Genomic DNA, 115,343 nt, shown 5'->3' with positions numbered 1-115,343 from the left:
TCGAACTTAATGTTATATAATATAACATAAATTCACTTGTTTCTATCTCGTACCTAACATGAAACGAAGCGTAAGTATATCTCCTATTACATGGTTCAGCTTGCGGAACGGCTCGCCATTACCTGGCATGTAGCTCAGAGTGATGAGTGCGTTAACGGAAGGCAGCACGACGAAGGAGCATCAGACGACGATGCTGATGGAAATGGCAAAGCTGGTGAAGCCGGAGGGCTTCTCGGAAGAGCAGGTAGGATCATTTGTGGATGATGCGGTGACGCGGACAGTGGATATTGCGCTGAAAAACGGGCTGATCAAGAAGGATACGGATCTCGCTGCGGCCATCGACAAAACAATTTTGGAAGATGCGGCCAAGTACCCGCATACGCTAGTCTATAAGGGTCGCGGATGTTCTCATCCGCGCTACTCTCTATATGGAAGCGGCGGGAGCGAAGGAGGAGAAGCGGGCTATGGGAGCAAACAAGGCAGCAATGGATTCGGAAGCAAAGGAAGCTCTGCTGGAGAAGGATCGCAAGTTTTTGTGGCATCATATTTCTCCCCATAATGAGAATCCAATGGTCATTGTGTCGGGGGAAGGCAGCTGGATTACGGATATGGATGGCAACCGCTATTTGGACGGCATGTCCGGGCTATGGTGCGTCAACGTTGGCCACGGAAGGGCAGAGATTGCCGAAGCGGCTGCAGAGCAGATGAAAACGATCGCTTATTCGACGCTTATTCAATCCCATGTTCCTGCCATTGAGCTGGCTGCCAAGCTGAATGAATGGCTGGAGGGCGAGTACCGAATTTTTTTCTCGAATTCAGGCTCGGATGCCAATGAGGTGGCTTTCAAAATCGCACGCCAATACCATTATCAACGCGGCAAGGCAAGCAAGCACAAGTTCATTTCCCGCCACCGCGCCTATCACGGCAATTCGATGGGAGCGCTTAGCGCCACGGGGCAAGCGCAGCGCAAGGTGAAGTATGAACCGCTTGGCGCCGGTTTCACCCATGTGCCTCCGCCTTATTGCTATCGCTGTCCGTTTGGCCAGACAAGGGGAGCCTGCGAACTGCAATGCGCGCAGGCCTATGAGGACGCGATCATTTGGGAGGGGGCGGATTCTGTCGCAGGCATTATCGTTGAGCCGGCAATCACGGGCGGGGGGATGATCGTGCCGCCGGACCATTATTTGCCCAAGCTGAGGGAGATTTGCGACAAGCATGACGTTTTATTAATTGTAGATGAGGTGATCTGCGGCTTCGGCCGTTCAGGTGCGAAGTTCGGGCATCAGAACTTTGGCGTCCGGCCGGACATGGTAACCATGGCTAAAGGAATGACGAGTGCCTACTCTCCTTTGTCTGCTACGGCCGTGTCGGCCGAAATGTATGACAGCTTCAAGGAGTCGGGGCCGGACAGCCATTTTCGGCATGTGAATACGTTCGGAGGCAATCCCGTGTCCTGCGCGGTTGCGCTCAAAAACATTGAAATATTGGAGCGGGAAGAGCTGGTCGCCCGTTCGGCTTATATCGGCAAGGAGCTGCTTCGCCGGATCAAGACGCTGAAGGCGCATCCCCATGTCGGTGAACTGCGCATTTTCGGCTCGGCTATCGGCATTGAGCTGGTTGAGGATAAGCAGACGAAGGAGCCTGCTTCGGCTGCAAGGGTTACGTCCATTATTGCGGGCTGCAAGCAAAAGGGTCTTCTCATCAGCAAAAACGGCGATACGGTACCGGGCTTTATGAATATTTTGACGCTCAGTCCTCCCTTGTCCACAACGGATGAGGAAATCGTATTTATCGCCGATACGCTGCTTCAGGTTTTTGAAGGCTGAGAGAGGAGGGAATTCAGATGACTTTAAAATGGGACGCGGGCATCCACTCCAAAAGGCTGCACAGCCGGATCGCAGAGCTGGCGCTAATCGGAAAAATCGGCGATACGGGCGTCTGCCGCTTGGCCTTGTCGAAGGAAGACCGGGCTGGCGTGGAACTGGTGCGGGGCTGGATGGCGGAAGCGGGAATGGAAGCGCGAATCGACCCGTTCGGCAACCTGATCGGCGTACTGAAGGGTCGTGATGGAGCGGCGCCGGTATTAATGCTTGGCTCACACATCGACTCACAGCCGTACGGAGGGCGGTATGACGGCGTCATCGGGGTACTCGGCGCGATAGAAGCCGTTCAGACGATGGTGGAAAGCGGATTTCGGCCTTCGAGGAATATTGAGGTGGTGGCCTTTTGCGACGAAGAGGGCTGCAGGTTCAATAAAGGGTTATTCGGTGTCAGGGGAATGACCGGCAGGCTGGAAGCGGGCGAATTGGAGCGGACGGACAAAAACGGCGTGAGCCGCAGGGAAGCGCTCGTGTCCTTTGGTTGCCATCCGGAAACCTATGACCAGTATGTATTTGAGGAGGGCCGGATCGGCGCATTTCTGGAGCTTCATATTGAGCAAGGCCCTGTACTGGAGGCTCTCGGCGAACCCGTCGGCATCGTAAGCGGCATATCGGGTCCGGTCTGGTGGACGGTAGAGATGACTGGCTTTGCCGGACATGCGGGCTCCGTGCCGATGCCAATGAGACAAGATGCGCTGGTCGGCTGTGCTAAAGTGATCGTCGGGCTGCATGAGCTGGCATCGAGGGAGCCGGATGCTCCTACCGTCGGTACGGTGGGCTCGTTATCGGTTTTTCCGGATTCGCGCAACATTATTCCTGAGAAGGTGAGCTTTACCGTCGACTTCCGTGATTTGGATCTGGCCAGAAGAAATGCGCTGGAGGAGCAGCTGCTTGCGCTCATGAACGCCGTCTGCTTAGAGCATGGCTTAACGTACACGATTCGCGAGGATACGAAGAGCGATCCGCGTTATTGCGCACCTGAGCTGCGAGCGCTTATCCGTGAGGAGGCTGAAGTGCTGGGGCTTCTGGCTCCTGAGCTGATGAGCGGACCTTTCCATGATTCGTTAATGATGTCCCATGTGTGTGATTACGGCATGATATTCGTTCGGTGCAAAGAGGGCATCAGCCATAATCCGAAGGAGTATTCATCTCCCAAGGATATTGAGCTTGGGGTTGAGCTTCTGTATCGAACAGCAAAAAGATTAAGCGAGTAGCGGAGGAGAGGAGGAGGGGGAGCGATGAGCATAGTGCGAATCGGGTTGATTCAGGCATCGAATGATCTGCATGGCGATGAGCCTGTAGAAGCTCATAAACGGCTGGCCATTGAGAAGCATATCGGACTCGTTCGCGAAGCTACGGCAAAGGGAGCGCAGATCATCTCCTTGCAGGAGATATTTTACGGGCCGTATTTTTGCGCAGAGCAGCAGACGAAGTGGTATGCAGCCGCGGAGGAAATTCCGCATGGCCCAACGACGAAGCTGTTTCAGGAGCTGGCTGCCGAGCTTGGCGTCGTGATCGTCCTGCCCATGTATGAGCGGGAGGGGATCGCAACCTACTATAATACGGCGGCAGTGATTGACGCGGACGGCACGTATCTTGGCAAATACCGCAAGCACCATATCCCGCATGTCGCAGCTGGCGGCGGAACAGGCGGCTTTTGGGAAAAATACTATTTTAAGCCTGGCAATTTGGGTTATCCCGTGTTTGATACCGCTTATGCCAAGATTGGCGTCTACATTTGCTACGATCGGCACTTTCCGGAAGGCGCACGGGCACTTGGCTTGAACGGGGCGGAGATCGTATTCAATCCCTCAGCCACGGTGGCGGGAACGTCGGAATATTTGTGGAAGCTGGAGCAGCCGGCACATGCGGTAGCCAACGGGTATTATGTTGCAGCCATCAATCGCGTAGGCGTGGAAGCGCCTTGGAATATGGGCGAGTTCTACGGGCAATCGTATTTGGTTGATCCTCGCGGCGCTATCTCAGCTATCGGCAGCAGGGATAAGGATGAGGTCGTCATTGGTGAAATGGATAAAGAGCTCATTCGTGAAGTAAGGGATGTGTGGCAGTTTTACCGCGATCGAAGGCCGGAAACGTATCACCATATCGTTAGCTTATAGGAGGGAACTGTCATGGGAGTATCGGTGAACGCCGCTTTTATCCCCGTCGAAGCGCTGAGGCGTAATTTTGCCGAGGTGAAGATGGGAATGCGACCAAAGGAAGCGATAGAGGAATCGAATCGCTGTTTGTACTGCTATGACGCCCCGTGTATTCAGGCTTGCCCGACTGGCATCAATATTCCTTCCTTCATCAAAAAGATTGCCTCTGGCAACATGAAGGGGTCGGCGCGAGCCATTATGGATGCTAATCCGGTAGGGGCTACCTGCGCTAGGGTATGTCCGACGGAGGAGCTTTGCGAGGGCGCCTGCGTGCTGAATCATTCCTCAAAGCCGATCATGATCGGACAGCTTCAGCGCTATGCGACGGACTGGGCGATGAAGCGCGGGCAGCCGTTGTTTGCGGCGGGCCGGAGCAACGGGAAGTCGGTCGGAATTATAGGCGGAGGTCCCGCGGGGTTATCCGCCGCACGCGAGCTTGCGAGATTGGGTTTTGCTGTTACGGTTTATGAGGCGAAGGAGCAGGCAGGGGGCTTGGATACGTACGGCATCGTATCGTTTCGCTTGCCGCAGAGCATCTCGCTCTGGGAGGTCGAGCAGGTGAGAGAGCTGGGCGTCGAGATCAGGACAAACACCAAGGTAGGCCAAGATATAAGCGTGGAGAATCTATTCTCGCAGCATGAGGCGATCGTTCTCGCGATCGGCATGTCCAAGGTACCTGATCTGGGCATTGAGGGCGAGCAGTTAACTGGCGTATATGATGCGATTGATTTTGTCGAGTCGACAAAAGCTGAGCTTATGACGGGCCTCGTCGGCAAAAGGGTGGCAGTTATCGGTGCAGGTAATACGGCGGTGGACGCTGCCACCTGCTCGGTACGGCTCGGTGCTGCGAGCGTGAAGATGGTTTATCGCCGGACGAGGGCGGAGATGACCGCCTACGACTTTGAATTTGAGTTCGCCAAGCAGGATGGCGTAACGTTCGAATGGCTAAGCGCTCCGATTCGAATTGTTGGCGATGAGGATGGTAAAGTCGCAGCACTCGAATGCCAGCCTATGCGGCTCGAAGCTGCCGAGGAAGGCGCGCGCAAGAAGCCGGTGCCGGAGGGCCCAGCCTATATGCTGGAGGTGGATGCCGTGATTAAAGCGATTGGACAATCGAGGCATTTGCCGCTCGTCGAGCAGTTAGGCCTTGATCATAAGCGGGGCATCGTCACCGTGAACGCAAGTACGCATCAAACCTCGAATCCCCGCGTTTACGCGGCAGGCGATGTCATCTTCGGGGAAGGCCAAGGCGAAGCAATGGTTGTAGCCGCTGCCCAGCAGGGCAAGCTTGCTGCGCATGCGATCAACGATAGGTTTAGTGTGAGGAGTGAACGTTATGGCTGATTTGAGAATCGATTTGGCTGGCATTGCCTCCCCGAATCCCTTTTGGCTTGCATCGGCTCCGCCAACGAATACCGGATACCAGGTTCAGCGGGCATTCGAAGCGGGCTGGGGCGGGGCAGTATGGAAAACGCTAGGCGATCCGATCATTAACACTTCCTCGCGCTTTGCGGCAGTTCATTTCAACGGCCAGCGCGTAGCTGGCTTCAACAACATCGAGCTGATTTCGGACCGTCCGCTCGAGGTGAACCTGAAGGAAATCTATGAAACGAAAAAAAGATTTCCTGGCCATGCCATTATCGTTTCATTAATGGTGGAGCCGAAGCGGGAGAAGTGGCATGAGATCGTAAAAAAGGTTGAAGCGATCGGTGTGGACGGACTGGAGCTGAATTTTGGCTGTCCGCACGGGATGGCTGAGCGGGGCATGGGCGCTGCTTCCGGACAGCAGCCGGATTTGGTAGAAATGCAGACGATGTGGGTGAAGGAGGCGGCGCAGACGCCGGTCATCGTAAAGCTGACGCCTAATATTACGGATATTACAGCTACGGCAAAAGCGGCTGTCCGCGGCGGGGCGGATGCGATCTCGCTTATTAATACGATCAACTCGCTGGCAGGCGTAGATATCGATACCTGGAACACGGTTCCGCATGTTGGCGGTAAAGGCGCGCATGGCGGCTATTGCGGGCCTGCGGTCAAGCCGATTGCGCTGAATATGGTAGCCGAATGCGCGCGCAACCCGCTGGTCGGCGTTCCGATATCCGGCATTGGCGGCATATCGAACTGGCGGGATGCGGTGGAGTTTATCTTAATGGGCTCGACGGGCGTCCAGATTTGTACGGCGGCCATGCATCACGGCTTCAGCATTGTCGAGGACATGATCGACGGATTAAACAATTATTTGGAGGATAAGGGACTGAATTCGGTGACGGAGCTTATCGGCAAATCGGTCGAGCGTTACTCGGAATGGGGCGATCTTGATCTCAATTATGCGGTGGTTGCACGGATTGAGCAGGAAACCTGCATCGTTTGCAACAAATGCCATATTGCTTGCGAGGATACGTCGCATCAGTGCATCGAGCGGCATACGGACGAGCACGGCGCCGCGTACCTTAAGGTTCGCGAGGAGGATTGCGTAGGATGCAACCTTTGTTCCATCGTCTGCCCGGTAGAAGGAGCGATCTCTATGATCGAGGTACCGTCCACAGAGCTGCCGCTCAGCTGGAATCAGCGGCAAGCGGCGATTGCAGCCGTAGGCAAAGGCAAGGAAGTAGACGGGACCGATAAGAAGGAGGCGGTGTGAAATGACAGCACGGCTCATTAAAAACGGGACAATTGTTACGGCAGCTGATACGTATGCAGCAGATGTGCTGATTAAAGGAGGCATCATTGCCAAAATCGGCAAAGAGCTGGATTCGGAGGCTGATGAAATCATAGACGCATCGGGCATGTATGTCTTTCCGGGCGGGGTTGATCCGCATACGCATCTTGAGATGCCTTTTGGCGGGACGGTGACGGCGGACGATTTTGTAACGGGGACGCAGGCGGCAGCTTTTGGCGGTACGACTACGATTGTGGATTTTTGCCTGACCACGAAAGGGAAGCCGCTGAAGAGCGCGATTGAGGATTGGCATAACAAAGCCGGCGGCAAAGCGGTAATCGATTATGGCTTCCATCTGATGATTGGAGAGATCAATGATGAGGTGCTCGCTGAGCTTCCGTCTGTCGTCAAGGAAGAGGGCATTACATCGTTGAAAGTATTTATGGCTTACAAAAACGTATTTCAAGCAGATGATGGAACTTTGTTCCGCACGATGCTCGCTGCCAAGGAGCTGGGAGCCATGGTTATGGTGCACGCGGAAAATGGCGACGTTATTGAGTTTCTCATCCATAAAGCGCTGGAGGAAGGGAACACGGCACCGATTTACCACGCGCTGACACGGCCATCGATCATTGAAGGAGAAGCTACCGGACGGGCGGCCAAGCTGGCAGCGCTTGCCGGTGCAAGGTTATATGTTGTCCACGTCACCTGCGCGGAGGCGGTGCAGCAAATTGCGGAGGCGCGCAACCAGGGCGTAGATGTGTGGGGCGAGACTTGCCCGCAATATTTGGTGCTGGATCAGTCTTATCTGGAGAAGCCGGATTTTGAGGGAGCCAAGTATGTGTGGTCACCGCCGCTTCGCGAAGCGGCCCATCAGGAGGTATTGTGGCATGCGCTGAAGAGCGGACAGTTGCAGACGCTAGGCTCGGATCATTGCTCTTTTAATTTTGACGGGCAAAAGGATCTTGGCATAGGCGATTTTAGCAAAATACCGAACGGAGGCCCCACCATCGAGGATCGGTTCTCGTTGTTTTTCTCAGAGGGCGTGACCAAAGGACGGATCTCGTTAAATGAATTCGTTGATATCGTATCGACGCGAAGCGCGAAGCTCTTTGGCTTGTTTCCTCGCAAAGGAACGATTGCCGTCGGAAGCGATGCGGATATCGTTATTTTTGATCCCCACGCAGAGCGTACGCTCTCGGTAGATACCCATCACATGAACGTGGACTACAATCCGTTCGAAGGAATGCAGGTAACCGGCTTGCCAATAAGCGTGCTCTCTCGTGGCGAGTTTGTGATTCAAGACCAGCAATTCGTCGGTTCACTTGGGGCAGGCCGGTATTTGAAGAGGACGCCTTACAAACGAGTAGATGCAGCGCCTCCCACCGGAGTGTCGGAGGCGGACGGCAAGCATAAGGTGAAGCAGTGAGGCCAGAGCAAGAACCAGATCCAGAGTAGCTCTAACCGTAAAAGCAGCGGAGGAGGGTAAGGCATGTCCGCATATGAGCAATATGTTGGGGAGAAAAATAAAATCGATGCCTATATCGAGCAGCAATATATCATCACTGGCGTGCGGGAAGGCTTAAGCGGCGATTGGCTGGAGCTAAAGCATCCCGGCGGCGATGAGACCGCTTTGCTGGTGGAGACGGCGGATGCACGGAAATATTTTGCCAACTTGCTAATTAAGCAATCTCGCAAGGTTTAGTCGATTGGACCGTTCACGTAGGCATATGCCTGAAGCGCAAGCTCGATCGTCAGCCGCTTGTCCTGCTCCATGAAGTCGTCACCGAGCAGCGCAGCGAGCTTATCCAATCGGTGGTAGAGCGTTTGCCTGGCGATGAAGAGCATTTTGGCCGTATCCTGCTTGGAGCCTGACAGTTTCATAAAGACGTTCAACGTATGCAGCAGCCGGCCGTTTTTTTCTCGGTCGCTTGCCACTACCGGTCCGAGATATTCTTCTATTAAAGCAGGGAGGGCTTCCGCTTTTTTTAAGGTGTAAATGATTTTGTGCAGATGGAGATCGCTATAGAAGGGGGAAGGGAGCAGGCCGACATCTTTTTGTATGGAGAGGGTTTCCTTAGCAGTCTCGTAGCTTTCCTTCGCATCTGTCCATTCCTTCAAATAGCTGCCAATGCCAAGCGTTGATGAGAAAAAAGCAGTTTCTGGATGCTCCGTTTTTTGCAGACGCGCAATGGCGCGCAGCAGCCGTTCTTTGAATTTTATGGCGCTAAGCTGGTCAACGACGATAAATACGATGTATTCGTGCTGCATGAGCGGAAGAAGGACGCAGCCTTCGCCTTCGAAGATGGCGCGCGCAACCATATTTTTCTGAATCAGCAGGCTGCCGTCGTCTTTAACCGTTAGCTCCTTGGATTGTTCGCTAAGCGCAAAGAGGCAAACGGTTACGCCCGTCAGCTTGGCGGCGGGTTTGATAGAGTGGATATAGTCTTGAATTTCATTAGCTGCGTGCTTGCCTGCAAGCCAGTCGACCGACCATAAATCCTCTTTGTGCCGGCGACGTTCCTCCATATACTTCGTACGCATCATTTCCTGGGCAATGGCCGTTGCCGCACGGTCTAGCGCTAAGTTCTGAAACTCGCTAAGCTCTTGTTTTCCTTGCAGCAGCAAATCGGCGAATAGGTGGTCGAGTGCTAAAATCGGACGATGGGCAATGGTCCTCTTTTGCTGCGAATCAGCGATTATTTTGCCATAGATCCATTGTTCATAAAAGTGTTCTGCTTTGTCTCTGGGCATATGCGGAATAAAATGCGGCTCGGCGCCCATGGGGAAAAACGCGGTTTGGGCACCGGTCGTTTGGTGAAGCAGCCGAAGCAAGGATTTGATTCCTTTGCCTGACAGCAGCAATTGATTAAGTTCAGTAGACAAGGCTTCAAGCTCGGATACCATGCGGTGATGCTGATGGATAAAGTGAGCGTGGAGATCTTGGGTGATATCGATATAACGGACTTCTTCGTGGAAAAAAATAAGGGGGAAGTTCTCGCGCAACGCAAGCTCCTTCATATTGTCAAAAGGTTGCTTGGCGTATTGGCCAAGCTCGATGCAAAGGCCGGAAGCTCCGCTGTCGATCAATTGCTGCAGAAAGGATAAACTCAATTCCTCGTTGTCATGCCAGCCAATCCCGGTAGACAAAATAAGCTCCGAGCCGTTTAATAGATGCCGGGCCTGGGTTACTTCCATAATATGAACCCATTTTACGGTACGGCTTAGCGCCTCGCTGCTGGCGATCGCCTCAGCTTTCTGAAACAAGGGACGCTCCAATATTTCCTTTACCGTCAGTTGAAGCACCGTTTTTACCAAAGGCAATCACCGTCCTTGTCGGAATTGCAACGCTTTTTACTGATTATACAAGATGTCCAAATCTTTGTGTGTAAAATTTGTGCAGCCGGGAGCTGAGTGGATGGCTATCGAACCAAAAACCTTGCAGGAAACGCCGATATTGCAAAACTTGATCAATGGTGTATGGGTGAAGGCTTCCAGTGAGAAATCAGACAAAGTGTTAAATCCGGCGACAGGGGCCGTACTTGCATATGTGCCGTTGTCATCTCCAGAGGATGTTGCTGCAGCTGTGCTTGCCGCCGAGCAAGCATATCCTGCCTGGAGCAAAACACCCGTTCCGCGTAGGGCAAGGGTACTGTTCCGTTACTGGCAGCTGCTGCAGGAGCATGCGGAAGAGCTCGCGGCCATCATTACGGCGGAAAACGGCAAAAGCTACAAGGAAGCGCTTGGCGAGGTACAGCGAGGCATTGAAAAAGTGGAATTCGCAGCGGGGGCCCCGTCGCATATGATGGGCTCGACACTCGCGAACATTGCAACCGATTTGGATTAGGAGCTCTTCTACGTTCCTCTGGGGGTAGTTGGAGGAATTACGCCGTTTAATTTTCCGATGATGGTTCCCTGCTGGATTTTCCCGCTTGCGATCGCACTAGGCAATACGTTTGTGTTGAAACCATCGGAGCGGACGCCTCTTACAGCGAACAAGCTCGCGCAGCTTCTTCTGGAAGCAGGTCTGCCGGATGGCGTGCTAAACGTCGTTCACGGCGCTCATGCGGTGGTGGATGCATTGACGGGCAGCAACGGGGTCAAAGCTATTTCGTTTGTAGGCTCGCAGCCCGTCGCCAAATATGTGTACGAACGCTCGGCCGCAAGCGGCAAAAGGGTTCAGGCGCTGCAAGAAGCAGCGGAGGCTATGGTCATTGGCTCCGGCATGCGGGATGACGTGACGCTGACGCCAGTGATACGGGAGGAGCAGCGCGTTCGGATCGAATCCTACATTGCCCGTGGATCGGAAGAGGGCGCCGTGCTGCTGCTGGATGGGAGGCTCGCGGCCGAACGCGGTGCAGAGGGGTATTTTCTCGGACCAACCATCTTTGATCAGGTTTTGCCGGGGATGACGATTGCGAGAGAAGAAATATTCGGTCCCGTGCTGTCAGTCTTGCGTGCTGCTGATCTGGACGAGGCGCTTAGCATCGTTAACAGCTCCCGATTCGGCAATTCGGCGGTTATTTATACAGAGAACGCAAAGGCTGTACGCCTGTTCCGTGAGGAGGCCGAGGCGGGCATGCTGGGCGTCAATGTAGGCGTTCCTGCGCCGATGGTTTTTTTTCCGTTTTCGGGCTGGAAGGATTCCTTTTATGGTGATTTGCATGCGAACGGCAAGGATGGCCTTGCCTTTTATACAAAGAAAAAAATGATAACATCCAGGTATTTTTAGAGGGTTAAGAAGGCGCTACGTGATGGGGATTGAATTTCTTAGAGAACGGAAGAATCAAGAAAACCGTATTGAGTGAATGCTTGGGGCATATCTCGGCAAATTGAATCTGGAACGGATGCCAAACTATATGAAAAGCCACAGCCGCATGCTGGCCCAGCATGCGGCTGTGGCTTTTTGATATGGCGGGGGCATGGGTGAAACGATGGGCCAAGGACATCTGTTCATGTACACGAGCGCTAATCGCGTCATAATTCGTTGCACTATGCGTGGCGCAGCAGCAAATGGTAATATAAAAGGTAGAAGATTTGCTTGAAATATAGGAAGGGATATGAGTTTGCTCATCCTTTCTCTATATTTCACGGAATGAAACGCGCCGCCCTGCCAGAGGACGGCGACAGCCGTTTCACCTTGTTAATTGGAATTTGAGGAACCTGGAAAGGATGAATGAAGCAAATGAAGCTATTTCATACGGCGGACTGGCATTTGGGCAAGCTCGTCCAGGGAGTATATATGACGGAAGACCAGCGTTATGTGCTACAGCAGCTGCTGGAAGCCATTGAAGCGGAACGGCCGGATGCCGTTATTATTGCAGGTGATTTATACGATCGCGCGGTACCGCCAACAGAGGCTGTTGAGCTGCTCGACGAGCTTCTTGCACGCATCGTTATCGGCTTGAACACACCGGTGCTTGCGATATCAGGCAATCATGACAGCCCGGATCGGATTAATTTTGGCACGAAGCTTATGGAAAGCAGAGGCCTTCACCTGGTCGGGCAGCTAAAGGATGAGTTGAAGCCGGTGGTGTTGCGGGATTCTTTTGGAGAGGTGCATTTTCATCTGATCCCTTATGCCGATCCGGCGCTAGTTCGCTATCAGCTTGGGGATGAGTCGATCAGGACGCATGATGATGCGATGAGGGTTATAACTGCAAAGCTAAAGTCCAGTATGGATCCGGCAGCCCGACATGTTTTTGTAGGACATGCCTTCATTACGGCCACAGGTGATCCTGAGTTGAATACGAGCGATTCCGAGCGGCCGTTGTCGGTCGGTGGTGCGGAGCATGTGAGTGCAGCGTATTTTGAAGGTTTTCATTATACGGCGCTCGGCCATTTGCATCAGGCGCATTTTGTGCGGAATGATACGATTCGGTATGCAGGCTCACCGCTTAAGTATTCAATATCTGAAGAAAACCACGTGAAAGGGTATTTGGTTATTGAGCTGGATGAAGCGGGTGGCGTCAAGGTCGACAAGCGTGAGCTGAAGCCGCTTCGCAATATGCGTCGAGTTGCGGCTCTCATTGAAGAGATTGAAAAGCATCCGATTAATGAAGACTATGTGTTTGTCACGCTGCTTAATGAAAATCCAGTGTTATTCCCGATGGAGAAGGTGCGGGCGGTTTATCCGAATGCGCTTCACGTGGAGCGCAGGCCGCTGCTGGCGAGCGGTACCACTGCGGATGGTATGTCCGCTGATGCTGCTGGTGGAACGGGAAGGCGTGAAGCCGATCCGGTCGATCTTTTTGCTGCTTTTTATCACGAGGTCAAAGGCCAATCGCTATCCGATGCCAAAAAACGAATGTTCGCTGACACGTATGCGGAGCTGCTGAGTGAGGAAGGAGGCGCCATATGAAGCCAATCAAGCTTACGATGACTGCCTTTGGTTCTTACCGGGACAAGGAAACGATCGATTTCACCCTATTGGAGCATCGCCGCTTATTTGTCATATCCGGTAACACCGGAGCGGGAAAAACGTCCATTTTCGATGCGATATGCTTTGCTTTTTATGGGACTGCAAGCGGGGAGGACCGTTCTGATCCACGCATGCTTCGCAGCCATTTTGCAGCCGAGGACACGCATACGGCTGTTCAGTTCGATTTTGCGATAGGCCGTAGAAGCTATCTGGTGATTAGGCAAATGCCGCATCGCAAGGGCGGGAACAAAAGCGAGACTGGCGGCAAAGCGGAGCTGTATGAAATGACGAGCGGCGAAGCCATTCCGGCGGTTGACCGCTTTATCGTTTCTGATGTGAATGCGAAGCTTGAGCAAATTATCGGATTGACCAAGGAACAATTCAGCCAGATCGTGATGCTCCCGCAAGGGGAATTTCGCAAGCTGCTGACATCGGATACGGATAATAAGGAAGAAATTTTACGCAAAATCTTCCGCACGCAGCTTTATGAGCGGCTGGAGGGCCGTTTTCAGCAGAAAAACCGTGTGCTTCAGGATCAACTGAAGGATGCGAAGGCGACAGCAAATGCCTATATGAAGCAGGTACAGGAGGCATTGCCGGAGCGGGAAGACAGCGAGCTTGCGCGTACCTTCAAGCAGGAGGTGTATAGCGCCGCCCAGGTGACTGAAGCGCTGGAGCTGGAATTCGATTTCTATCAAAAACTGGCCGGACAAGCGGAAGCGGAGAAAGCTGCTTTGGCATTGCAGCTTGATGCGGAGGAAGCTAAGCTTCGTCTTGCGATAGCCGTGAACAGCAAGCATGAGGATCATGATAAGAAGCTTGCACAGAAGCAGCAGTTGGATGCCCAGAAAATGAATTATGAGCTCAAAACACAGCAGCTGGCGCTTGCTGAGAAGGCGGCGCATCTGACGCCTTACAAGGAGCAGGCTGATCGGGCAGCTGCTGATGCGGAAGCAAAGCGAAAACAGCTTGCGGACAAGCAAGCAAGCAAAGAAAAAGCGGAGCAGGAGCAGGCGCAAGCGGCTGACCGTCATGCCGCCGAGGAGAAACGCGAGGATGAACGGCTGGATGCTGATCGGGAGCTGAGCAAGCTGCTAGAGATAGCACCGATCGTAAATACGCTTGCCAGTCAACAGCAGGCAATTGACAAGCTGATGCAAGCCGAGCATGATTCCGCTTCGAAGCTAAATGCTTCAGATCAATTGCTTGCGCAGCTGCGAGAGCAGAAGCAGACAGCTGGCTTGCAGGTGAAAGAAATAGAGCTTGGTACCGCCGAATTAACGGAGAAACTGGACAAGCTTCGCCTAGTGGAACAGCAGGGGAAACAGCTAAAGCGTTTAGTAGACGTGGAGAAGGAAATGTCCCGTTACGCGCAGCTCGAGAAGGAGTATGCGGAGGCCTTAGCCAAAGCAAAAGAGGAGCACGACCAGCTAGAGTCTTCTTGGATCGAAGGACAGGCGACGCTGCTTGCCACTCATTTGCATGACGGTAAGCCCTGCCCTGTATGCGGAAGCGAGGAGCATCCCGCGAAGGCGGTCGCAAGCCAGGAAGTGCCTTCGCGCGAACGGTTACAAGAGGCCAAGGCGCAGTTAAGCGTCGTAGAGCGTGAATGGCTGGAGGCGCGTGCGCAGGCTGCAGCCGCGAAAGCGACACGAGAGGAAGGCGCGCGAGAGCTTGCCGAGTACGGGCTGGAAGCTGCCCGGCTGGAGGAGCAACGATCGGAGCTGCAGCAGCAGTGGCGCAGGCTAAAGGAAGAAACGGATCGCATGCAGGTGAGAGCCAAGCTGCTTCCGGAGCTTAAGCAGCAATTGGAGCAGCTCGAGCTTAAGCTGGAGCAGACCCAAGCAGCAAAAGAGCAGCTGCAGCAAGCCCAGCAGCGATTCAGTCTGGAGCGGGCGTCGCTGCAATCGGCACTTCAGAAGGAGCTTGACCGCGTACCGGAACAACTGCGTTTACCCGAACGGTTGCAAACGAGGATTAATGCTCAGCAGGCAGCGGCCAAGTTACTTGCAGCAGCTTGGAAATCAGCCCAGGAGCACTTGCAATTAACGTCTGCAAAGCTTGCAGAGCAAAGAGCTTATGTTGATCAGTCGCAACGGCAGTTGGAGGAAGCTAGCAGCAATAAGCAGCTTGCGGAACAGCGTTTGCTTGAGGGATTGCAAAAAGCTGGTTTTGAAACATCGGAGCAATACGCTGAAGCAGCGCTCCCTGAAACTGTGCGTGAGCAGTTTGGTAAGGAGATTGCAGCATACCACTCGGCTGTTGCGCTCGTTACCCAGCAGATTCTGGAACTTGCAGCCGAGCTGAAAGACAAGCCAAAGGTTGATCTGGACGAACGAAAGGCAAGCCTGGCAGCAAGTAAATTCCAGTTAGAGCAAGCTCAAGCCGCTGCCCAAGCGGCGCTTCGCACGGGCGAAGTCGCACGCCGCTTGTCAGCTTCGATTGGACGGGCAAGCGAGCAGGTGAAAGAGCTGGAAGCGAAGCTGGAGGAAGTCATGGACATTTTCCAAATGCTGAAGGGGGATAATGCGCTTAAAATCTCATTCGAACGTTATATTCTAATTGAGTTTCTGGAGCAGATTTTGTTTGCTGCTAATGCGCGACTCCGTGATCTTTCGAGTGGACAGTTTTCCTTGCAGCGAAGCGACCGTCTCGAAGTTAGAGGGAAGCAGAGCGGCTTGGGACTTGATGTGTACGATGGTTATACTGGGCAGAACAGAGATGTGAAAACCTTATCCGGCGGTGAAAAATTTAATGCATCGCTTTGCCTCGCGCTTGGCATGACGGACGTCATTCAGTCACATTTGGGCGGCGTAACCATTGAGATGATGTTGATCGATGAAGGTTTTGGCTCGCTGGATGAGGAGTCACTCCAAAAGGCCATTACAGCGCTCGTCGACTTGCAGAAATCAGGAAGAATGATCGGTGTGATTTCTCATGTGCAGGAGTTGAAGGAGGCTTTCCCGGCTTGCCTTGAGGTGATCAAAACAAGAGAGGGCTTTAGCCGCACGGCCATAACGGTAAAGTAAACGGAACAAGGTGAAACGGCTGTCGCCGTCCGCTGGCGACGCAGTGCGTTTCATTCGAAAAAAAGTCTGCTTCCGCCGCTTGATTGCGGAGAAAGCAGACTATTCACAGCGGATAAACGTATCTGTTTAAGCGAGGTTGCTTGCAATAGAGGCGATGCCAGAGAAAAATAAGCTGATGCCAGCCACGATAACAAGAAGGTTAACTAAAATGCCAATCACACCGAACATCTTCCGGCGTTTGCTGGAGCAGGCGGCGATGATTGCCAAGATGAGGCCAACGAATGCCAACATGCCAGCGCCAACGAGACATAGAAGCGTTAACGACATCGCTATAAGAGCTTCCTCACCAAGTGCTTCTATCGATTCTTGTATGGCTTGTGTATCATTTGGATCCGTTATGATTAGATCTGAGTTTGCGATTTGGTCAACTAAGGAACTACCTGTTACACCACCGATAATAACTATAATTACACAAATTAAACCGATGATGAATGCCGCGATGCCAATACCTGAATGTTTTTTTATGACCATAATGTCCGAATTCTCATTTGAGAAAATCGGCCTAGGCGCATAAGGTTCGTTCACAGAAGAATTGTTAAAATCGTTTTTTGGTTCATTATCCATTTCTATCGACTCCTTTGCTAATTACGGAAAATTATACACAAAAATGAAAGGAATGAAAACCACATGTTTCCAAAATATTTTGCGATTGGTGGAATTAATGCAGCGCTTGCTATAGCTCTGGGCGCTTTCGGTGCACATGGATTGGAGGAGCATTTAACGGAACATTACCTTGAAATATTCGAAACCGGTGTCCGCTATCATATGTATAGCGCGATTGCTCTTATGCTGATTTCCCTGTTTGCGAAGCAAGCTGGCGAGAGCAAGCTCGTATTGAACGGAGGCCGTCTTATTTTGGCGGGAACGGTAATCTTTAGCGGCAGTTTGTATATATTATCACTTACGAGTTTTAGCAAGCTGGGCATGATTACTCCAATCGGCGGTGCCGCTATGTTGGCAGGCTGGATCTGCGTCATTACGGCAGCATTTAAAAAATCAAAAGTTTAGGGTAAAAGTTTGGCATAAAAAGGGTTTGCGACATAAATTGCTGTTTTACAACAAAAATACAAGTTGCTTTAGTAAATATTTCTATACCAGAACGCCTACATCGTTTATAATGAAGCGAATACTCACTTGACTCGGAATAGAGGAAGGACGTTTGTGCGTGACGAAACGGATGGATGGTTTTCCTGAAAGAAAGAAGCAGCAGCTGTCAAAAGGACCTTTAATTATTAGCTGTTTGCTGGCAGCACTTGCGTTGGTATGGATCAGCGTATCCTTCTTATTTATCTCTAACCCGATGTATAAATGGACTGCTTTGGCAATAGCAGCATCATTGTTCGTAACCGCAATAATCGTGTATATAAAACGAAATGAAACGTACAGCTTTCAACATTACCATACGGCGATCGTTGAGACATTGCTTCAATCAGACGCTTTTCCACTCGCGGTATTGGACAGAAGCGGTACTGTGATGGAGTTGAATGAAGCCTCCAGCCGGACGCTTGGCTATCAGCGCACGGAGATGCTGGGAGAACCGATTTCACGAATCGTGGAACCGGCAAGCAAGCCGTTGCTATTGGATGCGCTCGAGCGTACGCTGCACGGCGAGACGAAGCAAACGAACTTGAATATCACCCACGGATCTGGTTTTCCGCTGGAACTTCAGGTAACGTGCTCGCCAATGATACAGGATGGCGATGTCATTGGTACTGTATTGCTAAGTCAGGATTTGAGCGATCGGAAGAGAAATGTCGAACGAATTCGCTATATGGCTTATTATGACGACATGACTGGGTTGCCCAATCGGACCTTGTTCCAAATGAAGCTGACCGAAACGCTGGGCAGAGCGAAGGAAGAGAACCGTGTAGTCGGCATCTGTTATTTGGATTTGGATCGCTTCAAGCTGGTGAATGCTTCCTTCGGCCGCGAATTCGGTGATATTTTATTGATGCAGGTAGCGGAGAGACTGAACCGTGATCTCTCTGAAAATGATTTTGCAGCTCGTATGGAAGGCGACGAGTTTGCTTTATTGTTTTGCAATCTAGAATCAGAGAAGCACTTGCTGGAGCTTTCGAGACAGCTTCTCAAATCGATTGAAGAACCTTATGAGCTTAGCGGTTTTCCCTTGCATATCACGGCAAGCATCGGATCAGTCACAAACAATATTGAAGATGACGACAGCTATGCGTTGATTAAGAAAGCCGATATGGCGCTCGTTAAAGTGAAGGAAAGCGGCAAGAATGATTGCCTGCTTTATTCTGAAAGCTGGAGCAACTCATCCCTTGAGCGGTTGACCCTCCAGCATGAAATGTACCGTGCGATTCAGCGAAATGAGTTTATTCTGCATTATCAACCTCAGTATGATCTGGTTTCTGGCAGCATGGTTGGCGTAGAAGCACTCGTGCGTTGGAATCATCCTCTTAAAGGAATGATCCCGCCAGGGAGCTTTATCCCTCTAGCAGAGGAAAGTGGGATGATCGTGCAGATTGGCGCTTGGGTATTGGAAGAAGCCTGCCGTCAGAACAAGGCTTGGCAAGATGCGGGCCTGCCTGCTATTCCCGTCTCCGTTAATCTGTCGATCAGGCAGTTTGTTCAAAATGACCTGGCGAGCAAGGTTGCAGACGTACTTAAGCAAACGGGATTGGAAGCCAAATATTTGGATCTTGAAATTACGGAATCGATGACGATGGATGTCAGCCATGTGTCTCGCTGCTTGCTTGATTTAACGGATTTGGGCGTCAATATTAGTGTAGATGATTTTGGCACAGGTTATAGTTCGTTTCATTATTTGAAAAACTTTCCGATTGATCGTCTGAAAATCGACCGTTCTTTCGTGCGGGATATTCAGCAGGACCCAAGCGATGCGGAAATTGTGGCAGCTATTATTGCAATGGCGCATAACTTGAATATTCAAGTCATTGCCGAGGGCGTCGAGACGGAAGCGCAAATGGAGTTCTTGAAGAAGCATAAGTGCGATGAGATGCAGGGTTACTTCTGGAGTCCACCTGTATCAAGCGACAATATTGAACAAATGTTATCACCTGGATACGTTTAAAAAAACCGTTCTTTGGCTGTTTAAGCAGACAAAGAACGGTTTTTTTTGTTGTTGTGGCTGTTGTTCTAGTAAGAAAAATCCTCGATCTCGTTGAGGCGAAAAGTATAAACCTGTTTCTCATCCACATGGTAGACCGTAATAATATTTTCAGATTCATCCATGTTAATAATTCTGCAAGGAATGTTGAGTTTGATGCCAAGCCCCTTATTTACGATTAGCCGGATGAGTGTGTTATTTTTCATGATGGCTTTAATCTTGTCGAAATAACTTAAGTCTTCATAGGCGTCTTTAGCAGGCTTGTCTGTTTTTTTCGTTTTGTTCTTTTCTTCTTTGTTAGTTTGCTGCTCAGCAGGCGCATTTGATATGGTAGCGCTAACATTTGAGCTAGCAGGTATTGCAACTGGTTGAACGGACTTAGCATTCTTGGTCCGAAGCTCAATTTGCTCGCCAAGCTGGATACCTGATAAAATCCGAAAATCTACAAAATTAGCACTATTCAACGCATGGAGCAATTGCTCCAATGCTGCAGCATTGTTTTTTCCTTCAACAAGCACCTCAATGTTGAAAACAAAGGATGATTGATCAGGGGATAAGGAATGTTTTTCCATAGGACCTCCGGACTGTCTAGTGTAGTACTAATATACCACTAAAACGAATTTTCACATAGTTGTTCCTGTGAATTTATTTGCAGCAACATTAAATTTTATACAGAAACTGTTTAGGGAAGCATAAAGTAAAAGCTTAGAAAGTTAACTGTTAGGTTATGTAGCAGTGTACAAATTTTATGATAAAGAGAATTGATTTTGTAAGACTGACGAGGGGCGTTCGTGTTAGAATAATATGGAAGAATATCGATGGACTAAAGAAATGTAATTCTATTACATAACCTTCGTCCTTAGATACGTCTGGCAAATATAGAATAGAGACATATAGGAGAGTAGACATGAGCAAATTAAAAAAAGTTTTCCCGATAATCATTATAATGATTACGATATTTGTGCTGCTGGGTGTGGTTAAACATTATACAAAAAATATTACGGTTACTACGTTGGACGCCTTTGAATTAAAGGATATGAACGGGGAAACAAATGCAGTTCGTTTCGACGATAAGCCTTCCGTGCTTTTGTTTTTTACATCGTGGTGCCCGTACTGTAATCAAGACGCTCCTGAAGTTGTGAAATTGCATCAAGAGTTCAAAGACGAAATTAATCTCTATGGCATAAATGTCATAGCTCGTGATAACAAAGAGGAAGTTGAAAAATACATAACCAAGCACAACATAGATTATCCCGTTCTGATGGATGAGGGGTCTGAACTGTATAATAAACTCGGTGCTCAAGGGTTTCCGTCGATGTTTTTTGTTAATCGTGACGGAACGGTTGTAAATGAAATCATTGGCTCAGCCGATCCGTTAGTGATCGCGGAGCAGTTTCTTAGTTTACTGAATTAATGTTCTCAAGAGATCAAACGGATTCGTTATGGGAAGGAATGCTAATTAATAGTGCTATATTTATCGTAATTGAGACCTAGTGCTTATTATATCGTATACTTGATGGAAGAGTAGGAACTAAAAATGCTAACAACTAAGGAGCTTACATCATGGACTCGATATTATTTATTGCAACATGGGCAATTATTGGAATGTTTATAGGTGGAGTAATTGTACTGCTTAAAGCTAAATTCAAGAAATAAAGTGATAAGGAAACATGAGTTTTTAGGGAGCTAATTGATTAATTAAAACTGATTTTAGTGTGTGATATCGTCTGAGGTGGGATAGGTGAAGCCGTTTAGAAAACGTACTAAGAAAGTCTCGGTGAATGGTTATGAATTTCATTGTGTAATTAATGAATTTTATAAAAATGATTCTGTTTCTTTTCGAGTTTATCCTCATAACACAAAAACATCCTTCTTTGAAATCCATTTCTCTTGGCAAGGGTCTTGGTTCTTTAATCTTAATCTACCGAGGACCTGTTCCATTTTGATTTTATATGCAATTGATAACGGATGGGATTTCACACAAGAAAAGAATCAAATGGTTATTGAACAAGGTGACCTACTTATAGAATTAATTGAAATATAAATTTGTTAAGAATTACTACAAATATGTACAGTCATGTGATCATTAACCTGTGGGAATTTTTAGCGAGCAAATGGAGTCACTTATAAATCTGTGACCACTTTTATGATTTTTACCTATCTAGCGCCCCGTCCTCTCCATAAATGAGCAAACATCCAACACTGCCAAAAAACCTTTTGCATATACTGGTGTTGCAGTGCCTCTTACTCATGAACCGAAGGGGGTGGATCCTATATGATGCGGATGGTTCCTTTCACACTTGAGAATGGAGAGACCGTTCTTGGCGTTGAAGTGAAGCTGCCCAAAACGACGCTGCTCGCGATTATGACGGACAAAGGGTATATTATGTGCGGCGCGCTCGACGTTACGCTGCTTAACGAGAGACTGAAGGACCGGGAAATATTGGCCGGTCGTGCCGTAGGCGTACGCACACTGGAGGAGCTTATGGAAGCCCCTTTGGAGTCGGTTACCTATACGGCAGAAGCAAACGGTATCATTGTAGGCATGAAAGGCTCGGAAGCGCTCCAATTGATGCTTTAAGTATGCAAAAAAAGCCTTAACCCATTGCGGCAATCTGGAGATTGCGAGCAAAATGAGGTTAGGGCTTTTTCTGTATCCATATTTCTTACCTATTATTCAAACAGTTTGCGAAGGTTAACATCGTAAGGTGCTTGTATGATGCCTTTTTCGGTAATGATTGCCGTTACGTATTCATGCGGAGTAACATCGAACGCCGGATTGTATACCTTTATGCCTTGCGGCGCAGTACGCTTGCCGAATCCTTCGGTAATCTCTTCCGCGCTGCGCTCTTCAATCGGAATTTCAGCACCGGTTGGCGTGCTCAAATCGATGGTTGAGAGTGGGCTGGCTACGTAAAATGGAATGCCGTGCGCTTTAGCAAGGACGGCAACGCTGTACGTACCGATTTTGTTTGCGACATCACCGTTCGCTGCTACACGGTCCGTACCAACAATGACAGCATCGACCCAGCCTTTAGCCATGATCATGCCCGCCATGTTATCGCAGATCAGCGTAACGTCCACGCCGGCTTGCTGCAATTCGAAGGCAGTCAGTCGCGCGCCTTGCAGCACGGGACGGGTCTCATCGGCATAGACGCGCAGTGTAACTCCACGCTCCAATGCTAAGTAGAAGGGAGCAAGCGCTGTACCGTATTTGGCAGTCGCAAGGCCGCCAGCGTTACAGTGAGTAAGAACGCCCATATCCTCCTTGAACAGCGACAACGCGTGCTCTCCGATCATTCGGTTTGTCTCTTCGTCTTCGCTCTGGATCGCGATTGCTTCCGTAAGCAAAGCGGCTTTGCTCTCCTCAAGGGACAAGCCTTGAGCGACGAAAGAAGCGGCAGCAGCTTTCATACGGTCAAGCGCCCAGAACAAGTTAACGGCTGTCGGCCTAGAAGTCGCCAAATATTCGGCTTGCTTGTTCACTTGTGCGAGCCAAGCCTCTGACGATTGTTCATCGCGGCTGCCAAGAACAACCCCATAGGCAGCTGAGATTCCGATTGCTGGCGCACCGCGTACCTTCAGATGGCGAATGGCTTCCCATACGTCCTCCGCGGTTACTAACGGTAAATAAATGATCTCCTCAGGCAAAAGCCGTTGGTCTAGCAAATCAAGCTTGTTTTCGTTCCAGATGACCGATTGCAAGCCAGCATAATTAGTTGTCATGATGTCAAATCCTCTCTGTGTTCATTTCATCATTTGCTTACTGCAGCATAAGCAGCATCGATGACTTCCTCAATCGATTGTGCCTGACGGTTCGTACGAATAAGCTCCGTTCCGATGGCAAGGGCTAGACGTTGGGCACGCTCGCGAGCAGCTGCGTCTGGAATGCGGTCAATATCAACGACATGGGATAGGCCAACGATACGGCGCACGATTTTGCAGCCAGCAAAGCCGACAGCATCCTGGAGCAACCGATTCATGTAATAATCTTGATAGCCTGGCGTCGAAGAAGCAAGGCGGTCAATGCCGTGCTCATTCCATAATGCGCGGAATTTCTGGTCGAATAGATTCCATACGTCACGAACGGTATCGGTTAAATAACGACGGAAGTCACTGCGTTTTTCATCATCTGTAATCCAGTGCTCTTGCCCAGCAAAGTTCAGCAGCAGGTTAGCAATTACAGCGCCAATATCAAAGCCGATTGGACCGTAATAAGCAAACTCAGGATCGATAACCTTGGTGGATTCAGGTGTTGCGAATACACTGCCCGTATGAAGGTCACCGTGAAGCAGGGCTTGGGCATTTGTCAAAAATTTATCACGGAGGATTGCAACTTCTAAATGAAGCTTGTCATCCTGCCATAAAATCTCTGCAGCATCACGGATGGCCGGATCAAAGCTGTTATTGGGTGAGTCCGTATACGGATCATCAAAAATAAGATCCTCTGTAATTTTGCATAGCTCAGGATTGATAAAGGCTTTCACGCGCAGTTTCTTGTCCTGCTGGTTCATTCCAAGGTCGGAAGTAAAGAATAACGTACGAGCAATAAAGGTAGAAATGTCGTCAGCGAATTTAGGATAGCGAGTACCGCCGATTAGTCCTTGGCGCATGATGACATGGTCACTGAGATCCTCCATTATCGTAAGGTAGAGCTCCGGGTCGTATTTATATACGGCAGGTACAAGGCCAGGGGCAAGCTCTCCCTCCAAAATCAGCTTCTCGCTTTCGATGCGCGCCCGATCAAGCGTAAGAGGCCATGACTCGCCTACTACTTTAGCATATGGCAGCGCTTGTTTCATAATCAGGCTTTTGCCGCTGGCAGCGTCAGTGATGTGAAAAACCAAGTTTAAATTGCCGTCGCCAATCTCACGGCTTGTTAGAGCAGCGCCCTCTGGGAAGAACCCGTCAAGCGTTAGCGCTATTTCAATGGCTTCTTGTTCAGTTAATGGATGATATGCAGACATAGCTGTCCACCTCCGGTTTATAGTAGTAGGGCAACAATGCCCAGTATTCATCTCAACATAGTATAATGTATATTATTTCGCCTTGGTATACCCTCATTTGATATAATATGAACTATTATAAACGAGTTTGATGGAGGAAGCATACTGATGGCACAAAATAACATACAGCCCATAGCTCTGAAAGAATGGGCGGTAAGCGTAAACGCACTTGCAGAAGGCCAGCAAATTATCGTCATGCGTAAAGGCGGTATTATCGAAGAAACACGAGATTTTCAGCTAATGAGCCCGAATTTTTACTTAATGCCGGCTTACGAGCACCAAAAAAAGCATCTGTTGAAAGAACAATACGCAGATCAATTGGATGATACGCTTGTGGGCGGGGCGGTAAACCTGGAATCCGTAAAGCTTGAAGCTTATGCGGAGGTTGTGGAGGATATTGAAATCACGGATCAGGAAACGCTGGATCGGTTGCGCGATATGCACATCTGGACGGATACTTTTGCAGAGGAAAGATTGCGCTGGAAGAAGACCAAACCGCTGCATGTGTTGGTTCTGAGAGTGTACCGATTGAGAGAGCCGATAGAAATTCCGATGAGAGCCGCTTATAACGGATGCAAATCTTGGGTAAGACTGGAAGATGGGTTTAACACTCCTGAACGGGTACAAGTACTAGACGAGAACAAACTGCAGGCTGAAATATTGAAAATTAAGCAGGCGCTCGAATAAGCTGGAAGGAGGACAATTCCTTTAAAAAAAAGGACATATTCAGCCGATCGAGGCCTCTCGCATTGATTTATAACAAAAACTATATTAAAATGATTATTGAGAATCATTGAGAATCACTCTATAATAGAAAGTCTATTCTATATAGATGTGACTGAGCGAATTAAACCAACCTTGGAGGGATCAGCATATTATGGCAACGCATTTTGTCATCGAGGGCCTGAAAGCGGCTATCGACGGAAAAGAAATTTTAAAAGGAATCAACCTTGAAATTAAAGGTGGAGAAATTCACGCGATCATGGGCCCAAACGGTACCGGTAAATCTACACTGGCATCCGCTTTGATGGGACATCCTAAATATGAAGTAACGGAAGGTACGGCTGTACTTGACGGCGAAGACATCCTTGAAATGGGTGTTGACGAGCGCGCACTTGCAGGCTTGTTCCTAGCTATGCAATACCCAAGTGAAATTCCAGGCGTAACGAACTCAGACTTTCTTCGCAGTGCACTGAATGCTCGTCTTGGCGAAGGCAACGAAATCTCATTGATTAAATTCATCCGCAAAATGGAAAGCAAAATGAAGGAGCTTGAGATGAACCCTGAGTTCGCTCACCGTTACCTGAATGAAGGCTTCTCCGGCGGCGAGAAAAAACGGAACGAAATATTGCAAATGATGCTGCTTGATCCTAAAATCGTCGTGCTAGATGAGATTGACTCCGGTCTTGATATCGATGCTCTTCGTATCGTATCGCAAGGCGTTAACGCTATGCGTTCGGAAGATCGCGGCTTCTTGATCATTACTCACTATCAGCGGTTGCTTAACTATATTACTCCGGATTACGTACACGTTATGATGCAAGGGCGCATCGTGAAATCCGGCGGTCCTGAGCTTGCACAGCGTTTGGAAAACGAAGGTTATGATTGGGTTAAAGAAGAACTTGGCATCGTAGATGAAACGGTCGGCCAGGCTTAAGCGGAGAAGGAGGCATAACGGATGAGTACACAATTAACTACTCCGACAAACCGCCAAGCTGCTGAAGCACTGGCACGCAGCAAAGGTGAGCCGAACTGGCTTGTCGAACTGCGCGGAGAATCGGCAGAGCTTGCCGGAACACTCGGCTGGCCAAAGCCGGAGAAGGTTCGGATTGAACGTTGGAATTTAACAGCTGTCGGCCAATATGAGCAGCCAGCAACAGTTGGAGCCATTAGCGAGCTTCCTGAAGTCGTTCGCGAGTTGGTTACAGAAGGAACTGAAAATCTGATTGTACAGCGCAATTCCGGCATCGTATGGAATCAATTTGCGAACGAGTATGCAAGCAAAGGCGTTATTTTTACCGACTTGGAGACCGCATGCAAGGAGCATGGCGAGCTCGTTCAGAAATATTTGTTCCAAGCAGTAGCGAAGGACGAAGACAAGCTGACGGCGCTTCAATCGGCGATTTGGAATGGCGGAGTATTCATCTATGTTCCTAAGAACGTAGAAGTAGAATTGCCGCTGCAAGCAATCTTCTACAATGATAATGCAGAAGCGACATTTGCTCCGCATATTCTCATCGTTGCAGATAATAATAGCCGTGTAACTTACGTGGATTGCGTTGTATCTGAGCCAGGCGCTGGCAGCGCTCCATTCGTACATCCATCTGTTGTTGAAGTATTCGTGAAGCCGGGCGCTCATGTTCGTTTCAGCTCGATCCATCATATGGGCGAGACTGGCGTTGATATGTCGATCCGTCGCGCGGTTATTGAAAATGATGGCCAAATGGAATGGATTATTGGCGATTTGAATGACGGCAACACGTTGTCAGACACGAAATCTATCCTTAAGGGCACAGGCTCCACTTCGGATGCCAAGGTTATCAGCGTAGGCAAGAACGCGCAGCAAAACAGCTTGACGACGCAAGCCGTTCACTTTGGCAAAAGCTCGGACAGCAACATGGTAACCCGTGCAGTAATGAAGGATTCCGCTTCAGCGATTATCAACGGCATTACAAAAATTGAGAAAGGTGCGACGAAAGCGAACGGTGTACAAACCGAGAAGGTGCTCATGCTGAGCCCGAAAGCGCGCGGCGACGCCAATCCAATTTTGCTTATAGATGAAGACGATGTTACTGCTGGTCACGCGGCAAGCGTTGGGCAAGTAAACCCAGAACAGGTATATTACCTGATGTCACGCGGTATATCTAAGCAAGACGCTGAACGTTTGATTATTTACGGCTTCTTGGCACCGGTTGTATCGGAAATTCCAGTTGAAGCAGTACGCGGTCAACTTCAGAGCTTGCTCCAAAGGAAGCTAGAAGGATGAACATAAATGCGATTCGGGAGCAGTTCCCGATATTGCATCAAGAAATAAACGGGCATCCGCTTGTTTATCTAGACAGCGCGGCATCTTCGCAGAAGCCGCGCTCCGTCATTGATGCGGTTAATCGGTACTATGAGCTGGATAACGCCAACGTTCATCGTGGTGTGCATACACTTGGCTCCAGGGCGACTGATGCCTATGAGGGAGCGCGCGAGAAGGTAGCTAAGTTTTTAAATGCCGGGGCACCGGAGCAAATCATTTTCACACGCGGTACAACGACTGCGTTGAACTTAGTTGCATCCAGCTATGCACGCTCGATGTGCGGGGAAGGCGACGAGATTGTCATTACCCCTATGGAGCATCACAGCAACTTAATTCCTTGGCAGCAAGCGGCGAAAGCCACTGGCGCCACCTTGAAGTACATTCCGATGCAGCCTGATGGTACGATTTCTTTGGAGGATATCGAGAAAACGATCACTCCGCAGACGAAGGTAGTTTCCGTTACCTACGTTTCTAATGTGCTCGGTCTTATCAATCCGATCAAAGAGATCACTCAAATCGCTCATCGCAATGGAGCAGTTATGGTAGTAGACGGCGCACAAAGCACGCCGCATATGAAAATCGATCTCCAAGACTTGGATGTTGATTTTTATGCTTTTTCCGGCCATAAAATGTGTGGTCCTACGGGCATCGGTGCATTGTATGGCAAGAAGGCATTGCTTAATAAGATGGAACCGATTGAGTATGGCGGCGAAATGATTGATTTTGTTGATCTGTACGAATCAACGTGGAAAGAGATCCCGTACCGCTTCGAAGGCGGCACGCCGATTATTGCTGGCGCTGTAGGGCTAGGCGCGGCCATTGACTTTCTGCAGGAGATCGGACTAGATGAGATCGATCAGCATGAGCGACGTTTAGCCACTTATGCCTATGAGAAGCTGTCTTCGCTTGATGGAGTTACGCTATATGGTCCAAAGCAAAACCGTGTTGGACTCGTAACCTTCAACTTGGAAGACGTGCATCCGCATGATGTTGCTACCGTGCTTGACTCGAAAGGCATTGCAATTCGCGCAGGCCATCATTGCTGCCAACCGCTAATGCGCTGGCTGAATGTATCGGCAACGGCAAGAGCAAGCTTTTATTTATATAATACAGAAGATGAAATTGACCGCTTAGCCGATGCCTTACTACAAACAAAGGAGTTCTTCGGTCATGCAATTGGATGATTTATATCGCAGAGTAATTATGGATCATTATAAAAACCCTAGAAACCGTGGAACGATGAATGAAGATTCGGTTACGATTAACCTGAATAACCCAACCTGTGGTGATCGCATTTCGCTGCAGCTTCAAGTTGTTGAAGGTAAGGTTACCGATGCTAAATTCAGCGGCGAAGGCTGTTCGATCAGCATGAGCTCTGCATCGATGATGACAGAGGCGGTAAAAGGGAAAACATTTGACGAGGCGCTTAGCATGGCTGAGAAATTTTCGGCACTAATGAAAGGCGAACCGGTCGAGTTTGATGAATATGAGGAGCTTGACGCACTTTCGGGCGTGAATAAATTCCCTGCCAGAATCAAGTGTGCCACCCTTGCGTGGAACGCCTTGCGTAAAGGAATCGAGCAGCAGCAAGAATCACATTAAAACAAGGTTAAAGAGGAGCGTGAATGACCATGGCTAAATCAATGCCGGAAATGGAAGATTATAAGTATGGTTTCCGTGACGAGCACAAAGCCGTATTCGAATCAGGCAAAGGTTTAACGGAAGAGATCGTTCGCACGATTTCTGAAATTAAAGGCGAGCCTGCGTGGATGCTGGATTTCCGCTTGAAATCGCTGGAGCAGTTTTTCAAAATGCCGATGCCTAAATGGGGCGGCAATATGGATGAGCTCGATTTTGACGATATCCAATATTATGTGCGCGCATCAGACAAACAAGGCAAGACTTGGGAAGAGGTTCCTTCTGAAATTAAAGAAACCTTCGACAAGCTCGGTATTCCTGAGGCAGAGCAAAAGTTTCTAGCCGGCGTATCGGCACAATACGAGTCTGAAGTAGTTTATCACAGCATGCAAGAGGATCTTGAGAAGCAAGGCGTTATCTTTACGGATACGGACACGGCGCTTCGCGAGTACCCTGAGCTGATGAAAGAATATTTCGGAACAATCATTCCTCCGAATGATAACAAATTCGCAGCGCTTAATAGTGCGGTATGGTCAGGCGGAAGCTTTATCTACGTGCCTAAAGGCGTGAAATGCGAGGTTCCACTGCAAGCCTACTTCCGGATCAACTCCGAGAACATGGGTCAATTCGAGCGTACGCTAATTATCGCTGACGAAGACAGCTCCGTTCATTATGTTGAGGGCTGTACGGCTCCGGTATACAGCACGAACTCTTTGCACAGCGCAGTAGTTGAAATTTTGGTTAAGAAAAATGCGCGCGTACGTTACACAACGATTCAAAACTGGGCACCGAACATCTACAACCTGGTTACGAAACGTGCGGTAGCGGACGAGAATGCAACGATGGAGTGGGTTGACGGAAATATCGGCTCGAAGCTGACGATGAAGTACCCAGCAGTCGTATTGCGCGGCCGTGGAGCCAAAGGTATGGTATTGTCCATTGCCGTGGCTGGTAAAGGGCAGCATCAGGATGCAGGCGCGAAAATGACTCACCTTGCACCGGATACAAGCTCTACAATCATTTCGAAGTCGATCAGTAAGCATGGCGGTAAAGTAACGTACCGTGGTCTTGCTTCCTTCGGTCGCAACTCAGATGGGGCGAAAGCGAACATCAAATGCGATACGCTCATTCTCGATAATGAATCGACTTCGGATACGATTCCTTACAACGAGATTTTGAACGACAACATTACGCTTGAGCATGAAGCAACGGTATCAAAGGTTTCTGAGGATCAATTGTTCTACCTCATGAGCCGCGGACTGAGCGAAGCAGAAGCGACGCAAATGATCGTTATGGGCTTTATTGAGCCGTTCACGAAAGAATTGCCAATGGAATATGCGGTAGAGATGAACCGTCTCATCAAGTTCGAGATGGAAGGCTCCATCGGATAATAATAGCATGAGGAAGGCCTTGCCTGCTGTGATGTATATCACGGTAGGCGGGGCCTTTTTATATTCAGTTGCAATGAACTGAAGTTATTGTGATACCAAAATGATACCATTTATTCAAATATGCTCATAATTGCGAAAATCGAAGGTTCATTTAGGTTAGCCAGTGGAAGAGGAGTTTTGAAAATTTTGTCGAAAGGATAAACCGTCAGTGTTTGAGAAGGAACAGAGTAGGATGGAGGTGGTTGACTTGACCTTGTCAGTTTTTATTGCAGATGACGAACGAATACAAAGAGAAGGCATTGTCAAACATGTCCCTTGGCAGCAGCTAGGCATGACGATCGCGGGAACAGCGGAAGATGGAGAAGAAGCGCTGCAGAAGATCGGCTCACTGCAGCCGGATATTCTGATTACGGATATCAAAATGCCGAATATGAACGGTCTGGAGCTGGCTGCTTCGATCAGGCAGCGCTATCCCCGTACCCGCGTTATTATTATTAGTGGCTATAATGAGTTTGAATATGCTCGGACGGCGATTGAGCTGAGTGCAAATGCCTACTTACTCAAACCGGTTAACTTCGATGAGCTCTTGGAAGTGCTGAGGTCTGTTGCGGCTGCCTGCTTGGACGAGCAGCGCAACGATAGCGATCGGCAGAACCTGAGCCGTATGCTGGAAGACAATAAACCTGCTGTCACCGGCCAGTTTCTCAGGGATTTGCTTTATGGACAGCTCATAGATCCTCATACGATTGCGGACAAAGCTCAGTATTTGGGCATCCCCGAGGTAGGGGATTTCTTATTGATCACTATGATCATTGAGGAAGCATCTACAGGGAGCCGGCCTTTGGACCGCAATAAAAGGCAGATCTACCAAACCGCTCAAATGAAGCTAAAGGACTTTGGAAAGCGCTTTCTATGGATGGGGGGATTTGCGGATGAGCAGGAGCTCCTGTGGGTCGTCTGTGCTTCAGAGACGGAAACGCGTGAGATGCTTGATGATTTTAGAAGAGATGTGAATGAAACCCTCCATCTGAGTGTGACTGCGGGAGTGAGCCGGGTGAAATCCGCCCTTACGGAGTTGTCGGATGCGCACAGGGAAGCGGCGATCGCGGTTTCCCAACGATTTCATGTAGGAAAGAATCTGACCTTCTATAACGGGGATGCCACAAACGGAAGAAAAAATGCTGAGCCAGTGAATCGGATTAAAGAAATCATCGAGGAGCAGTATGCAGGAAGCATTACCGTGGACGAGCTTGCCAAACTCGTTTTCCTGACGCCGAACTATATCAGCAATCTGTTCAAGGAACAAACGGGTGAGACGATCATCGACTACCTGACCAAAACCAGAATGCGTCATGCCGCCAAGCTGCTGGAGGATCCCTCTTGCAAAATTTATGAAATTGCGGAACGCACAGGCTTTAATAGTACCTCCTACTTCAGTGTTGTATTCAAAAATATATATGGGCAAAGCCCTAAAGAGTACCGTGAATCCCTGAAAGGCTGGCGCTGCGGCAATGAAGAGGCTGAGAATTCATGATATTTCGATCAAGCACAAAATGATGTTTTGTTACGGGCTGCTCGTATTGGTCTCCATTCTGGTAATGGGGGCTGTGTTTTATTCCACGATGCAAAAATATATTTATGAGCAGGCCAGCGAGTCCTACCGGCAGACCTTGGCGCAAGTGGTATTGAATGCGGAGTACAAGCTGAACAATTATGACCGGACGTTAAATCAGTTTGTCACGGACATGCCGTTTGTAGGAGCCGTATCCTATCCGTACAAGTCTCCAGGAGATTATTCCTATGCTTTTCTGAATACGATCTCCAAAATTTTCGAGGTTCCGAAGAAGGATGATAGCATCTCCCAGCTGATCTTATACAAGGATAATCCTTCTATTCCGGAATCAGGGAATTCATTTATCGATATTAGCTATGCGAAGGAGGCTTCCTGGTATCCGCGTTTTTTTCAAAATACGGATGCGTATACCATTAATGACTATATTGCGCTGTCCAAGAAGAAAATGTGGATTGTCACGGATGAAATCAATCAACCCGATTATGGCCTTGCCGGAGAAAAGCTGGCTACCACCGAAGGGTTGTATGTAGGAATCATCAAGCCTGTCATTTATAATCACGAGAAAATAACGGGCATCTTCGAGTTGGTTCTTAACTACTCCAGTATATTTGGGGATTTGATTGCGCCTGGCAGCCTGCCTGGCGACCACATTATCGTTGCGGATGATCAAATGGGCATTCTGTATAGCAGCTATGAAAAAGAGGTCTCGCTTCAGTCGAAGCTTCCAGCGGCCTTGTCGTCGCAGATCGGGAGCGATCCGTCAGGCAAGTTCGCCATGGTGCAGGATGGGATTCAATCGATGGTGCTGTATCAACGGGGGAGCGATTCGAATTGGCTTTTTCTGCGGGTTATCCCCGTTGATCAGCTGTTTGCCGGCGCTAAAGCGATCCGTCAGTTAACGATTACGGTGGCAGCGGTCTGTCTGCTGGTCAGTCTCCTGCTTGCGCTTATGCTGGCGAGAATGATAGCAAGGCGTCTGTCTGTTTTTACTGAGCAGATGGGGCGTGTGGAGAACCTTGAGCTGGACATCCATGTTGATATTGACGGGAGAGATGAGATCGGCGCAGTGGCCCGAAGCTACAACCGCATGCTGCGCAAAATAAGGGAGCTCGTTGACCAGCTCACAATCAGCCAGCAGACACAGAAGGAATCAGAGCTTAAGGCTCTCCAGACCCAGATCAATCCTCACTTTCTGTATAACACGCTGGCCACTATTAAGTGGATGGCAATGGATGGGCAGAACCAAAAAACGATGGGGATGGTCGATCATCTAGCAACCTTCTACCGATTGTCCCTTAATAAGGGACTGCCGCTGCTTGCCGTAAGGGATGAAATCTTGCATTTGCAAGCCTATACCGAGATACAAAAAATCCGCTTGGAGGAACGAATTGATGTCGTCTATGAGATCGAGCCGGGAATCGGGCATTATATGACGTTGAAGCTGATTCTCCAGCCTTTTGTCGAGAATGCAATTCTCCATGGCGCGGAGAAAAGGAAAGGAACGACAACGATCGTTATTCGTGCTTATCGGAGAGGCGAAACGATGCAATTCGAGGTGGAGGATGATGGCGTCGGCATGAGCGCTCCGGCGCGTGCGGAGCATTTTTCCGTCGAAGGGGGTTACGGCATACGCAACGTCCACGAGAGGGTACGGCTTCAGTATGGAGCAGAGTATGGCGTATTTCTTCAAAGCAAGCTGGGACAAGGGACAAAGGTTACTGTAGTGATTCCATTGGTTGAATAGGAAAAAATTTCCGGCGTTCTTCACAGCTTTAAGTGAAGAACGTTTTTTTTAGCGACGAATCCCGATAAGTGTGTAGAATTTTAAAATAAGATTATAGGATTCTGAATTTTTTGTCTCCTCCCCCGAAGCTATACTTAAGTAGCAGAAGAGAGTAAAGAGGGGGAGGTTCGATTTGCAGTCGGTATGGAACAACCGGTATTTGTATTTATTCATTTTGCCGGGTATTGTCTGGTTTCTCGTTTTCTGTTATCAGCCGATGTACGGCGTGCTTATCGCATTTAAAGAGTATGACATCATTAAAGGGGTATTTCGCAGCGATTGGGTTGGGCTTCTGCATTTCAAGGAGCTGTTCGGCAGTCCTGGCTTTACAGGCCTTCTCAAAAATACGATCGCCATCAGCTTGCTGAAAATGGTGTTCGGGTTCCCGGCTCCGATCATACTGGCGCTGCTGCTGAATGAAGTGCGCAGCTCGGTATTCAAGAGATTGGCACAGACGATCTCGTATCTTCCTTTTTTTGTATCGTGGATTGTCATTACCGGGATCTGGTACGATCTGTTCAGTGTTGATGGCGGTTTCATTAATTCGCTGCTAACGGGTCTCGGCCTTATCGATGAGCCCGTGTTCTGGTTTGGAAATCCGGATTATTTCTGGGGCATGATTCTCGCCTCCGATATCTGGAAGGGAATTGGCTTCGGTACGATCATTTTCTTAGCTGCTATTACTGCGGTGAACCCTGAATTATTCGAATCCGCCGTTGTAGACGGCGCGAGCCGATGGAGGCAGGTATGGCATATTACGCTGCCAGCTATCCGTTCCACCATTATCCTTCTGTTCATTCTTAATATTGGACATTTTTTGGATGCAGGATTTGAACAGATTTATGCCATGCAAAATGAAATGGTGCTCGACAAGGCGGAGATTATTGACACATATGTCATGAAGGTCGGAATCTTCCGAGCCAATTACGAGCTTGCCACAGCAGTCGGATTATTCAAGTCCATTGTTGGGATGCTGCTGCTCTTGACCACGAACTTTATTGTCAAAAAATTCGGAGAAGACGGGGTCTTTTAGGGAGGTCATCATGAAACCCACACGCGGGGAAAATATTTTCCAATGGTTTAATTATCTGTTTCTGACAGTTCTCTGCTTCACGTTTCTGTTTCCGTTCTGGCGGATCGCCGCTATTTCGCTGAATGAGGGGCTTGATGCCTCGCGCGGCGGCATTAATTTCTGGGTTCGCAAGTTTACGCTGGATAACTACATTGCAGTCTTCTCCAGAGGCGATATTTTGAACGCGTATACCATTTCAATCGGCCGGACGGTAATCGGGACGCTGCTTTCCATTTTTCTGATCTCTCTGATGGCTTACGGCCTGTCCAAGAATAGGCTGAAGGGCCGAAAGCTGATCAATTTCATGCTGATACTGACGTTGTTCTTCAGTGGGGGCCTAATTCCAACCTACATGCTGTACAAATCGCTTTATCTGCTCAACAGCTTCTGGGTATACGTGGTTCCATCCTTATACGGCGCCGCAGCGGTATTCATCTTCCGCTCGTTCTTCCGAACCCTGCCACAGGAACTGGAGGAGTCAGCCCAAATTGATGGAGCGAATGATCTTATTATTTTTGCTAGAATTGCGATACCGCTAAGCATGCCGATATTTGCCACGATGGCGTTGTTCTCGGCAGTTGGGCACTGGAACGATTATTTAACCGCCGTTATTTACACGACGAACGAGCACTTGCTTCCGCTCCAAACGCTTCTGATGAAGGTCATGAATATTAACCAAAATGAGTCGGGATCACTGGCATTCGGGGCTGTAAATCTAAGCGATGCGTCAAGAAGAACGGTAACTGCCGAATCGGTTAAGATGGCCATGCTGATGGTAGTCGTACTGCCCATCCTCGTGCTGTATCCTTTTCTTCAGCGTTATTTTGTCAAAGGAATGATTATTGGCTCGTTAAAAGGGTAAGGCTGGTCCGTTCAAACCTATAACAACAAAAGGGTGGTAGTCCAATGAAAAAAAGCATTAAGCTCGTTACTATGCTTCTGCTTATTAGCATGTTGGCCGCAAGTCTGGCCGCGTGCTCTAAAAATGAAAATAATGAAAGCGCTACAAAAACGAGCGACAAGCCAGAAAACACGGTGGGCGAGGAAACGAAGGAAGAGCCGTTGAAGATCAATCTCATGTATATGCATACTTATGACAATGCGCCTAAGCAGGACAATCGGATGCATGAGTGGCTGCTGGAGAACAAAAACCTCGATATCCAGATTACGGCTGCGAATACGAAAACGCCGGCAGATAAAATGAATACGATGCTCGCTAGCGGCGATATTCCCGATGTTGTCAGCATCCTGACCGATGACATTAATAACGGCATTGCCAACAAATGGGCTGAAGCAGGCTATATTATCGATATGGGGCCGTGGCTGGATAAATATCCGGATCTCATCAAATACAGCGATCCGGCTTTCAATCAGGTGACTTATGCCAGCAAGAAGGATGGCAACATGTATATGATTCCGGGCAACCCTGCAGGAAACAGCGAAATCATGACATTGAATGTAGGCCCTATGATCCGTGAGGACTGGCTGAAACAGGTGGGGATGGAGGCGCCCAAAACGATAGATGAGCTTTATCTGGTTCTAAAAGCATTCAAGGAACAGATTGGGGATGTGAACGGCAAGCCGATTATCCCTGCATCGTTCGATAATTTCCGCCAATTTCTGATGTATTCCTGGACGGGTAACTGGTTCAATATTTCAGAGGACTACAAGAGCATGCACTGGTGGTTCAATGATCCGAAGATCGAGGAATATATGGTATTCATGAACAAGCTCTACAAAGAAGGTTTGCTGGACATGGAGACGATTACGCAGCAGCCTGCGCAATACCAAGCCAAGCTCAGCTCAGGACGCGTAGGCTTCACGATCAATACGAACGGTCCTATGGATACGGCGAACGGAGTGCTGAAAGCTGAGGATCCAGCCAAACGGTTTATTCCAAGCCCTCCGCTTCAGGTTCCCGGCTTAAAGATGCCAACGTACCAGGAATCCAACTTCTCGATGGCCACGGGCTTGGTTGTATCTAAGAAATTCGCCGAAAAACCGGGCAATGTGGAACGCTTGATGGAATATCTCAACTGGAGTATGAGCACGGAAGGGGCAACGATTCTAAGCACAGGCCCAGATGGCGAGTTTTATGTAAAGAATGCAGACGGGCTTCTTGAGCCTAAGCCAGAGGTGAAGGCGGAGCAGGATAAAGCGGACCGCAGCTTCGAGACTCGTTCCGGCATTAGTTATTACAATTTGCTGAGTGCCCCAGTTATTCCTAAAGCAACAGTTATGGCGGGTACCGATGAGTTAATTATGGCGCAAGACACTTGGCAGCCGGGTGTCAGCTTGCAGGATATTCCGTTTAATTTCTCTGGAACCGGCCAGGCATGGGACAAAAATTGGCCGAATTTGTGGCCGGAGATCAGCAAATGGGAAGCAAAAGCGATGTTTGCTTCATCCGAGCAGGAAGCCCGCAAAATTACGCAGGATATGCTGGAGAACTTTAAAAAAATCGGAGAACCCGAGGTTACGGCAGAGAAGCTCAAGCTGATAGATGAATATCTACAAAAAAATCCGAAGTAAAGCAGGGATTGGCATTGATGATTAATGTGGTGGCAATCGGATTGCGTATTCATGGCGAATACGCAATCCAAGAAATGTTGAAAGCGGAAAATACCAGGCTGGTAGCGATTATGGAGACGGAAGAACGCTGGAGCACGGTTGCCGAGCGGTACAATGTTCCTTTCTTTAGCGATTACCGGGCCATGCTTGATGAAGTCGAATGTAATACGGCAATCGTGTGCCTGCCCAATGACGAGAAGACAACTGCGGTGATCGAATGCTTGCGGTGTGGAATACACGCGATTTCCGACAAGCCCGTTTCGATCACGGAAGAGGAGCTTGACCTGCTGGAGAAGGAGGTTGCGGCTTCCCCTGCGGAATTTTCTGTGCTGCTGACCGAACGCTTTAATCCGCTTTATGTCAAGGCGAAAGCCATTATCGACAGCGGCGACATTGGCGACATTGCCGGCTGCATCATGATGAGGCCGCATGAATCCACGGCCCAACGTGAAGAGCCCTGGATGTATGACACTTCCCGCAACGGAGGATTAATCGTCGATCTTATGATCCACGATATCGATCTGGCGTTATGGATGTGCCGCAGTGAATTGGAGGAAGTGACAGCCAAGTCGCTGCACACCCGTTTTTTTGCGGATAAGCCGGATTATATCGACTTTGCACAGGCTCTGTTTACGCTTCGCAGCGGGGTTATCGTCCATGTGGAAGCCGATTGGCTGACGCCTCGCAATACTTCATGGGATTGCAGGATGCTGGTGATTGGCACCGATGGCACGGTCGAGGTGCTCACCAAGTCGGGTGAAGTAATCCTGTGCACGCATGAGGGCAATCATCGCAATGTTATGGTAGCCGATGCCCAGCATGATAGCGTTTGCCTGGATTTTGTCCGCCGCATTCGGGGAATTGAACCTTGCATTCTAAACTCGGAGGATTGCCTCGCATCGGCGAGAGCTGTGCTCCTAGCACGTAAATCTAGTGAGTCAGGGCGGTCTGAAGCCGCCCGCATATAACCCAATAGCGAATAAATAGGAGGCTTTGCGTATGTTGAATAGCCGATTGTTTAAGATGGTGCTGCTCTTCGCTTTTGTTGTATCAGGGTGGTTCGCTGCTACTCCACCGCCGCTCAAGGCGGCTGCTTTCCCTGTCATTTATACTTTTGATTTGCGTCAAGCTGCAAACGTCTTCAACACGGCTGAGAGCTATGACATCCGGCTGTTTGTTGCGACTCTCCAAGGAATCGTCAATCAAAAGGGGCCAAGGTTATATGTCTACAATTCTTTCTACGTACAGACACCAAGCATAACGGCCAGACAAGCTTGGCAGATTGACGAGAAATGGCTTGAAACCTTTCGTAAGCCAGGCCAATGGCTTAGCGAATATACGGTGACCCCCCTAGCTACTCTTGAGGATCTGGTCAATACGTTCCGGGCAGACTTGACAGGGCTTGCCGTATGGGACCCCAAAGTCGATGCAACGGCCAACGTCGCCACGACAATTGCCGGCGTCGAGCAAGCGCCTGCCGTTATGGGGGGAGGTAAGCTGTATACAAGGCTAACCACCTCACCGAACAGCCTTTCTGTGCAGCGCTCGCTTGCTGGACAATTTACTGGTCCCAACGCCAAGACGGATGCTTATGTATGGGCGAAGCAGCAGTATTTGGACACCGGGCTTGTCAATGCCGGGGTACTCGGATATATAGAGGATGCTTATGCCCGGCTGCCTCAGACCCACTCGCAGGAATATACGTCTGTCAGGGATATTCTCGTTATGCGGAAAGCCTTTGTGTTCGACCTCAGCCCGTGGGGAGACGAGAAAGCCTTCGATGCGCCCGACCAGACCCTGGGGAAGGATCGGGATACGATGCTGGCGATTCTACAATCGGCTTATGACATCCATGGCAAAGATAATATGATCGAGGTCTATGGCTTCTTTCCATGGTGGGACAAATATTCAACGTATGGGGGCAAGGGCAGTCATACGGAATTTGAAGGCGAGTGGAAAGTGGTAGAATATTTCTCCAAATACAATGCCGCGCTTGCCAGCATTATCGACACGATGGGCGATTCCAATATGTCTGTCCATTGGTGGGGACCCGCAGCGACGAATCTCAAACCAGCGGTTCAGGCGGGCAGCCGTCCCGTGCTGGAGAATAAAACGTATATATTGTGGGGAATGGGCGACCATGATGCGTCCACGGTCCATTATCAATTTCCTTATGTCTGGAATTCGGACCCTGCCCGGGGCAAGCTGCCGATCGCTTGGAACATTGCTCCGATCACGCGCAATGCACCGGATATTATGCAGTATTTGTATGATACGGCAACGTCGAACGATTATCTGGTTGCAGGCGCTTCTGGAGCGGGATATGCGAATCCTGACTACATCAAGGATAAGCCGGTCTGGTTAAAATGGAACCAAGAGCTGTTCCGCAACACAGGTTACACCATGTCGGGTTTCATCCTGAACGGCAATGCCGGTCTGGTCACGGCTGCTACTGAGCAAACCTATCGCTGGTTCTCCAATGATCTGGCTCTGTTCTACAATCCGAATCTGAATGCACCTAAGCCTGATGTCCGCAGCACGAATATGGTTGTGATGGGCGACAACGTTCCCATTGCCAATGGTGATGTGCAGGGGCAGGCAAACCATATTTATAACGTAACGGCAGCTCTGGCAAGCCCGGGCTCCGCACCTAATTTTCTATACATTAAGCCGGCATTCACTTCCATCGAATTTATCAATCAGGTCATGAAGAAAATTGCTGCCGAGCATCCCGAATACCGTTACGAAGCGGTTGATCCTTATACGTATGCCTCCCTGATCCGTCAGAAGGTCAAGGGCAGCTTGGCGGACGATGCTATCATTTTGGACACCCAAGTGCCGGATACGATGATCGTAGGGCAAAAATACCCGGTATCGGTCACTGTTCGGAATGTAGGAAGTGCGACATGGACGGCGGCCAGCTCGTTCCGGCTTGCGGCAACGACTGACAATACGCTGACATGGACGGATTTCACGGATAGCGGTTACTCGCTCTCCGCCGGCAATCAGCGTGCATTCCTTGCTTCAGGTGACAGCATTCAGCCGCAGGGGGCCAAGACCTTTACATTCCAAGTACAAGCGCCAGCATCTGCGGGCAGCTATCTATTCGGTTCGTCGATGATCCGCGATGGCGCCGGCTTGCTGGGCGATATGCAGAAGAAGACGATTCAGGTCATAGCCGCACCAGCCAAAGCTGCGCAAATTACAGCGGTAAGCGTGCCTTCTGCGATGACGGAGGAACAGACCTCTACCGTATCGGTTACTGTCAAAAATATAGGCACAGCAATCTGGACGGCTGCCGACAACTTTAGGCTGGCGGCAGTCTCCGGCAAGAATGATGTCATCTGGAGCGGATTTGCAAGCGGCGGGATCAGCACAAATGCAGGCAACCAGCGCGTATTCCTCAGTGGAACCGATTCCATCGCACCGGGCGCGAGCAAAACCTTTACCTTCACCATCGCTGCGCCGCGAACACGTGGCGTTTATACATTAGGCGTTTCAATGATTCAGGATGGAGTAGCCTTGTTTGGCGATAAGGGGCTGTATGACATACGGGTTTCTCCGAGCGGAGCCTTGGCCAAGAACGCGGTCAGCTTCAATGATGATATTCCTGAATATGCCGCACCGGGCGAGCAAATACCGGTTGCGATTACGTTCAAAAATACAGGAACCGCCGATTGGACGCGGGCAGCCAACTACACGCTGAAAAGCTCCAGCACCAATCAGTTGACTTGGGCAGCTTTCCCTTACGGAGGGGTTAGCAGCGGCGTAGCGAACCAGAAGGTTTATATGAACCAGAATGAACTAATTAAGACAGAGCAGTCGAAGACGTTCTCCTTCTTTATTCAAGCGCCGACAACTCCGGGTGCGTACACGCTCTCTATGCAAATGGATGATGGAACCGGAAGCTTCGGCGTATTGAAGTCATTCACCATTCATGTAGCAGGCCCAAGGGATGCCAAATTTACGGACTGGGATGTTCCAACGGTGATGGCAGCGGGGACCAAAGCTGAGATCAGCGTTGATGTGCAGAATGCAGGCGCGAATAACTGGACGGAGAGCAGCCTCTACCGCTTATCAGCCGGTTTGACCAATCAGTTTGTGTGGAGCGATTTTAGCCATGGGGGCTATAGCTTGAGCACGGTTAACCAACGGACTTTCATCCCAGGTTACGAAACGATTGCAGCTAATCAGCGCAGGAGCTTTGTGTTCAGTATCCAAGCTCCGTCTACTCCCGGAACCTATACCTTCAGTGCGAGCATGATTCAGGATGGCGTAACGGTATTCGGACCTACTAAATCGTGGACGATAACAGTCGTAAGTCCGTATGAGCAAAGAGTAAACGTAGGTGCAGCAGCAAGCTATACGGATTCTCTTGGTCAAGTATGGGCGGCGGATCAGCCTTATTCCGGTGCGAACACATGGGGTTATACAACCTCAACGTCAGCTGCATCAAGCACGGCAGACACCATAACCGGGTCGAGCGATCCTGCGCTTTATCAGTCGCAGCGTTATGGCAGCGGAGGCAATCCGTTCAGTTATAAATTCAATGTGCCAAACGGTACTTATCAGGTAAGTCTAGATTTTGCGGAAATTGTATTTACTTCCAGTGGGACGCGGGTGTTTAATGTCGATATTGAAGGGAAAAATGCGTTGTCTGGCTACGATATGTTTAAAACAACTCTCGGCCACGACAAAGCGCGCCGTTATGAATTCACTAAAATTGCCGTGAGCGATGGCGTGTTAGAAATTGATTTCTCCGCTTTGAGCGATGCGGCGGCAGTGAATGCGATCCGCGTCGTGCGGACCAACTAGAACCGTAAATATAGGTGACAAAGGTGGATTAGAACAAGATGAACAAAATCAAAGTGGGCATTGTGGGCAGCGGCTCCATTTCCAATTTTCATTTGAGGGCTTACCACAACAATAAACAGACGAAGCTTTACGCGATCTGCGACCTCAATGAGGAAAGGGCAAAGTCGCAAGCGGACCTTTATCAGATTGGGCAGATTTATACGGATTTTGTCCAGATGATCGCTAATCCGGATATTGATGCCATCAGCATCTGTACGTGGAATAACACTCATGCGGAGTTTGCGATCCGGGCTTTGGATGCCGGCAAGCATGTACTGGTGGAAAAACCGCTGTGCATGACCGTAGAAGAAGCGCTTCAGGTAGAGGAAGCCGTAAGAAGAAGCGGAAAACAACTGCAAATTGGTTATGTGCGAAGGTATGATCCCAACGCGCAAATGGTTAGGCAGTGGACAGAGGAAGGGGAGCTTGGAACGATTTATTACGCCAAGGCTTCCTGCTTGCGCCGACTGGGCAACCCTGGGGGGTGGTTTGCCGATAAGGAACGTTCAGGCGGAGGACCGTTAATCGATTTAGGCGTGCATATCATTGACTTGTGCTGGTTTCTGATGGGACGTCCTAAAGTGAAATCCATCAGCGGCAATACTTACCGGAAACTAGGCCAACGCTCTCATGTGCAAAATCTTTCCTTCTACAAATCTGCCGATTATAATCCGGAACACAATACGGTAGAGGATATGGCCAATGCGCTGATCCGCTTCGATAACGGAGCTTCGCTAATGGTAGATGTCAGCTTTACTCTGCATGCGCGGAAGGATGAAACTTCAATCCGTTTGTATGGCGATAAGGGCGGCATGGAAATTGAACCGGAGATTGCGCTGATTTCGGAGAAATCGAATACGATGGTGGTCGTACAGCCTCAGACGGATCATCCGAGCTTTGATGCTGACCGCGCTTTTCAAAATGAAATTGATCATTTTATCGACTGCTGCTTGTTGGGCAGCAGTCCTCTAAGCCCGGTGCAGGACGGCGTGGAAATGATGAAGATTTTATGCGGCATCTATGAATCAGCAGAGCATGGAATAGAAATCTATTTTTCATAACGATACAGCAGCCTTCAGGTTCTTACCTGAAGTGCTGCTTTTCATTAAGTGACAGGAGAGAATGGCTATATGAGCAAGAAAGGCAGAGGAATCGAAAAAATTCACGTGGTCTCCCAAACCCACTGGGACCGGGAATGGTACCAGGATTTTCAAGGCTTTAGAGCGCGGCTAGTTTATATGATTGACGAGCTGCTGGACCATATGGAGAACGATCCGGAGTACAAATACTACACGATGGATGGTCAAACCATTGTACTGGATGATTATTTGGAGATTCGTCCGGAGAATCGCGGTCGGCTGGAAGCGTTGATCCGCAGCGGTCGGATCGCCATTGGTCCTTGGTACGTGATGCCGGATGAATTTCTGGTCAGCGGGGAATCGTTGATTCGGAATCTTCAGAAGGGGATGGCACAATCGCGGGAGTGGGGCACGGAGCCGATGAAGTCAGGCTTTATCGTAGACATCTTCGGGCACAACAGCCAAATGCCGCAGATTTTGCAGGGCTTCGGCATCGATAATGCCGTCTTGTTCAGAGGCTTCGAAGGCGACGCTGATCCTTCTGAAATCTGGTGGGAAGGCGCCGATGGCAGCCGCGTTCTGGGTCTCAAGCTGGATGAGGACCGCTCGTACAGCGACTTTTATTTTAGCGTGCGCTGGCCTTTTTTTGATCGAGACGATGATTATGCGGGGAACCGGGAAGAGCTGATCAGACGCGTTCAGGAGTGGATTGCATACAAGAACAAGCGCAGCACGACAACGATTGGCATCGGCATGGACGGCGTGGATCATATGGAGATTGAACCACAGCTGACATGGCTGCTCAAGACAATTAATGAAGCAGAGGAAATTAATGTGGAGCTGGTTCACTCCAGCTTGGAGCTGTATCTGGCGGAGCTGCGCGGGAAGCTCGGGGACCTGCGGGTGTACAAGGGCGAGCAAAAAGCTCTTGCCTTAAACGGGGTCAATAATTGGGTACCCGAGAATACCTTATCTTCGCGTATTCATCTCAAGCAGCATAATCAGCACTGCGAGAACCTGCTAGAGAAATGGGCAGAGCCGCTAGGTGTCATGGCTTCGCTGGAAGGGCGCGCCTATCCGAAGGCATTCATCGACAAAGCATGGGAGCATCTGCTTCAGAACCATCCGCATGATTCCATTTGCGGCTGCTCGATTGACCAGGTTCACCGGGATATGATGTACCGTTTTGACCAATCCCGCCTCATCAGCGAACAGATGATTAAGGAACAGGCCCTTTTCATCGTCGATCATTTGCGAGCTGCGGACTTAAACGGCAATCAAGCTTTTACCGTGTTCAATGGTTCGCAGTTTGCGGTGAACGGCATAGTGACTGTAGAGCTTCCGCTCCCGGCGGGAGAGGATGCCGCCGTGGCCATGCGCGCGCTGGAGGGAGCCTCCTTCCGCATCTTCGATCACGAGCATCGGGAAGTTCCTTATCAATTGCTTGGCGCGCGTACGAACAGCGTAAACAGAATCAGGCCTTACCGCAAGCTGCCCCGTGCGGATATCGTCGACAAGCTAAGAATTGCGCTGCCTGTTGAGTTGCCAGCTATGGGCTACTCGACCTTTACTCTGGAGAAATATACGATTGAGAATCACGCTCCGCTAGCCTATAGCGCTCCTAAGCTTATCGGACCGGTTCGTTTTCCCGGATCGCTCCAGGCGGGGGAGAACCGTTGGAACAATGGCCGCGTCGAGGTGACTGTCGGAGCCAGCGGCACGATTGATGTGACGGATTTGCAATCCGGACACACCTACAGAGGTCTGCTGCTTATTGAGGATGAAGCAGACATTGGCGATGGCTGGAGCCATATAGCGCCGGTAGGCAACGCGAAGTTCCGTTCAACAGGCCTTGCGGCGGCGGTTGCTGCCGAGCACGATGGGCCTTATCAGGCTACCATTCGGATCCAGCTGACGCTTCAGCTGCCCCGAAGCATTAATAAGCAGGAAACCTCGCGCAGCGAGGAGTTTGTGGACGTACCGGTGATTACCTATATCACTTTGAAAAAAGATGATCCCGTGCTTTATTTCCGTACCGAAATCGTGAACACGGCACGGGATCACCGCCTGAAGCTGTTGTTCCCGACTGGCCTTGCCGCAGAGCATTATTACACCAGCACGCCGTTTGATCTGGTAAGAAGACCAATCAGCGTTGCCGACCAGTCCCATTATTTGCGCAAGCCCTTTGAGGTTGTGCCGCACAATGGCATCGTTGCCCTCCATGATCAGGAAAAAGGCATAGCGGTGTACACCAAAGGCTTGCATGAAGCGGTAGTACGAGATCATGCCGAGCGGACGATTGCTTTAACCTTGTACCGCAGCACCTATAAGGAAGTGATGACCGACGGCAGTGACGGCGGGCAATTGCTGGGACCGCTTGTGTTCGAGTATGCTCTCGGCATCTTCGGAACGGAACAGCCTGTCGAGGCCCGGTTGTGGAGAGAACATCAGCAGTTTGTGACCGGACTGCAGACCGCACATCGCAAATCCGGCAAGCTTTATAAGGAAACTCCGCACAGCAGGGCAGCAGATCTTCCCTTGCGCAAATCCTATCTTTCCCTGACGGGGGACGGGATGATCATCAGTGCTTTTAAGCTGGCGTCTGATGGGAACGGGTATATCGTCCGTTTATTTAACAGCGGGTCCGATCAGCAGGAAGCCGTCCTAACCATTGCAAGTCCGCTGACCTCGGCAGCGCTAGTGAATCTGGACGAGGCTCATCAGGAGTCACTAACGTTCAATGGGAATGCCGTTAAGCTATCGGCAGGACCTAAGCAGATCATAACCTTGCGCCTTGTCTTCGATAACGGATAGGCAATCTTGTGCGGCAAGGAAGGCAAGGGGTAGAAACATTATCAAGATTTTTGCCTTTTTTAGTAGAAAGGCTTTTGTAGGGGGAGGCCTATCATGGCACCGAAAAAAATCTATCATTTTATCTCACATACTCATTGGGACCGGGAATGGTATTTGCCGTTTGAACGGTTTCGCTACAGATTGGTCCAATTGATCGACAAGCTGCTGGACCTGCTGGACCGCGAGCCTGAATTTCATTATTTTCATCTGGATGGCCAGACGATTGTGCTGGAGGATTATTACGCTTTGCGTCCGGGGCATCGGGAACGCCTCGAGGGTTATATACGGCAGGGACGGATATTGGTGGGTCCTTGGTATCAGCAAAACGACTTGTTTCTTACAAGCGGGGAATCAACGGTTAGAAATCTGATGAAAGGTATAGCCCAGTCCCGGCAGCTCGGCAGCGAGATGAAGGTGGGATATTTACCCGACCACTTCGGCCTGATCAGCCAAATGCCGCAGCTATTCCGGGAGGTGGGACTGGATAACTGCGTGTTCGGACGCGGCTACGACCTTGCGGAGCATCCATTGCCGTTTTTCCGCTGGCAGGCTCCGGACGGCTCGGAGGTGGATGGCATGCTGCTGTATTTCTGGTATAACAGCGCTCAGCGGCTGCCTTCGGAGAAGGAAGCGATCGCCAGCGTATTCACTGGTATGAAGGAGCGGGAAGAAGCGGTAAACCCTTCCGGGCATTATGCGATGATGAACGGCGTCGATCACCTGGAGGCCCAGTATGATTTGCCAGATGTGCTAGCGAGTCTTCGGGATATCGCAGGCGAAGAAATCGAAGTGGTTCACAGTACACTGCCTAGTTATGTGAAGGGCGTGCAATCCTACATGCAGGAGCAGCAGGAGGGCATTCTGGAGACCATCCGGGGCGAGCTGCGGGAAGCCTTTGAATACAGTATTTTGGCGGGCACCTTATCGAGTAGAATTTATTTGAAGCAAGCGAATGTTCATTGCCATGACCTCGTGGAAAAATGGATCGAGCCGTTGTCGGTATTTTCCCAGCAATTGCAGTTGGATCCTTATGAAGCGGACACGATTGATTATTATTGGCAGCTGTACATGGAAAATCATCCCCATGACAGCATTTGCGGCTGCAGCCAGGACAGCGTGCATGACCATATGATGGATCGATTTAAGCGCTTGGAGGAATTGGCAGGCGAAATCATCGAGCGCAAGAAGACCATTCTAGCTAGGCAGATACAGGCCGATGACTATGATCTTCAGGATCAGAAGCTGGTGGTCTTCAATACTTCACAGCTGCCTTCGGGAGCCGTTCAGCAGACAGCGGTGTATTTCTTGGAAGAGGATCAGGTAACGGTTTTTGCGATCGAAGACGAAGAGGGACGCGCGATACCTTACCGAATCCTGTCGGAGCAAATCGTGCGTAAGCAGGTCATCAGCCCGATTAATCTGCCAGGCGTGCTTCGAGTGAAACGCGTGGATATTGAATGGCAGCCTATTGCGCCTGCGCTTGGTTATGCTGCTTACCGGGTACGTCCAGGCCGAGCGGGGGCCGTTATTCAGGAACGGTCCGATTTATTATCGACGCAGCCGTCGCTACCTGTGCTGGATAATGAATATTTAAGGGCGGAGCTCTTACCCAACGGAGCTTTCCATCTACATGATAAGCTCTCAAGTCTTACTTATCACGATCAGGGAGGTATTCAGGATACGGGAGACGGCGGAGACTTGTATGTCTTCAAGAACGTGGAGGGCGATATCCCAGCGATCTGGAACGATGCGGTATCTTTTGTGGAATGGACGAGAAATGATCTGTATGAGCAATGCGTTTACGAGTTTACTTGGGAGCTGCCTGAGAGCCTTGATGCCGCACAAATTAGGCGTTCTTCTCAGAGCATTCCTTGCGATTTCCGTGTGACGCTCCGGCTGGATCGGGGTTCTCGGCAGATTCAGATGAACGTTGAGCTGGAAAACCGGGTTAAGGATCATCGAATACGATTGCTGTTCCCAGGTATTGGTGCTGCCGATGATGTGCTGGCAGGCGGTCAATTTGATGTTATTCGGCGCCAGTGGGATGCGGGCAGCAGCTATCAGCGTGATGCCAATTCCCAGCCCTTCTGGAAATGGTTGGCTCCTATCCATGGAGCCGCAGGCTGCGCTATATTTGCCAAGGGGCTTCATGAATATGAAATGATAGATTCGGGCTGCACGGCAGGGATCACGATGCTAAGAGGCGTAGAAACGATTAATTTAAGGGAAGCAGCCCGGATGGAAGAGGATTTGCAGCCTAAGGGGCAGTGTCTGGGCAGTTCGGAAGTAAAGCTCGCTATTCGACCGTTCTCGCTGGATTCAGTTACGCCGACCCGTCTGTATCAGGAAGCAGAGCTATTTCATCAAGGGGTGGAGTGTAAGCTTCTGGCGCTAGATGAGGCGCGCTGGAACAAAGGAAGGGCATGGGTACAGGATACGATGCATAAAGGGGTTTTTATGGAAATCAACCCGAATGCCAACCGACCTAAGCTGCCTGCAAGCGGAAGCTACCTAAAGGTCGATGGCGAAGTCATGGTATCGGCGCTGAAGTGGTCGACAGATGGGAAGGGAGCGCTGCTGCGCGTCTATAATGTAGAGGAAGCGGATTCGCCTGTAACCGTCTCGGGAGATGGGCTGGACGGCGAGGTGAAAAGAACGAATCTGCTTGAGGAATGGCAGGAAACGCTGAAAGCGGAAATCGGACAGCTCAATGCTGTAGTAGCGGCGAAGAAGATTGTTACCTACCAGCTGCCCCAGCAGCAAAACTCTTAAGTTTGTCCTATTTTAGTCGGAATTCCTAGCCTATCCTATCATTTGGAATCCAATCAACTGGCGGCGTCAAGAGCGATCCTAAAGAATGATTCTCTCGTGCAGTAACTAAAACGTAAACATCAAGTCCAACTACTTTAAAATAATCAGAGATTCAAATTACTATAGTATATCGTTTTACACTTTCTCTGTGAGAGACCCAGCTTTCATGCTCGGGTTGCGGCTAAAAGATATAAGTATTTTTAAAGATGTAAGAAGCCTCGTCTATCTAGTATGGACGGGGCTTTCTGCGGTGATTTAAGGCGTGAAGATTCCCCAAAGGAGGCTGGTGACTGTCTTGCTGCAATGTTTAGATCGAGTGAACTCCGCTAGCTAACAAAGCCACATTTATGAAAAGTTTGCCTTCTCGGCGGTTTGATTATGTAAACAATTCTTCATTAGATATAAGCTATTTGTTTAAAAATTCGACCCCAATTAATTTAGCTGAAAAATTTCAGATATTTCATTTGAGAAGCGGATACCGCTAGTTTAGCGGGAGAAATTCCATCTATAAGAGTACTCCTAGCGGTGCGGTGCAATTAATGGCCAGCAGTCGCTTCTTCACGGAATCTTGCTGGCGTAGTGTTCATCAGCGCCCGGAAGGTCCGAGTAAAATAGTGTACCGATCCAAATCCGGTCTCCTCCGCAACCGCTTTTATAGATAGCTCGGAATGGCGAAGCAGGTGAGCGGCCTGTCGTATCCGCTGCATGCGGACATATTGCGAGTAGGATTCATATATATGCGCAGAAAAAATCCGGGATAAGTGCCGCGAGGATACATTCATATGGGAGGCAACCTTGCCAAGGGAAAGATCGTCATCGGACAAATTGTCGCGGATATAGAGCTTAGCCTGCTTGAGAATCAACGTTGAGCTGCGATAAACCGATGGTCGCTCGGCGGCCTTTCTCAGCCCAAATAAGGATACAAATGAAAAAAGAAGTGCACGGGCCAAATCAGGCAGAGAGGATTCCGGTATGGCCGGCTGGTCATCCGACCGTATTAGCAGAGAGCGCCAGAGCAGCGCAGAAGATAGATCGTCGCCATCCTGCTTGCATACGTCAGTCGTTTCGGCTAGCAGCTGGAAGGCTAAGCGCACCTCATCTGAGCATTTGCTTTCATCAAGCTCGAAGGCCACGTAAATCAGCTGCATGCCGTCAACGGACTGAATCTGGTGCGTAATATCCGGCCGCGAACAGAACAGGCTTCCTTTGCTTAACGGATAAAGTACACCGTCATCAAGATAAGTGCCCTCACCAGTTAGGACGTAACAAATTTCGAAAAAAGAATGCTTGTGCAGCGAATTGCTGAAATGCCGGGGATTCAGCCCCCAATAATGAACCGTGAATGCGGCATCTGCAGATGTAATTCGAGCGGCTTGCCTATTCAGCCTGGCTTCGCTCTCAATCCAGTGGTACAAGATACATCCTCCTTATGATGATGGCGTAAAAAGACAAAAGGTTGGCTCTATCAGCTAAAGATATGAACACGTCTACAAGTCATAATATACATAAGGTTAGCGAAACTAAAACAAATGGAGGTACTATCATGATTAAAGCACAGGATGTCGATTTTTACAACGAACAGGGTTATTTGCTGGTAAAAGGCGTGTTTAATCAAACGGAAGTTGAGGAAATGAGGTCGGCAGTTGGAAAGATCATCGACCGTGCGGCGCAGGTTCAGAAGGATACGAACCACGCGTGGCAGGGAGATTTTATGCCGAAGGAGGAGCTGAAGAAGCTTGTGCTTAAAGGTTTTCACGATGTGCAGTATCATGATGCATCTTTCATGCGGGCAATCGTCCATGCCAATATGACAGCCGTTCTATCGCAAATCATTGGTCCCAACGTTCAATTGCATCATTCCAAGATGCTGGTTAAACCGCCGGAGAATGGAGCCGCCTTTCCGATGCATCAGGATCATCCCTACTTCCCGCACGAGCAGCATACCATGCTGGCCGCCAGCGTTCATCTGGATGATGCCAATGTAGAGAACGGCTGTCTGCATGTGATTCCGGGTTCGCATAAGCAAGGTGAGATTCCTCATATCGGCAAGCATTACCTGAATGCCAAGGAATATCCGATCTCGATGGGTACGCCTTGCCCAGCAGAAGCCGGAGATGTTCTATTCTTCAACTATTTGACGATTCACGGATCACCAGCGAATCTCAGTGATCGGACACGTCGCAATGTGCTGTTCCAATACCGCAGCGCTACGGATTTCCCAACGGAAAACACACATATCAACTGGGGTCAGGGCTTGATGGTTTGCGGGGAGAACCCGAACTTCGACAATGCCAGCCCGAAATATAAGATTGAGGAATAAGCGTACGCCCAAGGAAGAATCATAAAAGCATAGAAGCATGCGATGGAAGAGTGCGGGGGAGTGTCCCCGCTCTTTTTCTTTTTGTTCTTAGGAAGTTCAATCTTATAAAGCTGGGTTAGAGAGGCTCTTAACGAAATGATTCGTTTGTTCTCGGCCCATTCAAACTAAATGCAGGCAGTGCGCAACAAGAAAAAAATCCTCCACAGCGATTCAAGATCGACGTGAAGGATTAGGTCTGCTTTTAAATGTAAACGTGCTGAATTTCATAATCGCGTTCGATCGACATGTCAATAAACTGATCATCGATTTGGATAAGAGGACGGAAAAATTCAGTAGGATGTGTCATGATAATCATGCCGCTTTCGCCGCTGACGAGGTCGATTTTTTTGCCGATAAAATTAGGCATCATATGCTTGATAAAGGTATGTGCGGTGTAGGGGTCCAGCTCTTTAAAGCTGAGACGATACAGTTCCTTAAGCACAAATAACAAATCTCTTTTCTCTTGATAGACACGCTGTGAAATCATGGCGCTGTAAATATCGACCACGGCAATAATTTTGGCTACGGGATGGATTTTATCTCCCGTTATGCCATGGGGATAGCCTGTCCCGTCATTTCGTTCATGATGCTGAAGCGCGCCAATGGCGACAAAAGGCTCATCAAATGACTTGTTAATAATTTCATGGCCATAAATCGTATGCTTCTTAACCTCTTCGTACTCTTCATTGCTTAGCCTGCCCGGCTTATTCAAGATATCGTCTTTAATCCGGCATTTGCCGATATCATGAAGAAAGCCAGCCTTGCCGATTTGGGCAGAATCTTCATCTGAATACCCGACCCAGGTGGCTAGATAATAGGACAGCATGCCTACCTGTACGGAATGCTGGTAGGTATAATCATCCTTCGTATTGAGCAGCAGCAGCATAGAAACGACATCGCGTTCCAACTGGAGATTGTTTAATAAGGGCTGAAGCATGGAGGAAACTTCAGAATCATCGATGATCCCTTGATCAGACGCTTTGGAAAATAAACTCTCGAAGCATTTGACAGCGTTTTCGTAAATGGGTTGTACGGTCGGGAGCCACTTTGGGTTGATCGTGGATTCCAGCGTGCGCTTCTCAGCTTCAGCGGCACTTCTCTCATCGATGTCGACATATTCAATTTGGTGTTGAAATAATCTTGATATCTCATGACTAAAAAGGATCGTTCCTTTGGAGAGTACATGAAGCCCATAATTGTTAAACGTATCATTGCTTAACTGGTCTCCATTTTGTAATTCTGTAACATGGACCCTCATCAAGACACCTCAATGTATTGTGATAACTAATGTACCTACAATAGTAACAATGAATGCTCAGATTGGCAATATGAGGGTATTGGAATAGCGACTAAATACCTAATATTTCAGCGGTAATAGATCTTGTTTTTCATTTGAACTTGTTAATCTACGAAAAAGGGAGCGTATTTCAATAGGACCATAGAAGAAGGTTGCAGGAATATAATTGAAGGGTGATTTGACGTCAAGCAAAATCACCCTTCAATTATAGCGGTTAAGGAATAAAAAGCTTTTAAAAATCGGTTAACTCATGGGTGGGATTCCAAGGTCCAAGCTGATGGCCCTTCCATTCGGATCCGTCTTCCCAAATCTCTTTTTTCCATATAGGCACCACTTGTTTTAAACGTTCAATTGCGTATCTGCTAGCCTCATAACAGCTGTTCCGATGGGGGGAAGACACAGCGATGACAACGCTCGTCTCGGCTAGGCCAACGACGCCTATACGATGGCTAATTGCACATAAAGCACCCTGCCATCGCTCCGCAATCTCATCGCCAATTTGCTTCATAGTTGCGATCGCCATTGGCTCATAGGCTTCATACTCGAGCCTAACTGTACGCTGTCCTTGCGTCCACTCACGGGTCGTTCCGACAAAAGCGATGGCAGCGCCATGTTCAGGAACGATCACTTTGGCAAGAACCGCATCGGAGCTGATCGCATCCGGCGTTATTACATAGCGTTCTGCTTGCTCCATAGCAGGCAACGGATGTTCCTCGCCCCCTGAAACGGGAGGCAGGAGGGCAAGCTCGTCTGAGGCGTGAAGAAGTGCATCTTCGGCAGCGTAGGCGTGATTGCACGCGATAAATGAAACATGGATGATCGCTTGATGTTCGGGATATAAGGCGGAGATAGCTGTCTTCAAATCATCTGCTTTCATCTGCCCTTCTACGCTTTCCAAGCTAATGATCTCTGTGCCTAGCCGCTCAGGCAAGCCTGCAAATAATTGGATAGTCCATTGATATGTCACGGTAGAATACCTCTCATCGTATAGGTTTAAAGCTGCTTCTAGAATATCATAATTGAAGAAAAAATGTTATGCTGATACGTAGACAGAAAGGGAGTGGGATTCATGCCGACATTGACGGATCGTTTTGGACGGGTACACGATTATTTACGCATTTCAGTAACTGATCGCTGTAATTTGCGATGTTTATATTGCATGCCTGAGGAAGGAATGGAATTCACGGAATCCGAAAACTTGCTATCTTACGACCAAATCGTAGAGGTTGTAGAGGCGGGCGCGGCTCTTGGCATTACCAAGCTGCGCATTACAGGCGGAGAACCCTTGATTCGTCCAGGATTGGACGGTTTAATTAGCAGATTGTCGGCCATTTCCGGCATTCGAGATATAGCATTAACCACTAACGGAATCTTTTTGGCGAAGCAAGCCGAAGCGCTTCGTGCAGCAGGCTTGAACCGAGTTAATATTAGCCTGGACACACTGGATTCATCTAGATTTCGTTTTATTGCAAGGCGAGGCGAACTGAAGAGAGTGATGGAGGGCATCGAAGCTGCTGCTGCTGTAGGCTTTAATCCAATTAAGCTCAACTGCGTGCTTTTGAAGGAAGTCAATGAGGATGAAATCGCTGCTTTTCTTAGGCTTGCCTATGAACAGCCTATGCATGTCAGATTTATAGAATATATGCCGATTGGCCACGCCGACGAAAACTGGAAAAAACACTATTTGTCACTCAATCGTGTATTAGAAGTAGCTGCGCAAGAGGGCTATGAGATTAGCCGAAGAACAAATGTACATGGAAACGGACCGTCTGACGATTGGCAGATGAAGGGGGCACGCGGCTCATTTGGCTTAATTCATCCCATTAGCGACCATTTTTGCAGCAACTGCAACCGTCTGCGCCTAACCGCAGACGGTTCAATAAAACCTTGTCTTTATTGGGTCGATGAACTCGATGTGAAGGAAGCCTTCGGTAAACCAGATGAAATGCAGCGCCTGCTTCTAAGAGCAATGGACATTAAACCGGAAAACCATGAAATGGCGGCTAAACTAGCGGATGGAGCACAAAGTCATGTGCCCACAGAACGGCGCATGTCACAAATAGGGGGCTGACGAGAATCATGCCAGACTTTAAAATCGACCATTTTGAGCTTGGAGTGCCTGAGGCGGAAGGTGAGGCGTTTGATCGGCATAGCTGGTATTCTGAGTGGCTGCTGCAGGCGGGCCGAGGAGAGGCCGGGATAACGCCTTCTCATTTGATCATCAAGGATCACAGCAGCAGGCAGAGGCCACCTATGGCTTTAAGCATACATTTTCTGCCCAAGATTTACGTATGAAAAAGTAAAATGTTTTGCAGCGCTCGCAATAGAGCCAGAAGGAGGCGTGCATGGATTTGACAGATAGCTTTCGTACACGAGTAGTGCTCCTTCACAGCAACGACATCCATAGCCGACTGGAGCATGCCGCGCAAATAGCCTCTTTCATTAAAGAAGAGCGGCGTACCTACGGCAGTGACCGTGTGCTTGCCGTTGACTGCGGGGATCATATGGACCGGATGCGGGTAGAAACGGAAGGCAGCGATGGGATTGTTAATGTAGAATTGTTGAATGATGCCGGCTATGAGGCGGTTACGCTGGGCAATAATGAAGGCTTAACTTATTCCTTCCAAACGATAGCGGACGCTTACGTCAACCGGGCGAATTTTGCGGTTGTTTGTGCCAATATGCAAGATGCTGCGACTGGTGAGCTGCCCGAGTGGCTGCTCCCGAATACCGTGATTGATAAAGATGGGCTGCGTATCGGGATAATTGGCGTGACAGCGGCGTTTACGGATTTTTACTCCTTGCTTGGTTGGCAGGCTAAAGATCCTATTGAAACGGTAATGGAGCAAGTGGCGGAACTGCGCTCACATGTTGACGTGCTTGTGGTCATGTCGCATCTGGGTTTGACTTCAGACCGTCTGATGGCCGAGAAGCTGTCTGGCATTGATCTTATTCTCGGGGCACACACCCATCATTTATTGGAGGAGCCGATATTGATTGGCAATACGACGATTTGCGCAGCAGGCAAGTTCGGTGAATATATCGGACGTGTGGAGATCGGCATTGATCCGTTAACTTCCCGTCCTCTGTTCCGGGCAGCCTGCATACCGACTGCAGCATTGGAGGAGAATCCAGCTGCTTCTGCTATTATTAGCCGATATCGTGAAACGGGGAAACAGCGGCTTAGCAAAGTAATTGCAACGCTCGACAAGCCGCTGCCAACTAGAGCCGATCAGGAATCTCCTCTTGCCAATTTGTTAGCCGCAGGCCTACGCCGTTGGACTGATGCCGAGATCAGCATTGTCAATACGGGGCAGCTGCTTGGTGGCCTTGCCCTTGGCGAAGTGACGGCTGGTGAATTGCATGCGTTATGCCCATCGCCAATTAATCCTTGCCTGATGACTTTAGCAGGTTCCGAAATAAGGAAAGCGCTGGAGCAGGCGCTGCTGCCGGAATTTATTCACAAGCCGATCAAAGGTTATGGCTTCCGGGGAGAAGTTCTCGGTACGCTCGCCATAGACGGCATGACTGTCACCTATGATTCCTCTCGACCGCCGCTGAGCAAGCTGATATCGGTTGAGGTAAGCGGAGATCCTTTAGCGGATGGACGTTTATATTCTGTGGGTACGATCGATATGTTCAGCTTCAAGGCAGGTTACGAGTCATTAGCGAATGCAGTTCAATTCACGTATTATTTGCCTGAATTTGTACGTGACGTGATCGCTGTTCAGTTGCAAAGTGCAGGAGCCCTTCAAGATTGTCATCGACACCGGTGGCATGACATCGCTACTTCGTAGGAAATATGGTCGGAATCGACATGAAATGTCGAAATTTTGCATAAAATGGTTGCGATTTTCGCAATTTTCCCGTACATTAACATTACGAACGGCTTTTTCCGATGTTATAGTTAGCATATCTTTTTATGGGGAAGGATCGAGAAAATGCGTTTGCTGCCATTATCGAGATGCAGGCCCGGCATGAAGCTGGCCAAGAAAATTTTCTCGCAAGAGGGTCTGGTCCTTCTTGGCGAGAACATAGAGCTGACTGAACGACTCCTATTCCGCTTGGAGCAATGCGGAATTCAATATGTTTATATAACAGATCCGAGAACAGATGACATTGTGTCTCCTTCCCTTATTAGGGAAGAAACAATGAAAACCGCACTCAAGGAAATCCGATCCAGCTTCCGAGAAATGATGGATCGCCCAAAGCGCAAGAAGGGCGTTACTTATCCATATATTGCACAGCCATTTAAGCAGATGATGAACATGATCATCGATGATTTGTCGAGTCACAAGGATGCGATGATCATGCTGATGGATATGAGCTCCGTGGATCATTATTTGTACCAGCATTCCTTGAATGTATGTGTCTATACGACATTGCTAGGCATGTCAAACGGCTACTCTAGAGAAGAGCTGACTACGCTTGGCATGGGAGCGCTGCTGCATGATATCGGTAAGACGCAGATTTCCATCGACGTGCTGAAGAAACCGGGTTCTCTCTCAAAGGAAGAGTTCGATGCGATTAAGCAGCATGCTAAGATCGGCTATGAGCTGCTAAAGGATGAACCTAATCTTCCTCTGCTGGTAGCGCACTGTGCGTTTCAGCATCATGAGCGGATTGATGGCAGCGGTTATCCGCGCGGCATCAAGGGCGACGAAATCCATGACTATGCCAAATGGATCGGGTTGGTAGATTCGTATGACGCGATGACGACAAATCGAATCTACAGCTCACCTATGCTGCCCCATCACGCAATCGAGCGGCTTTACGCAGGGACGGGAACGCTTTATGAACAGCAAATGCTCCAGCTGTTCCGAGACAAGGTGGCCATCTATCCAATTGGGATTAGTGTAAAGCTCCAAACGGGTGAGTCTGGCATCGTTTCTGATCTGAATTATTCCTATCCGCATCGGCCAATCGTTCGCGTGTTGTATAACGAAGCGGGTGAAGAGCTGAAATCACCATACGAAGTTGATCTCTCGACACAGCTTACCATGATGATCGTCAGCGTGAACGAGGACATGACGGAAGTGCAGAGAGCAGCAGGTATTTAAAGGTTTAGACGCTTAGGGGCCGCGAGGGCTCCTTTTTGCTTGTTTTTTTACCGTTTTATTTGCTTCCTTTGCAGCCTAGGATTACAATAAAAACAGAATGATTCATTCCAGATCATAAGTCAGGTGCTGAAGAAAAATGAACACAATCGATATGCAACAAACAACAAGACCGCTTTCTGTGCTGTCGCCGACGAATGATCCGTGGGATCCAATTCGGTCGCTCCAGCAATATGGAAGACATCGTCTAACAAGTGTTGAGATGACAGTCACCAACCTTTGCAATATGCGCTGTGAGCATTGCGCCGTAGGAGATACGCTTGTAATCTCAGAGCCTGCCAAGCTGCCGCTTAAGCAGATGCTGGACCGGCTGGATGAGGTTGAACATTTGGAAACGATTAGCATTACGGGCGGCGAGCCTACTTTCTCCGACCGTACGGTACGCGATTATATGGTTCCTCTGCTTCAATACGCACGCAGCCGCGGCATTCGTTCCCAAATTAACTCGAATGTGACGCTTCCATACAAACGGTACGAGCAACTAGCCCCTTATCTCGATGTTATGCATATTTCGTTTAACTACACATCGCCGGAGGATTTCCATCAAATTGGATTTGCGAAAGCGGGTCATCATGTGTCGCTTGAAGCGGCAACCAAGCTGTACGACCGCATGATTGAAAATGCTCGGCGTTTAAGCGAAACGGGCGTGCTCGTATCGGCGGAATCTATGATTAATTATAGGACATACGACAAAATCGATGAGATTCATAAGCTTATCGTAGATATGGGCTGTCAGCGTCATGAAGTGCATCCGATGTACCCGAGCTCCTTCGCGAAGGATTTGCCCGTGCTCTCTCGCGAGCAGATGCTTAGTGCGATCGATCGGCTTCTTAAGGCAAGAGATCAATCGATATGGATGCTCTTTGGTACTTTGCCTTTCTATCATTGCAGCAGCAGTAAAGAAGAGCGGGAGCTACTGCGGAGATTATCGCAAGAGCCAAATGTGACGGTTCGCAACGATCCGGATGGCCGCAATCGGCTTAATGTCAACTTATTTACTGGCGATGTGTACGTAACGGACTTCTCGGATGTGCCTGCCTTTGGCAACATCGGTTCTGCGAAGCTGGAGGAGCTATTCGACAAGTGGTTGGAGCATTCCCTTGCTCAGAGCGTGAATTGCCATTGTCCGGCAGCCTCATGCTGTGGACCGAATCTGCTGGTCAAGGATATGTACTATAAAGAGGTCAACTTTCACGAACGCAGTGCTGTGCTTGATTAAAGCACGAGAAAGCTTAGGTTTAAGAGCAGCTTAATTTGCATATACAGTAATAGAGAGGAGGAGAAGATAGTGTCGATCAAGACCGTTATTTTTGTTGCATTAGGATTGCTGCTGCTCTATTTGTTTTTTACAGTCGGAGCACCTTTCTTGCTTGCGCTTGTGGTAGCTATTTTTCTAGAACCGCTTAATCAACTGTTTATGAAAAGATTTCGAATGAACAGGCTTGTTTCGGCTACGATATCAAGCAGTCTGTTTACTATTATTCTTATAGGGCTCATTGCCTTGCTGGGCGTCAAAATCGTTGCGGAACTCGTTGCCTTTTTCAAGAAAGTACCGAACTACTTCGAGGATGCTAATGGCATGGTAGACGATTTAATGGTGAAAGCCCAATCGCTCTATCAAAATCTGCCGCCAGATACGATAGATACGTTAGAGAAATGGTTAATGGAGCTAACGAGCACACTGACGAAAATGGTAGGAACCTTATCCAATTCGGTCATCGCATTTGCTTCTGGCATTCCGGGTATGTTTATCTTCTTTATTGTCTTTTTGGTAGCCGTCTACATGATGAGTTTCAGCCTAAATACGATGAAGGCAACCGTTTTGTCTTTATTTGAGGAGAAATCACAGCCTCAGGTAAACGCATTGCTGAATAACCTCAAAAAATCGATATTCGGTTTCCTCCGCTCTCAGTTTATTTTAAGTGCGCTCACCTATATCATTTCACTCATCGGTCTGCTGATACTAAACGTCAAATATCCGCTAGCCATTGCGCTGCTGATCATTATCGTCGATATTATGCCCATTCTTGGAACGGGCTCAGTGCTCGTGCCTTGGGGAACATACCTATTGCTGACCGGGGATACATACGTGGGTGTTGGATTGTTTGTCTTGTTCCTTGTCATTACCGTATTTCGCCGTATTGTCGAGCCGAAAATTCTTGGCGATTCCGTTGGCATCGGCTCGCTTTCAGCGCTTGTCAGTTTATACGTAGGGTTTAAACTGGTCGGTGTTATCGGTGTGTTTATTGGTCCATTAGTTGTCATCATTTATATGGCGGCACGCAAGGCAGGTTTATTCCAGATGAAATTCAAATTATAGCCTCTTGGTGCCCTGTCAAAGAGAATGGCCAAAGCGTATGATACTGCAAAATAGCAGTTCATATAGGAGGCATTAGAATCAATGGCACCAACGAGAGTAGCAATTGTCACCCCGGGTTCATTTCCTATCCCATCTTCAGGGAGCAGCTCAGTAGAGCGGGTGGTGGAAAAGTTTGCTCCGCTGCTGAAGCCATATGCGGAACCCCGGATTTTCGGAAGATTAAGCAAGCGGCTGCCCCGCCTGGGACAGTTTAATGGCGTTGTTTGTGAACGGTTTTCAGCCGGCAGCAAGCAGCGCTATATTTATGAGGTAGGACAGGCGGTTAAACGATTTTCGCCTCATGTCATTGATGTGGAGAACCGACCGCAATTCGTGCTGACGATGAAGCAAATGAATCCAGGCAAGCGTGTATGGCTTTATTTACATTCCTCCACCTTTATTTCCCCTTCTTATATTTCGCCTGCCAAGCTGCATCAATGCTTTAAGGCGGCGGATAAAATTATTGTCAACAGCGAGTTCCTCAGAAGAATTGTTGTATCTAAAGCTCCTGAGACAGCTTCAAAGGTCCGTGTCATTTATCCAGGGGTTGAAACCGCACGTTTTCCTTCTCAATTTTCGGTTGAAGGTGCTGCAACACGGGAGAGGCTGCGTAAAAAGAGAGGCCTTCATGGCAAAAAAGTCGTCCTATTCATCGGTAGGCTGATCCCTCTTAAGGGAGTACATCACCTGCTAAATATTGTGCCGCAACTTGCCAAGAGCCACCCGGAGCTCATGGTCGTTATCGTCGGAAGTCCTTTTTACGGCTCGCATCGCAAAACCGCTTATGCCCGCAAGCTTGAGAGGCTCGGACGCAAAAGTCCTGGACATGTACGGTTTGTTCCCTATGTTCCGCACTCGGAGGTGCCTAGCTGGATGCTCTCTGCGGATATAGCGGTCGTTCCATCCGGACAGCGCGAGGCGTTTGGGCTCGTAAATGTGGAAGCCATGTCTTGCGGCGTTCCTGTCATTGCAACGCGGGCGGGCGGTATGAAGGAGATTATAAGAAACGGTGAGACGGGTTATTTGGTTAATCCAAAACGAGTTGAACCTGAGCTGAGGGAGAGGTTGAATCTGCTGCTTCACGATAAGCAGCTGCGGCAGAAACTGGGCAGACGCAGCAGGGAGCGGGTGGAGCAGACGTTCACCTGGAGGCATACCGCCGATCGCTGGATTAAGCTGCTCAAGGAAAGCAGCTTATAGTGGGGAGGCTATTTGAATGCAGCATAGTGCTAGTTAGCTGAATCCTCAGTTGATAGGGAAAGTTAAGCACTACTATATCGTTCTCAGCATGATCAGAACGTGCTGCGCGCTTGACGACACTTTTCGACCGCCCCTTTGCCGGGAAACGGATACCCGCCTCTTGCAGAGGACGGTGAAGCCGTTTCTTCTTGTGTTCTTTTTTTGCTGTCGCTTATAAGAGCGGAGGGAGGTAGCACTATTTATAGTAAATTGTTCCTACTTGTCATTGGAATGACTTATTTATTTCATTGAAAAACAAATTAAAATCTGCTATATTGAAAACGAGAATCGTTATCAGTGTAGCGGGTTTTTTTATGTCTTGAAAGTTCTCTATCATCCGGAACATGGAAATGAGCGATTTGTCCCGGTGCTAATTCATCCCAAGTATACATACAGAAAGGTAGTTAAACGATGTCTTCTCCATTGAACGCAAAAGCGCTGGCTGGTACGAAGCTGCGCACACGGCCCCTTACGGCCACCATCATTTTATTTGGAGGGATTGCTGCGCTTATTTTGTCCCTGGCTGTTTCTATTTCGGTCGGCGCGGCGGACATAAGCCTCTCTACCGTTTGGGAAGCTGTCTTCCACTTTAACACGGATAATATTCAACATCAGATCATTAAAGAGCTTCGGATGCCGCGTGCCATTGCTGCCGCCCTAGTCGGAGCTGCATTTGCCGTATCAGGCTCCGTCATGCAAGGTATGACTCGGAATCCTCTGGCAGATTCCAGCTTGCTTGGCATTAACGCAGGCGCAGGCTTTATGCTGGCTCTTTGTTTTGCTTTTTTTCCGTCCATATCCTATCTTGGACTCATGTTTGTTTGTTTTCTCGGTGCAGCAGTTTCGATGGGACTTGTATACGGTATCGGCTCGCTGGCCAAGGGGGGCTTAACCCCGGTTCGTCTCACGCTAGCTGGAGCAGCTGTAGGTGCTCTATTGCTTGCCATTACGGAAGGTATTGCAATCTATTTTAAAATCGGCCAAGATTTGGCTTTCTGGTATGCTGGTGGCGTAGCAGGTACAAAATGGCTGCAAATCCAAATCGTTTCACCATGGGTGATTGGTGGCTTGCTAGCTGCAATGGTTTTATCCCGTTCGATAACGCTGCTGAGCTTAGGCGATGACGTTGCTGCGGGGCTTGGTCAACGAACAGGACTCGTCAAAGCTGCAGGTGTCATTATCGTCTTGCTGCTCGCGGGTACGGCTGTATCTGCCGTTGGCTCCATTGGCTTCGTTGGCTTGATTATTCCGCATATCTCCCGTTTTCTTGTTGGGGTAGACTACCGCTGGATTATTCCTTGTTCGGCCGTTCTCGGGAGCCTGCTCATGGTGCTGGCTGATATTGGCGGGCGTATTATTAATCCGCCGCAGGAAGTAGCTATTGGTGTGATCATCGCTGTACTCGGTGTGCCGTTCTTCCTCTATCTTGTTACGAAAATGAAGGGGGAATAGGCATGGATACCTTATATATAACCGCTTCCGAGCAGCGTAGAAGAAAGCGTGCAGTTCTTGTTATGTCCGTGCTCAGCGCATTGATCGTTATTTCTTTCATCATTAGTATGAATACGGGCTATATCCGTTTAGCACCGCTCGATGTATTCAAAACTTTATTTGGTTACGGTACTGCCAAGCAAGAGCTGATTCTCTTTGATTTTCGGCTGCCGCGTATCGTCATTTCTATCCTAATTGGTGCAGGCTTTGCTGTATCTGGCTGTATTATTCAAGGATTGTCACGAAATCCACTTGCCGATCCGGGATTGCTTGGAATTAACGCGGGGGCAGGTCTTGCCGTTATTATGTTTATTTCTTTCTACCCGACCACGCAAAAAGGTTCCATCTTTCTTATGCCGTTTCTTGCGATGATTGGCGCTTCACTTACTGCATTGCTTATATTCATTCTCTCGTATAAACGGCATCGGGGTTTATTGCCGACAAGGATGATCCTTGTTGGTATCGCTGTAGCGGCTGGTATCGGCGCGGCCATGCAAATTTTAATTTTGCGTCTGACGCCTGAAAAATATCAATTTTTCGCCGTATGGATGGCTGGAAGCATTTGGGGAACGAACTGGAAGTATGTACTCGCCCTGCTGCCATGGCTCATTGTTATTTTTCCATTCGTAATGTATAAGGCGAAAGCCTTGAATGCGTTGAACTTGGGCGATCAAATGGCCGTTGGCCTAGGCGCCGAAGTGAACAAAGAAAGAGCGTGGCTGCTTGCGGCTGCTGTCGGGTTAGCAGGTTCTTGCGTCGCTGTAGGCGGCGGTATTGGTTTCGTCGGGCTAATCGCGCCGCATTTGGCCAGAAGGCTTGTAGGTCCGCAGCATCAGGCGCTCATTCCAGCATCGGCTTTCGTTGGCGGTTTGCTCGTTATCGTAGCGGATACGCTGGCACGCTGGGCATTCCAGCCTAATGAAATTCCGACAGGTATCGTCGTTGCAGTTATTGGTGCGCCGTACTTCTTATACTTATTATCAAGATCGAAATAACTCATACGGATCTTTATTTAAAACCGCGGGAGCAGTGCGCTCCTGCGGTTTTTTGGTCTGTTGCCAAAGGTGTGAACGGATAAATGTCATCCTTGCCAGTAGCGAGCCCATGGGTATGTGCATATATTGCCTATGACATTTCAGGTGGGAGAAGGAGAGGACTATGACGAAAAGCAGAAAAGGGAAGAGCCCGAAGGGGCGAAAGCCGCTTTTTTATGTTGATAATCCGAATGCTTCCGAGTTAAAGTGGCTGGATGATTTGAATAGGAGAAAAGCTGAGGCGCAATTGAATGCAGCTAAATCATCCTTAAGAAAAGCGGATGAAGAGAAACCAATGGTGAATATTAATGCCGTTATGACTGTTCTCGAACCGCCATTGGAGTTGGCCGAGGATGAGTTGGCCGAGGATGAGGTGGTCGTCGACGAATTGGCCTCCGTTGAGCAGGAGGAACAGGCTCCCATTGTTGAGCTGGTGGAAGAGATTGAGTTGTTTAGCTTAGAGGAAAAGCTGGAGAAAATCGAAGAAAAGAAAGAACCTGAAGGACCAGCGGGATTCATATACACCGATGATTTAGTTGATTTGGCAGTTACGGCAGAGAAAATTGCACCTGGGTCAATTGACAGTACTAAATTGGCAGCAGGCAGCGTGCAGGCAGAGGCGTTGGCGGATTATGCCATTCGGAGCATTCATTTGGGAGATGGATCAGTTAACTCGCTCAAAATCGCTAACGAATCGATTACAGGTGAGCATTTAATAAGTAATGCAATATCCGGTGATAAACTGCTGGATCATTCCATTACCGGCAACAAGCTTCATGACGGCAGCATCACCTCAGAGAAGCTGGCTGATCGAACGATCAGTACGGATAAACTTGCTGAAGGCTCTATTGAATCGAAGCATTTGAAGTCATTTCTCGTTACGACGGAGCTGCTTGCCGACCATTCCATTACCGCTGAAAAAATCAAAAGCGGGACGATTCGGACAGACAATTTGGCTAATGACATTATTAAAAATTCTAAGCTTGCAGAAGGAGCTATCTCGGAATCTAAAATTCGCAATGGCGCCGTTACCAGTGAGAAAATCGCAGCTGATTCCATAACCTCCGAGCACTTGAAACCGGGCGTTTTATTAGCTGAGCACGTGGCAGTTGGTGAAATTCAGGGGAAGCATTTGGCCCTAGGAGAAATCGAAGCCATTCATCTGGCAGAAGGAGCCATCGGAACAAGAGAACTGCAGGCAAAGGCAGTCAAGGCCGAACAATTAGCGGACGAATCGGTGTCTTCATCACACCTGCAGTTAGCATCCATTCTCGGCACGCACATCAGCGCAGGGCAAATCACAAGCGACCATCTCGCTGAGCTTTCAGTCAACTCTTCGAAGCTTGCCGATCAATCCGTATCTACGATTAAGCTGGTTGATCATTCCATCACCTTATCAAAGCTGTCCGATCAAAGCGTAAATGCCCAAAAGCTTGCCAATGAGTCGGTGCTGAACCGCCATTTGGGGCCAGTCAGCATCACTTCTGACAAAATCGCAGAAGCACAGATTTTGTTTTCGCATTTGGCAGCTGATGCTGTAAATACAAAACATATCGCCAAAAACGCCATCACGGGTGGACATCTGAAAAATGGAATTATCGATAAGGAGAAGCTAGCTCCAGGCGCGGTGGAAGAAGAGCATATTGGAATTGAGGCAGTAGGCATGGCTCAACTGGCCGAAGGTTCTGTTTCAAGAAGCAAGCTCACCGATGGTGCAGTCGACGGCAGCATTTTGGCGAATGGTTCGATTGAAACGCGGCATTTGAAGGATGAGATTGTTACCTTTCAGAAGCTGGCGCCTGAAGCATTAAGGTCCTATCATTTCTCAGCAGGCGCGATAACAGAGGACGCCATTTCAGATGAAGCGGTGAGCGGCGCACATTTGAAGCCTGGCATCATTGAGAGGCGACATCTCGCGCTGGATGCTGTTGATAATGATAAGCTTCAGGATAGTTCTGTTACGAGCAACAAGCTGGCCCAAGGAGCTGTGACGGAGCGGTATATCGCTCCGGGAGCCGTATTCTCGCATCACTTGGCTGATCATGTCGTGAACTCGCTCAAACTGTCGCCGGAGTCGGTTACGACGGATAAGTTGACCGATTTAGGCGTTTCTACCGCTAAGCTTGCCGATGGAAGCGTCACAAGCATAAAGCTTGCGCCGCAGGCAGTCTCCGCTGCCCATATCGCAAAAAAATCAATAGCTGCCGAGCATATTCAAACGGCATCTATCGGTTCAGAACATATTGAACCGCAAGCTATTACTGCCAGCCATCTCACAGAGCAATCGGTTGTCACCGAAGCGCTGCAGGACGGCTCGGTTACACCAGCGAAGCTTGCTTTCGGCTCAGTACAGTCGAAGCAGATTGCTGATGAGGCCGTTCACAGCCGGCATTTGGCTACAGCTTCTGTACTTGGCATTCATTTGGGACAGAGCAGCGTGCACAATGCCCATCTGGCGGATGAATCCATTACTTCGGAGAAGCTCAGCGTGGGGAGTGTTGGAACTGTACAACTGAAAAATGGTTCTGTGGGAGCTGAGGCGCTCCAGCATGGATCTATTTCAGAGGCGCATATTGCTGCTGGAGCGGTTACGAACGACAAGATTGCTAATTTGTCCGTCAGCTCAAAGCAGCTTCAACCCAAATCCGTTAATGCAGCTCATTTGACAGTAGGCAGCATTGGAGAAGATGCGCTGCAGAACGAGGTGGTCACGCGAGATAAGCTTGCACACGATTCCGTTTCCAGCGAGCATGTGCAATTGGAGTCACTTGCGGGTAAGCATCTTAAATCGGATACGATTCAGGGATACCATATCCGTAAAGGCACCATTACGTTTGCGCATTTAGCAAGCGACGTGCTTTCTTTCGAAAAGGTAGCCGATGAAACAATTATGGGCAGCAAGCTTAAGCAGGGCTCCGTTAGCAGCAAGCAATTATCCGCTAACAGTATTCGGACCGAGCAGCTTGACGATGGAGCGGTAACGCGTGAGAAGCTTGTGGCAGATGTGATTGGAAGCGAGCAAATTGAAGCAGGATCTGTAGGAACGAATCACCTGTCCGTTGGAAGCGTGACGTCGGCGAAGCTAACTGATGGCTGTGTTGGAACAGATCAGTTGGCGACCGGAAGTGTGACGTCAGCGAAGATAGTTGAAGGCAGCGTAGGAACTGATCAGCTAGCGGTTGGAAGCGTGACGATGGCTAAACTAGCTGTTGGGAGCATAGGATCGGAACAGCTGTCGGCAGGAAGCGTGACGACGGAGAAGCTAGCGGAAAGCAGCATAGGAACGGGTCAGTTGGCGAACGGAAGCGTGACGTCGGCGAAGCTAACTGGTGGAAGCGTAGGAACGGAACAGTTAGTAGACGGAAGCGTGACGACGGAGAAGCTAGCCGGAGGCAGTGTAGGAACAGAACAGTTAGCAGGCGGAAGCGTAACGTCAGAGAAGATAGCTGAAAACAGCGTAGGAACAGATCAGTTAGCAAGCAGAAGCGTGACGACGGAGAAGTTAGCGGAAGACAGCATAGAAACGGAACTGTTAGCAGACGGAAGCGTAACGTCAGAGAAGATAGCTGAAAACAGCGTAGGAACAGTTCAATTAGCAAGCGGAAGCGTGACAGCGGAGAAGCTAGCGGAAGGCAGCGTAGGAACGGAACAGCTGTCAGCAGGAAGCGTAACGTCAGAGAAGTTAGCAAATGACAGCGTAGGAACGGATCAGATAGCAACTGGAAGTGTGACGACGGAGAAATTAGCTGGCGGAAGCGTAAGAACGGAACAGTTGTCGTCAGGAAGCGTGACGGCATCGAAGCTAGCGGAAGGCAGCGTAGGAACGGTCCAGCTCGCGTCCGGAAGCGTGACGTCCGCGAAGCTAGCTGGAGGCAGCGTAGGAACGGAACAGCTGTTGTCTGGGAGCGTGACGTCCGCGAAGCTAGCGGAAAGAAGCGTAGCAACGGATAAGCTCGCGACCGGAAGCGTAACGTCAGAGAAGATAGCTGAAAACAGCGTAGGAACAGATCAGTTAGCAAGTGGAAGTGTGACGGCATCGAAGCTAGCGGAAGGCAGCGTAGGAACGGATCAGCTTGCAACTGGAAGCGTGACGTCCGTAAAGCTAGCTGGCGGAAGCGTAGGAACGGATCAACTGTTAGCAGGTAGTGTGACATCCGCGAAGTTAGCTGGCGGAAGTGTAGGAACGGATCAACTGTCAGCAGAAAGCGTAACGTCGGCGAAGCTAGCTGGCGGAAGCGTAGGAACGGAACAGCTGTCGTTAGGAAGCGTGACGGCATCGAAGATAGCGGAAAGCAGTGTAGGAACGGAACAATTGGTGACTGGAAGCGTGACGTCGGCGAAGCTAGCTGGTGGAAGCGTAGCAACAGAGCATTTGTCGTCGGGAAGCGTGACTGCGGAAAAGCTGGCTGAAAACAGCGTAGGAACGGAACAGCTGTCGTCAGGAAGCGTGACATCTGTGAAGCTAGTTGGTGGAAGCGTAGGAACGGATCAACTGGCAGCAGGAAGCGTAACATCCGCGAAGCTAGCTGGTGGAAGCGTAGGGACGGAACAGCTCGCAACTGGAAGCGTGACGACGGAGAAGTTAGCCGAAGGCAGCGTAGGAACCGATCAATTGGAGACTGGATGCGTGACAACTGGGAAGCTAGCAGAAGACAGCGTAGGAACGGACCAGTTGACGGCAGGAAGCGTGACGGCGGAGAAGCTGGCGGAAGGCAGCGTAGGAACGGAACAGCTCGCGACCGGAAGTGTGACGTCGGTGAAGCTAGCTGTCGGAAGCGTAGGGATGGAGCAGTTGTCGGCAAGGAGTGTGACGGCATCAAAGCTAGCCGAAGGCAGCGTAGGAACGGAACAGTTGGTGACTGGAAGCGTGACGGCATCGAAGCTAGCCGGTGGAAGCGTAGGAACGGAACAGCTGTCGTCAGGAAGCGTGACGTTGGCGAAGCTGGCTGCAAACAGCGTAGGTCCGGAACAGTTAGTGGATGGAAGCGTGACGTCGGCGAAGCTGGCTGCAAACAGCGTAGGTCCGGAACAGTTAGTGGATGGAAGCGTGACGTCGGCGAAGCTGGCTGCAAACAGCGTAGGTCCGGAACAGTTAGTGGATGGAAGCGTGACGACGGCGAAGCTGGCTGCAAACAGCGTAGGAACGGATCAGTTGGTGGATGGAAGCGTAACGTCAGCGAAGCTGGCTGCAAACAGCGTGGGATCGGATCAGTTAGTCAATGGAAGCGTGACGTCGGCGAAGCTGGCTGCAAACAGCGTAGGTCCGGAACAGTTAGTGGATGGAAGCGTGACGTCGGCGAAGCTGGCTGCAAACAGCGTAGGACCGGAACAGTTAGTGGATGGAAGCGTGACGTCGGCGAAGCTGGCTGCAAACAGCGTAGGACCGGAACAGTTGGTGGATGGAAGCGTAACGTCGGCGAAGCTGGCTGCAAACAGCGTGGGACCGGAACAGTTAGTGGATGGAAGTGTGACGTCGGCGAAGCTGGCTGCAAACAGCGTGGGACCGGAACAGTTAGTGGATGGAAGCGTGACGTCGGCGAAGCTGGCTGCAAACAGCGTAGGAACGGAGCACATTGCTCCGGGCAGCATAACGGCTGATAAGCTCGCAGCCGGTTTGCTTCCTGATTATTCTGCGTTTGGTGCCATATCGACATCAACGACACCCTTAGCTGATAACTCGATTTCTGGAAGACATATTCAGCAGCAGTCTATCGAGCTTTCGGCGCTGCGTTTTGCTCCAGTCATTGCAAGCTCAGTTAGCGGAGTCGTTATGCAGCAGTTTGGCTTGACGCCATATAGTTTTGCGGTTCAAGCAGAGCAGATCGAGTTGATCATCGCATTCGATGAGCCTTTTGTTGACAACCGTTATGTCTTAACTGTGACAACAGATAATCCGGCTTGTTATGCTGTCGTTCATTCGAAGGCTGCAGATAAAGCAGCTATCATCATCATTCGAACACGGATTAGCCAGGAGCCAAGAGGTAATATTAACTGGATTGCTATCGGTAAAGTATAAAATATGAGCAGGAAGCCGCTTTGCAATGTCTTTAATGACCCTGCGAAGCGGCTATTTGCTATTGTGGTTAGGCAACCGCACACCTAAAGAATGTCTTACTTGCGCAGTGATCAATACGCAGAGTTTTCGGGTTCAACTTATACAGGAAGACGGCCATATCCAACTCTATTAGTAAATACGGAACTGTCTTGCAAATTAACTAATGGATTTCGCTATAAGCGGTACGCTCGCCGTTGCGGATATTACTATCCTACATAGGATATGATGTTGAACTATATGATCATCTGACAGATTGGAGAGATTAGAGATGAGACGCAAAAAAAGGCCGACCCGACGTCTCAAAAGCAATGTTGGCTTGCAGAATAACACTCAAAAGCGGTTAGAGCGATACAGGCTTGGCCTAAATGATGGCTACCGGGAAGGGTTGCAGGCAGGAATGGAAAGCTACGAGGGTTATTTTGAGGGAACGAGTATCATTATCCCAAGCTATAACCAGTTGGAAGCAGTTAAGACCTCTATCGAAAACATTATGGACCATACGGATTTGCCTTATGAGATCATCGTCATCGACAATGGCTCAAGCGATGGTTTGGAGCATTACTTGAAGCAATTGGACGGGCAAGTGCGTTATCGTATTTTATCGGAGTCGATAGGCTTCGTAGGCGCGGCAAACCGGGGTTTTATGATGGCAAAGGGGACGACAATACTGCTTCTAAACAGTTGTATTCATCCTACTGAAAATTGGCTCGACAATTTGCTTCAATGCTTGAATAGCGAGCTCAGCATCGGTTTGGTCGGTCCAGTATCCAACCATCTCAGCGGCAGTCAACGTCTAGAATTGCAATATGAGGATTTGGTTGATATGCATGAGTTTGCGAGAGTCAATAACCAAAGTGATTCTTCCAAGTGGCATGAAGCTGAGCATTTATCCTATAGCTGCCTGCTTATGCGCCGTGACCTGCTTGAGAGAGTTGGTTATTGGGATGAAGGATGTCAGGATGCAGCACTTGCGGCAGAGGATTATAGCTTGCGAGTAAAATTACAGGGTTACTCTATGGTTTATGCTCGGGACGCATATGTTCATAGTGATGAGGAACAACCAGCCGTTATAGAAATTTCCGGTTCTAGTTCTTATTTCACTAGCAAATGGAATGGGCTGAATGAGAGGATCACTGATATGGATAATATAGCTGAGTCTCATCAGTTTCTAATTAGACCATTCCAAGAGGGAAACAACCATTCTCTTGGCGAAGCGGCTTTTTATCCTCGTGGAATGGTCGTGAAGGGGTTAGGAAGTACCCTTTACTGGATTGAAGACAATGTTAGAAGACCCATTTCAGGAGTCTGGAATGATCCGGTTATCTCATTATCTCAGCTTGATATATGGCACTGGAAGGTTGGCGAATCCATTGAGGTTTCATCACTGCAAGAGCACCTTGCCAATCAAAGCAGCATAGAAAACTTAGCCGTACCAAGCGGATGCATTGGCATAGGGCCTGACAAGAAAAGCTACTACCTGGAAAATGGAAGCAAACGTCCGATTTTGAGCAAGCTAGCTGCAGAGAGCTGGGGTTTGCAGATGCAAAGCCAGGTATTTCTCTCGGAAGAAGAGCTATTTGCTTTGCCGGACGGGCTGCCGATTATTGCGCCAATTAAGCTATACCAGGCTTTATAGCCTTTATTTAAGTACCATCACTGCGTAGGGCGCATATGCTATAGGAGCAAAGGGGAAGAGTGCCGTGCAAAATATGATAACTGAAATTATGCAGCATATGTCCCATGCCAATGAGCAAATGGCGCGAGTGCTGGAGGCTGAGCGCCATGTCGCAGTTCGTTTGTCCGAGATTGTGCTGGCGCTGCCGGATGAGCATCCCAATTTTGGAGGTGTGTCTGGGCTTATGGAAAACACACAGGCAGTGGGGCAAAATATCATTGCATATCTAAATAGCATTGCCGATTTCCAAGAAACAATGGCTTCTCAACTCACTTATGTCGTTAGGGAGTTAAGGGAAGCGGATGCAGAAGAATGATCTGCTTATAAGGAGGCTTGATTGGCAATGAATCGCGAACAAGCGTATATGCGTATGCTCAGCTCAACAGCTAATATGCAATGGAATATTGCCGTCATGCTCGAAGCGAAAGCAGCCGAGGCCGAGAAAATGAGAGGCTGGATATGCAATCATGTGCACAGCCACAGCTTTAATACGCAGGAGACGCAGCTTGGGCAGTCGCTTCAAATGCATGATCAGATCATCGAGGTTATTGACGGCATTTCTAAACTCAATCAGGGTATTGTGTCTATTATGAAGGCTGTACTTCAGCAAGAGGATGATGAATCGGAGAACTTTGGGGATTCGCTGCCAACGCTTGGCAAAGGCTTCTCCTTAGGTGACAAAAACTAATGGACAGCAGGATTACGGAAAAAGAGGCTAAAATAGCCATATTAGCTTCACTCGCAAGAAGCCAGCAGGCACTGGCACGCATTCTGGAGAGTGTTGCCGATGTCGTTGATTGTTCTCCAGAAGGAGCGAGGCTGCTGCGTGATAACGTAAGTTCTCTTACTGCCATGCAGGAAACGATCGCTGAAGCGTCGACGAGTCTTCATTGGCACAGGCGTGTCAGATACAAAGGCAAGCCTTCGCCCCCTTGGCTTCAGCCGAAGCTAATGATATACAGTAACCAGCCCATAGGAGGCGATACAGCTGCTGAGCAATAGGAAAAAAAACGCCACCGGTGCAGGGGAACAAACGAAAGGATCGCGTAAGCGAATCGGCCGAAGAGGCGCTGCGGCAAAAAAGACGCTTTTGCGCCGAAAACCGATGCACAGAAAGCGTCTTACTCAGAAAGAAAACGAGCAGGCTGAGCTTGGTCAAACCTTTAATGACGGCTATAATACGGGCTTCGCCAAAGGCTTCGAAGATGGGCATCAGTCTGCGTATGAGAATAAACCTTAAAATGAATAAACAACATAGAGCCCTTTGTCTTACATCGGTTCCTAGCGGAGCAAAAACGATTGGATATAGGGATTATTGGCGCTTGGCAGGCAAAGACCAGCGCAGGATGACACCAGCCTGAGTCAGACCGCCTCCGAAGCCGTAAAGCAGCAAGAGCTGTCCTGGCGTAACTCTGCCTGCTCTAACTGCTTCGTCAATGGCCAGTGGAATGGAAGCAGCAGAGGTGTTGCCATACTGCTGAATGCTCGATAAGGTCTGCTCCAGAGTGAATCCTGTTCTCTCGCAGAGCGATTCAATGATGCGCATATTAGCGCTGTGTGGGATAAACCAGTCGATTTGCTCGGGAAGCAAGCCGCTATTCTCCATCAACTGCTGCACGCCCTCGGCGACGTGGCTTACGGCCCACCGGTAAACTTCCCGGCCATTTTGTACGATAAGTCCATTCATTTGGATAGGATGTCCGCTTATTGCTGATGCTAAGCTGCTGCGATAAAGCAGATGACCACGAGAACCATCAGTTTTGGAATATACGGCAGCAATGTCGCCTGTCCCCTCAGAGGAGGCTTCCATCAGAAATGCGCCTGCGCCGTCACCAAACAGAATGCAGGTCGTACGGTCCGTATAATCGGTAATTTTGGACAAGGTTTCCGCACCAATAACCAATATTTTACGATGGACTCCCGATAGAAGTAATCCATTCGCTAGCTGTATAGCTGCGGCAAATCCGGCACAAGCAGCCTGAATGTCTGCTGCGCCAGTACTCAGAATGCCGAAGTGAGCCTGCACCTGCGAAGCTACGCTCGGAAATACCGAATCAGGCGTCGAAGTAGCCACAATAATGTAATCGACATCCGCTACAGTTACCTCGTAACGATCGATCATATTCTGAACGGCTGCGAAGCAGAGGTCGCTGGTGAACTGCTCATTCAATGCGATGTGGCGTTCCTTGATTCCTGTTCGCTGCACGATCCATTCATCGTTGGTATCCACCAGCTCCTCCAAATCCGAATTGGATAATATACGCTCGGGAACATACGTGCCAATTGCAGTGATAACAGCATTGGATTGCATTGTGCTTATCCTTTTTTCGTTCATCGCAGCACACTTCCTCTCATAATTAGTACCAAGTACTAGTATCTGATACCAATTTACTTCAAACCACTGTCTTTGTCAATCCGATGAATAGCAGACCGCCAAAACGCAAACGCTAAGTAAGGGTCCGAAGCCTACGATAAGATAAGGTTGGAGGGTAGCTAAATGCGCAAACAGATCGCAGCTTTGTCTGCTGGTATTTTGCTAAGCACGTTGCTGGCAGGCTGCATGGAAAATCACGGGGAGCTTGGGAATAAAGACATCCGTTCAAACAGTATACGATATGACGCGAATGGCAATTTATTAAAAGATAAACGATTTGCGGATGATCAAATGAACGAGCAGAACCGGATTAATGGTCGTCGATTGAACAATAATAATGTCATTGGCTCGCACAAAAATTACCGGATGGAAATGAGCGAGAGCATTGCCAAGCAAATTACGGATTTGCATTCAGTAAAGTCATCCTATGTCATGCTGACGGACCATAATGCTTATGTTGCTGTTTCTTTGGATGAGGATGAGCCTAAGCTCGACGCCCGAATGATGAGCAGGACCAACAGCGGTTATATGGGCAAGGAAGGTACTGCAACCAGTAGGCGAATGAGCAGTTTATCGACGGGACAGCACATGCTTACAAGTGAAATGAAGGATGAAATTGCAAATGAGGTGCGTCGTTTAAAGCCAGGAGTCGAGCATGTTTATGTTTCCGCGAATCCTGACTTTGTCGGACGAATGAATGCCTATATGAATGATGTAAAGCTTGGGCATCCGATTCAAGGTTTTATCGCAGAGTTCAATGCAATGACCGAACGTATCTTCCCTGCCCAATCGGGCGAAGATAACATGGAGGGCAGAAGCATTAAGGATACAAGAATGATTTATGATTGAAATTAGAGCATCTTATTATGAAGCCGAGCTCAGGGGTCATGTGTCCCTGGGCTCGTTTATCTACTAACGGTCTATCTCACATTGCATAGATACATATAAATAGACAGATAATAGGGTTTCCTATGAAACCAGGCAATCATAGTATATGACAGGAGAGGAGATGGTCTAACCGCTATGAATGGCAATCGACTACTATATACTGATCGATGGTGAGAAGCCGCATGGTTGTCGGAACAGTTTCAAGCGCCAGTCATTTGCCGAGAGCAATGAGATTGGCTGAATCTATCAAGAGGAATATGCCTGGCAGCAAAGTTGTATGCGGGATTATGGAACAAGACATGCCTAGTGCTGCGAGCCATTGCCCTTATTTCGATGAAGTTGTTTTAATGCGCGATACTGGCGTTATTTCTCATATGCATAAAGTTTTTTTTCAATATAAGCTTCAAGAAGCTTTACGTGCCTGCAGGGCACTGTTAGTGCAATATATGTATAACAATTATAAAGCTGAGAATCTGATTGTTTATATGGATGCGGAAACGATGGTTTTGTCACCGCTTGACGAGCTAATCGCTGCTGCACAGGCTCATCCTATCGTTTTGACAGGGCATGTCATTGATCCTGAGGCACTCAATATGGATGATTTGGCCGGCATTCGGAAGAGCGGCAGCTATCATCCCGGGCTGATCGCTTTTGGCAGACATCCAGTTGCAGAACGTTATATAGCTGCATGGAGCAAGCTGAGCGAACGAGGTTGCTATCTGGATGCTAACCAAACCAGCTATGCCGATCAGCCGTGGCTAGATCTGGCCCATTCGCTCTTTGAAGATGTCTATGCTTTGCGTCATCCCGGTTATGCTGTAGGTCCCGGCAATCTGATGGAGCGGTGGAATATTCGGCAAGGTCCAAATCAAGCTTACTTTATTGATGATCGTCCGTTACGGTCTCTCCATTTCGCTCATGGTTTCGAGCTTGCAGCCACCTGGATTGATTCAGATAAAGGTCAAATATATAGCGATCTATTCTATGAATACAGTAAAGCAGTGGTGAATATTGGTAGTGGTGGACTTGACCATACACCATGGAGCTATGGAAGATACACTAGTGGAGAAGTCATCACAGACCAAGCAAAGAAAATGTTTCGTCTCCATTATTTTGACAATCCTGAAATTGATTCTCCGTTCGGGCTATCGAATATCTTTTTCCATGCCAATGAGCTGGTTGAGCAAGAGCGATATTCTCTCGAACCTGACAAAAAGATAGCTTCAAAATCAAGTCGGGGCATGCGCGCGAAAAAAAGAAGAATAGGCCGGAAAAAATTAAGTTCTACTCGCAAAAAACGAAGCCGCTCTTATCTGTAACATAATTAGCAAGCATACAAAAATGCACCTTGCCCGAGCAGGTGCATTTTTGTGTTTATTTTAACCTTGCTCTGTGCTTCGTATAACCAAAATGAGTTTCCACGTAGCGAGTAGCCCGTTCGATTTGCTTCTCATAATAATTAGAATCGGCCATTAAAGCGTCGATTTTCCCCTGTACTTCGGCCGGTCTTGCATAGATGGCAGCTTCACCAAACAGCTCCTTGTAGCTCGGGGGGAGAATGACTGGCACTTGAGCGGCCATCGCTTCGAAAATGACTCTGCCAAATGCTTCGACGCAATCCGGATGCGTATAGTAGACGAAAACATCAAGCTTTTCCAAAAAGGATTTTGGAGCACGGGCGCCAAAGGGCAGTACATGCCAGTTGTTAGGAAGCTTTCCGAGTATCTTTCTTGGCGTGCGGGCACCTCCGAGAACATGGATCTCATACTTTGAGGAGGACGGGTAGATCGCTAACAAGTCAGTTCGATTGGAAGGCCATTTTACATAAGCGTCTCTGGAATGTCGACCGATGCGGATGACACCGTTTTTGGCGGGACGCCTTTTTCTTTTCCATTCTCTGGTATTGATAATGTTTACCCAATCCTCGGCAGCCAAGCGAATGCTTCTCAGCTCCCGCGCATGATACTGCTGAAGCGTCTTTCTTACTTGTGGTCCGATGGGGTGCCAGATGCCGGTTTTCCCGAAATACTGCTTGACTCTGCGCTGGCAGCGGCCGATTCGGTAGACGGTTTGGCCGTTGCCGCCGTAATCTTTTTTTGGCGTCTGATTGATTATGATATGAATTTTCTGTGCGCTGATCCTTGGTTTTAGCCGTCGCCGTACATGAAGGATGCGGGGATGCCGGATAATCAGCGTTTTGCAGGAGGCTCTGGCTGCCGGACGCAGCAATCGGATGCGGGTACCGTCAATCATACGCCTGATTTTAGGATTTAACCGCTTGGCTTTGCTATTTGGATGTCCAGACATTTGGTATAAGCCCGTCGTGAGGCCTGCCCTTTTTTGAGCTTTCATTTCTTCGATATTGGATGAGGTTGTGCCTCCGGGCAAGCGGAAATCAGACATCATAATGACATCGAAACGGCTGCGGGATCTGCGGTATTTTCTGGCCATCTACTCACCACTTTCGAATCATTTGCTTTCAGTCAGATCACCATTATCCTATGCAGGAGATAGCTCTGGGAATAAGGCGAATGCTAGGGGAGTGGCAAATTGGGCAGTGATCCCTTCCTGATATTTTCTAGTAAAGGGTCCAAACGATTAGTAGAATCTCTCATATACTATCGGAAAGAATCCATTTTACTAGAGAGAAGGCGAGAGATTATCATATGAACGAAACAGGCAGCAGCAATAAGATAAGCAAACGAAGCAAGCAGAGAACGGTAGCTGTTGTAGGACTGGGCTATGTCGGCCTTCCATTAGCCTTGCTTTTTGTGGAACGAGGTTTTCGAGTGATAGGGATTGATGTGAATGTCCAAAAAATAGAAAGGCTGAAACAGGGGAAAAGCTATATCTCCGATATTAATGACGAGGCTGTGCAATTGGCTCTAGAAAAACAGAGCTTTGCCCCATCTGCAGATTACAGCATGCTGCCAGCGGCGGAAGCTATCGTTATTTGTGTTCCGACGCCGTTGACCGCATCGGGTACGCCTGACTTGAGCTGCTTGACGCAAGCGGCTGCCGAAATAAGCACAAGATTGATGGAGGAGCAGCTTGTTATTCTGGAGAGCTCCACGTACCCGGGCACAACCAAGGAGGTTTTGCTGCCGCTGCTGCTCCAGTCCGGCTTAGTTGTTGGAGAGAGCTTCCATCTCGCTTACTCGCCGGAGCGGGTAGATCCTGGCAATGAGAGCTATTCGGTGCAGGATATTCCAAAGGTGGTTAGCGGGGTCACTGTGAGATGCTTGCAGCGCGTTGAAGAGTTATACAAGCAGTTGTTTGCTGCGGTGCATCCCGTCTCTTCAACCGAAACGGCGGAAATGACCAAAATACTGGAGAATGCTTATCGGCTTATTAATATTTCTTTTATTTATGAAATGGCGATGATCTGCGATGTTTTGGAGCTGAACGTCTGGGAAATTATTGAGGCAGCAAGCACCAAGCCTTTTGGCTATAAAGCTTTTTATCCGGGACCTGGCATCGGTGGACACTGTATCCCCGTGGACCCAGCCTACTTGGAATGGAAAATAAATCAATTGGGCATGCAATCCGATTTTATAAGATTATCTAATGCAATCAATCATCGAATGCCCATCTATATCGTACAGCAGCTAAAGCTTCATTTTGCGCCGAAGCCGCTTTCGGATGTCAAAATATTCGTATACGGTGCAGCGTATAAGCCGGATATCGCCGATTGCAGGGAATCGGCTTCGATTGAACTCCTTCATTTGCTTCAGCTCGAAGGCGCTGCTGTGACCTACCATGACCCTTATGTCCCGTCGCTTCACGTGGGAGAGCAGCAACTTACAAGTACCGAATTGAACGAAGCGACGCTTAAGGCATCTGACTGCTTCGTCATTGCGACTAATCATTCCAGCCTGCCTCTGTCATTGGTGCTGGAGCACGCCTCCCTCATTTACGATACGCGTCATGCGACCAGAGCAACCAAAGACAAAACCAAAATTATCATGCTAGGGGGAGGTGGAAAGTGAAGCGAGCGGGAAAAATAAGAAACCTCTCATCTGGTATAGAAGAGGTTGATGTAACCAAAGAAGAAACGGCCGGGCCGGTTAAGGCGCTTGTGGGCGTGACTGTCATTACCGCGACCAATCGTCCGCAGTTTATCAAAAATCTGTTCGCTAACTATAATCGGCAGCAGTGGAAGGTAAAAGAAATTATCGTACTGCTAAATCATAAAAGCATGAGCGTAGAGCGCTACAAGCAAGAAGCTGGCAGCCTTGGTCAGGTGTCAGTCTACAAGCTGCCTGCCAAGTGGTCGCTGGGCAAATGCCTGAATTTTGGCATCAAGAGGTCTCGTTATGAAATCATCGCTAAATTTGATGATGATGATTATTACGCGAGACAATATTTATCGGAAGCGATGAATAAGTTTGAGAAATCAAAAGCAGACCTGATCGGAAAATCGAGGTTCTATATGTATTTTAATCATTCTGCGAAGCTGATGTTGGCAACGATGCCAGGAAAAGGACGGGTTGCTGGCGCGACCATGCTGTTTAAAAAAGCAATGTATCCGGCAGTCGCCTTTAAAAACTTGAAAAAAGGAACGGATATGCGATTTCAAAGGGACAGCCTGCGGAAAGGCTTTCGCATAGAGTCGATGGGTCCCTACCATTTTGCGGCCCTGAGAAGAGTCAACCAGAGCACGCATACCTGGAAGGTGACGAAGCGGACGATTAAGCTGCTTCGGGCCAAAAAAGTTGCACAAACGGTCAAGTACCGGAATCTGGTGAAGTAAGCAGAGAAGCTCAAATAAGGATGGCTGCGGCCATCCTTATTTGAGCTTTCTATAGCTTGTTGTATTTATTCATTTGATACACGCGCTGCTGAATTTTTAGGTAATCATGTTCGATGCTGGTATCATACCAGCGCTCTTTGTAGACGTACCCGATTGATTTGCGCGTTTGTCCCATTTGATTCAAGGCATCCGTCAATTGAATTTCTCCGCCAATGCCAGGGCGAGTCTTCCTCAGCAGCTCGAAGATGCCGGGTTCCAAAATGTACCTTCCCATGACGGCAAGCTGCGATGGAGGGTGATGAGCTGGTTTTTCCACGATCGAATCGACTTCATAGACACGGCTGTACAGCTGCTTAGCCGAAGCGACGCCATATTGGGAGAGCAGCTCGGGGGCTACCGTTTGCAGGCCGATAATATTGGTTTTGTACTTTTCATAATTTTGAATCAAAGGATTGAGCAGGGAGGTTCGGTTCAGGCTAAGCTGATCGGGCAGGAGGACAGCAAACGGCTCGCCTGCGGCAAATGATTGGCCATGCAGCACGGCATGCCCGAGACCAAGCGCATCATATTGGCGAATGTATTGGATATTCGCTTCAGAAGGCAGTATTTTGTGCAGCAAGCTATCCTTATTCGTGGCATACAAATGGGATTCAAGTTCAACCGAGCGGTCAAAATAGTTCATGATTTCAGTTTTGTTGCGGGACAGAATAATGAGAATATCAGTTATACCGGCATCAATAGCCTCTTTGACGACGTAGTCGATGGCTGGCCGGTTCCCAATGGGAAACAATTCCTTCGGTATGGCTTTCGTTATCGGTAAATTGCGAATTCCGTAGCCGGCGGCTGGAATAATCGCTTTACGAATCAATATAATCACCTCTTCTTTCATTTGCCTCTCTAACTCTAGTTTATTAAAATCATAGGGTTTTGTAGCTTGTCTCTGCATAAAAAGGCAGGTGTACGAGTTTCTATCTTCCAACCACCTCTGCGAGCTAGAGTCCAATTGTTCGTAGACGTAGTTATGCATCCACTCTTATCTTTTAAAAAAACATATATATAGTAGGGAGATTGGATGGCACTAGGGAGGGAGGTTGCTGAATGAAAGGCGTAATACTGGCAGGGGGTTCAGGTACAAGACTAGCTCCTTTGACGAAACTGATGAACAAGCATCTATTGCCCGTTGGCAAATATCCGATGATCTATTATGCGATTAGAAAGCTGGCGGATGCCGGTATTAAAGAAATTCTTCTCGTTATTGGCAAGCAGTCGGCAGGGCTTTATCTTGAGTTTCTGGGAAGCGGCCATACGTTTGGAGTCCAAATTGTCTATAAAATACAGGATCAGCCCGGCGGTGTTGCTGAAGCGCTTGCACTTGCCTCCGGTTTTATTCATCCGAACGAGGACTTTGTTGTATTACTTGGAGATAATTTGTTTGAGGATTCGCTCAGGGAATATATGGAAAAGTTTCAATTCGAAGCCGGGGAGGCTATGGTCTTGCTCAAGAAGGTAGAGGATCCTGAGAGATTCGGCGTTCCGCGCCTAGAAGATGGGCGTATTGTTTCAATTGAAGAAAAACCGGATCAACCCGCTTCTGATTATTGCGTTACCGGCATTTATATGTACAACGCTGAAGTTTTCGAAGTCATTCGCAAGCTTCTTCCCTCAGGAAGAGGTGAGCTTGAGATTACGGATGTCAATAATTATTATGCAGCAAGGAAGACACTTCAGCACAGCAGCCTAAAGGGCTGGTGGTGCGATGCAGGGACGTTTGCCTCGCTGCAGGAAGCGGGACTGCGTCTAGTAAAAGAGCATTTCGATTAAGTAGATTAGCTAGACTGGGGCATTTTCTGTGCCACAGTCTATTTTTTTGCAACTAAATAGAAGAGCAAGCATCCCATGGTAACAGATGCCGTGGCGGTCATAAGGATCAAACATACTATGGGATAGGGTTGAATGCATAGAATCACCAAGTATACTGCCATTACAGATATAAGGGAAGGAAAAAAGATTATGAAATCCAAAAATCTTAAGGTCCGTCCTAAGCTGATCTTGCGATCAAAAAGGAAAATCAAAAGAAGAAGCCGCTGGAGCGGCATAGGGCGAAAAAAATCGCAAGGGGACAGGAGAGGCAGCCGTGAAGAGGGCTACTATGCAGGCTGGAAGGACGGCTACCGGGACGGGCGATGGATTGCGATTAAGTCGGGCGTATGCAAGCCGAAAATTGCTTACGTCATACCAGGATGCTCGATCTCCGGCGGTGTTGCGGTCATTCTCCAGCATGCCAATCGCCTTAAGCAGCGCGGCTATGATGTTGTCCTTGTTTCTCTAGATGGCAACACGCATGTCGGCTGGCATCCGGTCCATGTACCGATTGTGACCGAATCTCGTGCCCCGTCTGACCGGGATATTGTCATCGCGACTTTCTGGGCTACGCTGAGCGCCGCCAGAAGAATCGAAGCGAAAAAAAGGTTCTATTTCATCCAATCGGATGAATCCAGGTTTTATGCTCCCTCTTCCGAGCAATCCAAGCTGGCGTATCAAACGTACAAAGCGGACGATTTTACGTTTCTGACGATGGCAGGCTGGCTTCAGCGCTGGCTCGAGCAGACGTTTAAGAAACAAGCGATCTATATCCCAAATGGACTCGACGGCGAGCTGATTCACGAGACACAGCCTTTTGCGCCTAAAGGGGACAAAATCAGAGTGCTGCTGGAAGGGCCAATTGCTGTACCTTACAAAGGAATGAGCGATGCGTTTGCTGCAGTCCGGGATTTGAACTGCGAGGTTTGGTGCGTCAGCTCAGCAGGCCGCCCTGCTGCTTCCTGGCGGTGTGACCGTTTTTTTGAGAGTGTATCGTATGAAACGATGAAGCATATTTACTCTAGCTGCGATATTTTGCTCAAGATGAGCCGGGTGGAAAGCTTTCTGTATCCGCCGCTCGAAATGATGGCTTGCGGGGGAGTTCCTGTCGTGGCTGACGTTACAGGCACCGACGAATATTTACTCAACAATTATAATGGACTCGTCATACCGAACGATGTCCGGGCAGCGTCTAATGCAGTGCAGAGACTCATTTCCGACCCTGCGCTACGCGAGCGACTTGTTGCAGGTGGGCGAGAAACGGTGCAGAAATGGGACTGGAACCGCAGCATAGATTTGCTGGAACGGGCGCTTGTAGGCAACGCTTAATGGCTAGACGAGTGGAGAAAGAGGTGGGACCATCCTGCAGCAGAAACCGAGAAAAAAAAGCTTGAATGTTAGACTTCGGAAGCAAGCCACGGGCACAATATCCGCAAGAAAATCGGCGGGAGCAGATGCGAGCGGATGGGAAGCTGGGCGCCAGGCCGGATGGAAGCACGGTTACCATGTCGGCGCTTGCGAAGCGCTGCAGCAAAAGCTTCCTCCCTCAGCCAGCGCGCAGCATCCTATTCGAATATTATATGTCCGTGCCGGTCTTAGAGGACCCTTCCCCGACCTGGATCAAGCGGTCACGGAGGCGCTGCGGGGCATGGTCAGCGAGCTGACCGTCGCGGCCCCGTCAGACAATCTAGTAGCGCTTGCTGCCCGCAGCAGGCCGGATTTGGTGCTGGTGATGCACGGCACGCAGGTGCCGGGAAATCAGGTGCAAGGGATACGTGCGCTCGGCATCAAAACTGCGATCTGGCTTGTCGATGAGCCTTACGTTACGGACGTGACCACCGTTATTGCTCCGCAGTACGAATGGTTGTTTACGCATGAGCTGGCATCTATTCCGATCTACAGGCAGCTTGGCTGCCAGGTTCATTATATGCCGCTGGCGGTGAATCCCGCTGTCTACAAGCCCAAATATGTTGCGCCCCAATACCAGAGCGATATTTGCTTTATTGGCAATGCTTTCTTCAACCGGGTCAGCCTGATTGACCGTATTGCTCCAACACTAGCCGCCCGTGATACAAGAATCGTTGGCTTGTTTTGGAAACGGCTGAGGCGCTACAGAAGCTTAAGCAAAGGCATTCGGGTATCCTGGATCAGCGCAGATGAAGCAGCCAGCTATTACAACGGCGCCAAAATCGTAATTAATATACATCGCTCCCATGATGATAAAGTGCACAACAAAAATAGCCGGAATCTCCCAGGCTTGTCCATTAACCCGCGCACGTATGAAATTTCTGCAAGCGGCGCGTTTCAACTAACGGATGTGCGCCAGGATCTAACTGATTTTTATATGCCGGGGGTAGAGCTCGAAACTTATTCGTCCGCCAACGAACTGGTCGATAAAATCGTTTATTATTTGCAAAATGAGGAGCAACGGAAGCAAATCGCATTAAATGGCTTCAAAAAAACGCTAGCGCAGCACACGTATCAAAAAAGGTTAAGCCAGCTGCTGCAAATCGTCTTTCCGTGAGCAGTGCGGTACATGCAAAGGGAGGTGAGGATATATGCGCAGACGATCACTTCGCAAGCGTAAGCGTCCGAGAATCATTCGTAAAAAGAATAGAGCCGTCTATCAAGCTAGATACGCGGCAGGATACAGGGACGGCAGAGTGAAGGGAGCAGCCAGCTATCATGAGCCCTTTGCCGGTACCAGTATCATTATTCCTACCTACAATCAGCTGGGTTACTTACGCGGCTGCATCGAGAGTATTCAGCGATACACGAATGAGCCCTATGAGATTATCATCATTGACAATGGTTCAACCGATGGGACGCCAGCCTATTTGAAATCATATTCGGGTATGATTCGATACAAAATTTTGCCCAGAAACCTTGGATTTTCCGGTGGTGTCAACCAAGGGCTAATGATGGCCAAAGGAACGACTATCGTCATCCTCAATAATGATACGCTTGTGACAACAAACTGGCTGTCTAATTTGCTGCTGTGCCTGAGAAGCGATCCATCGATTGGACTGGTTGGCCCTGTGACAAATTATTTATCCAATGACCAGAAAATAGAGGTCAACTACAAAAATATGGTAGAGATGCAAAGCTTCGCCCAAAACCACAATCAATCCAATCCGCAGCGCTGGAGAAGATCAAAGGGCATTATGGGCTTTTGCCTGCTGCTGACAAGAGAGGTCCTGCAAAGAGTTGGCTATTTTGACGAGGGGTATGTCATTGGCACCTGTGAGGATGTCGATTATTATCTCCGCATCCGGCTGCTTGGGCTTGATCTAGTTGTCGCGGAGGATACGTTCATTCACCATTATGGCAGCGTGACGATGCGCTCTTTTCTCGATGCTTCCTTGCTTAACAACGCATTTTTTCTGGAGAAATGGGGCGATTGGGAAAAAATCGGCAGGCTGGAAAAGGTGATGGATTCGGCATTTTTCGGGCAACAGCGCAAGGGTTCTGATTTTTACCCCAGCCATATTCTCGTAACCGGAACCGATTCTAAATTGTATTGGGTGGAAAATGGGCTTAGGTATGTCGTGCACAGCTCGAATGCGCCGCGAAATGATGCCGTCAGGCTTCCACAGCTTGAGCTGTGGAACTGGCCGATTGGAGGCGACATTTCTGAAGCCGCTGTGCAGCAGAAAATAAATGCGCTCTCCGTCCTCACAACAGCGATTACCGAAGGGGGATTCGTCATTACGCAGGATGGTGAAATCCATCAGCTTACTGAAGGCAAGCTGCACCGCATGACGACTAAGCAGGCGTTCAAGGCATGGGGTCTTGAGCACCGCTATATCCGTCCTTTAACGGAGGGAGACAAAAAACAGTTTTCGGATGGCTTGCCGATCATAGCTCCTCCGATCATTAAGGCTGACAATATATAAGTATGCGATGAGGAGGACGTTATTTATGGCGATCAAAAGGAAAAAAAGTACGGCTGGCAAAATAAGCAGCGGAAAAAAGACGCAAAGAACCGGCCGCGGGAGCAAGAGCCGTCGCAGCGGGAGTACGCTGAGAAAAGGGAAAAGGCGCGGAGGAACGCTGAAGAAGCGTCCGAGAGGTACAACGCGGCTTAGAAGAAAAGGCGGTCCGTTTCATTCCGGTTATGATCAAGGGTACAGGGAGGGCCATTCCAAAGGCTTTGAAGATGCGCATCAGGATGCCTATATGAACAATCCCGGTGCCGCCCAGCAAGCAGGCCAGCCGAGCCAAGTGGCTTCCCAGGTAACCGTGCAAGCTCCAAGTGAAGCGGATATTGCCAGTGTAGCGGGCGCGCGAATCGGAATTTTGTATATATGCACAGGAAAATATAAGCTGTTCTGGGAAAATTTCTTTCAAAGCGCCGAAGCTCATTTCCTCCCAGGCTATTCGAAAACCTATTATGTGTTTACAGATGCCGAATCGATCGTGGCTGAAGAGAGAGCTAACGTCAAACGAATTTATCAGGATAATTTAGGTTGGCCAGGCAATACGCTGCTTCGTTACGCGATCTTTAGAAATGTGGTGCAGCAGTTGGAGCAGGAATGCGATTTCGTTTATTTCTTCAACGCAAATATGCAGTTCGTAGACACTGTTCGCGAAGAAATTTTGCCGATTCACGAAGGAATTGTCGCGGTACAGCACCCTGGCTTCTACAATCGGCCGCGCCATGAGCTTGATTTCGAGAAGAATCCGCAAAGTCTCGCCTATATTCCGGAAGGAACGGGCAGCCATTATTACATGGGCGGCTTAAACGGGGGGCGGACAGAGCATTACATGAACCTCATTCGCGTGCTGGATGAAAGCATACGTGCCGATATGAGCAATGGAATTAATGCCGTCTGGTACGATGAGTCCCATCTAAACAAATATTTGACCGACAAAAATCCAAAAGTCATGACTCCTTCCTATGGATTTGTAGAAGGTGCGGAGCTGCCTTTTCCGGCAAAAATTTTAATTCGCGATAAAAACAACTTTGGCGGCCATGACTATTTAAGAAGCTGACAGGAATACAAGCCGCAAGCGATTCGGAGAGCTCCGAGCGCTTGCGGCTTTTTTTGAAATATAGGAAAGGATATCATTTCGCTAGCCTTTCTCTATATCTCTCGGAATGAAACGCGCTGCGTCGCCAAAGGACGGCGACAGCCGTTTCACCTTGCTACATAAGTTAAACTAAAGTTTCTCGTTTTGGCCGCTGCTCAAGTAGATCGTTCTATGGAGTCGCGGTTGCAGCCAGATTCTTTGATTGACTAAGACGTGTATAGGTAAGAATCCGGCTATTAAGGCGACACTTCGTTTCTCTAGAGCGATTTTCTCATTTCGCTTATTCTTCATTACTACTGTTCAACATGTCTATATCACTAAAACCCATCCATAAGCTGCCCATTTGAAGCTGCTGAGCTAGATTAGATCTATTTTTTAGACCTATTTTATCCATTTCGGCCATTTGCACCAGAATAGATCTAATAATTAGATCTATTTCTCCAAAACCTAGCCATATCCAGATCATTTGGGGCCAATGGGCTAGATTAGATCTATTTTTTTTAGACCTATTTCATCTATCACATCTATCTCATCCATTTATGCTATTTCTGCTAAATTTACGAGACAGGTGATGACCATGGAAATCGAACAGCAGACCAACAGCAACAGGAACTGAACAAACGGCTAAGATAACAGACAAAACGCCGGATGTATGAATGCGATTAAACGATTTATTTTCATCCTGTGAAGCAGATGCAGTGACCGAAAGCGCGGAGTTCACTCGTAGAAACCCTGTAACGGTGAGCACTTACATCCAATCTGATCAATGAATGGGTTGGTTAGCTTGGTGATGGGTGTTACTACAGACGCTCCTGAATGGTTGACTCCCGAGCAGACGATGCTATCGAAACTTTCACATGAAGTTTGGGTTCCTGCCATATCCATTTGGACGATGGCTCTGGCTGTGGCCTATGTCAAGTCTGATATTGAACAAAGCTGCACCATCACGAGTGTGGACAAATCGCTTCATCGGTTGGATCTCTTGTTTACTAGAACGATGTATACGCTCGAAGCTACCGATGAGGGCAAGCAAACGAAGTTTGTGCGCGAACGGTTCCCCACTAAAAAAGATTAATGAACGGTGAGATCCACCAACTGCTGTTTAAAGAAGGGGGTGCGCTCCGCGTTTGTTTATGGATTAAATTCCTAATTATAAATAGCTATCATTAATCAACTGTGCGTCCGTATGGAATCCTGCTTTCAGAAACTCATTAAGTCTAAAATCAAGAGTTCAACTCCCTTATATAGAAACAGAAAAATGGCCCCCACAAGAATACCTTGTTGTGGGGAGCCATTAATGGAAGCCGAGCACCGTGCTGCTGACTAGCCGTTAGAAAATAGCAACATGCTGGTGGCATGCCTCTGGGATCAGATTGGTATAGCGGGTAACATCGATTCGGTTGCCGTTCTCGAACAGCAAAGCCAGCTCATGTGACGAATATTCCTGCTTGTTCACCGCTCGGTTAGCGTACACGTTCTGCACCAAATTAAGCGGATTGCAAAAGGCGAGGGAAGCTTCGTTGCAGGCGAGGTAATGACGTCCAGCTGCAATCCCGCGTGCGTTGCCAGCCATGATTCCCTCAAACGTATTGGGATTGGAGAAGTCGAGCTGCTGCAGATGCGGGAGAAGATCGTCCGTGCGGTAAACGGAGCTAGAAACCTCGAGCGGATAACCAAATTCATGCTGTGCCGTCGTCCAATCGAATTTGCAGTGGCCGTATTCAACGGATTGATAGGCTGGAATCGCCTGAGGCGCGTCCATCGTGTAGCAGTACCGAATATTTGGTCCAAGCCTTAAGGAGAAGCCCAGCAGGTCTCCGTGCGCCGCCAGCGTATTCATGACGGACTGCAGGGTGAAGTCGCGAACGAACAGGCAGTCATCTACGATAAACATAACGTAATGGGAATTCTCGATCGCTGCCAAAATCTGCTGCCTGAACTGCTCTTCCTTAATGAATTGAACCTGCGGAAAGCTCGCTTTGAGCCGGTCATATTGCGCTTCGTAAAAAGCGTTTGAGGTCGTATACAGCACTTTGATTTGAGCAGAGGAAACATCTAGCGCATGCAGGTTGAGTGAACGAAGCGCCGCATCCAGCTGCAAAGCGCGGTCCTTGCTGAACAAAATGCCAACGAGTGGTACTTTTGCCGTTAAGGCACTCACCTCCGGTTCATGTTGCGGCAGGGCTGCGGTCACCTCCGGCTGCGCGAGCGGCGCTGAAGCTCTAGCGAAGAAGCCACGTTTTCCTGTTCTTCTGCCGCGAAATAACCGTTTGGATGCACGTAGTCCCCGCTTCCGGAGCCGCGATGTTCTCCGCCTTATCCGCTGCGATGTTTTTTTGGGCTTGACGCGTTTATTTGAGCCTGAAATGCGCTTGGCTGTTGATCGAGACAAGAGTACACCTCCATAGAATGACACATGTGTTTCCTATATTCTATGTGAGTTCTCTTCAGAGGTAAGGGCAATTGATAGGTTTAATTCAAAAAAATTTATATTTTCCCTCCAAATTTTTCCGAATTTTATCGATGGATTGGACAGGAAGCAAATAGAAGCATAGAGCATTAATATGATTCTCGAGTTGACGGCCAATATGGGCAATCGAGAACGGGCTAATAAATCGAAGTACTTTAGCAGAGAACAGAACATAGCTGTAGCGGGATAACAGGTCGAGGAGCCGACCGTTGAATGCGAACGCCCGCGTATAATGTACCTGTCTATGCTGTTCATGGAGCTGCTCATAGCTCAAAGCTTCATGCTTATAGATAACTTTGCGCCATATTTATCCTATTCTCTTAATCTAGCAAGGGATCGCTCGATTGCCGCGGCTGAATCAATCTCTATTAAATTTTTGCACTCTAGGTATTCATCAGAACAACAAACCGGGGCATGCATAAATATAGTAAGATGACAAACTCCATCTACGAGAAGAAAGGAAGGTTCTATGAGCAGTCTGGGCAAAGATACGAAGGTAGTCATATTAGCAGGGGGATTCGGTACGCGCATTAGCGAGGAATCGCTCACAAGACCGAAGCCGATGATTGACATTGGCGATAAGCCAATCCTGTGGCATATCATGAAAACTTATGCATTTTACGGCTTTACGGATTTTATTATTTGTTTGGGATATAAGGGTTATTTCATTAAAGAATATTTTTATCATTATTTTTTGCACCATTCCGACGTGACCTTTGACTTGTCGAACAGCAGCGAGATGACGATTCACGAATCCAAGATTGAGCCTTGGAAAATCACGCTGGTCGATACAGGCAAAGAAACGATGACAGGCGGAAGGCTGAAGCGGGTTCAACCCTATTTAGGCAACAAAACTTTTATGCTTACGTACGGGGACGGCGTTTCGGACGTAGATATCGGCAAGCTGGCCGAGTTTCATCAGTCGCATGGCAAGCTGGCTACCGTGACCGCAACGCAGCCCAGCGGGCGGTTCGGTGCTCTTGATCTGGATGAGAATCGCCAGGTGATCGACTTTATGGAGAAGCCCAAAGGGGACGGGAACTGGATCAATTCGGGTTTCTTCATTATGGAGCCGAAGCTACTCGACTACATTGAAGGGGATCAAACCAATCTGGAGACGGATTGTTTGCAAAAAATCGCGAAGGACGGTGAGCTTATGGCCTATAAGCATGCCGGCTTCTTTCAGCCGATGGATACGCTCAGAGACAAAACCGTATTGGATGAATTATGGAAATCAGGTAAAGCGCCATGGAAAAAATAAGGGAGTGTCGGTAATGAATGAGAGCTTTTGGCAGAGCAAAAAGGTGTTTATTACCGGACATACGGGATTCAAGGGCAGCTGGCTATGTCTGTGGCTGAGCACGATGGGTGCAACGGTAACCGGTTATGCACTTGAACCGCAAACCGTGCCAAACTTATATGAGCTTTGCGGCATTGACAGCTTGATTAACTCTGTGATTGGCGATATTCGGGATAAAGCGAGATTAAGCGAGGCTTTGTCCGCGGCAGAGCCGGATGTTGTCATTCATATGGCTGCTCAAGCACTGGTTAAGCCTTCTTATGCCGACCCCGCACATACCTTTGATGTTAACGTAATGGGCACGGTTAATCTGCTGGAAGCAGTGAGACTGGCAGTGGAAAGCGGCATACCCATTAAGGCTGTCATTAATGTAACGACCGACAAATGCTATGAGAACAAGGAATGGGCATGGGGCTACAGGGAGAATGACCCGTTAGGCGGCTATGACGCGTATTCGAACAGCAAAGCCTGCTCGGAGCTCGTCACCGCAGCTTACCGCAGCTCATTTTTTAACGCCAAATCATTCCGGAAGCACGGCGTCGCTTTAGCGACGGCAAGAGCAGGCAATGTTATCGGCGGCGGAGACTGGGCGCAGGACCGCTTGGTTCCGGACACGGTGCGGGCCTTTATGAACGCAAGCGAGGTTATGATTCGCAATCCTCATGCGATTCGTCCTTGGCAGCATGTGCTGGAGCCGCTCAGCGGATATTTGCTGCTTGCACAGAAGCTGGTGGAAGAAGGAATTGCTTTCGCCGAAAGCTGGAACTTCGGGCCGCTTGACCAAGATGCGAAGCCCGTCGGCTGGATCGTGGAGCAGCTATGCAAGAAATGGGGGGATGGCGCAGCATACAGCATCGACTTCAGCTCCTATGCCCACGAGGCCCATTATCTCAAGCTGGACTGCTCCAAGGCTCAGCAACTGCTCGGCTGGAAGCCGCGATGGAATTTGAATCAAGCACTGGATAAGGTGATCGAATGGACGCTCGCCTATCAGAAGAAGGAGAAGATGAGGCAGGTTTGCTTGAGCCAGCTGAACGAATATAGCATGACTACAGGCTGAGGTGAATGGCGGATGAAAGAGAAGCATTCGGTCAAAAGCCATAACGCTCTCGTGACGGGAGCGACAGGCTATATTGGTTCAATGGTCGTTAAGAGGCTGCTCGCAGAGGGGTGGAACGTTCACGTCATTGCTAGGGAGAAGTCGAGTCTTGCCCTCCTGCCGGTTCAAGCAGCGAGCTTGATGATTCACAGGCATGAAGGTACGACGGCAAGCCTATTCGCAATCGTGCAGCAGGCGGAGCCGGAAATCGTGTTTCATTTGGCCTCCCTTGCGAAGGCTACCTATGTGCCGGAACAGATTGCACCTATGCTGCACAGCAATATTGTGTTTGGGACGCAGCTGCTGGAAGCGATGGCGGCCCACAGGGTATACCAATTAATTAATACAGGCACATTCTCGCAGCATTACGGAAATCAAAGCTACAGTCCAAAATCGTTATACGATGCCTCCAAGCAGGCTTTCAAGGATATTTTAAGCTATTATACGGAGTCAACGCCAATTCGGGCGATTACATTGGAGCTGTATGACAACTATGGACCGGGCGATCCGAGATCCAAAATCGTCTCCCTGCTGCTAAAAGCGGCCAAGGAACAGCAGCCGCTCGCTATGTCCCCAGGCGAGCAGCTGATTGAACTCGTTCACATCGATGATGTGGTGGAGGCTTATGTGCTGGCTGCCCATCGCTTGCTTAATGATGATTCCGTAAAGGATGAGACTTATGCCGTTTCATCTGGAAAGCCAGTTAGCCTAAAGAAACTAGCGGCTCATATTGAAAGTATAGTTGGACTGCCGCTGCAGATCGATTGGGGAGGAAGGCCCTATCACCCTCGTGAAATTATGGTTCCATGGAATAAGGGCCGGCAAATGCCGAATTGGAGGCCAACCATAACCTTGGAGGAGGGAATAAGGAGGCTAAAGGATGAATAAGGTCAGCGCAGCTATTTCTGGACCTTATTCGCACGCTGCATGCACGAATTATGGCTGACCACTCCAGAGGTATCGTGGCCTTGCACTATTAAGAAATTAAAAGGAGTGGCGAACATGAAAATCTTGTTTGGATATGAAGCAACTGCGGATGACAAACTGGAGCATTCTTCCGGCCCTTTTGACGGAGTGCTTTATGAAATTCTGCTTCAACTGGGCAGCGTTACAGTCAGCGATGGCTCCGAGCAGGAACGCAGCAAGCTGAAAGGCTGTGAATATGATTGGTTTGTCGGAAGCGCGGGGGGCTTTACCGCCATGGAGGGTATTTGCCGCTTTGCGAAGATCCTGCTGTTGACGGAAGGGAGACATCCCGCTGAGACGATGCGGAGCATGCTCACACTAAAGGCTGGACACGGGTTGCCGGAAGCGGCATTCCAACCGTCCGATTCCGGTGATGCAGATGCGCTGAACCAATCTATGAAGAAAGCGGATTTTATCATTGGCATCGGCAATATGGAAACGTACAGTTCTTATATCCAGCACGGCGTACCGAAACGTAAGTTTAAAACCTTGCTTGCTGGACCGAGTCATCGTCCCGAACCTCAGGACGTGCAATCCCGTTGGCGCAAAGATGCGGGACATACAAGGATCTTTACGTTCATGGCTTCTGAGATCGGCTTTAGCAGCGGTTTTGACGCCGTGTTTCTATTATTTTCTGAGCCCATAATTGCAAATGAAAATATACAGCTGCATATAGCAGGCAAGCCGGTTAATGCTTTTTTTGCCGGCCGCATCGCGCAATTGCAGTCGACGATGGGCGGTAAACTGTTCTTTCATGGCGGGCAGTTGGATGCAGAGCAGCGGGCAGACTTGCTGGCCCAGAGTGATTTTATCTTATATCCCACGTTAGGCAAACACGAGCCGCTGCTTCTTGAGGCGATCAGCTACGGCGTTATACCGCTGCTGAGTCGTCATGCGGGCCTCGACTTTTCTCCGCTTGGCTTGTTCGACCCCGTTGACCATTCACAGCAGAAGCAACTGCTGCTTCGAACCCAGCAATTATCCGACTCCGATATCCTTGCGTGGAAGAAAAAGACGCTCGATTATTTCGAAGAGTATCATTTGTCTTACAAATTGGTGCTTGAAAGCACGCTAAAGGATGTAATGAACGGAAGCTTATATCCTAAGATCAGCATCATTCTCCCTGTCTTTAATAAGGAAGAGACCATCGTTTCCCTGCTTTCTGAGCTGCATTTGGCTATCCATGAATACGGAAATGCTGAGCTTCGGATTATATTTGACGGCTGCAGCGATCGCAGCGAGCAAGTGGTCAAAGGTTACTTCGGAAGCATCAAGCCAGAGTACAGCATTGCTTATGAGACGACACCTAATCTATTCGAAACGCGATCAAACAATATCGGCTTGAAAAAGGCAACTGGTGCTTACTGCGTAATTGTGCAGGACGATAATTACGTGCATGATCGCAATCTTTTTTTCGAAGCTGTGCAATTTTTGGAGAAAAACCGGAAATGCGCGATACTAGGCTGTTTGTCCGGCGTTAATTTTTATCCAAGAGGAACGGTTTTGCAGGGACCTGGCCAAATATCCTGTACGCCTAATGAAGTCTACTGGAGACAGGATGAGCGGGCAGATCCACAATTGAAATCGCGGGTGTTTGAGGTGGACGCCTGTATGCGCGGACCGCTAATCTTGCGGAAAACATTTCTGGAGCAGTATGGCTATTTGGATGAAGTTTATGCTCCGCTGTACCAAGATGATATGGATTTATGCTTTCGGGCAAGCCACTACGGCTACAAAGTGTACGCCATGCTTGCGGATGTAGAGAACCGTTCCTTGACGATGGCAAACTACAATTCAGACATGAGCCGCATGTTCCAGCATGTCATGGAGAGGAATACGAATATTTTTTACGGGCGATGGACGCCAAGCAAGGTCAAGGATTATGCATGGGTTCATCGTACGGGGCGATCAAGATCCTGAAGAGAAAGCAGTGATCACTCATGATATATTTAGTCAGCTTTGCTTCCTTCGCCTATCAGCCTTACCGAGAGCAGCTCAATGCTTCCGCGCTTCAGTTCGGCGTAGACCGCGTGATCTCGTATAGTCCCAGCGACCTTGAGGGAACGGTATTCGCCCGTGACCATCAGGAGCTTTTGCAGCATGAGAAGGGGAACGGGTTGTGGCTTTGGAAGCCTTACATTTTATTGGATTCGCTGTCAAAGGCGGAAGAGAATGCGGTGATTCTCTATTCTGATGCCGACAACCGGTTTATTCGGCCGCTTGGCCCGCTCCTCTCGCTTTGCGCGGATCATGGCGGCTTCGCTTTTTTTAAGACCATGTCTTATTTAAATAAGTGCTGGACCAAGAGAGATTGTTTCGTGCAAATGCAATGCGATGAGCCGGCTTATTGGAGTGCGGAGCAGGTGTGGGCGGGTTTTTTTATTTTTCATAATAACGAACGCAGCCGAAAGCTGCTGGAGGAGTGGCTTTCGTTCTGTGTCACCAAAACGGTGCTGCTAGATGGGGCAAACGTCTGCGGTCTTCCTAATTTCCCGGAATTTATCGAGCATCGCTACGACCAGTCGGTGTTGTCGCTGCTAACTGTAAAATACGGCTTGTCCGTAACGAAGGACTTATTTAACTATTATTTGCTTCCGGATCGAAAAGCGACCCCGGAATGAAAGGAGCAAAACTTATGGTACCGATCATCAGCGTTGTCATCCCCTGCCGGGATGAGGGGTTGAATCTTGAGCAAGCCATCGAATCCTGCCTAAACTCCGCCTTTTCGGCATTTGAAATTATCGTGGTCGATTACGGTTTGAAAGACGGCTATGCACAGGATGTTATCAGACGACTGAATCATACGAATATACGAATGGTAGAACAAGAAAACAAAGGAGTTTCATATGCGAGAAACACGGGAATCCGGGAAGCGAAGGGCGAGTTTATCATTTGCCTAAATGCGGATGACAAGCTTCATCCCGCCTTCATGGGAAAGGCGCTTGAGCAGCTAATGGGCCAATCACAGCTTGGTTTTGCTACGTCAGGCTATCAAACGTTTGGGGCTATTCATTATACCTGGGAGGCACCCCCTTTTCATTTGGGCCATTTGCTGTCGCAAAATATCGTATGCAGCAGCGCTTTGTTTCGCAAACAGGCATGGCTGGAGGCGGGAGGCTTCAACGAGAGCATGACCGAGGGATACGAGGATTGGGATTTTTGGATCTCGCTCGCAAAGCGAGGGTGGGGCGCTGCCATTGTTGCGGATACGCCTTTATCCTACCGTGTGGCAGGCGGAGCTTCCGATGATTTCAAGCACGACCGGCTAGTGCGGCAGGTGGCAAATAATCATCCGGATCTGTTCAGCGAGCATCGCCTTTACGAGCTTTGGCATGATTGGCTGAAGGATGAATTGCAGGTGAGACGAATGATACGGAATCAACTGGGCACAGAGCTTCGAATGGACCCGTTGGTCAGCATCATTATTCCTTGCTATAACTACGGCCGATACGTAGAGGATGCGGTTAACTCCTGCCTGGGCTCGACCTTCCAAGAATTTGAGATTATTGTCGTAAATAACGGCTCCACCGACCCTTATACGATTGAAGTGCTGAACCGGCTGAAAAAACCAAAGACGAGAGTGATCCATGTACAGACGAATATTGGGCTGCCGCATGGCCGAAATGTAGGGATCAAAGCGGCAAGAGGCAAATATATTTTGCCCCTTGATGCGGACGATAAGCTGCGGCCAACTTTAATCGAAAAAGCGTTTCGCGTGCTGGAAGCCAAGCCGGAACTTGGCTTCGCAACGGTAGGCTTGGAGTATTTCGGCGATACCTCATGGGTTTGGATACCGCCCGTATTCGATTTCAATCGTCTGCTCTCCGAGAATATCGTGTGCGTAACGTCGCTATTCCGCAAACAGGCGTGGATTGCGGCTGGCGGCTACAACGAGAACATGATTTATGGCTATGAGGATTGGGATTTCTGGATCTCCTTATGCGAGAGCGGGTGGCCTGGCGAAGCGATTCCGGAGGCGCTGCTTCTCTACAGGCGCCATGGGCATTCGTTATCCTATGACGCGGGCCAACGGCATGCTGCCATTGTCCAACAAATTCGGAATAACCATCCCCAATTCTATTAATCTAAGGAGGTAAAAGCATGAGCGATTCCATGGCTGATTTTTATTCTTCCTTCAAGGGTCCGGGCAATTTGTATTTTGATATCGGAGCCAACGTAGGTAACCGCACGCGCGTTTTTTTGGATCTGGGCGTGAATGTCGTTGCTGTTGAGCCGCAGCCGGGCTGTCAGGAGGTGCTGCTGCAGCAATTCAAGGATAGGCCGGGCTTTACGCTCATTCCTTATGCGTTAGGAAGCAGCGAAGGGCAAGCGGAAATGATCGTCAGCGACGCGCATACGATATCGTCCATGAATAAAGAGTGGATTCAGACGATGAGAACCAGCGGACGCTTCGGCCATTATAATTGGTATCAGCCGATTACCGTGCCGGTCATTCGCTTGGACACGCTGATTGCCCAGTATGGGATGCCGGATTTTTGCAAAATCGATGTGGAGGGCTATGAGATGCAGGTTTTTCGCGGATTATCCAAGCCGATCCCTGCCCTGTCCTTTGAGTTCTCGGATGAGGTCATGTCCTCTACGCTGTCGTGCATCCGCTATTTAGAGAGTCTTGGCCGCTACCGCTTCAACCTCTCTCTAGGGGAATCGCTAGCCTTCCATTATGACAGCTGGTGTTCGGCTGAGGAGATGTGCGGGCGAATGGGCAGCCTGAAGGCTGATTTATTATGGGGCGACATTTATGCTGTGCGGCTTTGACCGCAAGAACAGTGAATATGCCCCGCGGCTTTTGTCCAATCCATCCGCAGCTATCGATCATCCTATAATAGAGGATGTATTGAAGGAGGCCGAGTGGTGCCAAAAGTAACGGTATTAATGCCCGTCTATAATGGTGAATTATTTTTGCGTGAAGCGATTGAAAGCATATTAAACCAAAACTTCAATGATTTTGAGCTGGTGTTGATTGACGATGGCTCCATTGATCAGAGTGCGGCTATCATTTCGTCATACGCTGACCCTCGCATTCGTTTTTATAGCAATGGCTCCAATCGAGGATTGATCTTTACGCTGAATAAAGGGCTTGATTTGGCAGAGGGCGAATATATCGCGAGAATGGATTGTGATGACTTCGCGTTCCCAGACCGACTTGGAAGACAAGTCGAATTTATGAACCAGTATCCAGAAATTGGGCTCTGCGGCACTGCTATGAAGTATATGCATCAGGATGTATGGGTGAAGCATCCGACAGACCATGACGATATCAAGGCGGGGCTTCTTTTCTATTGCGCCTTGAATCACCCGACAGTTATGATGCGTAAATCAGTCGTAAAGAGTTATGCGCTCTATTATGACTATAATTCCCCCCATACGGAAGATTACGAGCTTTGGTCGCGCATGGCTCATTTAACTCGCGTGACGAACCTGCCCGATGTCCTGCTCCATTATCGGATTCACGGGGAGCAAGTGGGTGCGAAGCATGGCGAGGAACAGCGGCTAGTCGGCAGGAAGATCGTTTACAACCAGCTCATTCGCATGGGACTCTTGCCTTCAGACGAAGAGCTCAATCTCCATATGGACGTATGCAACCGGCGGCTGCGGGCAACCGATGAATTTATTCAAAGCGTAAGAGGCTGGTTCGACAAGCTGCGCACAAAAAATAATGAGTCGAAGCTGTTTACGCCGCAAGGTCTCGAGAACGTGCTGAACGCTTATTTTGCAGAGGTATCGAATTTTTATTTTGCCAATCGCGGAGCAATCCACCGGACAGTCGCGCCTGCCGTGGTTAGGCCGAGAAGAGCAAAGAGCGTGCGCGGAAAGAGCCGGAGCAGCAGAAAGAGTGGAGTTAATTGGATAACGAAGCGCGGAAGGAAGACAGCAAAGCCACTGGCTGCAAGGAATCCTAGAAACGGGCTTGCTCGTAAACCTTTACTGAAAGCAGGACTGCGCAAGCCTGCTGCCTTGAAGAAGAGAAAATACTAACCGAATGGAAAAGCCTCAGCGAGAGTCATCTCTCGCTGAGGCTTTTGTTAAACCATAAAGATCTATGCGTCTTTCAACGCCAAGGAATGGTTATCGTTCTTCACGTCATGAGCGATTACTGGCAAAAGCGGTGCCAGCCGTTTAAGCTTTGGCTTGCTGACCGATATACCATTGCACCGTTTTCTCCAAGCCTTCGGGCAAATCGGTTTTGGCTTTAAAGCTGAATAGCTGCTCGGCCTTGGACGTGTCGAGACATCTGCGAAGCTGACCGTCGGGGCGGCTTGCGTCCCATACAATAGTTCCGTTATAACCGGTTTTCTCAGCAATGAGCTCCGTCAGCGCTTTGATTGAAATCTCTCGGCCAGTGCCGATATTAACGGGCTCCTCGCCATTGAATTGATCGGTAGCCTGCACAATGCCTGCGGCCGCATCCTCGACATATAGAAATTCGCGAGTAGCGATCCCTGTGCCCCAAACCTCAATATGATCCGAGCCCTGCGCTTTGGCCTCTAGACATTTGCGTATCAATGCTGGAATGACATGCGATGTTTCCAAGTCGAAGTTATCCCGCGGACCGTAAAGGTTGACCGGAAGCAGAAAAATGGAATTAAACCCGTATTGCTTGCGGTAGGCCTGTGACTGAACGAGCAGCATTTTTTTGGCCAAGCCGTAGGGTGCATTGGTTTCTTCTGGGTAGCCATCCCACAGTTCCTCTTCCCTGAAGGGAACATTCGCAAATTTGGGATAGGAGCAGATCGTGCCGCAGGCTACAAATTTCTCAACGCCGTGCAGACGGGAGGCTTCCGCTAGATGGATGCCCATGGAGAGATTGTCGTAGAAGAATGAGCCGGGATTAACGCGGTTTGCTCCGATGCCGCCGACCTTAGCCGCTAAATGAATGACAATATCGGGATGGGTATCCCGAATGAGGGACAGACAGACCTCCTGCCTTGTTAAATCGTATTGCTTGCTTCTAGGCACAATGATGTCCCCTGCGCCGCTCTTTAGAAGAAGCTCGACCACGTGTGAACCCAAGAACCCCGATCCTCCTGTGACCATAATTTTTTTTCCTCTAATATTACTCATGATTAGCCTCCGACCTCCTATAGTTTCCTAGTAAGCTTAATATCTATTTCTACTTAACAGATTATGTAGCTAGCGCTCAAAGTGAGCATGCCATTGCCTATTTGTGGCTTGCCGCTTGAGAAGCTTCCTCTATGTCCATACCATTTCCACTGTCGAACATACAATGATAGTAATTGTGATGATAGGGAAGGGGCAGACGAATTGAAGATTGCATTAATAACAGGGGTTACGGGACAAGACGGCGCATACCTTGCTGAATTGCTTTTAGATAAGGGTTATATCGTACACGGGCTGCAGAGGAGAAGCTCTCTGCCGAATACCGGAAGGATCAATCAATTGATTGATAACGCTGATGTCTATGAAAAAACGTTTTTTTTGCATTACGGGGATCTGACAGATTCATTGAATCTCGTACGCATTATTGAGAGAGTCAGGCCGGATGAGATCTATAATCTAGCAGCGATGAGCCATGTTCATGTCAGCTTTGATACGCCTGAGTATACGGCCAATGCGGATGGCATCGGCACGCTTCGCATTCTGGAAGCTGTCCGGATTCTTGGATTGACCAACCACACCAAAATCTATCAAGCATCGACCTCCGAGCTTTATGGGTTGGTTCAGCAAATTCCTCAGCATGAGAAAACACCGTTTTATCCCCGCAGTCCCTATGCCGTTGCCAAGCTTTATGCCTATTGGATAACCGTCAATTACCGTGAAGCCTACGCTATGTTTGCCACTAACGGCATCCTCTTTAACCATGAGAGCCCTCTACGCGGCGAAACCTTCGTATCCAGGAAGATTACGAAGGCCGTCGCCCGCATTGCGCATGGTCTTCAAGACAAGGTCTACCTCGGAAATCTAAATGCCCAAAGGGACTGGGGGCATGCCAAGGACTATGTGGAAGCGATGTGGCTGATCCTTCAGCAGGAGGAACCGGAGGACTTTGTCATTGCCACGGGTTCAACGACGGAAGTAAGGGAATTCGTCCGGCTAGCCTTTGCCGAGATTGGCGTGGATATCGCTTTTAAAGGGGAAAAGGAAAACGAAGTGGGTTATGTGAAGGCAAGTCACAATCCACGGTATGCCTTGCCGATTGGCAAGGAGGTTGTTGCGGTTGATCCGAAATATTATCGCCCTACGGAAGTCGAACTGCTGCTCGGAAGCCCAGAGAAAGCGAAGGAAATATTAGGTTGGGTGCCTAAATACGATGTGTATGCCCTTGTGAAGGAAATGGTCAGTGATGACCTTGAGGCAATAAAAGGAGAGAGAGCCTAATGAAAATCATTTTACTTTCGGGAGGCTCTGGGAAACGACTATGGCCGCTCTCGAACGGCTCACGGACGAAGCAGTTTTTAAAAGTGTTGAGAGGCGCAGACGGCGAGAAGGAGTCGATGGTGCAGCGGGTTTGGCGACAGCTTCAGGAGGCAGGCCTCGCGTCTTCCACTTATATTGCAACATGCTCCTCCCAGGTGGATTTAATCAAAAATCAAATCGGCGATCATGTCCCGCTCATCGTCGAGCCGGAGCGAAGAGACACCTTTCCTGCCATTGCGCTCGTTTCCGCTTATTTGAACTCTATCGCTTGCGCGGATAAAGATGAAATTGTGTGTGTCCTGCCAGTAGATCCCTACGTAGACACTGTTTTTTTTGACAAGGTGAAGGAGCTCGAGCACGTTCTGAACGAAACCGATGCAGAGGTTGCTCTCATTGGCTCCAAGCCAACTTATCCTTCTGGAAAGTACGGCTACATCGTTTCCGATCCAGCCGCGCAGGATGGTTTATCCAGCAGCATTGTGATTGATCGGTTCGTGGAGAAGCCTTCTGAGGATGAGGCTGAGCGGTTAATTGAAGCGGGAGCATTATGGAATTGCGGGATATTTGCCTTCAAGCTTCATTATTTGCTTACGCTTCTGAAAGCTAGATCCTTTCCTGTGAGCTATCAGGAGCTTAGCCGCCAGTATACTCAACTGCCGAAACGCAGCTTTGACTATGAGGTGCTGGAGAAGGCGCAGCAGCTCCGGGCAATCGTTTATGAAAGCGGCTGGAAGGACCTTGGCACATGGAACACCTTAACAGAAGAAATGGACACGAACCTAATTGGACGGGGTCTGATTAGCGAGGACTCGATCAATACGCATGTGCTGAACGAATTAGACATTTTGATTACGGTGCTTGGCTTGTCCAATGTCATTGTAGCTGCAAGCCCAAACGGCATTCTTGTAGCGGATAAAGCAGCGAGTCCCCGGATTAAAGAAATGATGCAGCCGATCGACGAAAGGCTCATGTATGAGGAGCTTCGGTGGGGCTGGTACCGCATATTGGATTTGTTCAAATTAGACGAAGATAGGGAAACGCTTGTCAAAAAGGTCGTCGTTCATACCGGAGAGCAATACACGCGGGAGTCAAAACCAGGCAGCCGGGTCATCTGGACCGTTCAAGCCGGCAAAGGCGTAGCGATTATCGGAGGCATGCCGCAAACCATTGCTCCCGGAGATTGTCTGGAAATGGATTCTAGCATCGCTTCCAGCGCAGCCGCATTAACTGAGCTGACGCTTGTGGAAGTCCAAATTGGAAATGCGGGTGGAGTGGCTTATGACCTATAGAAGAAGGATGCTGGTCTTATCCATCATCGATAACATGCTGCTTATCGGAAGCTGGCTATATGCTTTCTTCTTAATTTATGACGGGCTGCCGCTTTGGTCGCTGAATGCGGTGGATTATGTCCTTGCCGGCTCGTTTATAGCGATGAGCTATTTCTTTCTGGTTGTTAGTAAATCCTATAAAACCTTGTGGAAGTATGCTGGCATATTGGAGCTGCTTGGCGTGTTAAAGTCCATTACGCTATCGACTGCGCTTTATGCCGTATTACTCGTTTTCTTTGCGGAAAACCATTTCTCACCGTCCATGCTGATCGTGCTTGCTTTAGCCTCTATGGTACTGCTTGGCGGCATTCGCCTTGCTGCCATGAAGCCGCAAGAGCACAGATCGGCCTTGAAGCCTTCCAAGAAGAAGGCGTTAATTGTAGGAGCCGGCGCTGCGGGCACCATTGCCGCAAAATACCTACTCCTACACGACGTTGCGGGATTATCTCCCTTCGGCTTTATTGATGATAATGATAAGAAGCAGAACTACGAGATTTATGGGGTGAGGGTACTCGGGAAAACTTCGGATATACCTAGGCTCGTCAGCACACATGGTATTACGGATATCTTGATCGCCATACCGTCGGCAGAAAGCGGGGAGCTGAGCCGGATCACTTCTATCTGCAAGCAGACGCCGGCCGAAGTGAGGATATTGCCCCGCATGCAGGATATGCTGCTCGGCAGGCATGCCGGAGGCAAGGTAAATGAAATCGACGTTAAAGAGCTTCTCGGCAGGGAAATGATTAATGACTCGTTAATTGATGCGCAGAGCTATATAAAAGGTAAAATCGTACTGATTACCGGAGCGGGCGGCTCCATAGGCGGCGAACTCGTCAACCAAGTAGCCAAGTGCGCCCCTGAGAGCATTATTTTACTGGGACACGGCGAGAACAGCATTCATCTGATCGAGGGAATCATGAGAGAGCGATATCCGGCCCTGCGGATCACTAGCGTCATTGCAGACATTCAGAATCCGATTGAGGTGGAGCATGTATTTCATCGTCACCAGCCGTCAATCGTATTCCATGCAGCCGCCCATAAGCATGTTCCCCTCATGGAAAATAATCCGTCCGCAGCAGTGAGGAACAATGTTTTCGGCACGATGAATGTCGCGGAGCAGGCGGTGAAAAGCGGCGTTCAGCGTTTTGTCTGCATCTCCACGGATAAAGCGGTCGAACCCGTTAATGTGATGGGGATGACGAAGCGCCTGGCAGAAATGATCGTACAAATGAAGTCTAAGCACAGCGCGACAACCTTCTCTATCGTAAGGTTCGGCAATGTATTGGAGAGCAGGGGCAGCGTTATTCCGATCTTTAAGAAGCAAATTGCGGCAGGGGGACCGGTCACGGTGACGCACCCGGAAATGGTCCGCTATTTTATGACGATCCCCGAAGCGGTTCATCTCGTTCTGCAAGCGGGAGCCTTATCCAAGGGCGGGGAAATCTTCGTGCTCGATATGGGCAAGCCGGTCAAAATCGTTGATCTTGCGAAGGCGTTAATCCGCTTTGCGGGTTATGAGCCTGAAAAGGAGATGAAAATCGTGTTCACGGGCATGCGCCCGGGTGAAAAGCTGTCTGAATCGCTATTTTATGAGAAGGAGCAAATTTTGCCAAGCCAGCATCCCCGGATTTTTATCGCATCCCCGAGAATGATTGATGAAGGGCAGCTGCAAGCAGATATCTCTAAGCTCAAGGAGACGCTTATTCAAGAGCCGGACAAAGTGAAGGAAATACTCGGAAGCCTCCTCAGGAAGTATGGCTCAGACCGTGATGAGTCTGGCGATGCGTTGTGAAATCGGGGATCGATGAATGTGTACGGAAAGCAAAAGAAAGCAACCGGCTGTCGATTGCGATTATCGGATCAACGGCGAAGCATGACAATCCCCCATTTCTGCGAGGTCCCGAGAGGGAGTCAGAGCGGTTTGTCGCTTGCTATTATATCATCGGCCAGCAGAAATATGTGCGAGATATCTGTGCATACGCAGACGGAAAAGTAGACTATATCTTCATTGACGCAGAAGCAAAAACAGAGGAAGCCGGTGATTTTGTTGCAGTCGCCAGAGGCTGCGCATTCCTCAGTGGTATTAAAACCTTTAAAGGGAACGATATTACTGCACTGGCCTGCGATCTTTTGATTAATGAACTCGCTCCGATGTTGGCTGGAAGGAAAGTGTCGATCATCGGGGCGGGCAATCTGGGCTCAAAGCTGGCGCTCACGTTTGCGGAGAGGGGCGCTTGCGTGCATATCAACCGAAGAGACGATAAAGGAGAACTCATTGCGCAGGCGCTGAATACAATCATGCCTAGGCATAGCCATGGCCGGGTCTATAATGAACCAGATCTGTCTTTATGCGTAAAGGATGCACAGGTTCTGGTAGGATTTACGCAAGGGTTTCCGGTCATAGGCGAGGCAGAAGTTCATTTGCTGGCTAAGCAGGCGGTTATCGTGGACGGCGGGATCGGGACGCTCAAGGAGGATGGCATTGCCGCAGCAAGGCAAAGAGGACTGACCGTCATCCGGCTCGATGTCCGACTTGCTTTCTCCTACGTGATTGATGCGATTCTGAATACGGAGCACTTCATCAAGCATGTTGCGGGAACCGCAAGCATCGCAGGCCAAAATTACGTCGCAGGTGGCGTCATTGGCGAGCAAGGGGATATCGTTGTTGCCGATATTAGAAAGCTTACGGAAATCATCGGCATTGCAGACGGGAAGGGTGGACTCAGACCCTTTCATTCAAATGGATAATCCTCTATTTCTACATGAAACGGATAGCCTCCTCGGGCAGAGGACGGCGATGCCGTTTCTTCTTGTGTCCAAGAGCGTTTTTTGGCGTTCTTCCAAAAGCAATGAAAAAATGTTTTTTTCATTGACCATCCGTTTAATTTCACATAGAGTTAAGTTAGATAATGCAAAGAAATCGGCAACTTTATTCGAATATGAGGTGGAAAACGGAACGATGATAAACAAGTTTAGTCGCGCTACAATAACCATCCTTCTCCTTACCCTTCTATGGCCGGCGGTTGTCGGTCATGCTGCAAGCAATCTATTGAAAAATGACAGCTTTGAAAACGTGACCGAGGGAGCTCCGGCAGACTGGCAGCATGATGCTTATTTGAAGGACGAGCATATCACTTCGTACACGCTCGACAATACCGAAGCGCATACGGGTACCTATTCCGCGGTGCTTGAAAATAAGGAAGCCAACCATTCGCGTTGGACACAGGTGATTACGGTAAAACCGAAATCTACATACAAGCTATCCGGTTACGTAAAGACCGAGCAGATCGGCCCGGATGCGGCAGGAGCGCATTTTTTTGTGGACGGCGTTGCGGTAAACTATCCGGAAGTGAAAGATACGGGTGGGAAGTGGGCTTATATTTCCTTCTACGCCAAAACAGGCAAGGACCAGAAGAGCATTACATTCGGAGCCAGCCTTGGCGGCTACGGCAGCATTAATACAGGCAAAGCATACTTCGATGACGTTAGCGTAGAGAAGGTTTCGAAGGCACCTTCGGGCTCAGAGGTATTCAGTTTGGTTGCTACGGAGACAGGCCAAGGCGCGGATCCTTCGGATACAACGGTCTCAGTTGTCCCATTGGTTCTATTCGCAGCGCTGTTCAGTTTGTTTTTTGCTTTGATTTACAGAAGACTGCTCCGCGAGCGAGGCTGGCTCGATGAGAAGCCTCATTTGCATCAGGTCATATTTGTTCTTATTTTTGTAGCGGCGTTAGTAGTGAGGCTATGGATTGCCGTTTCAAGCAAAGGCTACGCCAATGATATTGCCTTGTTCATGGCTTGGGCCGATCAAGCGGCGAAGCAAGGGCTTTCCGGCTTTTACCATACCGGCATGTTCGTAGATTACCCGCCAGGCTATATTTATATCCTTTATCTTTTAGGTCTCATCAAAAATATGCTGTCATTGGATTCAGGCTCCAATGCGGCAATGCTTTTATTCAAAATGCCGGCGATGCTGGCCGATCTCGCAGCGGCGTATATGGTATTCCGAATCGGGAAGAAAAAAGCAGGCTATTCAGTAGCCTTATCGCTTGCGCTGCTTTATTTGTTCAACCCGGCCGTTCTCGTTGATTCTGCCGCGTGGGGACAAGTAGATTCGATCTTTGCGCTCGTTCTTGTCCTATCTATCCATGGGCTAGCGGAAAATAAAATTGCACGAGCCTCTGTATGGTTCGCGATTGCGGCGCTAATTAAGCCGCAGGCGTTCATCTTTACGCCAGTGCTGCTGCTCTGGCTCTTGTACCGTGTATGGCATCACAAGGAATGGAAGCAGGTGGCGACCAGCGCGGTCTATGGCTTTGCTACCTTTATCTTGCTGGCGCTCCCGTTCTTCTGGGGCAATGGCGGGCTCGCCGGACTGTTTAATTTGTACAAGGGGACGCTCTCCTCGTACCCATATGCGACCCTGAATGCCTTTAACTTTTATGCGCTGAGCAACGCGAACTGGAAGCCGATTACGGATACATGGCTGCTGTTCGAGTTCCAGAAATGGGGATTCATTTTCATTCTCGCAGCAGTAGCGGGGGCGGCTTATTTCTTCTTACGCAAACAAGACAAGGATACGCCTAAGCGTGTGTTTTTTATCGCGATGGTGCTTATCATTATCGTATTTATGGGCGTTACTAAAATGCATGAGCGTTATCTGTTTCCGGTGCTGCTGCTTGGGATTTTGGCATTCCTGCAGACGCTCGACCGCCGAATGCTGATGGTGTTTTTCGGATTCAGCTTAACGACTTATATTAATATCGCGTATGTGCTTGATTACAGCAAAGTGACGACGAATGTGCCGTTTAACGGCATCGTGTTATTGTGTTCGTTGGCAAATATTGGTCTGATGCTTTACATGTTTTATATCGGATATGATAAATATGTACGCGGAAGAGTTGTTCTGATCAAGCCTGTAACGGAAGAAGAACTTAAGCAGGCGGATAACGAAGCCCTATCGGACCATAAAGTAGAAGCTGTCTCTAGAGTGAAGCCTGAGAAGAAGCGTCTGGAGCGCAAAGACTGGATTTGGATGGGTGCAGTGACCCTAATTTACGCGTTCGTAGCGCTATTTCAACTGGGCGAGATGAAGGGACCAACAACGGCCTGGCAGCCAGCGGCGGTCGGCCAAAGCTTTTATGTTGACTTAGGCGGGGTGAAGCAGCTTGAGAAGATCAACAGCTTCGGCGGCGTCGGTACCGGCAAATACAAATACGAATTCAGCCAAAACGGCACCGATTGGGATAATGTCATGGAGGTCGACAGCAGCCATGTGGCTGTCTTTACCTGGAATACCCAGCCGGCTGCCCTGCAGGCAAGGTTCGTGAAGCTGACCACGGTTCAGACTGGCTTCTCGATGCACGAAATGGCGATTTATGAGCAAGGCAACAAAACGCCACTTTCGATCGTCGGTATCAATGACGAGCAAGCAGGGGAAGCCAAGCGAGGCAGCGTTTCGCTGCTCTTCGATGAGCAGCAGCTTGTTAAATATGATGCGACCTATATGAACGGTTCCTATTTCGATGAAATCTATCATGCGCGAACGGCTTATGAGCACATCGAGCATATCGTAGCGTACGAGAATACGCATCCGCCTCTTGGCAAAATCATTATCGCGATTGGAATCAAACTCTTTGGGCTGAATCCGTTCGGGTGGCGCATCGCGGGTACGCTATTCGGAATAGCCATGCTGCCTTTGATGTATTTGATGGCTAGAAGATTGTTCAAGAGCAGCCTGTATGCCGGACTTGCAGCTGCGTTGTTCGCGGCGGATTTCATGCATTTTACGCAAACGAGAATAGCGACCATTGATGTTTACGGCGTATTCTTCATCATGCTGATGTTCTATTTCATGCACAAATATTATTCGTTAAGCTTTTACAGGGTAAAGCTGAGTACAACGCTGCTGCCGCTGTTCCTTGCGGGCCTGTTCTTCGGAGTCGGCGTCGCATCCAAGTGGATCGTGTTGTATGGAGGCGCAGGACTAGCGGTCATGCTAGGGTTGTCTTTATTTGATCGGTACAAGGAATATGCCGCCGCGAAGCGTGTGCTGCGCAAGGGCAAGACGCCTGACCCAGCCTTTAGCAAAGACAGGCTCCAGCATATCGTAAACGTATTCCCTCGTTATACGGTGATTACGCTCGCCGTGTGTCTTGTCTTCTATATTGTCATTCCGCTCGCGATTTATGCCTTGTCCTACATCCCGGTATTAACTGTCATGGATGAAGGCTATACGGTGAAGAGCTTTATTGATTATCAGAAGCATATGTTTAGTTACCACAGCAACCTGGTATCGACGCATCCGTTTTCCTCCTCATGGTGGGAATGGCCATTCATGAAGAGACCTGTATGGTATTATTCAGGCGACAACATGGCTGAAGGCATGAAATCGACGATCGTGGCGATGGGCAATCCACTCATTTGGTGGGCAGGCATTTTTGCAATGGTGGCAACCATATGGATAAGTATCAAGCGGAAAGACAAAGCGATGTATACCATTTGGATCGCTTTTCTCGCGCAGTATGTGCCTTGGATGCTAGTTACCCGTTTGACGTTCCTTTATCATTATTTTGCAATGGTGCCGTTTATCATTTTGAGTCTGGTGTATATGTTTAAAGTCATTGAAGAGAAAAAGCCAAGCTTCAGTCGCGTGCGAAATCTCTTCTTGGCGGGCTCGATCGTATTGTTTATTCTCTATTATCCCGCTCTTTCCGGTATGACCGTGCCTAGTTGGTATGTGGAGCATGTTCTGCGCTGGTTTCCAAGCTGGTTATTTTAAGAAAGGGGCATTCGGATGAAACAAGTGGCAGTGAAATACAGCGTAATCGTTCCCATGTACAACGAAGAAGAGGTTATCGAGCATACGTATGAGCGTTTGAAGCTTGTGATGGACAGTGCCGATGAGCCCTATGAGCTTATATTTGTCAATGATGGCAGCAAGGACCGGACAGTAGAATTGATATCGATGATCTGTGATTTTGATCCGAACGTCCGGCTTGTGAATTTCTCTCGTAATTTCGGTCATCAAATTGCCATTTCCGCCGGGATGGATTACGCCAAGGGCGATGCGATCGTCGTCATTGACGCGGACCTTCAGGACCCGCCTGAGGTGATTCTGGATATGATTGCGAAGTGGAAGGAAGGCTATGAGGTCGTATACGGAAAACGGCTCAAGCGCAAGGGAGAGACGGTATTCAAGAAGCTGACCGCCAAGCTGTTTTACCGTACCTTGCGCAGCCTGACCAATGTTGATATTCCCGTCGATACGGGAGATTTCCGTCTCATTGACCGGAAAGTGTGCGACGTGCTGCGCGGCTTGAAAGAGAAGAACCGCTTCGTGCGCGGCTTGGTGAGCTGGATCGGATTCAGGCAGACGATGGTGGAATATGAGCGCGAGGAGCGCTTCGCCGGCGAAACCAAGTATCCGCTTAAGAAAATGATCGCCTTTGCCATTGACGGAATCACTTCCTTCTCCTACAAGCCGCTAAAGATCGCAACGTACATTGGCTTTACGCTGTCGATGACGAGTTTCCTTTATTTACTGGTCGTTATTTTCCAGAAGCTGTTTACGGGAAGCACGATTGCGGGATGGGCATCGATTGTTGCAATGAATCTTCTATTCAACGGTATTATTCTTATCCTGCTGGGCATCATCGGCGAATATATTGGCCGTATATATGACGAATCCAAAAACAGGCCGCTTTATATTGTGCGGGAGGTTCAAGGATTCTCGGAGCTTGAGGGTAATCATACAGATTCTTCCAAAGATTCGGATCGGATCAAGGAGTATGTCTAAAGGTTCCTACAGAAAGCTCTTGATCCAATTTATAACCTTTAATCTGGTTGGGCTGCTCAACACGGCGATTGATTTTTTTATGTTTACGTTTCTAGTATGGGCCGGGACTTATTATTTGGCAGCACAGGTTATCGCATACGGCGCCGGTATGATTAACAGCTTTGTGTTGAACAGCCGATATACCTTTGGTAAGGGCAAAAATGACTTAAAGGATTCAAAGCCACAGCAGTTCAAGACGGGTGTCAGGTTTATCGTTTGGAATGGGATATTGCTTGGCATTACGCTTGTTCTTCTCGCTGCGTTCACCGAGTGGTGGGGACTGAGCGAGCTCGTCTCCAAACTTATTGTAACGGTCATTACCGTTGCGCTGAATTTTTATGGAAGCAAAAAATGGGTGTTTACAGGGAAAAGGCCGCAGACAGGGAGCAGTTAGCGGAAGGCGGGAAAGATGAAGAGAATATTATCCTATACCTTAGTCGTCATTGGCCTTCTTATTCTGCTTTATCCGAAAGCAAGCGAATGGTATGACAACCGCCAGCAGGATAAGCTGATGGCGGAGTGGGAAGATGCGACCTTCGATGAAACGGCCCAGCAGCAGGCTCAGCAGCAGTATGAGCAGCTGACAGAGCTGTTTAACGAGGAATCCGCAGCAACGGATGTGCCTGTTGTCAGTACACCTACAGACGCGCCGACTACGGCTCCTGTTGCGCAGAAGATTGCATCCATCGCTACTTTAAAGATCGATAAAATAAAGCTTAAGCTGCCTGTTGTTGAGGGAGCGACCCAGAAAAACATGAAGTCCGCCACTGCCCATTTGAAGGAAACGACAGCGATCGGCGAGGTAGGCAATGCCGCAATTGCTGGGCATCGGATGCGCGCTAAGGGCCGACTGTTTAACCGTCTCGGCGAAGTAGCCGTTGGCGATAAAATCGTGGTGGAAACGAAAGACCAAACGTATACCTACACGGTTTATAAAGTCTCGATTGTAGAGCCAACCGATGTATCCGTGCTTAATTACAATAACAAAGACAAACTGCTCACTTTAATCACCTGCGACCCGATCGTAAACCCGACCCACCGCTTGATTATCCACGCTAAGATGTAAGCGGTGGGCAGCGCCCATTTTCTCCGCGTAACAGCACCAATGGTATCGCCCCTTCATAGTATAAGTTGACTGTATCCCTTAACCTTGTTAAACCATAAAAACCCGCGCAAGGAGGGGTGACAAACATTGAAGGGTAGCGACCATAAGAGCAAGTTTTTATTGACGCATCGTGAACGCGAGGTATTCGAGCTGTTGGTACAGGATAAGACAACAAGAGATATTGCACAGCAACTATTCATCAGCGAGAAGACCGTCCGCAACCATATTTCTAATGTCATGCAAAAGCTGAACGTAAAAGGTCGTTCACAAGCGGTTGTCGAGCTTATCAAGCTTGGTGAATTACAAATCTAACATAGCTAGATAATCGGACAGCATAGCGATATGCTGTCTTATTTTTTTGTTCTTAGGGTAGCGTCGATTTGGACGATGGTGACAAACATTGAAGGGTAGCAAGCATAGGAGCAAGTTTTTATTGATGCATCGTGAACGCGAGGTGTTCGAGCTGTTGGTACAGGATAAAACGACAAGAGATATTGCAGAACAACTATCCATCGGCGAGAAGACCGTCCGCAACCATATTTCTAATGATATGTGTTTTTAAACACACACACACCTATGAGCGGCGGGATGCGTTTAATTAAACTCAATTTTCATTGTTTCGAAATCCACTCTACACATGGTTTTCATCATAAAATCAAAACCGAGTATCCCATCAAAGCCATAAGGTTCTTGTAAAGACCCGAGCTGAATAGGAAAATCGTCCAAGACAATTTGTTCAATTTGAAGTCCAGGAATCTGCTGCTCATAGCAAATCTCGCTTGTTCCCCCTACCCCATACATCCGCTTTGCTCTTCCTTTTATAAAGTCAATATGAATGCCAATCGTAGCAAGTGCGTCGGTATCAAAAACCGTTGCAGCACATCCCATATCAAATAGAACATTTTGTAAAACAATCGATTGATTGTTGTGAGTTAAAGTTAAGGATATGATAGGCAAGCCATGCCGGAGTTTTATTTTCATGTCCGTTGCCTTACCCCTGAGAAGAATTCTTCAACAACCTCAACATCGCTTCGGCTGGTATGAAATACGTACAGCTCTCGTGTCGGATGCAACTTGTGCAAACGCTTATACCCGTTCCACGCTTCCTGTGGGTTGTCGTAGTCTTGAACGACCGACATGTCCTCCAGTTGGCGCACGCGATTATTGGAGCTTGCTTTGATTGCTTCCACTAATACAAAACGTCCCGGATGCAAAACGGTAATTTCGTCCCATTTCATCGGCTACACCTCGCTTGAATCTTAGTTAGTCTATTATAGCATACTCGTTCAAAGGTGTTGGAAGTGAGTATGGGTATTGTTATTATGCGGAAAATAGCTAGATAATCGGACAGCATAGCGATATGCTGTCTTATTTTTTTGAAACGTGAATTAGTTTTAAAAATGATGAGCGTAATTCTTGTTGATATAATCAATTCATGTTCAATATTGTAGTTGAGAAAGATTATCGATAAAATAGGATTAGAGCAGAGGCAAGCATTCCTTGCTAGTTTTTTCATACATAAAGGTTTGTGGAAGGTGAAACGATGTACGTAGACGAGCATGTTAAGCTTTGGAATCTGGCTTCGATCAAAATATGGGATGTACGGCACACGGTGTTGTACGCTGGCGAACAAGTAAATGCCTATCGAATGCCTGCCAGCGGGTTTATATATACGATACGGGGCAGCGCGACAGTTACGCTGGACGGCACCGCATACGCGGTTGAAAAGATGCAGATCTTGCATGGAGGCAAGGGAGTCTGTTTGGATATTACCCTCGCGGAAGACAGCTTTGAATATTATTTGATATTTTACCGGGCACACTTGCCTTTGCCAAGCAGTTTTGAGCTTCAGGCGCTGTTAGAGCAGCATTTGCCATTTCATATTCAATATGCTTTTGCCCCTAGCCATCCCGTCGGCTTATACGACAAAGTCCAAAAAATAGATCAGTATTGGGGTCAGACGGATGCGCTGGCGAAATTTCAGGTGAAAACGCTATTCTATCAATTTATAAACGAATTGATGAAGCAGTTGAACACGCAAGTCATTCTAACCGCCAAGCCCAATCTGGTTGCTCAAGCGATTCGGTATCTTCATGAACATTACGCTCTGCCGATTATGGTTGATTCATTGGCTGAGCTTCTGGACTGCAGCGCAGGACATCTGTCGAGAATGTTTAAGAAAGAGACGGGGAGCAGTCTAATCGCTTATTTAACTTGGATTCGATTGAATAAAGCGAAGGATCTGTTGCTGCATACGGAAGCATCCCTACAGCAAATAGCCGATGGTATAGGCATCCCGGATGTAATCTATTTCAATCGCTTATTCAAAAAGCATATAGGCTTGTCTCCTGGCCGTTTCAGAGGGAATGTGCTCAGTCTGCCAGTGAGTCAGGATAATGCTATGGTAAAATCAGAATTATCCATTGTCAGGCGTAAACTTCGCGGTTATATTCGTATTAATGATGATAATCATTATCAATATATACAAAAAGGAGATTTACGCATACCTATGAAATCGAAACAATCCGTCACCATGCTTTTATTGCTTAGTCTTACACTCCTATTGTCTGCTTGTTCATCCTCACCGAATTCGACGACAGCAAACGGGAATGGACAGAACAATACAGCGAAACCAACTGCCTCTGTACAACCAAGCGAGCAGCCAGCAGTGCAGGAGCGAGTAATTAAACATGCCTGGGGAGAAACCGTTATTAAAGGTGAGCCTCAGCATATTATTTCCTTATTCCCAGCCGCTACTGATTATTTGCTTGCACTTGGCATTGTACCACAAGCGGCGTCGAGCAATGGAGAGGGCAGCGACGAATTTCCTACTTACCTGTCTGATCGTTTACAAGGCAAAGAAAATTTGGGTTGGCAAGTGGAGCCCAATTTCGAAAGTATATTAGCAGCAGAACCAGACCTTATAGTTGGTCAGGATTTCATGGGTGACGCTTTCGAGAATTTAAATAAAATTGCGCCTACCTTGTTTGCGGAGAAAGTGAAGGATGAGCAGGGCGTCATTCGTATGAAAACGAGTCTGCTTAAACTGGGCGAAATGCTGGAGAAGACGGAACAAGCCAAGCAGGTTATCGCAGACTATGAGAAACAGGCAGCAGAAGGCCGTGATAAGATCAAGCAAGCGATCGGGGACGAGACGGTCATGTTCCTGCGCCTATCCGACAAAGAAGTCCGTTACTATAGCAAACGGAACTATGAGGTTCTTTATGATGATCTAGCTCTTCAGCCTCCCGCTTCTATACCTGATCCGTCTGAATCAATGAAGGTTATCTCTTTAGAAGCATTGCCGTCCATTGATCCTGACCATATTATCCTTTTATCATCGGATGGGGCAGAGGTAAGTGAAATTGAGAAAACTGCAGTGTGGAAAAGCCTGAAAGCCGTTAAGAACAACCATGTTTATATGGCTGATTACGGTTTATGGTTCCAAGGACCAGGAGGCCCAATCGGCCAAAGCAAAATTATTGAAGAAACGGTGAATTGGCTTACCCAATAAGGGAATGCAACGGGAGGACCAATCGATATGGAAATATCAGCAATAGAGAAGCTTATTCGAGAAAGAAGAACCATTCGTCAGTTTAATGAAAAGAAGCTGACCAAAGAAGCGGTTATTGATTTGTTGGAAGCAGCTGTATGGGCACCCGTGCATTCGCGCAAGGAGCCGTGGAGATTTATTTTGTTCATGGAAGCGGGAAGAAAGCAATTCGCAAATGCGGTGCTGCATACATTCTCCAGGGAAGAACGTGAACGATGGGAACAAAAGCTTCAACTTGATTATTGCGAGCGAATGCAGGCCCATCTGCTTGTTGTCATAGAGGCTGATCCAAGGCAAAGGGAATGGGAAGACGCTGTGGGGGCAGGCTCAGCACTAATTCAGAACGTACAACTGTTGGCCTGGGAGCAGGGAATTGGCATCGTGTGGAAGACAAATGAATATAATTTCGATCCCGATTTCTGCAGGCTTACTGGCGTGAAGCCAGGTGAGAGAATTATCGGAACGCTTCATCTAGGCTATTTTGATCAGGATAAGATTCCGAAGCCTCGGCCTCGTACACCGGCACGGGAACGGTTGACTTACGTCTCGGATGCAGGCGGAGAGGAACAGCAGTAATAATAAGCTAAGGCGTTTAGGGTATGGCTCTGCTTGTGTGTGAGCAAGCATCCCTCTGAACGCCTTTTTTTATATATTCACATTGTCCAACAAACTAACATAGAGGGATATTTGGACAGCATAGATATGCTGTCTTTTTTGCTTTGGCATAAACATGCTGCACTTGCGTAAACCCCATTTCGCTCCAACGGATGACTTTATCCAAATAGCGATGCAACG

At 48.9% G+C, this 115,343-nt stretch carries 91 protein-coding genes and 1 pseudogene; 77 read left to right on the top strand and 15 right to left on the bottom strand.

The window, feature by feature from the left end:
* Window positions 1-142: 142 nt before the first annotated feature.
* The 8 genes from E0496_RS35840 (at window position 143) to E0496_RS04120 (ending at window position 8,403) form a co-directional block, all read left to right on the top strand.
* Complete coding sequence (locus E0496_RS35840; protein ID WP_175598005.1) at window positions 143-559, top strand: hypothetical protein; 417 nt, start codon at window positions 143-145, stop codon at window positions 557-559.
* Window positions 465-1,826: an aspartate aminotransferase family protein gene (locus E0496_RS04150; RefSeq protein WP_141500407.1), complete on the top strand. Its 1,362-nt coding sequence runs from the start codon at window positions 465-467 to the stop codon at window positions 1,824-1,826. Before E0496_RS35840 ends, E0496_RS04150 begins: the two co-directional genes overlap by 95 nt.
* A gap of 17 nt (window positions 1,827-1,843) precedes the next feature.
* Window positions 1,844-3,094 carry a M20 family metallo-hydrolase gene (locus E0496_RS04145; RefSeq protein ID WP_141500406.1) on the top strand — a complete coding sequence of 417 codons (1,251 nt, stop codon included), beginning with the start codon at window positions 1,844-1,846 and terminating at the stop codon, window positions 3,092-3,094.
* Window positions 3,095-3,118: 24 nt separating this feature from the next.
* Entirely contained in the window at window positions 3,119-4,000 is an 882-nt protein-coding gene (locus tag E0496_RS04140; RefSeq protein ID WP_141500405.1) for a nitrilase-related carbon-nitrogen hydrolase, read from the top strand.
* 12 nt (window positions 4,001-4,012) lie between these two features.
* Window positions 4,013-5,383 carry an NAD(P)-dependent oxidoreductase gene (locus E0496_RS04135; RefSeq protein ID WP_141500404.1) on the top strand — a complete coding sequence of 457 codons (1,371 nt, stop codon included), beginning with the start codon at window positions 4,013-4,015 and terminating at the stop codon, window positions 5,381-5,383.
* Window positions 5,376-6,680, top strand: a complete 1,305-nt coding sequence (gene preA / locus E0496_RS04130) for an NAD-dependent dihydropyrimidine dehydrogenase subunit PreA (RefSeq protein ID WP_141500403.1) — start codon at window positions 5,376-5,378, stop codon at window positions 6,678-6,680. Before E0496_RS04135 ends, preA begins: the two co-directional genes overlap by 8 nt.
* 1 nt (window position 6,681) lies before the next feature.
* Window positions 6,682-8,127: a dihydropyrimidinase gene (gene hydA / locus E0496_RS04125; protein ID WP_141500402.1), complete on the top strand. Its 1,446-nt coding sequence runs from the start codon at window positions 6,682-6,684 to the stop codon at window positions 8,125-8,127.
* Window positions 8,128-8,190: 63 nt separating this feature from the next.
* Window positions 8,191-8,403, top strand: coding sequence for a hypothetical protein (locus tag E0496_RS04120; protein ID WP_141500401.1), 213 nt, complete (start codon window positions 8,191-8,193; stop codon window positions 8,401-8,403).
* Here E0496_RS04120 and E0496_RS04115 read toward each other — a convergent pair.
* On the bottom strand, window positions 8,400-10,022 hold the full coding sequence (locus tag E0496_RS04115; RefSeq protein WP_241674563.1) for a PucR family transcriptional regulator: 1,623 nt from the start codon (window positions 10,020-10,022) through the stop codon (window positions 8,400-8,402). The genes E0496_RS04120 and E0496_RS04115 overlap by 4 nt on opposite strands.
* A gap of 94 nt (window positions 10,023-10,116) precedes the next feature.
* Here E0496_RS04115 and E0496_RS04110 point away from each other — a divergent pair.
* The 3 genes and pseudogenes from E0496_RS04110 (at window position 10,117) to E0496_RS04100 (ending at window position 16,148) form a co-directional block, all read left to right on the top strand.
* Window positions 10,117-11,430, top strand: a pseudogene (locus tag E0496_RS04110) (aldehyde dehydrogenase family protein).
* A gap of 453 nt (window positions 11,431-11,883) precedes the next feature.
* Complete coding sequence (locus tag E0496_RS04105; RefSeq protein WP_141500400.1) at window positions 11,884-13,059, top strand: exonuclease SbcCD subunit D; 1,176 nt, start codon at window positions 11,884-11,886, stop codon at window positions 13,057-13,059.
* The gene (locus tag E0496_RS04100; RefSeq protein WP_141500399.1) at window positions 13,056-16,148 is read left to right on the top strand and encodes an AAA family ATPase; all 3,093 of its coding nucleotides are present in this window, start codon (window positions 13,056-13,058) and stop codon (window positions 16,146-16,148) included. The genes E0496_RS04105 and E0496_RS04100 overlap by 4 nt, the downstream gene beginning before the upstream one ends.
* 126 nt (window positions 16,149-16,274) lie before the next feature.
* Here E0496_RS04100 and E0496_RS04095 read toward each other — a convergent pair whose 3' ends face one another.
* Window positions 16,275-16,772 carry a hypothetical protein gene (locus tag E0496_RS04095; protein ID WP_141500398.1) on the bottom strand — a complete coding sequence of 166 codons (498 nt, stop codon included), beginning with the start codon at window positions 16,770-16,772 and terminating at the stop codon, window positions 16,275-16,277.
* A gap of 63 nt (window positions 16,773-16,835) precedes the next feature.
* Here E0496_RS04095 and E0496_RS04090 point away from each other — a divergent pair, with 63 nt between their 5' ends.
* Together E0496_RS04090 and E0496_RS04085 are read left to right on the top strand one after the other, a co-directional pair.
* Window positions 16,836-17,216 (top strand): DUF423 domain-containing protein, encoded by a 381-nt coding sequence (locus E0496_RS04090; RefSeq protein ID WP_141500397.1) that lies wholly within the window; start codon window positions 16,836-16,838, stop codon window positions 17,214-17,216.
* A gap of 157 nt (window positions 17,217-17,373) precedes the next feature.
* Window positions 17,374-19,266: a putative bifunctional diguanylate cyclase/phosphodiesterase gene (locus E0496_RS04085; RefSeq protein WP_141500396.1), complete on the top strand. Its 1,893-nt coding sequence runs from the start codon at window positions 17,374-17,376 to the stop codon at window positions 19,264-19,266.
* A 65-nt stretch (window positions 19,267-19,331) separates the two neighbouring features.
* On the opposite strand, the gene E0496_RS04080 is transcribed toward E0496_RS04085, so the two are convergent.
* Window positions 19,332-19,874: a hypothetical protein gene (locus E0496_RS04080; protein ID WP_141500395.1), complete on the bottom strand. Its 543-nt coding sequence runs from the start codon at window positions 19,872-19,874 to the stop codon at window positions 19,332-19,334.
* A gap of 335 nt (window positions 19,875-20,209) precedes the next feature.
* Between E0496_RS04080 and E0496_RS04075 the strand changes: the two genes are divergently transcribed.
* On the top strand, window positions 20,210-20,716 hold the full coding sequence (locus tag E0496_RS04075; protein WP_141500394.1) for a TlpA family protein disulfide reductase: 507 nt from the start codon (window positions 20,210-20,212) through the stop codon (window positions 20,714-20,716).
* 861 nt (window positions 20,717-21,577) lie between these two features.
* Window positions 21,578-21,883: a YunC family protein gene (locus E0496_RS04065; RefSeq protein WP_141500392.1), complete on the top strand. Its 306-nt coding sequence runs from the start codon at window positions 21,578-21,580 to the stop codon at window positions 21,881-21,883.
* 92 nt (window positions 21,884-21,975) lie between these two features.
* Here E0496_RS04065 and mtnA read toward each other — a convergent pair whose 3' ends face one another.
* Both mtnA and mtnK read right to left on the bottom strand, forming a co-directional pair.
* Window positions 21,976-23,028, bottom strand: coding sequence for an S-methyl-5-thioribose-1-phosphate isomerase (mtnA, locus tag E0496_RS04060; RefSeq protein ID WP_141500391.1), 1,053 nt, complete (start codon window positions 23,026-23,028; stop codon window positions 21,976-21,978).
* A gap of 29 nt (window positions 23,029-23,057) precedes the next feature.
* Window positions 23,058-24,269, bottom strand: coding sequence for an S-methyl-5-thioribose kinase (gene mtnK, locus E0496_RS04055; protein ID WP_141500390.1), 1,212 nt, complete (start codon window positions 24,267-24,269; stop codon window positions 23,058-23,060).
* A 147-nt stretch (window positions 24,270-24,416) separates the two neighbouring features.
* On the opposite strand from mtnK, the gene E0496_RS04050 reads away from it, so the two are divergent.
* From E0496_RS04050 to E0496_RS03975, 16 genes are all read left to right on the top strand, one after another.
* Window positions 24,417-24,995: a DUF1802 family protein gene (locus tag E0496_RS04050; protein ID WP_141500389.1), complete on the top strand. Its 579-nt coding sequence runs from the start codon at window positions 24,417-24,419 to the stop codon at window positions 24,993-24,995.
* A 190-nt stretch (window positions 24,996-25,185) separates the two neighbouring features.
* A complete protein-coding gene (sufC, locus tag E0496_RS04045) occupies window positions 25,186-25,965 on the top strand; it encodes a Fe-S cluster assembly ATPase SufC (protein ID WP_141500388.1) in 780 nt (259 codons plus the stop codon).
* A gap of 21 nt (window positions 25,966-25,986) precedes the next feature.
* Complete coding sequence (sufD, locus tag E0496_RS04040) at window positions 25,987-27,294, top strand: Fe-S cluster assembly protein SufD (protein WP_141500387.1); 1,308 nt, start codon at window positions 25,987-25,989, stop codon at window positions 27,292-27,294.
* Entirely contained in the window at window positions 27,291-28,517 is a 1,227-nt protein-coding gene (locus E0496_RS04035) for a cysteine desulfurase (protein WP_139995504.1), read from the top strand. The genes sufD and E0496_RS04035 overlap by 4 nt, the downstream gene beginning before the upstream one ends.
* Window positions 28,504-28,935: a Fe-S cluster assembly sulfur transfer protein SufU gene (gene sufU / locus E0496_RS04030; protein ID WP_141500386.1), complete on the top strand. Its 432-nt coding sequence runs from the start codon at window positions 28,504-28,506 to the stop codon at window positions 28,933-28,935. The genes E0496_RS04035 and sufU overlap by 14 nt, the downstream gene beginning before the upstream one ends.
* A gap of 29 nt (window positions 28,936-28,964) precedes the next feature.
* Window positions 28,965-30,362 (top strand): Fe-S cluster assembly protein SufB, encoded by a 1,398-nt coding sequence (gene sufB / locus E0496_RS04025; protein ID WP_141500385.1) that lies wholly within the window; start codon window positions 28,965-28,967, stop codon window positions 30,360-30,362.
* Between the two features lie 247 nt (window positions 30,363-30,609).
* Window positions 30,610-31,896: a response regulator gene (locus E0496_RS04020; RefSeq protein WP_161601306.1), complete on the top strand. Its 1,287-nt coding sequence runs from the start codon at window positions 30,610-30,612 to the stop codon at window positions 31,894-31,896.
* On the top strand, window positions 31,874-33,679 hold the full coding sequence (locus E0496_RS04015; RefSeq protein ID WP_141500383.1) for a sensor histidine kinase: 1,806 nt from the start codon (window positions 31,874-31,876) through the stop codon (window positions 33,677-33,679). Before E0496_RS04020 ends, E0496_RS04015 begins: the two co-directional genes overlap by 23 nt.
* A 172-nt stretch (window positions 33,680-33,851) precedes the next feature.
* Window positions 33,852-34,751 (top strand): ABC transporter permease, encoded by a 900-nt coding sequence (locus tag E0496_RS04010; protein ID WP_241674561.1) that lies wholly within the window; start codon window positions 33,852-33,854, stop codon window positions 34,749-34,751.
* A 10-nt stretch (window positions 34,752-34,761) separates the two neighbouring features.
* Window positions 34,762-35,652, top strand: coding sequence for a carbohydrate ABC transporter permease (locus E0496_RS04005; RefSeq protein WP_141500382.1), 891 nt, complete (start codon window positions 34,762-34,764; stop codon window positions 35,650-35,652).
* 44 nt (window positions 35,653-35,696) lie between these two features.
* A complete protein-coding gene (locus E0496_RS04000; RefSeq protein ID WP_141500381.1) occupies window positions 35,697-37,322 on the top strand; it encodes a type 2 periplasmic-binding domain-containing protein in 1,626 nt (541 codons plus the stop codon).
* A gap of 29 nt (window positions 37,323-37,351) precedes the next feature.
* Window positions 37,352-38,329, top strand: coding sequence for a Gfo/Idh/MocA family protein (locus tag E0496_RS03995; protein ID WP_206669706.1), 978 nt, complete (start codon window positions 37,352-37,354; stop codon window positions 38,327-38,329).
* Window positions 38,330-38,360: 31 nt separating this feature from the next.
* The gene (locus tag E0496_RS03990) at window positions 38,361-42,176 is read left to right on the top strand and encodes a malectin domain-containing carbohydrate-binding protein (RefSeq protein WP_141500379.1); all 3,816 of its coding nucleotides are present in this window, start codon (window positions 38,361-38,363) and stop codon (window positions 42,174-42,176) included.
* A gap of 38 nt (window positions 42,177-42,214) precedes the next feature.
* Window positions 42,215-43,276 (top strand): Gfo/Idh/MocA family protein, encoded by a 1,062-nt coding sequence (locus E0496_RS03985; protein ID WP_141500378.1) that lies wholly within the window; start codon window positions 42,215-42,217, stop codon window positions 43,274-43,276.
* A gap of 69 nt (window positions 43,277-43,345) precedes the next feature.
* The gene (locus tag E0496_RS03980) at window positions 43,346-46,108 is read left to right on the top strand and encodes an alpha-mannosidase (RefSeq protein ID WP_141500377.1); all 2,763 of its coding nucleotides are present in this window, start codon (window positions 43,346-43,348) and stop codon (window positions 46,106-46,108) included.
* Window positions 46,109-46,201: 93 nt separating this feature from the next.
* The gene (locus E0496_RS03975; protein ID WP_141500376.1) at window positions 46,202-48,919 is read left to right on the top strand and encodes a glycoside hydrolase family 38 N-terminal domain-containing protein; all 2,718 of its coding nucleotides are present in this window, start codon (window positions 46,202-46,204) and stop codon (window positions 48,917-48,919) included.
* Window positions 48,920-49,494: 575 nt separating this feature from the next.
* Here E0496_RS03975 and E0496_RS03970 read toward each other — a convergent pair.
* Window positions 49,495-50,373, bottom strand: coding sequence for an AraC family transcriptional regulator (locus E0496_RS03970; RefSeq protein WP_141500375.1), 879 nt, complete (start codon window positions 50,371-50,373; stop codon window positions 49,495-49,497).
* A 128-nt stretch (window positions 50,374-50,501) separates the two neighbouring features.
* Between E0496_RS03970 and E0496_RS03965 the strand changes: the two genes are divergently transcribed.
* Window positions 50,502-51,278: a phytanoyl-CoA dioxygenase family protein gene (locus E0496_RS03965; RefSeq protein WP_141500374.1), complete on the top strand. Its 777-nt coding sequence runs from the start codon at window positions 50,502-50,504 to the stop codon at window positions 51,276-51,278.
* A gap of 241 nt (window positions 51,279-51,519) precedes the next feature.
* Here E0496_RS03965 and E0496_RS03960 read toward each other — a convergent pair whose 3' ends face one another.
* Window positions 51,520-52,575: an HD-GYP domain-containing protein gene (locus E0496_RS03960; RefSeq protein WP_141500373.1), complete on the bottom strand. Its 1,056-nt coding sequence runs from the start codon at window positions 52,573-52,575 to the stop codon at window positions 51,520-51,522.
* 271 nt (window positions 52,576-52,846) lie between these two features.
* A complete protein-coding gene (locus E0496_RS03955; protein ID WP_141500372.1) occupies window positions 52,847-53,581 on the bottom strand; it encodes a molybdenum cofactor biosynthesis protein in 735 nt (244 codons plus the stop codon).
* A 102-nt stretch (window positions 53,582-53,683) separates the two neighbouring features.
* On the opposite strand from E0496_RS03955, the gene moaA reads away from it, so the two are divergent.
* The 15 genes from moaA (at window position 53,684) to E0496_RS36810 (ending at window position 72,824) form a co-directional block, all read left to right on the top strand.
* Window positions 53,684-54,685 carry a GTP 3',8-cyclase MoaA gene (moaA, locus tag E0496_RS03950; protein ID WP_141500371.1) on the top strand — a complete coding sequence of 334 codons (1,002 nt, stop codon included), beginning with the start codon at window positions 53,684-53,686 and terminating at the stop codon, window positions 54,683-54,685.
* Between the two features lie 8 nt (window positions 54,686-54,693).
* Window positions 54,694-54,909, top strand: a complete 216-nt coding sequence (locus tag E0496_RS03945) for a hypothetical protein (RefSeq protein ID WP_141500370.1) — start codon at window positions 54,694-54,696, stop codon at window positions 54,907-54,909.
* Between the two features lie 50 nt (window positions 54,910-54,959).
* On the top strand, window positions 54,960-56,411 hold the full coding sequence (locus E0496_RS03940; RefSeq protein WP_141500369.1) for a bifunctional metallophosphatase/5'-nucleotidase: 1,452 nt from the start codon (window positions 54,960-54,962) through the stop codon (window positions 56,409-56,411).
* Between the two features lie 144 nt (window positions 56,412-56,555).
* Complete coding sequence (locus E0496_RS03935; protein WP_141500368.1) at window positions 56,556-57,674, top strand: HD-GYP domain-containing protein; 1,119 nt, start codon at window positions 56,556-56,558, stop codon at window positions 57,672-57,674.
* A 136-nt stretch (window positions 57,675-57,810) separates the two neighbouring features.
* Window positions 57,811-58,950 (top strand): radical SAM/CxCxxxxC motif protein YfkAB, encoded by a 1,140-nt coding sequence (yfkAB, locus tag E0496_RS03930; protein ID WP_141500367.1) that lies wholly within the window; start codon window positions 57,811-57,813, stop codon window positions 58,948-58,950.
* A 69-nt stretch (window positions 58,951-59,019) separates the two neighbouring features.
* Window positions 59,020-60,051, top strand: coding sequence for a sporulation integral membrane protein YtvI (gene ytvI / locus E0496_RS03925; protein ID WP_141500366.1), 1,032 nt, complete (start codon window positions 59,020-59,022; stop codon window positions 60,049-60,051).
* A gap of 81 nt (window positions 60,052-60,132) precedes the next feature.
* Window positions 60,133-61,290, top strand: coding sequence for a glycosyltransferase family 4 protein (locus E0496_RS03920; protein ID WP_141500365.1), 1,158 nt, complete (start codon window positions 60,133-60,135; stop codon window positions 61,288-61,290).
* Between the two features lie 450 nt (window positions 61,291-61,740).
* Window positions 61,741-62,781 carry a FecCD family ABC transporter permease gene (locus E0496_RS03915; protein WP_141500364.1) on the top strand — a complete coding sequence of 347 codons (1,041 nt, stop codon included), beginning with the start codon at window positions 61,741-61,743 and terminating at the stop codon, window positions 62,779-62,781.
* A 2-nt stretch (window positions 62,782-62,783) separates the two neighbouring features.
* On the top strand, window positions 62,784-63,815 hold the full coding sequence (locus E0496_RS03910; RefSeq protein ID WP_141500363.1) for a FecCD family ABC transporter permease: 1,032 nt from the start codon (window positions 62,784-62,786) through the stop codon (window positions 63,813-63,815).
* Between the two features lie 163 nt (window positions 63,816-63,978).
* Window positions 63,979-69,870 carry a WIAG-tail domain gene (locus E0496_RS03905; RefSeq protein WP_141500362.1) on the top strand — a complete coding sequence of 1,964 codons (5,892 nt, stop codon included), beginning with the start codon at window positions 63,979-63,981 and terminating at the stop codon, window positions 69,868-69,870.
* Window positions 69,871-70,177: 307 nt separating this feature from the next.
* The gene (locus E0496_RS03900) at window positions 70,178-71,545 is read left to right on the top strand and encodes a glycosyltransferase family 2 protein (protein ID WP_141500361.1); all 1,368 of its coding nucleotides are present in this window, start codon (window positions 70,178-70,180) and stop codon (window positions 71,543-71,545) included.
* A gap of 73 nt (window positions 71,546-71,618) precedes the next feature.
* Window positions 71,619-71,900 carry a nucleoside-diphosphate sugar epimerase gene (locus E0496_RS03895; RefSeq protein ID WP_338325817.1) on the top strand — a complete coding sequence of 94 codons (282 nt, stop codon included), beginning with the start codon at window positions 71,619-71,621 and terminating at the stop codon, window positions 71,898-71,900.
* 27 nt (window positions 71,901-71,927) lie between these two features.
* Window positions 71,928-72,272 carry an alpha-helical endospore appendage domain-containing protein gene (locus tag E0496_RS03890; RefSeq protein WP_141500359.1) on the top strand — a complete coding sequence of 115 codons (345 nt, stop codon included), beginning with the start codon at window positions 71,928-71,930 and terminating at the stop codon, window positions 72,270-72,272.
* Window positions 72,272-72,586: a hypothetical protein gene (locus E0496_RS03885; protein WP_141500358.1), complete on the top strand. Its 315-nt coding sequence runs from the start codon at window positions 72,272-72,274 to the stop codon at window positions 72,584-72,586. Before E0496_RS03890 ends, E0496_RS03885 begins: the two co-directional genes overlap by 1 nt.
* Window positions 72,587-72,689: 103 nt before the next feature.
* Window positions 72,690-72,824 carry a hypothetical protein gene (locus E0496_RS36810; protein ID WP_277755822.1) on the top strand — a complete coding sequence of 45 codons (135 nt, stop codon included), beginning with the start codon at window positions 72,690-72,692 and terminating at the stop codon, window positions 72,822-72,824.
* A 72-nt stretch (window positions 72,825-72,896) separates the two neighbouring features.
* Here the strand turns inward: E0496_RS36810 and E0496_RS03880 are convergent, their stop codons facing one another.
* Window positions 72,897-73,919 carry a ketoacyl-ACP synthase III gene (locus E0496_RS03880; RefSeq protein ID WP_161601305.1) on the bottom strand — a complete coding sequence of 341 codons (1,023 nt, stop codon included), beginning with the start codon at window positions 73,917-73,919 and terminating at the stop codon, window positions 72,897-72,899.
* A gap of 162 nt (window positions 73,920-74,081) precedes the next feature.
* Between E0496_RS03880 and E0496_RS03875 the strand changes: the two genes are divergently transcribed.
* Both E0496_RS03875 and E0496_RS03870 read left to right on the top strand, forming a co-directional pair.
* Window positions 74,082-74,807, top strand: a complete 726-nt coding sequence (locus E0496_RS03875) for a YhcN/YlaJ family sporulation lipoprotein (protein ID WP_141500357.1) — start codon at window positions 74,082-74,084, stop codon at window positions 74,805-74,807.
* 326 nt (window positions 74,808-75,133) lie between these two features.
* Complete coding sequence (locus E0496_RS03870; RefSeq protein ID WP_206669705.1) at window positions 75,134-76,165, top strand: hypothetical protein; 1,032 nt, start codon at window positions 75,134-75,136, stop codon at window positions 76,163-76,165.
* Window positions 76,166-76,220: 55 nt separating this feature from the next.
* Here E0496_RS03870 and E0496_RS03865 read toward each other — a convergent pair whose 3' ends face one another.
* Window positions 76,221-77,297: a glycosyltransferase gene (locus E0496_RS03865; protein ID WP_141500355.1), complete on the bottom strand. Its 1,077-nt coding sequence runs from the start codon at window positions 77,295-77,297 to the stop codon at window positions 76,221-76,223.
* Between the two features lie 215 nt (window positions 77,298-77,512).
* Between E0496_RS03865 and E0496_RS03860 the strand changes: the two genes are divergently transcribed.
* Window positions 77,513-78,835, top strand: coding sequence for a nucleotide sugar dehydrogenase (locus tag E0496_RS03860; RefSeq protein ID WP_141500354.1), 1,323 nt, complete (start codon window positions 77,513-77,515; stop codon window positions 78,833-78,835).
* Entirely contained in the window at window positions 78,832-79,599 is a 768-nt protein-coding gene (locus E0496_RS03855; protein ID WP_161601304.1) for a glycosyltransferase family 2 protein, read from the top strand. The genes E0496_RS03860 and E0496_RS03855 overlap by 4 nt, the downstream gene beginning before the upstream one ends.
* 49 nt (window positions 79,600-79,648) lie before the next feature.
* Here the strand turns inward: E0496_RS03855 and E0496_RS03850 are convergent, their stop codons facing one another.
* Entirely contained in the window at window positions 79,649-80,545 is an 897-nt protein-coding gene (locus E0496_RS03850; RefSeq protein ID WP_241674559.1) for a UTP--glucose-1-phosphate uridylyltransferase, read from the bottom strand.
* A gap of 152 nt (window positions 80,546-80,697) precedes the next feature.
* Between E0496_RS03850 and E0496_RS03845 the strand changes: the two genes are divergently transcribed.
* From E0496_RS03845 to E0496_RS03820, 6 genes are all read left to right on the top strand, one after another.
* On the top strand, window positions 80,698-81,420 hold the full coding sequence (locus tag E0496_RS03845; protein ID WP_141500352.1) for a sugar phosphate nucleotidyltransferase: 723 nt from the start codon (window positions 80,698-80,700) through the stop codon (window positions 81,418-81,420).
* A 189-nt stretch (window positions 81,421-81,609) separates the two neighbouring features.
* Window positions 81,610-82,788 carry a glycosyltransferase family 4 protein gene (locus E0496_RS03840; protein ID WP_161601303.1) on the top strand — a complete coding sequence of 393 codons (1,179 nt, stop codon included), beginning with the start codon at window positions 81,610-81,612 and terminating at the stop codon, window positions 82,786-82,788.
* A gap of 61 nt (window positions 82,789-82,849) precedes the next feature.
* Window positions 82,850-83,983: a CgeB family protein gene (locus E0496_RS03835; protein WP_141500350.1), complete on the top strand. Its 1,134-nt coding sequence runs from the start codon at window positions 82,850-82,852 to the stop codon at window positions 83,981-83,983.
* 34 nt (window positions 83,984-84,017) lie between these two features.
* Entirely contained in the window at window positions 84,018-85,355 is a 1,338-nt protein-coding gene (locus E0496_RS03830) for a glycosyltransferase family 2 protein (protein WP_141500349.1), read from the top strand.
* Between the two features lie 25 nt (window positions 85,356-85,380).
* On the top strand, window positions 85,381-86,454 hold the full coding sequence (locus E0496_RS03825; RefSeq protein WP_161601302.1) for a family 6 glucosyltransferase: 1,074 nt from the start codon (window positions 85,381-85,383) through the stop codon (window positions 86,452-86,454).
* 805 nt (window positions 86,455-87,259) lie between these two features.
* Complete coding sequence (locus E0496_RS03820; protein ID WP_206669704.1) at window positions 87,260-87,568, top strand: winged helix-turn-helix domain-containing protein; 309 nt, start codon at window positions 87,260-87,262, stop codon at window positions 87,566-87,568.
* Between the two features lie 255 nt (window positions 87,569-87,823).
* Here E0496_RS03820 and E0496_RS03815 read toward each other — a convergent pair whose 3' ends face one another.
* Window positions 87,824-88,885, bottom strand: coding sequence for a hypothetical protein (locus E0496_RS03815; RefSeq protein ID WP_141500346.1), 1,062 nt, complete (start codon window positions 88,883-88,885; stop codon window positions 87,824-87,826).
* A 547-nt stretch (window positions 88,886-89,432) separates the two neighbouring features.
* Between E0496_RS03815 and rfbF the strand changes: the two genes are divergently transcribed.
* The 8 genes from rfbF (at window position 89,433) to E0496_RS03775 (ending at window position 98,325) form a co-directional block, all read left to right on the top strand.
* Complete coding sequence (gene rfbF, locus E0496_RS03810) at window positions 89,433-90,224, top strand: glucose-1-phosphate cytidylyltransferase (protein WP_141500345.1); 792 nt, start codon at window positions 89,433-89,435, stop codon at window positions 90,222-90,224.
* Between the two features lie 13 nt (window positions 90,225-90,237).
* Window positions 90,238-91,323, top strand: coding sequence for a CDP-glucose 4,6-dehydratase (gene rfbG, locus E0496_RS03805; RefSeq protein WP_141500344.1), 1,086 nt, complete (start codon window positions 90,238-90,240; stop codon window positions 91,321-91,323).
* Between the two features lie 12 nt (window positions 91,324-91,335).
* On the top strand, window positions 91,336-92,250 hold the full coding sequence (locus E0496_RS03800) for an NAD-dependent epimerase/dehydratase family protein (protein ID WP_141500343.1): 915 nt from the start codon (window positions 91,336-91,338) through the stop codon (window positions 92,248-92,250).
* Window positions 92,251-92,364: 114 nt separating this feature from the next.
* Window positions 92,365-94,248: a glycosyltransferase gene (locus E0496_RS03795; protein WP_161601301.1), complete on the top strand. Its 1,884-nt coding sequence runs from the start codon at window positions 92,365-92,367 to the stop codon at window positions 94,246-94,248.
* A 20-nt stretch (window positions 94,249-94,268) separates the two neighbouring features.
* Window positions 94,269-94,949: a hypothetical protein gene (locus E0496_RS03790; RefSeq protein ID WP_141500341.1), complete on the top strand. Its 681-nt coding sequence runs from the start codon at window positions 94,269-94,271 to the stop codon at window positions 94,947-94,949.
* 14 nt (window positions 94,950-94,963) lie between these two features.
* Window positions 94,964-96,412, top strand: a complete 1,449-nt coding sequence (locus tag E0496_RS03785; RefSeq protein ID WP_161601300.1) for a glycosyltransferase family 2 protein — start codon at window positions 94,964-94,966, stop codon at window positions 96,410-96,412.
* Window positions 96,413-96,429: 17 nt separating this feature from the next.
* Window positions 96,430-97,104, top strand: a complete 675-nt coding sequence (locus E0496_RS03780) for an FkbM family methyltransferase (RefSeq protein WP_141500339.1) — start codon at window positions 96,430-96,432, stop codon at window positions 97,102-97,104.
* A 96-nt stretch (window positions 97,105-97,200) separates the two neighbouring features.
* Complete coding sequence (locus E0496_RS03775; protein WP_141500338.1) at window positions 97,201-98,325, top strand: glycosyltransferase family 2 protein; 1,125 nt, start codon at window positions 97,201-97,203, stop codon at window positions 98,323-98,325.
* 141 nt (window positions 98,326-98,466) lie between these two features.
* Here E0496_RS03775 and E0496_RS03770 read toward each other — a convergent pair whose 3' ends face one another.
* Window positions 98,467-99,411, bottom strand: coding sequence for a GDP-L-fucose synthase family protein (locus E0496_RS03770; protein WP_141500337.1), 945 nt, complete (start codon window positions 99,409-99,411; stop codon window positions 98,467-98,469).
* A 201-nt stretch (window positions 99,412-99,612) separates the two neighbouring features.
* On the opposite strand from E0496_RS03770, the gene gmd reads away from it, so the two are divergent.
* The 10 genes from gmd (at window position 99,613) to E0496_RS03725 (ending at window position 111,557) form a co-directional block, all read left to right on the top strand.
* Window positions 99,613-100,686 (top strand): GDP-mannose 4,6-dehydratase, encoded by a 1,074-nt coding sequence (gene gmd, locus E0496_RS03765; protein WP_141500336.1) that lies wholly within the window; start codon window positions 99,613-99,615, stop codon window positions 100,684-100,686.
* Entirely contained in the window at window positions 100,686-102,014 is a 1,329-nt protein-coding gene (locus E0496_RS03760) for a sugar phosphate nucleotidyltransferase (RefSeq protein ID WP_141500335.1), read from the top strand. The genes gmd and E0496_RS03760 overlap by 1 nt, the downstream gene beginning before the upstream one ends.
* Window positions 102,004-103,845: a polysaccharide biosynthesis protein gene (locus E0496_RS03755; RefSeq protein ID WP_141500334.1), complete on the top strand. Its 1,842-nt coding sequence runs from the start codon at window positions 102,004-102,006 to the stop codon at window positions 103,843-103,845. The genes E0496_RS03760 and E0496_RS03755 overlap by 11 nt, the downstream gene beginning before the upstream one ends.
* Entirely contained in the window at window positions 103,842-104,801 is a 960-nt protein-coding gene (locus E0496_RS35495) for a Rossmann-fold NAD(P)-binding domain-containing protein (RefSeq protein WP_161601299.1), read from the top strand. The genes E0496_RS03755 and E0496_RS35495 overlap by 4 nt, the downstream gene beginning before the upstream one ends.
* Before the next feature lie 211 nt (window positions 104,802-105,012).
* Window positions 105,013-108,834: a phospholipid carrier-dependent glycosyltransferase gene (locus tag E0496_RS03750; RefSeq protein ID WP_161601298.1), complete on the top strand. Its 3,822-nt coding sequence runs from the start codon at window positions 105,013-105,015 to the stop codon at window positions 108,832-108,834.
* Between the two features lie 15 nt (window positions 108,835-108,849).
* The gene (locus E0496_RS03745; protein WP_141500332.1) at window positions 108,850-109,851 is read left to right on the top strand and encodes a glycosyltransferase family 2 protein; all 1,002 of its coding nucleotides are present in this window, start codon (window positions 108,850-108,852) and stop codon (window positions 109,849-109,851) included.
* Window positions 109,844-110,284 carry a GtrA family protein gene (locus tag E0496_RS03740; protein WP_161601297.1) on the top strand — a complete coding sequence of 147 codons (441 nt, stop codon included), beginning with the start codon at window positions 109,844-109,846 and terminating at the stop codon, window positions 110,282-110,284. Before E0496_RS03745 ends, E0496_RS03740 begins: the two co-directional genes overlap by 8 nt.
* A gap of 15 nt (window positions 110,285-110,299) precedes the next feature.
* Window positions 110,300-110,956, top strand: a complete 657-nt coding sequence (locus tag E0496_RS03735; RefSeq protein WP_141500330.1) for a class D sortase — start codon at window positions 110,300-110,302, stop codon at window positions 110,954-110,956.
* Between the two features lie 126 nt (window positions 110,957-111,082).
* Window positions 111,083-111,307, top strand: coding sequence for a helix-turn-helix domain-containing protein (locus E0496_RS03730; RefSeq protein ID WP_006040330.1), 225 nt, complete (start codon window positions 111,083-111,085; stop codon window positions 111,305-111,307).
* Between the two features lie 88 nt (window positions 111,308-111,395).
* Window positions 111,396-111,557 carry a LuxR C-terminal-related transcriptional regulator gene (locus tag E0496_RS03725; protein ID WP_141500329.1) on the top strand — a complete coding sequence of 54 codons (162 nt, stop codon included), beginning with the start codon at window positions 111,396-111,398 and terminating at the stop codon, window positions 111,555-111,557.
* A gap of 32 nt (window positions 111,558-111,589) precedes the next feature.
* On the opposite strand, the gene E0496_RS03720 is transcribed toward E0496_RS03725, so the two are convergent.
* Both E0496_RS03720 and E0496_RS03715 read right to left on the bottom strand, forming a co-directional pair.
* On the bottom strand, window positions 111,590-111,976 hold the full coding sequence (locus tag E0496_RS03720) for an aspartyl protease family protein (RefSeq protein WP_141500328.1): 387 nt from the start codon (window positions 111,974-111,976) through the stop codon (window positions 111,590-111,592).
* Window positions 111,973-112,233 (bottom strand): hypothetical protein, encoded by a 261-nt coding sequence (locus E0496_RS03715; protein ID WP_141500327.1) that lies wholly within the window; start codon window positions 112,231-112,233, stop codon window positions 111,973-111,975. The genes E0496_RS03720 and E0496_RS03715 overlap by 4 nt, the downstream gene beginning before the upstream one ends.
* A gap of 305 nt (window positions 112,234-112,538) precedes the next feature.
* Between E0496_RS03715 and E0496_RS03710 the strand changes: the two genes are divergently transcribed.
* Both E0496_RS03710 and E0496_RS03705 read left to right on the top strand, forming a co-directional pair.
* Complete coding sequence (locus tag E0496_RS03710) at window positions 112,539-114,509, top strand: ABC transporter substrate-binding protein (RefSeq protein WP_141500326.1); 1,971 nt, start codon at window positions 112,539-112,541, stop codon at window positions 114,507-114,509.
* Between the two features lie 27 nt (window positions 114,510-114,536).
* The gene (locus E0496_RS03705; RefSeq protein WP_141500325.1) at window positions 114,537-115,124 is read left to right on the top strand and encodes a nitroreductase family protein; all 588 of its coding nucleotides are present in this window, start codon (window positions 114,537-114,539) and stop codon (window positions 115,122-115,124) included.
* Window positions 115,125-115,343: the final 219 nt, after the last annotated feature.

The organism is Paenibacillus luteus (assembly GCF_006542765.1).
In the GTDB taxonomy this organism is placed as follows: domain Bacteria; phylum Bacillota; class Bacilli; order Paenibacillales; family Paenibacillaceae; genus Pristimantibacillus; species Pristimantibacillus luteus.
This window is presented reverse-complemented; position numbering and strand designations above follow the sequence as displayed.

Excerpts from the sequence above, each read along its gene's own strand:
- E0496_RS35840 (WP_175598005.1), top strand. The coding sequence starts at position 143 with ATGAGTGCGTTAACGGAAGGCAGCACGACGAAGGAGCATCAGACGACG.
- E0496_RS04150 (WP_141500407.1), top strand. The coding sequence starts at position 465 with ATGGGAGCAAACAAGGCAGCAATGGATTCGGAAGCAAAGGAAGCTCTG.
- E0496_RS04145 (WP_141500406.1), top strand. The coding sequence starts at position 1,844 with ATGACTTTAAAATGGGACGCGGGCATCCACTCCAAAAGGCTGCACAGC.
- E0496_RS04140 (WP_141500405.1), top strand. The coding sequence starts at position 3,119 with ATGAGCATAGTGCGAATCGGGTTGATTCAGGCATCGAATGATCTGCAT.
- E0496_RS04135 (WP_141500404.1), top strand. The coding sequence starts at position 4,013 with ATGGGAGTATCGGTGAACGCCGCTTTTATCCCCGTCGAAGCGCTGAGG.
- preA (WP_141500403.1), top strand. The coding sequence starts at position 5,376 with ATGGCTGATTTGAGAATCGATTTGGCTGGCATTGCCTCCCCGAATCCC.
- hydA (WP_141500402.1), top strand. The coding sequence starts at position 6,682 with ATGACAGCACGGCTCATTAAAAACGGGACAATTGTTACGGCAGCTGAT.
- E0496_RS04120 (WP_141500401.1), top strand. The coding sequence starts at position 8,191 with ATGTCCGCATATGAGCAATATGTTGGGGAGAAAAATAAAATCGATGCC.
- E0496_RS04105 (WP_141500400.1), top strand. The coding sequence starts at position 11,884 with ATGAAGCTATTTCATACGGCGGACTGGCATTTGGGCAAGCTCGTCCAG.
- E0496_RS04100 (WP_141500399.1), top strand. The coding sequence starts at position 13,056 with ATGAAGCCAATCAAGCTTACGATGACTGCCTTTGGTTCTTACCGGGAC.
- E0496_RS04095 (WP_141500398.1), bottom strand. The coding sequence starts at position 16,772 with ATGGATAATGAACCAAAAAACGATTTTAACAATTCTTCTGTGAACGAA.
- E0496_RS04090 (WP_141500397.1), top strand. The coding sequence starts at position 16,836 with ATGTTTCCAAAATATTTTGCGATTGGTGGAATTAATGCAGCGCTTGCT.
- E0496_RS04080 (WP_141500395.1), bottom strand. The coding sequence starts at position 19,874 with ATGGAAAAACATTCCTTATCCCCTGATCAATCATCCTTTGTTTTCAAC.
- E0496_RS04075 (WP_141500394.1), top strand. The coding sequence starts at position 20,210 with ATGAGCAAATTAAAAAAAGTTTTCCCGATAATCATTATAATGATTACG.
- E0496_RS04065 (WP_141500392.1), top strand. The coding sequence starts at position 21,578 with ATGATGCGGATGGTTCCTTTCACACTTGAGAATGGAGAGACCGTTCTT.
- mtnA (WP_141500391.1), bottom strand. The coding sequence starts at position 23,028 with ATGACAACTAATTATGCTGGCTTGCAATCGGTCATCTGGAACGAAAAC.
- mtnK (WP_141500390.1), bottom strand. The coding sequence starts at position 24,269 with ATGTCTGCATATCATCCATTAACTGAACAAGAAGCCATTGAAATAGCG.
- E0496_RS04050 (WP_141500389.1), top strand. The coding sequence starts at position 24,417 with ATGGCACAAAATAACATACAGCCCATAGCTCTGAAAGAATGGGCGGTA.
- sufC (WP_141500388.1), top strand. The coding sequence starts at position 25,186 with ATGGCAACGCATTTTGTCATCGAGGGCCTGAAAGCGGCTATCGACGGA.
- sufD (WP_141500387.1), top strand. The coding sequence starts at position 25,987 with ATGAGTACACAATTAACTACTCCGACAAACCGCCAAGCTGCTGAAGCA.
- E0496_RS04035 (WP_139995504.1), top strand. The coding sequence starts at position 27,291 with ATGAACATAAATGCGATTCGGGAGCAGTTCCCGATATTGCATCAAGAA.
- sufU (WP_141500386.1), top strand. The coding sequence starts at position 28,504 with ATGCAATTGGATGATTTATATCGCAGAGTAATTATGGATCATTATAAA.
- sufB (WP_141500385.1), top strand. The coding sequence starts at position 28,965 with ATGGCTAAATCAATGCCGGAAATGGAAGATTATAAGTATGGTTTCCGT.
- E0496_RS04015 (WP_141500383.1), top strand. The coding sequence starts at position 31,874 with ATGAAGAGGCTGAGAATTCATGATATTTCGATCAAGCACAAAATGATG.
- E0496_RS04005 (WP_141500382.1), top strand. The coding sequence starts at position 34,762 with ATGAAACCCACACGCGGGGAAAATATTTTCCAATGGTTTAATTATCTG.
- E0496_RS04000 (WP_141500381.1), top strand. The coding sequence starts at position 35,697 with ATGAAAAAAAGCATTAAGCTCGTTACTATGCTTCTGCTTATTAGCATG.
- E0496_RS03990 (WP_141500379.1), top strand. The coding sequence starts at position 38,361 with ATGTTGAATAGCCGATTGTTTAAGATGGTGCTGCTCTTCGCTTTTGTT.
- E0496_RS03985 (WP_141500378.1), top strand. The coding sequence starts at position 42,215 with ATGAACAAAATCAAAGTGGGCATTGTGGGCAGCGGCTCCATTTCCAAT.
- E0496_RS03980 (WP_141500377.1), top strand. The coding sequence starts at position 43,346 with ATGAGCAAGAAAGGCAGAGGAATCGAAAAAATTCACGTGGTCTCCCAA.
- E0496_RS03975 (WP_141500376.1), top strand. The coding sequence starts at position 46,202 with ATGGCACCGAAAAAAATCTATCATTTTATCTCACATACTCATTGGGAC.
- E0496_RS03965 (WP_141500374.1), top strand. The coding sequence starts at position 50,502 with ATGATTAAAGCACAGGATGTCGATTTTTACAACGAACAGGGTTATTTG.
- E0496_RS03960 (WP_141500373.1), bottom strand. The coding sequence starts at position 52,575 with ATGAGGGTCCATGTTACAGAATTACAAAATGGAGACCAGTTAAGCAAT.
- moaA (WP_141500371.1), top strand. The coding sequence starts at position 53,684 with ATGCCGACATTGACGGATCGTTTTGGACGGGTACACGATTATTTACGC.
- E0496_RS03945 (WP_141500370.1), top strand. The coding sequence starts at position 54,694 with ATGCCAGACTTTAAAATCGACCATTTTGAGCTTGGAGTGCCTGAGGCG.
- E0496_RS03940 (WP_141500369.1), top strand. The coding sequence starts at position 54,960 with ATGGATTTGACAGATAGCTTTCGTACACGAGTAGTGCTCCTTCACAGC.
- E0496_RS03935 (WP_141500368.1), top strand. The coding sequence starts at position 56,556 with ATGCGTTTGCTGCCATTATCGAGATGCAGGCCCGGCATGAAGCTGGCC.
- yfkAB (WP_141500367.1), top strand. The coding sequence starts at position 57,811 with ATGAACACAATCGATATGCAACAAACAACAAGACCGCTTTCTGTGCTG.
- E0496_RS03920 (WP_141500365.1), top strand. The coding sequence starts at position 60,133 with ATGGCACCAACGAGAGTAGCAATTGTCACCCCGGGTTCATTTCCTATC.
- E0496_RS03915 (WP_141500364.1), top strand. The coding sequence starts at position 61,741 with ATGTCTTCTCCATTGAACGCAAAAGCGCTGGCTGGTACGAAGCTGCGC.
- E0496_RS03910 (WP_141500363.1), top strand. The coding sequence starts at position 62,784 with ATGGATACCTTATATATAACCGCTTCCGAGCAGCGTAGAAGAAAGCGT.
- E0496_RS03905 (WP_141500362.1), top strand. The coding sequence starts at position 63,979 with ATGACGAAAAGCAGAAAAGGGAAGAGCCCGAAGGGGCGAAAGCCGCTT.
- E0496_RS03900 (WP_141500361.1), top strand. The coding sequence starts at position 70,178 with ATGAGACGCAAAAAAAGGCCGACCCGACGTCTCAAAAGCAATGTTGGC.
- E0496_RS03895 (WP_338325817.1), top strand. The coding sequence starts at position 71,619 with ATGATAACTGAAATTATGCAGCATATGTCCCATGCCAATGAGCAAATG.
- E0496_RS03890 (WP_141500359.1), top strand. The coding sequence starts at position 71,928 with ATGAATCGCGAACAAGCGTATATGCGTATGCTCAGCTCAACAGCTAAT.
- E0496_RS03885 (WP_141500358.1), top strand. The coding sequence starts at position 72,272 with ATGGACAGCAGGATTACGGAAAAAGAGGCTAAAATAGCCATATTAGCT.
- E0496_RS36810 (WP_277755822.1), top strand. The coding sequence starts at position 72,690 with ATGCACAGAAAGCGTCTTACTCAGAAAGAAAACGAGCAGGCTGAGCTT.
- E0496_RS03880 (WP_161601305.1), bottom strand. The coding sequence starts at position 73,919 with ATGAACGAAAAAAGGATAAGCACAATGCAATCCAATGCTGTTATCACT.
- E0496_RS03875 (WP_141500357.1), top strand. The coding sequence starts at position 74,082 with ATGCGCAAACAGATCGCAGCTTTGTCTGCTGGTATTTTGCTAAGCACG.
- E0496_RS03870 (WP_206669705.1), top strand. The coding sequence starts at position 75,134 with ATGGAACAAGACATGCCTAGTGCTGCGAGCCATTGCCCTTATTTCGAT.
- E0496_RS03865 (WP_141500355.1), bottom strand. The coding sequence starts at position 77,297 with ATGGCCAGAAAATACCGCAGATCCCGCAGCCGTTTCGATGTCATTATG.
- E0496_RS03860 (WP_141500354.1), top strand. The coding sequence starts at position 77,513 with ATGAACGAAACAGGCAGCAGCAATAAGATAAGCAAACGAAGCAAGCAG.
- E0496_RS03850 (WP_241674559.1), bottom strand. The coding sequence starts at position 80,545 with ATGCAGAGACAAGCTACAAAACCCTATGATTTTAATAAACTAGAGTTA.
- E0496_RS03845 (WP_141500352.1), top strand. The coding sequence starts at position 80,698 with ATGAAAGGCGTAATACTGGCAGGGGGTTCAGGTACAAGACTAGCTCCT.
- E0496_RS03840 (WP_161601303.1), top strand. The coding sequence starts at position 81,610 with ATGAAATCCAAAAATCTTAAGGTCCGTCCTAAGCTGATCTTGCGATCA.
- E0496_RS03830 (WP_141500349.1), top strand. The coding sequence starts at position 84,018 with ATGCGCAGACGATCACTTCGCAAGCGTAAGCGTCCGAGAATCATTCGT.
- E0496_RS03825 (WP_161601302.1), top strand. The coding sequence starts at position 85,381 with ATGGCGATCAAAAGGAAAAAAAGTACGGCTGGCAAAATAAGCAGCGGA.
- E0496_RS03820 (WP_206669704.1), top strand. The coding sequence starts at position 87,260 with ATGAATGGGTTGGTTAGCTTGGTGATGGGTGTTACTACAGACGCTCCT.
- rfbF (WP_141500345.1), top strand. The coding sequence starts at position 89,433 with ATGAGCAGTCTGGGCAAAGATACGAAGGTAGTCATATTAGCAGGGGGA.
- rfbG (WP_141500344.1), top strand. The coding sequence starts at position 90,238 with ATGAATGAGAGCTTTTGGCAGAGCAAAAAGGTGTTTATTACCGGACAT.
- E0496_RS03800 (WP_141500343.1), top strand. The coding sequence starts at position 91,336 with ATGAAAGAGAAGCATTCGGTCAAAAGCCATAACGCTCTCGTGACGGGA.
- E0496_RS03795 (WP_161601301.1), top strand. The coding sequence starts at position 92,365 with ATGAAAATCTTGTTTGGATATGAAGCAACTGCGGATGACAAACTGGAG.
- E0496_RS03790 (WP_141500341.1), top strand. The coding sequence starts at position 94,269 with ATGATATATTTAGTCAGCTTTGCTTCCTTCGCCTATCAGCCTTACCGA.
- E0496_RS03785 (WP_161601300.1), top strand. The coding sequence starts at position 94,964 with ATGGTACCGATCATCAGCGTTGTCATCCCCTGCCGGGATGAGGGGTTG.
- E0496_RS03780 (WP_141500339.1), top strand. The coding sequence starts at position 96,430 with ATGAGCGATTCCATGGCTGATTTTTATTCTTCCTTCAAGGGTCCGGGC.
- E0496_RS03770 (WP_141500337.1), bottom strand. The coding sequence starts at position 99,411 with ATGAGTAATATTAGAGGAAAAAAAATTATGGTCACAGGAGGATCGGGG.
- E0496_RS03760 (WP_141500335.1), top strand. The coding sequence starts at position 100,686 with ATGAAAATCATTTTACTTTCGGGAGGCTCTGGGAAACGACTATGGCCG.
- E0496_RS03755 (WP_141500334.1), top strand. The coding sequence starts at position 102,004 with ATGACCTATAGAAGAAGGATGCTGGTCTTATCCATCATCGATAACATG.
- E0496_RS03750 (WP_161601298.1), top strand. The coding sequence starts at position 105,013 with ATGATAAACAAGTTTAGTCGCGCTACAATAACCATCCTTCTCCTTACC.
- E0496_RS03745 (WP_141500332.1), top strand. The coding sequence starts at position 108,850 with ATGAAACAAGTGGCAGTGAAATACAGCGTAATCGTTCCCATGTACAAC.
- E0496_RS03740 (WP_161601297.1), top strand. The coding sequence starts at position 109,844 with ATGTCTAAAGGTTCCTACAGAAAGCTCTTGATCCAATTTATAACCTTT.
- E0496_RS03735 (WP_141500330.1), top strand. The coding sequence starts at position 110,300 with ATGAAGAGAATATTATCCTATACCTTAGTCGTCATTGGCCTTCTTATT.
- E0496_RS03720 (WP_141500328.1), bottom strand. The coding sequence starts at position 111,976 with ATGAAAATAAAACTCCGGCATGGCTTGCCTATCATATCCTTAACTTTA.
- E0496_RS03715 (WP_141500327.1), bottom strand. The coding sequence starts at position 112,233 with ATGAAATGGGACGAAATTACCGTTTTGCATCCGGGACGTTTTGTATTA.
- E0496_RS03710 (WP_141500326.1), top strand. The coding sequence starts at position 112,539 with ATGTACGTAGACGAGCATGTTAAGCTTTGGAATCTGGCTTCGATCAAA.
- E0496_RS03705 (WP_141500325.1), top strand. The coding sequence starts at position 114,537 with ATGGAAATATCAGCAATAGAGAAGCTTATTCGAGAAAGAAGAACCATT.